The organism is Streptomyces sp. NPDC058145, assembly GCF_042884245.1.
Lineage (GTDB): Bacteria > Actinomycetota > Actinomycetes > Streptomycetales > Streptomycetaceae > Streptomyces.
In genome coordinates this window covers 113,930-227,088 of the sequence record NZ_JBHVUH010000009.1, presented here as the reverse complement: position 1 = coordinate 227,088, position 113,159 = coordinate 113,930, and the positions used below count along the sequence as shown (strand labels likewise).

At 71.4% G+C, this 113,159-nt stretch carries 97 protein-coding genes, 1 tRNA gene and 3 pseudogenes (2 of these 101 running past the window's edge); 46 read left to right on the top strand and 55 right to left on the bottom strand.

Annotated elements, in window-relative coordinates:
• The 7 genes from tkt to ACFVVO_RS21935 form a co-directional block, all read left to right on the top strand.
• Positions 1–882 carry the 3' end of a transketolase gene (gene tkt / locus ACFVVO_RS21965; protein WP_390057223.1) on the top strand. 1,206 nt of this gene lie to the left of the window's left edge, so only the last 882 of its 2,088 coding nucleotides appear in the window; the start codon falls outside the window, past its left edge; its stop codon occupies positions 880–882.
• 33 nt (positions 883–915) lie between these two features.
• Positions 916–2,034 (top strand): transaldolase, encoded by a 1,119-nt coding sequence (gene tal / locus ACFVVO_RS21960; protein WP_390057221.1) that lies wholly within the window; start codon positions 916–918, stop codon positions 2,032–2,034.
• A gap of 1 nt (position 2,035) precedes the next feature.
• Positions 2,036–3,574, top strand: coding sequence for a glucose-6-phosphate dehydrogenase (gene zwf / locus ACFVVO_RS21955; RefSeq protein WP_390057219.1), 1,539 nt, complete (start codon positions 2,036–2,038; stop codon positions 3,572–3,574).
• Positions 3,571–4,617, top strand: coding sequence for a glucose-6-phosphate dehydrogenase assembly protein OpcA (gene opcA / locus ACFVVO_RS21950; protein ID WP_390057217.1), 1,047 nt, complete (start codon positions 3,571–3,573; stop codon positions 4,615–4,617). The genes zwf and opcA overlap by 4 nt, the downstream gene beginning before the upstream one ends.
• Positions 4,614–5,396 (top strand): 6-phosphogluconolactonase, encoded by a 783-nt coding sequence (gene pgl / locus ACFVVO_RS21945; protein WP_390057215.1) that lies wholly within the window; start codon positions 4,614–4,616, stop codon positions 5,394–5,396. The genes opcA and pgl overlap by 4 nt, the downstream gene beginning before the upstream one ends.
• Positions 5,397–5,583: 187 nt before the next feature.
• On the top strand, positions 5,584–6,081 hold the full coding sequence (locus tag ACFVVO_RS21940) for a lamin tail domain-containing protein (protein ID WP_390057213.1): 498 nt from the start codon (positions 5,584–5,586) through the stop codon (positions 6,079–6,081).
• Between the two features lie 11 nt (positions 6,082–6,092).
• Positions 6,093–6,569: a hypothetical protein gene (locus ACFVVO_RS21935; protein ID WP_390057211.1), complete on the top strand. Its 477-nt coding sequence runs from the start codon at positions 6,093–6,095 to the stop codon at positions 6,567–6,569.
• A gap of 52 nt (positions 6,570–6,621) precedes the next feature.
• On the opposite strand, the gene ACFVVO_RS21930 is transcribed toward ACFVVO_RS21935, so the two are convergent.
• From ACFVVO_RS21930 to ACFVVO_RS21910, 5 genes are all read right to left on the bottom strand, one after another.
• Positions 6,622–7,461 (bottom strand): carbohydrate ABC transporter permease, encoded by an 840-nt coding sequence (locus ACFVVO_RS21930; protein ID WP_390057209.1) that lies wholly within the window; start codon positions 7,459–7,461, stop codon positions 6,622–6,624.
• Positions 7,458–8,816, bottom strand: a complete 1,359-nt coding sequence (locus ACFVVO_RS21925) for an ABC transporter permease subunit (protein WP_390057207.1) — start codon at positions 8,814–8,816, stop codon at positions 7,458–7,460. Before ACFVVO_RS21925 ends, ACFVVO_RS21930 begins: the two co-directional genes overlap by 4 nt.
• A gap of 8 nt (positions 8,817–8,824) precedes the next feature.
• Positions 8,825–10,150 (bottom strand): ABC transporter substrate-binding protein, encoded by a 1,326-nt coding sequence (locus ACFVVO_RS21920; protein WP_390057205.1) that lies wholly within the window; start codon positions 10,148–10,150, stop codon positions 8,825–8,827.
• 49 nt (positions 10,151–10,199) lie between these two features.
• A complete protein-coding gene (locus ACFVVO_RS21915; protein ID WP_390057203.1) occupies positions 10,200–11,861 on the bottom strand; it encodes a glycoside hydrolase family 13 protein in 1,662 nt (553 codons plus the stop codon).
• Between the two features lie 142 nt (positions 11,862–12,003).
• Positions 12,004–13,275, bottom strand: coding sequence for an ABC transporter substrate-binding protein (locus ACFVVO_RS21910; RefSeq protein ID WP_390057202.1), 1,272 nt, complete (start codon positions 13,273–13,275; stop codon positions 12,004–12,006).
• A gap of 130 nt (positions 13,276–13,405) precedes the next feature.
• Here ACFVVO_RS21910 and ACFVVO_RS21905 point away from each other — a divergent pair, with 130 nt between their 5' ends.
• The 3 genes from ACFVVO_RS21905 (at position 13,406) to ACFVVO_RS21895 (ending at position 17,051) form a co-directional block, all read left to right on the top strand.
• Positions 13,406–13,921, top strand: coding sequence for a PadR family transcriptional regulator (locus ACFVVO_RS21905; protein WP_390057200.1), 516 nt, complete (start codon positions 13,406–13,408; stop codon positions 13,919–13,921).
• Positions 13,918–14,667, top strand: a complete 750-nt coding sequence (locus ACFVVO_RS21900) for an ABC transporter ATP-binding protein (protein WP_390057198.1) — start codon at positions 13,918–13,920, stop codon at positions 14,665–14,667. The genes ACFVVO_RS21905 and ACFVVO_RS21900 overlap by 4 nt, the downstream gene beginning before the upstream one ends.
• A gap of 101 nt (positions 14,668–14,768) precedes the next feature.
• The gene (locus ACFVVO_RS21895; protein ID WP_390057196.1) at positions 14,769–17,051 is read left to right on the top strand and encodes an FtsX-like permease family protein; all 2,283 of its coding nucleotides are present in this window, start codon (positions 14,769–14,771) and stop codon (positions 17,049–17,051) included.
• Between the two features lie 57 nt (positions 17,052–17,108).
• On the opposite strand, the gene pgi is transcribed toward ACFVVO_RS21895, so the two are convergent.
• From pgi to uvrC, 11 genes are all read right to left on the bottom strand, one after another.
• Positions 17,109–18,761, bottom strand: a complete 1,653-nt coding sequence (gene pgi / locus ACFVVO_RS21890) for a glucose-6-phosphate isomerase (protein WP_390057195.1) — start codon at positions 18,759–18,761, stop codon at positions 17,109–17,111.
• Between the two features lie 246 nt (positions 18,762–19,007).
• Positions 19,008–19,343: an RNA polymerase-binding protein RbpA gene (locus tag ACFVVO_RS21885; protein WP_003976875.1), complete on the bottom strand. Its 336-nt coding sequence runs from the start codon at positions 19,341–19,343 to the stop codon at positions 19,008–19,010.
• Positions 19,344–19,553: 210 nt separating this feature from the next.
• Complete coding sequence (secG, locus tag ACFVVO_RS21880; protein ID WP_268894183.1) at positions 19,554–19,784, bottom strand: preprotein translocase subunit SecG; 231 nt, start codon at positions 19,782–19,784, stop codon at positions 19,554–19,556.
• Positions 19,785–19,897: 113 nt separating this feature from the next.
• The gene (gene tpiA / locus ACFVVO_RS21875; protein WP_390057193.1) at positions 19,898–20,674 is read right to left on the bottom strand and encodes a triose-phosphate isomerase; all 777 of its coding nucleotides are present in this window, start codon (positions 20,672–20,674) and stop codon (positions 19,898–19,900) included.
• Positions 20,675–20,679: 5 nt separating this feature from the next.
• On the bottom strand, positions 20,680–21,891 hold the full coding sequence (locus ACFVVO_RS21870) for a phosphoglycerate kinase (RefSeq protein WP_390057191.1): 1,212 nt from the start codon (positions 21,889–21,891) through the stop codon (positions 20,680–20,682).
• A gap of 144 nt (positions 21,892–22,035) precedes the next feature.
• Positions 22,036–23,046: a type I glyceraldehyde-3-phosphate dehydrogenase gene (gap, locus tag ACFVVO_RS21865; protein WP_390057189.1), complete on the bottom strand. Its 1,011-nt coding sequence runs from the start codon at positions 23,044–23,046 to the stop codon at positions 22,036–22,038.
• Between the two features lie 296 nt (positions 23,047–23,342).
• On the bottom strand, positions 23,343–26,297 hold the full coding sequence (locus tag ACFVVO_RS21860; RefSeq protein WP_390057187.1) for a M14 family zinc carboxypeptidase: 2,955 nt from the start codon (positions 26,295–26,297) through the stop codon (positions 23,343–23,345).
• A 151-nt stretch (positions 26,298–26,448) separates the two neighbouring features.
• Complete coding sequence (gene whiA, locus ACFVVO_RS21855) at positions 26,449–27,438, bottom strand: DNA-binding protein WhiA (RefSeq protein ID WP_390057185.1); 990 nt, start codon at positions 27,436–27,438, stop codon at positions 26,449–26,451.
• Positions 27,429–28,523, bottom strand: coding sequence for a uridine diphosphate-N-acetylglucosamine-binding protein YvcK (gene yvcK, locus ACFVVO_RS21850; RefSeq protein WP_390057183.1), 1,095 nt, complete (start codon positions 28,521–28,523; stop codon positions 27,429–27,431). The genes whiA and yvcK overlap by 10 nt, the downstream gene beginning before the upstream one ends.
• Positions 28,520–29,545 carry an RNase adapter RapZ gene (rapZ, locus tag ACFVVO_RS21845; protein WP_390057181.1) on the bottom strand — a complete coding sequence of 342 codons (1,026 nt, stop codon included), beginning with the start codon at positions 29,543–29,545 and terminating at the stop codon, positions 28,520–28,522. Before rapZ ends, yvcK begins: the two co-directional genes overlap by 4 nt.
• The gene (uvrC, locus tag ACFVVO_RS21840; protein ID WP_390057180.1) at positions 29,542–31,869 is read right to left on the bottom strand and encodes an excinuclease ABC subunit UvrC; all 2,328 of its coding nucleotides are present in this window, start codon (positions 31,867–31,869) and stop codon (positions 29,542–29,544) included. The genes rapZ and uvrC overlap by 4 nt, the downstream gene beginning before the upstream one ends.
• A gap of 324 nt (positions 31,870–32,193) precedes the next feature.
• Here uvrC and ACFVVO_RS21835 point away from each other — a divergent pair, with 324 nt between their 5' ends.
• Positions 32,194–33,141, top strand: coding sequence for a hypothetical protein (locus ACFVVO_RS21835; protein ID WP_390057178.1), 948 nt, complete (start codon positions 32,194–32,196; stop codon positions 33,139–33,141).
• Between the two features lie 21 nt (positions 33,142–33,162).
• Here ACFVVO_RS21835 and ACFVVO_RS21830 read toward each other — a convergent pair whose 3' ends face one another.
• A complete protein-coding gene (locus ACFVVO_RS21830) occupies positions 33,163–33,588 on the bottom strand; it encodes a ubiquinol-cytochrome c reductase iron-sulfur subunit (RefSeq protein ID WP_390057176.1) in 426 nt (141 codons plus the stop codon).
• Between the two features lie 269 nt (positions 33,589–33,857).
• Between ACFVVO_RS21830 and ACFVVO_RS21825 the strand changes: the two genes are divergently transcribed.
• Both ACFVVO_RS21825 and ACFVVO_RS21820 read left to right on the top strand, forming a co-directional pair.
• Positions 33,858–34,982, top strand: a complete 1,125-nt coding sequence (locus ACFVVO_RS21825; protein ID WP_390057174.1) for a LacI family DNA-binding transcriptional regulator — start codon at positions 33,858–33,860, stop codon at positions 34,980–34,982.
• Entirely contained in the window at positions 34,979–35,890 is a 912-nt protein-coding gene (locus ACFVVO_RS21820) for a carbohydrate kinase (RefSeq protein ID WP_390057172.1), read from the top strand. The genes ACFVVO_RS21825 and ACFVVO_RS21820 overlap by 4 nt, the downstream gene beginning before the upstream one ends.
• Before the next feature lie 87 nt (positions 35,891–35,977).
• Here the strand turns inward: ACFVVO_RS21820 and uvrA are convergent, their stop codons facing one another.
• Positions 35,978–39,004 carry an excinuclease ABC subunit UvrA gene (gene uvrA, locus ACFVVO_RS21815; protein ID WP_390057170.1) on the bottom strand — a complete coding sequence of 1,009 codons (3,027 nt, stop codon included), beginning with the start codon at positions 39,002–39,004 and terminating at the stop codon, positions 35,978–35,980.
• Between the two features lie 225 nt (positions 39,005–39,229).
• Between uvrA and ACFVVO_RS21810 the strand changes: the two genes are divergently transcribed.
• Both ACFVVO_RS21810 and ACFVVO_RS21805 read left to right on the top strand, forming a co-directional pair.
• Entirely contained in the window at positions 39,230–39,916 is a 687-nt protein-coding gene (locus ACFVVO_RS21810) for a maleylpyruvate isomerase family mycothiol-dependent enzyme (RefSeq protein ID WP_390057168.1), read from the top strand.
• Positions 39,917–39,961: 45 nt separating this feature from the next.
• Positions 39,962–40,618, top strand: a complete 657-nt coding sequence (locus tag ACFVVO_RS21805; protein ID WP_390057166.1) for an MBL fold metallo-hydrolase — start codon at positions 39,962–39,964, stop codon at positions 40,616–40,618.
• Positions 40,619–40,905: 287 nt separating this feature from the next.
• Here ACFVVO_RS21805 and aroQ read toward each other — a convergent pair whose 3' ends face one another.
• Positions 40,906–41,379, bottom strand: coding sequence for a type II 3-dehydroquinate dehydratase (gene aroQ, locus ACFVVO_RS21800; RefSeq protein ID WP_390057164.1), 474 nt, complete (start codon positions 41,377–41,379; stop codon positions 40,906–40,908).
• Positions 41,380–41,555: 176 nt separating this feature from the next.
• On the opposite strand from aroQ, the gene ACFVVO_RS21795 reads away from it, so the two are divergent.
• Complete coding sequence (locus tag ACFVVO_RS21795) at positions 41,556–42,860, top strand: MFS transporter (protein WP_390057162.1); 1,305 nt, start codon at positions 41,556–41,558, stop codon at positions 42,858–42,860.
• A 31-nt stretch (positions 42,861–42,891) separates the two neighbouring features.
• On the opposite strand, the gene ACFVVO_RS21790 is transcribed toward ACFVVO_RS21795, so the two are convergent.
• The 5 genes and pseudogenes from ACFVVO_RS21790 to ACFVVO_RS21770 form a co-directional block, all read right to left on the bottom strand.
• Positions 42,892–43,992 (bottom strand): calcium:proton antiporter, encoded by a 1,101-nt coding sequence (locus tag ACFVVO_RS21790; protein ID WP_390057160.1) that lies wholly within the window; start codon positions 43,990–43,992, stop codon positions 42,892–42,894.
• A 138-nt stretch (positions 43,993–44,130) separates the two neighbouring features.
• Complete coding sequence (locus ACFVVO_RS21785) at positions 44,131–45,132, bottom strand: TerC family protein (RefSeq protein WP_390057158.1); 1,002 nt, start codon at positions 45,130–45,132, stop codon at positions 44,131–44,133.
• A 221-nt stretch (positions 45,133–45,353) separates the two neighbouring features.
• The gene (locus ACFVVO_RS21780; protein ID WP_390057156.1) at positions 45,354–47,252 is read right to left on the bottom strand and encodes a TerD family protein; all 1,899 of its coding nucleotides are present in this window, start codon (positions 47,250–47,252) and stop codon (positions 45,354–45,356) included.
• 51 nt (positions 47,253–47,303) lie between these two features.
• Entirely contained in the window at positions 47,304–47,882 is a 579-nt protein-coding gene (locus ACFVVO_RS21775) for a TerD family protein (RefSeq protein WP_390057154.1), read from the bottom strand.
• 242 nt (positions 47,883–48,124) lie between these two features.
• A pseudogene (locus ACFVVO_RS21770) lies at positions 48,125–48,359 on the bottom strand (transposase); the annotation flags it as partial.
• 101 nt (positions 48,360–48,460) lie between these two features.
• On the opposite strand from ACFVVO_RS21770, the gene ACFVVO_RS21765 reads away from it, so the two are divergent.
• Positions 48,461–48,934 carry a hypothetical protein gene (locus ACFVVO_RS21765; protein ID WP_352379130.1) on the top strand — a complete coding sequence of 158 codons (474 nt, stop codon included), beginning with the start codon at positions 48,461–48,463 and terminating at the stop codon, positions 48,932–48,934.
• Between the two features lie 332 nt (positions 48,935–49,266).
• Here the strand turns inward: ACFVVO_RS21765 and ACFVVO_RS21760 are convergent.
• The 3 genes and pseudogenes from ACFVVO_RS21760 to ACFVVO_RS21750 all read right to left on the bottom strand — a co-directional run bounded on the left by ACFVVO_RS21760 (position 49,267) and on the right by ACFVVO_RS21750 (position 53,238).
• A pseudogene (locus ACFVVO_RS21760) lies at positions 49,267–50,095 on the bottom strand (IS5 family transposase).
• Positions 50,096–50,162: 67 nt separating this feature from the next.
• A complete protein-coding gene (gene uvrB, locus ACFVVO_RS21755) occupies positions 50,163–52,319 on the bottom strand; it encodes an excinuclease ABC subunit UvrB (RefSeq protein WP_390057152.1) in 2,157 nt (718 codons plus the stop codon).
• A gap of 40 nt (positions 52,320–52,359) precedes the next feature.
• A complete protein-coding gene (locus ACFVVO_RS21750; RefSeq protein WP_390057150.1) occupies positions 52,360–53,238 on the bottom strand; it encodes an MHYT domain-containing protein in 879 nt (292 codons plus the stop codon).
• Between the two features lie 281 nt (positions 53,239–53,519).
• Between ACFVVO_RS21750 and ACFVVO_RS21745 the strand changes: the two genes are divergently transcribed.
• Both ACFVVO_RS21745 and ACFVVO_RS21740 read left to right on the top strand, forming a co-directional pair.
• Positions 53,520–54,389 carry a glycerophosphodiester phosphodiesterase gene (locus ACFVVO_RS21745; RefSeq protein ID WP_390057148.1) on the top strand — a complete coding sequence of 290 codons (870 nt, stop codon included), beginning with the start codon at positions 53,520–53,522 and terminating at the stop codon, positions 54,387–54,389.
• Positions 54,390–54,441: 52 nt separating this feature from the next.
• Positions 54,442–54,996, top strand: a complete 555-nt coding sequence (locus ACFVVO_RS21740; RefSeq protein ID WP_390057146.1) for a methylated-DNA--[protein]-cysteine S-methyltransferase — start codon at positions 54,442–54,444, stop codon at positions 54,994–54,996.
• 14 nt (positions 54,997–55,010) lie between these two features.
• On the opposite strand, the gene ACFVVO_RS21735 is transcribed toward ACFVVO_RS21740, so the two are convergent.
• Complete coding sequence (locus ACFVVO_RS21735) at positions 55,011–55,439, bottom strand: VOC family protein (protein ID WP_390057144.1); 429 nt, start codon at positions 55,437–55,439, stop codon at positions 55,011–55,013.
• A gap of 99 nt (positions 55,440–55,538) precedes the next feature.
• Here ACFVVO_RS21735 and ACFVVO_RS21730 point away from each other — a divergent pair, with 99 nt between their 5' ends.
• Positions 55,539–56,447 (top strand): pseudouridine-5'-phosphate glycosidase, encoded by a 909-nt coding sequence (locus ACFVVO_RS21730; protein ID WP_390057142.1) that lies wholly within the window; start codon positions 55,539–55,541, stop codon positions 56,445–56,447.
• Positions 56,432–57,382 (top strand): carbohydrate kinase family protein, encoded by a 951-nt coding sequence (locus ACFVVO_RS21725; protein WP_390057140.1) that lies wholly within the window; start codon positions 56,432–56,434, stop codon positions 57,380–57,382. Before ACFVVO_RS21730 ends, ACFVVO_RS21725 begins: the two co-directional genes overlap by 16 nt.
• A gap of 99 nt (positions 57,383–57,481) precedes the next feature.
• Here the strand turns inward: ACFVVO_RS21725 and ACFVVO_RS21720 are convergent, their stop codons facing one another.
• On the bottom strand, positions 57,482–58,276 hold the full coding sequence (locus ACFVVO_RS21720; protein WP_390057138.1) for a methyltransferase: 795 nt from the start codon (positions 58,274–58,276) through the stop codon (positions 57,482–57,484).
• Between the two features lie 174 nt (positions 58,277–58,450).
• Here ACFVVO_RS21720 and ACFVVO_RS21715 point away from each other — a divergent pair, with 174 nt between their 5' ends.
• Positions 58,451–59,578: a magnesium and cobalt transport protein CorA gene (locus ACFVVO_RS21715; RefSeq protein ID WP_390057136.1), complete on the top strand. Its 1,128-nt coding sequence runs from the start codon at positions 58,451–58,453 to the stop codon at positions 59,576–59,578.
• Positions 59,579–59,634: 56 nt separating this feature from the next.
• Here ACFVVO_RS21715 and ACFVVO_RS21710 read toward each other — a convergent pair whose 3' ends face one another.
• Positions 59,635–60,267 (bottom strand): uridine kinase, encoded by a 633-nt coding sequence (locus ACFVVO_RS21710; protein ID WP_390057134.1) that lies wholly within the window; start codon positions 60,265–60,267, stop codon positions 59,635–59,637.
• A gap of 68 nt (positions 60,268–60,335) precedes the next feature.
• Here ACFVVO_RS21710 and ACFVVO_RS21705 point away from each other — a divergent pair, with 68 nt between their 5' ends.
• Both ACFVVO_RS21705 and ACFVVO_RS21700 read left to right on the top strand, forming a co-directional pair.
• On the top strand, positions 60,336–61,028 hold the full coding sequence (locus ACFVVO_RS21705) for a DUF2293 domain-containing protein (RefSeq protein ID WP_390057132.1): 693 nt from the start codon (positions 60,336–60,338) through the stop codon (positions 61,026–61,028).
• Positions 61,029–61,231: 203 nt separating this feature from the next.
• The gene (locus tag ACFVVO_RS21700) at positions 61,232–62,719 is read left to right on the top strand and encodes a glutamate synthase subunit beta (RefSeq protein WP_390057130.1); all 1,488 of its coding nucleotides are present in this window, start codon (positions 61,232–61,234) and stop codon (positions 62,717–62,719) included.
• Positions 62,720–62,789: 70 nt separating this feature from the next.
• Here the strand turns inward: ACFVVO_RS21700 and ACFVVO_RS21695 are convergent, their stop codons facing one another.
• From ACFVVO_RS21695 to ACFVVO_RS21685, 3 genes are all read right to left on the bottom strand, one after another.
• A complete protein-coding gene (locus ACFVVO_RS21695; protein ID WP_390057128.1) occupies positions 62,790–63,599 on the bottom strand; it encodes an SAM-dependent methyltransferase in 810 nt (269 codons plus the stop codon).
• Positions 63,600–63,686: 87 nt separating this feature from the next.
• Complete coding sequence (locus ACFVVO_RS21690; protein WP_390057126.1) at positions 63,687–63,941, bottom strand: DUF397 domain-containing protein; 255 nt, start codon at positions 63,939–63,941, stop codon at positions 63,687–63,689.
• Positions 63,942–64,802 (bottom strand): helix-turn-helix domain-containing protein, encoded by an 861-nt coding sequence (locus ACFVVO_RS21685; protein WP_390057124.1) that lies wholly within the window; start codon positions 64,800–64,802, stop codon positions 63,942–63,944.
• A gap of 190 nt (positions 64,803–64,992) precedes the next feature.
• Here ACFVVO_RS21685 and ACFVVO_RS21680 point away from each other — a divergent pair, with 190 nt between their 5' ends.
• From ACFVVO_RS21680 to ACFVVO_RS21670, 3 genes and pseudogenes are all read left to right on the top strand, one after another.
• On the top strand, positions 64,993–65,697 hold the full coding sequence (locus tag ACFVVO_RS21680; RefSeq protein WP_390057122.1) for an ATP-binding protein: 705 nt from the start codon (positions 64,993–64,995) through the stop codon (positions 65,695–65,697).
• A 68-nt stretch (positions 65,698–65,765) separates the two neighbouring features.
• A complete protein-coding gene (locus ACFVVO_RS21675) occupies positions 65,766–66,122 on the top strand; it encodes a hypothetical protein (RefSeq protein WP_390057405.1) in 357 nt (118 codons plus the stop codon).
• Between the two features lie 407 nt (positions 66,123–66,529).
• Positions 66,530–66,738, top strand: a pseudogene (locus ACFVVO_RS21670) (ABC transporter ATP-binding protein); the annotation flags it as partial.
• Positions 66,739–66,744: 6 nt separating this feature from the next.
• Here ACFVVO_RS21670 and ACFVVO_RS21665 read toward each other — a convergent pair.
• From ACFVVO_RS21665 to ACFVVO_RS21655, 3 genes are all read right to left on the bottom strand, one after another.
• Positions 66,745–66,921, bottom strand: a complete 177-nt coding sequence (locus ACFVVO_RS21665) for a hypothetical protein (protein ID WP_390057120.1) — start codon at positions 66,919–66,921, stop codon at positions 66,745–66,747.
• 228 nt (positions 66,922–67,149) lie between these two features.
• Positions 67,150–67,794, bottom strand: coding sequence for a DUF899 domain-containing protein (locus tag ACFVVO_RS21660; protein WP_390057118.1), 645 nt, complete (start codon positions 67,792–67,794; stop codon positions 67,150–67,152).
• A 138-nt stretch (positions 67,795–67,932) separates the two neighbouring features.
• The gene (locus ACFVVO_RS21655; protein ID WP_390057116.1) at positions 67,933–69,780 is read right to left on the bottom strand and encodes an FUSC family protein; all 1,848 of its coding nucleotides are present in this window, start codon (positions 69,778–69,780) and stop codon (positions 67,933–67,935) included.
• A gap of 483 nt (positions 69,781–70,263) precedes the next feature.
• On the opposite strand from ACFVVO_RS21655, the gene ACFVVO_RS21650 reads away from it, so the two are divergent.
• A complete protein-coding gene (locus tag ACFVVO_RS21650) occupies positions 70,264–70,680 on the top strand; it encodes a RidA family protein (RefSeq protein WP_390057114.1) in 417 nt (138 codons plus the stop codon).
• Positions 70,677–71,144 (top strand): GNAT family N-acetyltransferase, encoded by a 468-nt coding sequence (locus tag ACFVVO_RS21645; protein ID WP_390057112.1) that lies wholly within the window; start codon positions 70,677–70,679, stop codon positions 71,142–71,144. The genes ACFVVO_RS21650 and ACFVVO_RS21645 overlap by 4 nt, the downstream gene beginning before the upstream one ends.
• Positions 71,145–71,222: 78 nt before the next feature.
• On the opposite strand, the gene ACFVVO_RS21640 is transcribed toward ACFVVO_RS21645, so the two are convergent.
• A complete protein-coding gene (locus ACFVVO_RS21640) occupies positions 71,223–71,918 on the bottom strand; it encodes a uracil-DNA glycosylase (protein WP_390057111.1) in 696 nt (231 codons plus the stop codon).
• Positions 71,919–72,098: 180 nt separating this feature from the next.
• Here ACFVVO_RS21640 and ACFVVO_RS21635 point away from each other — a divergent pair, with 180 nt between their 5' ends.
• Positions 72,099–72,791, top strand: coding sequence for an RNA-binding S4 domain-containing protein (locus ACFVVO_RS21635; protein ID WP_390057109.1), 693 nt, complete (start codon positions 72,099–72,101; stop codon positions 72,789–72,791).
• A gap of 153 nt (positions 72,792–72,944) precedes the next feature.
• Here the strand turns inward: ACFVVO_RS21635 and ACFVVO_RS21630 are convergent, their stop codons facing one another.
• The 3 genes from ACFVVO_RS21630 to ACFVVO_RS21620 all read right to left on the bottom strand — a co-directional run bounded on the left by ACFVVO_RS21630 (position 72,945) and on the right by ACFVVO_RS21620 (position 75,127).
• Positions 72,945–73,388 carry a DoxX family protein gene (locus tag ACFVVO_RS21630; RefSeq protein ID WP_390057108.1) on the bottom strand — a complete coding sequence of 148 codons (444 nt, stop codon included), beginning with the start codon at positions 73,386–73,388 and terminating at the stop codon, positions 72,945–72,947.
• 75 nt (positions 73,389–73,463) lie between these two features.
• Positions 73,464–74,156 (bottom strand): class I SAM-dependent methyltransferase, encoded by a 693-nt coding sequence (locus ACFVVO_RS21625; RefSeq protein ID WP_390057107.1) that lies wholly within the window; start codon positions 74,154–74,156, stop codon positions 73,464–73,466.
• 62 nt (positions 74,157–74,218) lie between these two features.
• Positions 74,219–75,127: an acyltransferase domain-containing protein gene (locus ACFVVO_RS21620; protein ID WP_390057105.1), complete on the bottom strand. Its 909-nt coding sequence runs from the start codon at positions 75,125–75,127 to the stop codon at positions 74,219–74,221.
• Positions 75,128–75,190: 63 nt separating this feature from the next.
• On the opposite strand from ACFVVO_RS21620, the gene ACFVVO_RS21615 reads away from it, so the two are divergent.
• Positions 75,191–75,487 (top strand): DUF6343 family protein, encoded by a 297-nt coding sequence (locus ACFVVO_RS21615; RefSeq protein ID WP_390057103.1) that lies wholly within the window; start codon positions 75,191–75,193, stop codon positions 75,485–75,487.
• Positions 75,488–75,512: 25 nt separating this feature from the next.
• On the opposite strand, the gene ACFVVO_RS21610 is transcribed toward ACFVVO_RS21615, so the two are convergent.
• From ACFVVO_RS21610 to rpsA, 4 genes are all read right to left on the bottom strand, one after another.
• Complete coding sequence (locus ACFVVO_RS21610; protein ID WP_390057102.1) at positions 75,513–75,893, bottom strand: tetratricopeptide repeat protein; 381 nt, start codon at positions 75,891–75,893, stop codon at positions 75,513–75,515.
• Positions 75,894–75,942: 49 nt separating this feature from the next.
• Positions 75,943–76,590 carry a dephospho-CoA kinase gene (gene coaE / locus ACFVVO_RS21605; RefSeq protein WP_390057100.1) on the bottom strand — a complete coding sequence of 216 codons (648 nt, stop codon included), beginning with the start codon at positions 76,588–76,590 and terminating at the stop codon, positions 75,943–75,945.
• Positions 76,591–76,660: 70 nt separating this feature from the next.
• Positions 76,661–77,599 carry a PAC2 family protein gene (locus tag ACFVVO_RS21600; RefSeq protein ID WP_390057098.1) on the bottom strand — a complete coding sequence of 313 codons (939 nt, stop codon included), beginning with the start codon at positions 77,597–77,599 and terminating at the stop codon, positions 76,661–76,663.
• A 295-nt stretch (positions 77,600–77,894) separates the two neighbouring features.
• Positions 77,895–79,391 (bottom strand): 30S ribosomal protein S1, encoded by a 1,497-nt coding sequence (gene rpsA / locus ACFVVO_RS21595; RefSeq protein WP_390057096.1) that lies wholly within the window; start codon positions 79,389–79,391, stop codon positions 77,895–77,897.
• A 360-nt stretch (positions 79,392–79,751) separates the two neighbouring features.
• On the opposite strand from rpsA, the gene ACFVVO_RS21590 reads away from it, so the two are divergent.
• Complete coding sequence (locus ACFVVO_RS21590) at positions 79,752–80,579, top strand: class I SAM-dependent methyltransferase (RefSeq protein WP_390057404.1); 828 nt, start codon at positions 79,752–79,754, stop codon at positions 80,577–80,579.
• Positions 80,580–80,697: 118 nt separating this feature from the next.
• Entirely contained in the window at positions 80,698–83,247 is a 2,550-nt protein-coding gene (gene hrpB, locus ACFVVO_RS21585) for an ATP-dependent helicase HrpB (RefSeq protein ID WP_390057095.1), read from the top strand.
• Between the two features lie 90 nt (positions 83,248–83,337).
• On the opposite strand, the gene ACFVVO_RS21580 is transcribed toward hrpB, so the two are convergent.
• Entirely contained in the window at positions 83,338–85,074 is a 1,737-nt protein-coding gene (locus ACFVVO_RS21580; protein WP_390057093.1) for a lytic transglycosylase domain-containing protein, read from the bottom strand.
• 320 nt (positions 85,075–85,394) lie between these two features.
• On the opposite strand from ACFVVO_RS21580, the gene ACFVVO_RS21575 reads away from it, so the two are divergent.
• Positions 85,395–86,252, top strand: coding sequence for a DUF4184 family protein (locus ACFVVO_RS21575; protein WP_390057091.1), 858 nt, complete (start codon positions 85,395–85,397; stop codon positions 86,250–86,252).
• Here ACFVVO_RS21575 and ACFVVO_RS21570 read toward each other — a convergent pair.
• On the bottom strand, positions 86,170–86,577 hold the full coding sequence (locus ACFVVO_RS21570) for a hypothetical protein (RefSeq protein WP_390057089.1): 408 nt from the start codon (positions 86,575–86,577) through the stop codon (positions 86,170–86,172). The genes ACFVVO_RS21575 and ACFVVO_RS21570 overlap by 83 nt on opposite strands.
• Before the next feature lie 220 nt (positions 86,578–86,797).
• The gene (gene polA, locus ACFVVO_RS21565) at positions 86,798–89,521 is read right to left on the bottom strand and encodes a DNA polymerase I (RefSeq protein WP_390057087.1); all 2,724 of its coding nucleotides are present in this window, start codon (positions 89,519–89,521) and stop codon (positions 86,798–86,800) included.
• A 187-nt stretch (positions 89,522–89,708) separates the two neighbouring features.
• Between polA and ACFVVO_RS21560 the strand changes: the two genes are divergently transcribed.
• The 7 genes from ACFVVO_RS21560 to ACFVVO_RS21530 all read left to right on the top strand — a co-directional run bounded on the left by ACFVVO_RS21560 (position 89,709) and on the right by ACFVVO_RS21530 (position 99,045).
• Complete coding sequence (locus ACFVVO_RS21560; RefSeq protein ID WP_390057085.1) at positions 89,709–92,060, top strand: FdhF/YdeP family oxidoreductase; 2,352 nt, start codon at positions 89,709–89,711, stop codon at positions 92,058–92,060.
• A 47-nt stretch (positions 92,061–92,107) separates the two neighbouring features.
• Positions 92,108–92,599 (top strand): hotdog fold thioesterase, encoded by a 492-nt coding sequence (locus ACFVVO_RS21555; RefSeq protein WP_390057083.1) that lies wholly within the window; start codon positions 92,108–92,110, stop codon positions 92,597–92,599.
• A 696-nt stretch (positions 92,600–93,295) separates the two neighbouring features.
• A complete protein-coding gene (locus tag ACFVVO_RS21550) occupies positions 93,296–94,519 on the top strand; it encodes a branched-chain amino acid ABC transporter substrate-binding protein (protein WP_390057082.1) in 1,224 nt (407 codons plus the stop codon).
• Between the two features lie 109 nt (positions 94,520–94,628).
• The gene (locus ACFVVO_RS21545; RefSeq protein WP_199210157.1) at positions 94,629–95,558 is read left to right on the top strand and encodes a branched-chain amino acid ABC transporter permease; all 930 of its coding nucleotides are present in this window, start codon (positions 94,629–94,631) and stop codon (positions 95,556–95,558) included.
• A 5-nt stretch (positions 95,559–95,563) separates the two neighbouring features.
• Positions 95,564–97,345 (top strand): branched-chain amino acid ABC transporter permease, encoded by a 1,782-nt coding sequence (locus ACFVVO_RS21540; RefSeq protein ID WP_390057080.1) that lies wholly within the window; start codon positions 95,564–95,566, stop codon positions 97,343–97,345.
• A gap of 6 nt (positions 97,346–97,351) precedes the next feature.
• On the top strand, positions 97,352–98,332 hold the full coding sequence (locus ACFVVO_RS21535) for an ABC transporter ATP-binding protein (protein ID WP_390057078.1): 981 nt from the start codon (positions 97,352–97,354) through the stop codon (positions 98,330–98,332).
• Positions 98,329–99,045: an ABC transporter ATP-binding protein gene (locus ACFVVO_RS21530; RefSeq protein ID WP_390057076.1), complete on the top strand. Its 717-nt coding sequence runs from the start codon at positions 98,329–98,331 to the stop codon at positions 99,043–99,045. The genes ACFVVO_RS21535 and ACFVVO_RS21530 overlap by 4 nt, the downstream gene beginning before the upstream one ends.
• A gap of 80 nt (positions 99,046–99,125) precedes the next feature.
• Here the strand turns inward: ACFVVO_RS21530 and ACFVVO_RS21525 are convergent, their stop codons facing one another.
• Positions 99,126–99,785: a response regulator gene (locus ACFVVO_RS21525; protein WP_358931206.1), complete on the bottom strand. Its 660-nt coding sequence runs from the start codon at positions 99,783–99,785 to the stop codon at positions 99,126–99,128.
• Between the two features lie 103 nt (positions 99,786–99,888).
• Between ACFVVO_RS21525 and ACFVVO_RS21520 the strand changes: the two genes are divergently transcribed.
• A tRNA-Leu gene (locus ACFVVO_RS21520) sits at positions 99,889–99,963 on the top strand.
• Positions 99,964–100,069: 106 nt separating this feature from the next.
• Positions 100,070–100,813, top strand: a complete 744-nt coding sequence (locus ACFVVO_RS21515) for a helix-turn-helix domain-containing protein (RefSeq protein WP_390057074.1) — start codon at positions 100,070–100,072, stop codon at positions 100,811–100,813.
• A gap of 7 nt (positions 100,814–100,820) precedes the next feature.
• On the opposite strand, the gene pyk is transcribed toward ACFVVO_RS21515, so the two are convergent.
• Positions 100,821–102,257, bottom strand: coding sequence for a pyruvate kinase (gene pyk / locus ACFVVO_RS21510; RefSeq protein WP_390057072.1), 1,437 nt, complete (start codon positions 102,255–102,257; stop codon positions 100,821–100,823).
• Between the two features lie 147 nt (positions 102,258–102,404).
• A complete protein-coding gene (locus ACFVVO_RS21505) occupies positions 102,405–103,100 on the bottom strand; it encodes an SIMPL domain-containing protein (protein ID WP_390057070.1) in 696 nt (231 codons plus the stop codon).
• A gap of 150 nt (positions 103,101–103,250) precedes the next feature.
• On the opposite strand from ACFVVO_RS21505, the gene ACFVVO_RS21500 reads away from it, so the two are divergent.
• Complete coding sequence (locus tag ACFVVO_RS21500; RefSeq protein WP_390057068.1) at positions 103,251–105,056, top strand: bifunctional metallophosphatase/5'-nucleotidase; 1,806 nt, start codon at positions 103,251–103,253, stop codon at positions 105,054–105,056.
• A 72-nt stretch (positions 105,057–105,128) separates the two neighbouring features.
• On the opposite strand, the gene ACFVVO_RS21495 is transcribed toward ACFVVO_RS21500, so the two are convergent.
• Both ACFVVO_RS21495 and ACFVVO_RS21490 read right to left on the bottom strand, forming a co-directional pair.
• Entirely contained in the window at positions 105,129–106,535 is a 1,407-nt protein-coding gene (locus ACFVVO_RS21495) for a lysine N(6)-hydroxylase/L-ornithine N(5)-oxygenase family protein (protein WP_390057067.1), read from the bottom strand.
• Positions 106,532–107,893, bottom strand: coding sequence for a pyridoxal phosphate-dependent decarboxylase family protein (locus ACFVVO_RS21490; protein ID WP_390057065.1), 1,362 nt, complete (start codon positions 107,891–107,893; stop codon positions 106,532–106,534). Before ACFVVO_RS21490 ends, ACFVVO_RS21495 begins: the two co-directional genes overlap by 4 nt.
• A gap of 155 nt (positions 107,894–108,048) precedes the next feature.
• Between ACFVVO_RS21490 and ACFVVO_RS21485 the strand changes: the two genes are divergently transcribed.
• Positions 108,049–108,597, top strand: a complete 549-nt coding sequence (locus ACFVVO_RS21485; RefSeq protein WP_390057063.1) for a GNAT family N-acetyltransferase — start codon at positions 108,049–108,051, stop codon at positions 108,595–108,597.
• Positions 108,598–108,685: 88 nt separating this feature from the next.
• On the opposite strand, the gene pepN is transcribed toward ACFVVO_RS21485, so the two are convergent.
• Both pepN and ACFVVO_RS21475 read right to left on the bottom strand, forming a co-directional pair.
• Positions 108,686–111,166, bottom strand: a complete 2,481-nt coding sequence (gene pepN, locus ACFVVO_RS21480) for an aminopeptidase N (protein ID WP_390057061.1) — start codon at positions 111,164–111,166, stop codon at positions 108,686–108,688.
• 123 nt (positions 111,167–111,289) lie between these two features.
• The gene (locus tag ACFVVO_RS21475) at positions 111,290–111,640 is read right to left on the bottom strand and encodes a chorismate mutase (protein ID WP_390057059.1); all 351 of its coding nucleotides are present in this window, start codon (positions 111,638–111,640) and stop codon (positions 111,290–111,292) included.
• A 157-nt stretch (positions 111,641–111,797) separates the two neighbouring features.
• On the opposite strand from ACFVVO_RS21475, the gene ACFVVO_RS21470 reads away from it, so the two are divergent.
• On the top strand, positions 111,798–112,685 hold the full coding sequence (locus tag ACFVVO_RS21470) for a hypothetical protein (protein ID WP_390057058.1): 888 nt from the start codon (positions 111,798–111,800) through the stop codon (positions 112,683–112,685).
• Between the two features lie 9 nt (positions 112,686–112,694).
• Here the strand turns inward: ACFVVO_RS21470 and ACFVVO_RS21465 are convergent, their stop codons facing one another.
• Positions 112,695–113,159 carry the 3' portion of a vWA domain-containing protein gene (locus ACFVVO_RS21465; RefSeq protein WP_390057056.1) on the bottom strand. Its footprint extends 288 nt past the window's final position, so only the last 465 of its 753 coding nucleotides appear in the window; its start codon lies beyond the right edge, outside the window; the stop codon is at positions 112,695–112,697.

Genomic DNA, 113,159 nt, shown 5'->3' with positions numbered 1-113,159 from the left:
AACACGACCATCGACAAGGACAGCTCCTTCCTGCCGGCCGGCAACCCGCTGCCGGAGGCGAACCCGTACGGCCGCACGATCCACTTCGGCATCCGCGAGCACTCCATGGCCGCGGAGATGAACGGCATCACCCTGCACGGCAACACCCGCGTCTACGGCGGCACCTTCCTGGTGTTCTCCGACTACATGCGCAACGCGGTGCGTCTGTCGGCCCTGATGCACCTGCCGGTGACGTACGTGTGGACGCACGACTCCATCGGCCTCGGCGAGGACGGCCCCACCCACCAGCCGGTCGAGCACCTGGCCTCGCTGCGCGCGATCCCGGGCCTGAACGTCGTCCGCCCCGCGGACGCCAACGAGACCGCGATCGCCTGGCGCGAGATCCTCAAGCGCTACACCAAGGAGTTCGGCAAGGGCCGGCCGCACGGTCTGGTGCTGACCCGGCAGGGCGTGCCGATCTACGAACCCAACGACGAGGCCGCACGCGGCGGTTACGTCCTGATGGAGGCCGACGGCGGCGAGCCGCAGGTCGTCCTGATCGCCACCGGTTCCGAGGTCCACGTGGCCGTCGAGGCCCGTGAGCAGCTGCAGGCCGAGGGCGTGCCCACCCGGGTCGTGTCCATGCCGTCCGTGGAGTGGTTCGAGGAGCAGGACCAGGGGTACCGGGACTCCGTGCTGCCGCCGTCCGTCAAGGCCCGTGTCGCCGTGGAGGCGGGCATCGGCCTGACCTGGCACAAGTACGTCGGGGACGCCGGCCGCATCGTTTCGCTGGAGCACTTCGGTGCTTCCGCCGACGGCAAGGTGCTCTTCCGCGAGTTCGGCTTCACCGCCGAGAACGTGGCCGCCAAGGCCCGGGAATCCCTGGCCGCCGCCCAGCGCTGACGCTCATATACGACACGTAGGAGATGTAATTCCATGACAGACGCACTGAAGCGCCTCTCCGAGGAGGGCGTGGCGATCTGGCTGGACGACCTGTCGCGCAAGCGGATCACGTCCGGCAACCTCGCCGAGTTGATCGACCAGCAGCACGTCGTGGGCGTCACCACCAACCCGACGATCTTCCAGAAGGCGATCTCGCAGGGGGACGGCTACGACCAGCAGCTGTCGGACCTCGCCGCCCGCAGGGTCACCGTCGAAGAGGCCATCCGCATGATCACCACGGCGGACGTCCGCGACGCCGCCGACATCCTGCACCCGGTCTTCGAGGCCACGAACGGCCAGGACGGCCGGGTCTCGATCGAGGTCGACCCGCGCCTGGCGCACAACGCCAAGGCGACCGCCGCCGAGGCCAGGCAGCTCGCCTGGCTGGTGGACCGCCCCAACACGCTGATCAAGATCCCGGCCACCGAGGCGGGTCTGCCGGCGATCACCGAGACGATCGGCAACGGCATCAGCGTGAACGTCACGCTGATCTTCTCGCTGGAGCGCTACCGCAAGGTCATGGACGCGTACCTCTCCGGCCTGGAGACGGCCAAGGAGCGCGGCCTGGACCTGTCGAAGATCCACTCCGTGGCGTCGTTCTTCGTGTCCCGCGTGGACACCGAGATCGACAAGCGCCTGGACGCCCTCGGCACCGACGAGGCCAAGGCGCTGCGCGGCAAGGCCGCCGTCGCCAACGCCCGGCTCGCCTACCAGGCGTACGAGGAGGTGTTCGACTCCGAGCGCTGGAGCGCGCTGGAGAACGCCGGCGCCAACCGGCAGCGTCCGCTGTGGGCGTCGACCGGCGTGAAGGACCCGGCGTACCAGGACACGATGTACGTCACCGACCTGGTCGCGCCGAACACGGTCAACACCATGCCGGAGGCCACGCTGGAGGCCGTCGAGGATCACGGCGAGATCCGTGGCGACGCCGTCGCCGGCACCTACGAGCAGGCGCGCGCCCACCTGGACGCGCTGGAGCGGCTCGGGGTCCCGTACGACGACGTCGTGCGGGTGCTGGAGGACGAGGGCGTGGACAAGTTCGAGGCGTCCTGGAACGACCTGCTGAAGTCGACCCAGGCGGAGCTCGAGCGCCTCGCCCCCTCGGAGGGCTGAGTTGTCACGCCTTCCCGGTTCCGGAGCGAACCCGCTTCGTGACCCCGCCGACCGACGGCTCCCGCGCATCGCGGGGCCGTCGGGCCTGGTGATCTTCGGCGTCACGGGCGACCTGTCCCGCAAGAAGCTGATGCCCGCGGTGTACGACCTCGCCAACCGGGGTCTGCTGCCGCCGGGCTTCTCGCTGGTCGGCTTCGCCCGGCGGGAGTGGGCGCACGAGGACTTCGCCGCCGAGGTCCACGACGCCGTCAAGGAGCACTCCCGGACCCCTTTCCGTGAGGAGGTCTGGCAGCAGCTCATCCAGGGGATGCGTTTCGTCCAGGGCACCTTCGACGACGACGACGCCTTCGAGCGGCTGCGCGGCACCATCGAGGAGCTGGACAAGGCCCAGGGGACGGGCGGCAACTTCGCCTTCTACCTGTCGGTGCCGCCGCGTTCCTTCCCGGTGGTCATCCAGCAGCTGAAGAAGCACGGTCTGACCGACCAGTCCTCGGGTTCCTGGCGGCGCGCGGTCATCGAGAAGCCCTTCGGCCACGACCTCAGGTCGGCCGAGGAGCTGAACAAGGTCGTGCACGAGGTGTTCGAGCCGGACCAGGTGTTCCGGATCGACCACTATCTCGGCAAGGAGACGGTCCAGAACATCCTGGCGCTGCGTTTCGCCAACACGATGTTCGAGCCGATCTGGAACCGGTCCTTCGTGGACCACGTGCAGATCACCATGGCGGAGGACATCGGCGTCGGCGGCCGCGCCGGCTACTACGACGGCATCGGCGCCGCCCGTGACGTCATCCAGAACCACCTGCTGCAGCTCATGGCCCTCACGGCCATGGAGGAGCCCGCCTCCTTCGACGCGGACGCGCTGGCGGCGGAGAAGACCAAGGTGCTCGGTGCCGTGCGGCTGCCGAAGGACCTGGGCCGCAGCACCGTGCGCGGGCAGTACGCGGCGGGCTGGCAGGGCGGCGAGAAGGTCATCGGGTACCTCGAAGAGGACGGCATCGACGCCAAGTCGAAGACCGACACCTTCGCCGCGATCAAGCTGGGCATAGACAACCGCCGCTGGGCGGGTGTCCCCTTCTACCTGCGCACCGGCAAGCGCCTCGGCCGCCGGGTCACCGAGATCGCGGTGGTCTTCCAGCGGGCCCCGCACTCCCCCTTCGACCACACGGCGACGGAGGAGCTGGGCTCGAACGCGGTCGTCATCCGGGTGCAGCCGGACGAGGGCATCACGGTCCGCTTCGGCTCCAAGGTGCCGGGCACCTCGATGGAGATCCGGGACGTGTCCATGGACTTCGCCTACGGCGAGTCGTTCACGGAATCCAGCCCGGAGGCGTACGAGCGGCTCATCCTGGACGTGCTGCTCGGCGACGCCAACCTGTTCCCGCGCACGGAGGAGGTCGAGCTGTCCTGGCAGATCCTCGACCCGATCGAGGAGTACTGGGACCGGCACGGCAGGCCCGCGCAGTACAAGTCGGGCACCTGGGGTCCCGTCGAGGCGGACGAGATGCTGGCACGAGACGGACGGAGCTGGCGCCGGCCATGAAGATAGACCTGACCGGCACCACCGCCGGCGCGATCAACAAGGCGCTCGTCCGGGGCCGCCGTGCCATCGGCACCCCCGCCGTCGGCATGGTTCTGACCCTGGTCATCGTCACCGACGAGGAGAACGCCTACGACGCCCTGAAGGCCGCCAACGACGCCTCGCGCGAGCACCCCTCGCGCACGCTGGTGGTCATCAAGCGGGTCTCCCGCTCCCCGCGCGACCGCACGTCCTCCCGGCTCGACGCCGAGGTACGGGTGGGCGCGGAGGCGGGCACCGGCGAGACGGTCGTCCTGCGGCTGTACGGCGAGGTGTCCGAACAGGCCGACTCGGTGGTGCTGCCGCTGCTGCTGCCGGACGCCCCGGTGGTCGTCTGGTGGCCGGTGTACGCGCCGCTGGACCCGGCCAACGACCCGCTGGGCGCGCTGGCCCAGCGCCGGGTGACCGACACCTATGCCGCCGAGCAGCCGGTACGGGAGCTGTCCGCCCGCGCCGAGGCCTACGCACCCGGCGACACCGATCTGTCCTGGACCCGGATCACGCCGTGGCGCTCGATGCTCGCGGCGGCCCTGGACCAGGTGGTGTGCGAGGTGAAGGCCGTCGAGGTGGAGGGCGAGGAGTTCAACCCGAGCTGTGAGCTGCTGGCGATGTGGCTCGCGGACCGGCTGGACGTTCCCGTCCGGCGCTCCCTGTCCGCGGGGCCTGGGCTGACGGCCGTGCGGATGGACACCAGTGAGGGTCCCATCACCCTGGACCGGGCGGACGGCTCGCTGGCCACCCTGTCCATCGAGGGCCAGCCGGCCCGCGCGGTGGCGCTGAAGCGGCGGGACACCGCCGAGCTGATCGCGGAGGAGCTGCGCCGGCTCGACCCGGACGACACCTACGCCTCGGCGCTGGCTTACGGCGTGGAGCGGCTGAACACCGTGCCGGAGCCCGCCCGGGCGGAGCCGGCCGCGGTCGCCGAACCGGTGGAGGAGGCCGCGAAGGCGCCCGCGAAGAAGGCGGCGGCCAAGAAGGCCCCGGCGAAGAAGGCGGCGGCGAAGTGAGCACTCCGCAGCTGGTCGTGCACCACGACAAGGAACTGATGGCGCAGGCGGCCGCGGCCCGCCTGATCACGCGGATCGTGGACGCGCAGGCCTCCCGGGGCACCGCGTCCGTGGTCCTCACCGGCGGCCGCAACGGCAACGGCCTGCTGGCCGCGCTGGCGGCGGCACCGGCCCGGGACGCCATCGACTGGGGCCGCCTCGACCTGTGGTGGGGCGACGAGCGCTACCTGCCCGAGGGCGACCCGGAGCGCAATGTCACACAGGCCCGCGAGGCGCTGCTGGACGCGGTGCCGCTGGACCCGGAGCGCGTGCACGCCATGCCCGCGTCCGACGGTCCCCACGGTACGGACGTGGAGGCGGCGGCGGAGGCCTACGCGGCGGAACTGGCCAAGGCGGCCGGGCCGGAGAACCATGGCCCGGTGCCGTCCTTCGACGTGCTGATGCTGGGCGTCGGACCGGACACCCATGTGGCCTCGCTCTTCCCGGAGTTGCCCGCGGTCCGCGAGACGGAGCGCACGGTGGTCGGCGTGCACGGTGCGCCCAAGCCGCCGCCGACCCGGGTCTCGCTGACCCTGCCGGCGATCCGCTCGGCCCGCGAGGTCTGGCTGCTCGCGGCCGGCGAGGACAAGGCCCAGGCCGTGGCCATCGCCCTGTCGGGCGCCGGCGAGATACAGGCGCCGGCGGCGGGCGCCCGCGGCCGCTCGCGGACGCTGTGGCTCCTGGACTCCGCGGCGGCCTCTCGGTTGCCGCGGTCGCTGTATCCACCGGCGTCACCGTGAGGCTCGCCTCTCCGTGACGGACGGGGGCGGCAGGGAGGATTCAACTCCCCGCCGCCCCCTTCGCGTTGGCGCTCGGTGACTCCCCCTCAGCCAGATTCTTCACACTTCCCGCACCGAACGTACATGTAGCCCTCATCTTTTGTGTAGGCTCCTGGCCGCATCACTCGCACAATTGAGGGGGGACCTCATGCGTATACGTTTCGCGCTGGCCGCAACCGTCACGGCCGGAGCGCTCGCCGTCACCGTCGCGGCCCCGGCCCAGGCCGCCGAGTACTCCTCCGCCCTGAAGATCAAGGGCGTCCAGTACGACGCTCCGGGGCGGGACTCCAACAGCTGCACCTCCGGCAACACCAAGAGCGAGTACGTGACGATCAAGAACTACTCGCGCACCGCGACCGTGAACCTCAAGGGTTACGTGGTCAGGGACAGCACCAGCAGCAACAAGTTCACCTTCTCCAAGAACCACTACCTCGAGCCCGGTGACTACGTGAAGCTGCGCGGGGGCCGCGGCACCGACTCGGACGCCAATAACGTCGTCTACCGCCAGAACTGCAACTTCATCTGGAACAACGACAAGGACACCATCCGCCTGTACAAGTCTTCCGGCGCCCACGCGGACACCCACGCCTACACCAAGTCCGCCAACGACCGCGACGGCAACGGCTACATCACCTTCCACGGGTGAGGGCGCGTCACATGACGGACAGAGGACCGGCCGGCATACGGCCGCCGTACCGGCGCACGCGGCTGTGGGCCGCCTGCGTCGCCCTGCTCGCGGCAGGCGCGGTCGGCTGCGGGTCCGCGCACGACACGGCGGCCGGAGCGTCCACGCCGGCGCCCCGGCCCACGGTGACCGTGTCCGTGACCGCGACGGTCACCGAGACCGCCGAGCCGGAGCCCGCGCCGACGGTCACGAAGACGAGGACCGTCCGCAAGCCGGGGCCCACGGTCACCGTGACCAAGCGCGCCTCCGGCACCTCCGGCTCGTCCGGCAGCGTCCGCACCGACGACAGCGGCGGCGGCACGTGCTCCATCACGTCCAACGCGGGCAACTGCTACTCGGCGGGCCAGTTCTGCCGCAACAGCGACCATGGAGCGGCGACCACCACCGCGGGCGGTACGCGGATCAGGTGTTCCTACAGCGGGAGCGCCTGGCGCTGGACCTACGCCTGACGCGGAGGCGGCCGGGTCGCCGGCCGCCTCCGCTGTCCCCCGTCAGGAGGGGTCACTTGACCGAGCCCGCCATCACGCCCTGGACGAAGTGGCGCTGGAAGGCGAAGAAGACGATCACGGGGACTATCAGGGAGAGGAAGGCGCCCGGGGCCAGGACGTCGATGTTGCTGCCGAACTGGCGTATCTGGGACTGGAGTTGCACGGTCAGGGGCTGGGAGGAGCTGTCGGCGAAGAGGAGCGCGACCAGCATGTCGTTCCAGACCCACAGGAACTGGAAGATGGCGAGCGAGGCGATGGCGGGACGCCCCACCGGCAGGACCAGGCGGGTGAAGATCCGCCACTCGCTGCCGCCGTCCATCCGCGCCGCCTCCAGCATCTCCTTCGGCATCTCCGCGAAGTAGTTGCGCAGGAGGAACACCGCGAAGGGCAGGCCGTAGGCGACGTGGAAGAGGACCACGCCGGGGATCGTGCCGAACAGGCCCAACTGGCCGAAGAGTTTGGCCACCGGCAGCAGGCCGATCTGCACCGGCACCACCAGCAGGGCCACCACCAGCAGGAACAGCGGCTCCCGCAGTGGGAAGTCCAGCCAGGCGAAGGCGTATCCGGCGAGGGCCGCGATGCCGACGACCAGGACGGTCGTCGGCACCGAGATCAGCACGGTGTTCCAGAAGGCCTGGGTGATGCCGGCGTTCTTCAGCAGCGCCGAGTAGTTGTCGAAGGACAGCTGCCCCGGACTGGCCAGCGCCGTCCACCAGCCGCCCTTCGCCGTGTCCTGGGCCGAGCGCAGGGAGGACAGGAACAGTCCCGCGAGCGGGGTCACCCAGACCAGGCCGATCACCACGAGGAACGCCTGGACCAGGCCGTTGCCCAGGCCGCGCCTGACCGCGTTCATCGCTGACTCCTTCGGAAGCGGCGGACGTTGAAGACCATCGCGGGGATCACCAGCACGAGCAGCAGCACACCGAGGGCGCTGCCGAGTCCCTGGTTGTTGCCGCCGCCGAACGACACGAGCCACATCTGGGTCGCGAGCACGGTGGCGTCCTCCTGCACCGGTCCCGGCGCGATGACGTAGACGAGGTCGAACACCTTCATCACGTTGATCACGAGGGTGACGAAGACGACCGTCAGCACGGGGGCGAGCAACGGCACGGTGATGCGGCGGAAGATCTGCCACTCGTTCGCGCCGTCCATCCGCGCCGCCTCCAGCGCGTCCCGGGGCAGGCTCGACAGACCCGCGCCGATCAGCACCATCGCGAAGCCGGTCCAGATCCACAGGTAGGCGCCGATGATCGCCGGGGTGACGAGCGTCGGGCCGAGCCAGGAGACACCCTGGTAGGGCGGCGCGAAGTTGGACGCGGGCAGCTTCACCGTGTACGAGCCCTCGTGGAGTCCGGTGAAGCGGAAGGAGCCGTCGGAGGCGGACGTGGTGCTCGCGACCGTCCTGCCGTCGCGCAGCGCCTCGACCTTCATGCCGGGCAGGCCGCTCTCCTCCGGGTCGACCCGGCCCTGCTTCCCTCCCCCGCCGGGCGTGAAGTCCAGGTACACGACGCCGCGCAGTTCACCGGCGCCGGCCCCGCGCCGCGCCGCCGGCCGGGCGGGCGAGGCGTCCCGCGGCAGGTCCCCCGGCAGCACGCCGACCAGGGGCAACGTGACCGAGTCGCCCGGCGAGGCGGCCGCGTGGCTGAGGTAGGACCCGTCGCGGCCCTGGTCCAGCAGCCCCTCACGGCCCCGTGCCGTCGGATACGACGAGGTCCCCTCGAAGGCGTCGTGCACGGAGACCACGGCGGCGTCGAGGACGCCCTTGTCCGGGTCCTCGTCGTAGGCGAGCCGGAAGATGATGCCGGCGGCGAGGAAGGAGACCGCCATCGGCATGAACAGCAGCAGTTTGAACGCCGTCGCCCAGCGGACCTTCTCCACCAGGACGGCCAGGATCAGACCGAGGCCGGTGAGCAGGGCCGGGGCGACGACCACCCAGATGGTGGTGTTGCGGATGGCCTTCAGCGTCGCCGGGTCGCGGAACATCTCGGCGTAGTTGCCGCCGCCGACGAACCGGGTGCCGGAGGCGTCGAAGAAGCTGCGGCCGACGGAGAACAGCACCGGGTAGACGACGAGCGCGCCGAGCAGGAGCAGGGCGGGGAAGACGAAGAGCAGGGCGACGGTCCGGGCGCGCCGCCGGCTGCGGCGCCCCCGGGCCGCGCCGGCGGCGCGCGGGGCCGCCTCCTTGGACACGAGCGTGGTGGCGGTCATCGGTCCCGTCAGTCCTGGTAGGCCTTGGCCGCGGCGGCCTCGAGCTTCGCCGCGGTCCCCTTCGGGTCGGACGGGTCGCGCAGGAAGTCCTGCAGGAGCTTCCACTCGCCGGTGCCCTTGGTGCCGCCGAACGCCGCCGGTGCCTGGTCGGACATGTCGAAGCGGACCGAGTCACCGGCGCCGACGAGGGACTTGGCGGTGGCGCGGGTGACGTCGTCGCCGTAGGAGGCGAGGCCGAGCTTCTTGTTCGGGGACAGGAAGCCGCCCGCCTTCGCCCACACGGCCGCCGCCTCGGGGGTCGCCAGGTACTCCAGGAGCTTCATGCCGGCCTTCGCGTTCTTGCCGTCCTTGAGGACGACGGCCGCGTCACCGCCGCTGACCACCGGCGCCTTGCCGCCGCCGACCGCCGGGAACGGGAAGAAGTCCGCGTCCTTGCCGATACTCCGCTGGAACTGGTCATGGGCGACGCCGGCGACGAAGTCGCCCTCGTAGACCAGGCCGGCCTGCGGCTTGGGTCCGAACACCTTCTCCACCGAGCCCGGGAAGTCGGTGTTGAGGGCGCCCTTCTGGCCGCCCGCGATGAGCTGCTTGTCCTTGAACAGCTTGCCGAGGGTGCCGAGCGCCTCGACGACTGAGGCGTCCGTCCACTTCAGCTTGTGCGCGGCGAGGGCGTCGTACTTCTCGGGACCGGCCTGGGAGAGGTAGATGTTCTCGAACCAGTCGGTGAGGGTCCAGCCGTCCTGCCCGGCGACGGCGAAGGCGGCGAGCCCGGAGTCGGAGACGGTGTGCCCGGCCTTGAGCATCTCGTCGTACGACTTCGGCGGCTTCACCCCCGCCTGGGCGAGGGCGTCGGGGCTGTACCAGACGGTCGACTTGTGGGCGGCCTTGAAGTAGAGGCCGTAGAGGGTGCCGTCGACGCTGCCGTACTTCTTCCACACGGGCGCGTAGCCCGCGTCCACGGACTTGCCGGTGGTGGCGGACAGCGGCTTGAGCCAGCCCTTCTTCGCGAACTGCTGGAGCACGCCGACCTGCGGGACCATCACCACGTCGGGCGCGTTGCCGCCCTCGATCTTGCTGCCGACAACCGTGGAGACGTTGTCGCCGGTGGAGACGAACTGGGTCTTGGCGCCGGTCTTCGCGGTGAAGGCGTCCAGCACCTTCTGGAAGTTCTTCTGTTCGCTGCCGGACCAGACACCGGCCACGGTGACCGTCTGGCCGCTGAGCGCCTTGTCGCCGCCGCCGGCCGAGACGGGGCCGCCGCCGCAGGCGGTCGCGCCGAGCGCCAGGGCCAGGGCGGTGCAGCCGGTGAGCAGGGTGGTACGTCGTCGCATCATCGTTGATGTCCCTTCGGGAGGGTGGGAGTTGACGTGGAGTGGGAGGAGGTCAGAGGTCGGTGAGCCACCAGGCGGCCGTCGAGCCGGGCAGCACCCCGGCCGGGCAGGGGCCGCTGGACAGCAGCGGCGTGCCGGAGGCCGGTGCGGGTGTGGGAGAGGTGGTGAAGTTGACGGCGCAGACCAGGCCGTCGCCGCGGACGAAGCCGAGGACGCCGGGCGGGGTGTCCAGCCAGCGCAGCGTGCCCTCACCCAACTGGGGCAGTGAGGATCGCAGTTGCAGGCCGTCGCGGTACAGGTGCCAGAAGGAGCGGGTGTCGGCGAGGGCGCGGTCGGTGGCGTACTCGGCGAAGTACTCCGGCTGCGGCAGCCAGGGCTTGGCGCTCTCCGCGCCGGAGGTGAAGCCGAACGGGGAGGCCTGACCGGACCACGGCAGGGGCACCCGGCAGCCGTCGCGGATGCGGGCCCGGCTTCCGGTACGGCGGAAGATCGGGTCGGTGAGCACGTCGTCGGGCAGATCCACGACCTCGGGCAGGCCGAGTTCCTCGCCCTGGTAGATGTACGTGGCGCCGGGCAGGGCCAGCATCAGCAGCGCGGCGGCGCGGGCGCGGGCGGGGCCGAGGCCGCTGCCCCCGGTGGCCGGTTCGCCGTAGCGGGTGACGGTGCGCACCTGGTCGTGGTTGTTGAGGACCCAGGTGACGGTCGAGCCGGTGCCGGCGATGTCCTGCATGGCCTCGGAGACGACCTTGCGGAAGGCGTCGGCGTCCCACGGGGCGCCGAGCAGGTCGAAGAAGAACGCCTGGTGGAGTTCGTCGGGGCGGACGTACTGGGCGTGTTCGCGGGCCGTGGGCACGGAGACCTCGCCGACCAGCAGGCGCTCGCGGCCGTCACGGGCGGTGTACTCCTCGCAGGTGGCCCGCCACTGCCGCCACACGTCGTGCACCTCGGGCTGGTTCCAGGCCAGCGGGTTGACCGAGTCGCGGGTGCGGGCGTCGGCCTCCGGGTCGTCCGAGTCGGGCAGTTCGGGGTGCTTGAACAGTCCGGCGGCGACGTCGATGCGGAAGCCGTCCACACCGCGGTCGAGCCAGAAGCGCAGGACGCGGTCGAACTCCGCGGGTGTCTCGGGGTTGCGCCAGTTCCAGTCGGGCTGTTCGGGCGTGAACATGTGCAGGTACCACTGGCCGGGCCGGCCGTCCGCCTCGGTGACCCGGGTCCAGGCCGGGCCGCCGAACATGGCGTGCCAGTTGTTGGGCGGTTCGCCGCCGTCGGGGCCGCGCCCGTCGGCGAAGTGGAAGCGGGCGCGGGCCGGGCTGCCGGGCGGGGAGGCGAGCGCCTCGCGGAACCACGGGTGCTCGCTGGAGCAGTGGTTCGGGACGATGTCCAGCAGGACCCTGATCCCGAGCCGCCGGGCGGCCGTCATCAGCAGGTCGAACTCGGCGAGGTCGCCGAAGAGCGGGTCGACGTCGCGGTAGTCGGCGACGTCGTAGCCGTGGTCGTGCTGGGGCGAGGGGTAGAACGGGCTCAGCCAGATCCCGTCGACGCCGAGCTTCTTCAGGTACGGCAGTCCGGCGCGGACGCCGGCCAGATCGCCGATGCCGTCGCCGGTGCTGTCGAGGAAGCTGCGGACGTAGACCTGGTAGATCACCGCGTCACGCCACCAATGATGCCTGTTCAACCCTGGGGCCTGTCTCTGTGAAGGGCAGCAGTTATGCATGCATGTTAGGTAGGCGTGTCGTGAGGGTGTCAATGAAAAGAACGGAAGCTACCGAGGAGTTGAGTGCGCAAACAGGCATCTATTCGGGCATCCTGAGCACAGTTGAGACGCTGGCGTTACCTAACAAGTAACTAGCGTGCGACTAGCGGCCGGCGACGGCGTCGAGTTCCCGCGCCAGTCGGCGTACGGCGGCCGAGGGCGTCTGCCGCCCGGTCAGCGCGTCGTGCACGACGGCCTGGACCACCAGGCTGACCTGGTCGTAGTGCGGGCTCGTGGGGCGCGGCTCGGCCGTCATGACGGCGGCGCGCAGGGTCGGCAGATAGGGGAACCGCGCGATCAGGGCGGGATCGTCGTAGAGGGCGGCGCGCACGGGAGGCAGCGCGCCCCGCGTCAGCACCTGGCGCTGGACGCGCTCGCTCGTGAGGTAGGCGATCAGGCGAGCGGCCGAGTCCGGATGCCTGGCATGGGTGTTGACGGCCAGGTCGGACCCGCCGAGGACGCTCTTGCCCGGCCCGTCGGGTCCGGGCAGCGGTACCGCGCCGACCCGGCCGGCGACCTTGGAACCCCTGGCCGAGGCGGCCGCGTAGGCGTAGGGCCAGTTGCGCAGGAAGAGCAGCCGGCCGTCCCGGAAGGCCTGCTTGGACTCCTCCTCCTTGTACGTCAGCGCCGCCTTGGGGATCCAGCCCTCACGCAGGCCGCGGGCGAGGAAGCCGATGCCCTCGCGGGCGGCGTCGGAGTCCACGGTGACGCGGGTGCCCTCGTCGCCGAGGATGGTGCCGCCCGCCGAGTACACCGCCTCGGCCGCGTTGACCGTGAGGCCCTCGTAGGGCAGGAACTGGCCCGCGTAGCCGTCCAGCCCGTACCTGGGCGCGATGGTCTTCGCGTCGCGCTCCAGCTCGGCCCAGGTGCGTGGCGGCGGCACCCCGGCCTTGGCGAGGACGTCCTTGCGGTACAGCAGCAGCCCGGCGTTGGTGACGTACGGGACGGCGTACAGCCGCCCGTCGTACCGTGCCGTTCTCACCACCGGCTTCAGGAAGCTGCCGAGCGGGAAGCGGTCGCCGGGCAGCGGGCGGATCCAGCCCGCCGCGGCGAACTCCGCGGTCCAGTTGACGTCGATGTTCAGGACGTCGAACCGGCCCCGGTCGCCGCCGCGCAGGTCGGTGGTCATCTGCGCGTGCGTCTCGTCGGCCGAGTCCGGCAGTTCGACGAGGGTCACCTTCTCGCCGGGGTGGGTGCGGTTCCAGCCCCGCAGGAGCGGGCCGAGGTAGCTGGTCAGGTCGCCGGCGGTGGCCAGGGTGAGCGGTCCGCGCCCGCCGGTGCCGGCTTCGCCGGTCCGGGCGCCGGAGGCCACGTACCCGGACAGGACCACGGCGAGAACGAGGAGCCCCCTACCGGCGGCGCGCATCCACCGCATAGGTTCCTCCCTGAACACGTACACCCGGCTCCGGGCACCCTCGCCCGGGAGTCAGAGGCCATGTATACCTGTTAGGTATGGGCGATACTAGGGCCTGGAGCACATTGCGCGGACTAGGAGGAGAGCACGAGTGCGCCTGCCCCTCCTGGGAATCCTCGCGCGTGGCCCCGCCCACGGTTACGAGCTGAAGCAGGGCCTTGAGCAACTGCTGGGCTCCGCGTACCCTCAGCCGAACGTCGGCCAGATCTACGTGACCCTCGGCCGCCTCGAGAAGTCGGGACTGATCGAGGGCGAGGACGTCGAGCAGTCGAGCCGGCCCAACAAGAAGGTCTACCACCTCACCGACGCCGGGCGGGAGGCGCTGCACGCCTGGTTCGAGGAGACCGAGGACGAGCCGCGGGTACGGGACGAGTTCTTCATGAAGCTCGCGCTGGCCCCGCAGACCGGTCTCGCCGACCAGATCGCACTCATCAACAGGCAGCGGCGCCAGTACCTCAACACCATGCGCGATCTGTCGAAACTGGCCGCGGCCGAGAGCCGGGACAACCGAATCGCCCAGCTGCTCATAGAGGGCGCGATGCTGCATCTGCAGGCCGACCTCGACTGGCTGGAGCGGTGCCAGGAGGAACTGGAGGAACTGGAGTGAGCGACGGCTCCGTTCCGCTGCTGCGCGCCGAGGGACTGCTGAAGACCCACCACGGCGAGGGCGCGCCCGCGCATGCCGTGCGCGGGGTCGGCCTGAGCGTGGCGCGCGGCGAGTTCGTGGCGATCACCGGACCGTCCGGAGCCGGCAAGTCGACGCTGCTGCACCTGCTCGGCGGGCTGCAGTGGCCGGACGAGGGGAGCATCTGGCTCGACGGCCGGTGCACGGACTCCTTCAGCGAGGCGCGCTGGGCGGTGGAGCGCCGCAAGGCCATCGGGATCGTCTTCCAGTTCTTCAACCTGGTGTCGAACCTGTCGGTCGCGGACAACGTCGAGCTGCCCGCCCTGCTCGCCGGCGTGCCCCCGAAGCGGGCCCGGGCCGAGCGCGAGGAGCTCCTCGCCGAGCTGGGCCTCACGGGCAAGGAGCGCAGCATGCCCGGCGAGCTGTCCGGCGGTGAGCAGCAGCGGGTCGCGCTCGCCCGCGCCCTGGTCAACCATCCGCCGCTGCTGCTGGCCGACGAGCCCGCCGGCAGTCTGGACAGCAAGGGCACCCGCGAGGTGATGCGGCTGCTGTCCCGCTTCCACGGACGCGGGCAGAGCATCGTCCTGGTCACCCACGACGCCCGGCTGGCCAGCGCCGCCGACCGCGTGATCAGCTTCTTCGACGGCCGGATCGCCGACGACGCCGTCCTGGACGCTGCCCCGCCCAGGAAGTCCGGGACGGCGAGCGTGCTGGAGCTGAGGGACTGATGGCGCACGGACCGACGGCGCACCGACTGACGGCCCACGGACCGACGGCGCACCGACTGACGGCCCACCGGCCCTGCGGCCACGGGACCGGGGACTGAGCCGTGCGAGCCACCCTGCGCTGGGCTCACTCCGATCTGCGCACGCACCGCGGCGAGGCGCTTTTCATCACGCTCGCCACCGCGGGCATCGTCGCCTCCCTGCTGCTGGCCGCCGCCCTGTTCGGCTACGCCACCAACCCCTGGCAGCGGACCTTCACCCAGGCCCACGGGGCCCATGTGTGGATCCACACCGCCGCCTCGGCGGACGCCCGCAAGCTCGCCCGGCTGGACGGTGTCGAGTCCGTCGCCGGCCCCTACCTCACCGAGTCCGCCACCGTCGCCGGCCGCGGCACCCGGGCCGCCGTGGAGCTGCGCGGCACCTCGCGGCTGCCCTCGGTAGGCCGCCCGGTGCTCACCGCGGGCCACTGGCTGGACCCCGGGCGGCCGGCCGGCGTGGTCCTGGAGAGCCGGCTGGCCCGGGCACTGCTGGCCGAGCCCGGCGACACCCTCACGCTGCCCGGCACCGCCCGGACGCTCACCGTGGCCGGCATCGCGGACAGCGCCGAGCCCGGCTACAGCCCGGGTTCCCAGCCCGGCCTGGTCTGGGCCCTGCCGTCCGTCGTCCGCGCCCCCGGCGGCCAGGTGACCGGGCTGCGCCTCGGTGACCCGGCCGACACGGACTACGCGGTGCAGCGCGCCGTCACCGTGCTGGGTGCGGGGGCGGTCGGCGAGGTCTCCACCTGGCAGCAGGCGCGGGCCGCGGCGCAGGGCGAGAACCGGCTGCTCGGCCAGGTGCTCGGCCTGTTCGGGCTGGGCGCCCTGGCGGCCGCGGGGTTCGCCGTGCACGGGGCGATCAGCACCCGCATCCGCGGCCATCTGCGGGACATCTCGGTACTGAAGGCGATCGGCTTCACGCCCGGGCAGGTGGTCCGGGTCTTCCTGCTGCAGCACCTGGCGTACGCGGCGCTCGGCGCGGTGGCCGCGGCGGCGCTCACCGAGGGGTGCGGCAGCCGGGTCCCGGGGCGGCTCGGCGACGCGGTGGGCGTGTGGCAGACACTGCCCGGGCACACCGTGGCCCTGTCCGCGGTGCCCGTGGGCGCGGTGCTCTTCATCGGCCTGACGACGGGGCTCGCGGCCTGGCGGGCGGGCCGGGTGCCGCCGGTGCCGGTGCCGCGGCCGTCAGCTCCGGCCGGCGGCCGGCTGACCGGCCTGGCCCGCGGCGCCCTGGGGCTGCGGCTGCCGGCGGCGCTCGTCCTCGGCTGCCACAAGGCGTTCGCGGGCCGCGGCCGGTCGCTGGCCGGCGTGGCCCGGCTGACGCTGCCGCTGACGCTGATCGTGGTGGCGCTCAGCGCCTGGACGACCATCGACCGGTTCCACACCAGCCCGGAGCGGGTGGGTCTGCCGGCCGCGCTGGCGGTCCGTTCGGACGGCGCCCTGGGCGACGCGGACGTACGGGCGGTGCTGGCGGCCGACCGCCGGGTGGCCACCGCCTATCCGGGGGTCGAGGTGGCCGCGCTGGTGCCCGGCCAGACCGGGACGATCGCCCTGCGCGGCCTCGGCACCCACGACCGGCCCTACCCGTACGCGCTCGCCGAGGGCCGGGCCGCGCGCGGACCGGACGAGGCGGTGGCCGGGCAGGGCCTGCTCGACCTGCTGCACGCACGGGTCGGTGACTGGGTGCGGATGACGGTGGGCGAGCAGCCGCAGATCCTGCACATCGTGGGCCGCAGCCTCGAACCGCAGAACGCCGGCCGGGTCGTGACGACGTCCCTGGACACCCTGCGCGAGAACGACCCCGCGCTGTCCCCCGTGTTCTACCAGCTCCGGCTGCGCCCCGGCGTCGATCCGCAGCGGGTCGCGGCCGCCCTCGCCGCGGCCGGGCACGGCCACCTGGACGTGGCAGCCGTGCCGAACCCGGCCGACGGTCTGTCTCCGCTGCGCGCGGTCGTCGCCGGGCTGGTCGCGGTGCTCGCCCTCATCGGTCTTGTCGAGCTGCTCACCGCGATCGGCGGCAGCGTCCGGGAGGGCGAGCGGGACGTGCTGGCCCTGCGGGCGATCGGCATGTCACCGCGGCAGATCGGCGCGATCACCGTCACGGCGACGACGTGTACGGCGCTGGCGGCGGCGGTCGCCGGTACGGCACTGGGGCTGCCGCTGGCGCATCGGCTGATCGACGCCCAGGGCGACTCCAGTGGCATCGGCGCCGGGATCGCCCAGTCGCCCCCGCCCGGCCTGCTGCTCGCGCTGGGCGCGGGCGCCGTGCTGGGGGCCGCCGCCCTCACCGCGCTGCCCGCCGCCCGGGCGGCCCGCCGACGGCAGGCGGACACACTGAGCGCGGCGGCCTGAGCACCTGCTCCGGTCCGCCGGCCGAAGGCGCCCTCCTTCGGCCGGCGTGCGCACGGTTCAGCTACGGCCGCGCAGTTCCCGGTACTTGGCGACGAGCGCCTGGGTGGAGGCGTCCAGGCCGGGGACCTGCGCGCCCTCGGTCAGGGCCGGTTCGACCCGCTTGGCGAGGACCTTGCCCAGCTCCACGCCCCACTGGTCGAATGAGTCGATGTTCCACACCGCGCCCTGCACGAACACCTTGTGTTCGTAGAGGGCGATGAGCTGGCCGAGCACGGACGGGGTCAGCTCGCGCGCGAGGATGGTGGTCGTCGGCCGGTTGCCCGGGAAGGTCTTGTGCGGGACGAGTTCGTCCGGCACGCCCTCCGCGCGGACCTGGTCGGCGGTCTTGCCGAAGGCCAGGGCCTGGGTCTGGGCGAAGAAGTTCGCCATCAACAGGTCGTGCTGGGACTTGAGCTCACCACTGAGCTCGTCGACGGGGCGGGCGAAGCCGATGAAGTCCGCCGGGATCAGCTTGGTGCCCTGGTGGATCAACTGGTAATAGGCGTGCTGCCCGTTGGTGCCGGGCGTGCCCCAGACGACCGGCCCGGTCTGCCACCGCACCGGGCTCCCGTCGCGCTGCACCGACTTGCCGTTGGACTCCATGTCGAGCTGCTGGAGATAGGCGGTGAACTTCGACAGGTAGTGGCTGTACGGCAGGACCGCGTGGGTCTGGGCGTCGTGGAAGTTGCCGTACCAGATGCCCAGCAGGCCCATCAGCAGCGGGGCGTTGGACTCGGCGGGCGCGGTGCGGAAGTGCTCGTCGACGGTCCGGAAGCCGTCGAGCATCTCCCGGAAGCGGTCCGGGCCGATGGCGATCATCAGCGACAGGCCGATCGCCGAGTCGTACGAGTACCGTCCGCCGACCCAGTCCCAGAACTCGAACATGTTCTCCGGGTCGATACCGAACCCGCTGACCTTCTCGGCGTTCGTGGACAGCGCCACGAAGTGCCGGGCCACCGCCTTCTCGTCACCGAGCGCGTCCAGCAGCCAGGACCGGGCCGAGGTCGCGTTGGTGATCGTCTCGATGGTGGTGAACGTCTTGGACGCGACGATGAACAGTGTCTCGGCCGGGTCCAGGTCGCGGACGGCCTCGTGCAGATCGGCGCCGTCCACGTTCGACACGAACCGGAAGGTCAACTCCCGTGCCGTGTAGGCGCGCAGCGCCTCGTAGGCCATGGCGGGGCCGAGGTCGGAGCCGCCGATGCCGATGTTGACGACGTTGCGGATCCGCTTGCCGGTGTGGCCGGTCCACTCGCCGGAGCGGACCCGCTCCGCGAAGCCGGCCATCTTGTCCAGCACGGCGTGCACCCGCGGTACGACGTTCTCGCCGTCCACCTCGATCACCGCGTCCGGCGCGGCCCGCAGCGCGGTGTGCAGCACCGCCCGGTCCTCGGTGATGTTGATCCGCTCGCCGCGGAACATGGCGTCCCGCAGGCCGAAGACGTCCGTCGCGGCGGCGAGCTCGCGCAGCAGCCGGAGCGTGTCGTCGGTGACCAGGTGCTTGGAGTAGTCGATGTGCAGGTCACCGACCTGCAGCGTGTACCCGGCGGCGCGCTCCGGATCGGCGGCGAACAGGTCCCGCAGATGGGTGTCGGCCAGCTCCTCCCGGTGCTTGGCGAGAGCGCTCCACTCGGGCGTCTGGTTGAGCCTGGTACGGCCGTCTGCGTTCATCTCGACGTCAGCCTTCTCTCCTGCGACCTGTCCTGCTGTGTACCTTGCCCCGCTGCCGGTCCCAACCTAGTTGATCAGCACCGGGGACCAGCGCTCGTGGCGTCGTCCACGCGGGCAACAACAGGTACGTCCGGCTTGCGGGCAGGTGTCACCGCGATGGCGGCAGGAATGCGGAAGGCGGCCGTGCGCGGGGGTCCCACTACGGCTGCGGCCAGGCGCCCATGGGCACCCGGCCGGTTGCAGGTCTCAGATCTCGCCGCGCAGTTTCGCGAGGGCCTCGGCGAGGATCGCCTCGCCGTCCGCGTCGCTGCGCCGCTCCCGTACGTACGCGAGGTGCGTCTTGTACGGCTCGGTGCGCGGCGGGTCCGGCGGGTTGTCCCGGTCCTGGCCGGCCGGGAAGCCACAGCGCGGGCAGTCCCAGGTCTCGGGCACCTGCGCGTCGCTGGCGAAGCTGGGCTGGGTCTCATGCCCGTTGGAGCACCAGAAGGAGATGCGCAGACGCGGCGCGGACTCGCCGCGCTCGGCCTCGCCCATCGGCCCCGCCCCGACCCGGCTACCTCGGATCGCGTTGCCACTTGCCACGGTCGTAACTCCCTGCGTGATGGTGCCGCAAAGCGAGTCGGCGTTTCGCTTCGCTGCGAGCGCCTCAGTCTACGTAAGGCCCAACGCGCGTCCAGTGATTGGAGTTACCGGCCCCGCGCCTAGACGCAAGCCCCATGATAGGCCGCGCACAGGAGCGCGTGCCGAACATGGGGCCTTACGTACGGAATGGATGTACCTGGGCGGTGCGGATCAGCCGTTCGACTTCATCAGCAGGCCGAGGACGACGATGCAGGCGAACCACAGGAGCCCGACCACGATGGTGATCCGGTCCAGGTTGCGCTCGGCGACCGAGGAGCCGCCGACGGAGGACTGCATGCCGCCACCGAACATGTCGGAGAGGCCGCCGCCCTTTCCCTTGTGCATCAGCACCAGCAGCATCATCAGCAGGCTGAAGACGATCAGGGCGATCGAGAACCCCAGAACCACGGCTGGACCAACTTCCTCGGAATCGGATGGACGACGGGGGCACAGCACCGGGCCATGCCCCCGCAAGGGTACGACGAATCGCCGTTACCGCCTACTCACGGCCAGGATCACTGATCGCGGAACCGAACGATCTTCACGAACTCGTCGGCGTCCAGCGAGGCACCGCCGATCAGGGCGCCGTCGATATCGGCCTGCGCCATGATCTCGGCGACGTTGCCCGACTTCACGGAGCCGCCGTACTGGATGCGGACCTGGTCGGCCAGCTCCTGGGAGTAGAGCTCTGCGAGCTTGGCGCGGATGGCGGCGCAGACCTCCTGGGCGTCCGAGGCGCCGCAGACCTTGCCGGTGCCGATGGCCCACACGGGCTCGTACGCGATCACGATCGTCTCGGCCTGCTCCGCCGACAGGTCCTTCAGGCCGCCCTCGACCTGGGCGAGGGTGTGCGCGACGTGGTTGCCCGCCTCGCGGACGTCCAGCTCCTCGCCGACGCACAGGATCGGGGTGAGGCCGTGCTTGTAAGCGGCCTTGACCTTGGCGTTGACGACGTCGTCGGTCTCGTGGTGGTACTGCCGGCGCTCGGAGTGGCCGATCGCCACATACGTGCACTTCAGCTTGGCCAGCATCGAGCCGGAGATCTCGCCGGTGTAGGCGCCGGAGTCGTGCGCCGACAGGTCCTGGGCGCCGTACTTGATCTTGAGCTTGTCGCCGTCGACCAGGGTCTGCACGGAGCGCAGGTCGGTGAAGGGCGGCAGGACGGCGACCTCGACGGCCTCGTAGTCCTTGTCGGCCAGGGCGAAGGCGAGCTTCTGGACGTGTGCGATGGCCTCGAGGTGGTTGAGGTTCATCTTCCAGTTGCCCGCCATCAGCGGCGTGCGCGTGCTCATTGAGTTCAGTCCTCCAGTGCGGCGAGGCCGGGGAGCGTCTTGCCCTCGAGGTATTCGAGGGAGGCGCCGCCACCGGTCGAGATGTGGCCGAATGCGTTCTCGTCGAAGCCGAGCGTACGCACGGCCGCGGCGGAGTCACCGCCACCGACGACGGTGAAGCCGTCGGTTTCCACGAGGGCCTGGGCGACCGCCTTCGTGCCCTCGGCGTAGTCGGGGTGCTCGAAGACGCCCATGGGACCGTTCCAGAAGACGGTCCCGGCGTCGGCGAGCTTCGAGGCGTAGAGCTCTCGGGTCCTCGGGCCGATGTCCAGGCCCTCCTGGTCGGCGGGGATCTTGTCCGCGTCGACCACGGTGTGCTCGGTCGGAGCCTTGGCCTTGAGGTCCGGGAACTCCCGGGAGACCACGACGTCGAGGGGCAGCACCAGCTCGACGCCCTGCTTCTCAGCGCGCTCCATGTACTCGGTCACGGCCGGGACCTGGTCCTCCTGCAGGAGGGAGATGCCGACCTCGTAGCCCTTGGCCTTGAGGAAGGTGTAGGCCATGCCGCCGCCGATGAGGAGGCGGTCGGCCTTGCCGAGCAGTTCGTCGATGACGGCGAGCTTGTCGGAGACCTTGGCACCGCCGAGCGCGACGACGTAGGGGCGCTTGACGTCCTCGGTGAGCTTCTTCAGGACGCCGACCTCGGTGGCGATGAGGTAGCCGGCGTAGTGCGGCAGGCGGGCCGGGAGGTCGTACACGGAGGCGTGCTTGCGGTGCACCGCGCCGAAGCCGTCACCGACGTACATGTCGGCGAGGGCGGCGAGCTGGTCGGCGAACGCGCCGCGCTCGGCGTCGTCCTTGGCCGTCTCACCCGGGTTGAAGCGGAGGTTCTCCAGGACGGCGACCTGGCCGTCGGTGAGGCCGGCGACCGTGTCCTGGGCGGACCGGCCCACGGTGTCGGCCGCGAAGGCCACGGCGGAGCCGAGGAGTTCACCCAGGCGGGAGGCTGCCGGGGCGAGGGAGAAGGCGGGGTCCGGGGCACCCTTGGGGCGTCCCAGGTGCGAGGCGACGACCACCTTGGCGCCCGCGTCCGCGAGGGCCTTCACGGTGGGCAGGACGGCGCGGATGCGGCCGTCGTCGGTGATGGTCCCGTCGGCGAGCGGCACGTTGAGATCGGCGCGGACGAAGACCCGCTTTCCGCTCACGCCGTCGGCGAGAAGTTCGTCGATCGTCTTCATGGGGTGGACTCCTGAGGAGGGCTCTTGATGCCCCTGATCGTATGAGGGCGTGGTCCGTACGCGAGACAGGGCCCGGACAGCGCGACGGTGCGCTGCCCGAGCCCTGCTCTCACTTCAAGGTCCTGCTGCTGTGATCTCGGACGATCAGAGCTGGTCGCCGACGAAGACCGTCAGGTCGACGAGGCGGTTGGAGTAGCCCCACTCGTTGTCGTACCAGCCGAGGATCTTCACCGAGCTGCCGTCCTGAACCATGGTCAGGGAGGAGTCGAAGGTGCAGGAAGCCGGGTCGCCGACGATGTCCGAGGAGACGATCTCGTCCTCGGTGTAGGTCAGATAGCCCTTGAGGTCGCCGTCCTCGGAGGCCTTCTTGAACGCGGCGTTGACCTCGTCCTTGGTGACCTCGCGCTGGAGCTGCACGACGAGGTCGGTGGCGGAGCCGGTGGGAACCGGCACGCGCATGGCGATGCCGTCCAGCTTGCCCTTGAGCTGCGGCAGGACCAGCGCGGTGGCCTTGGCGGCGCCCGTGGTGGTCGGGATGATGTTCTCGGCGGCGGCGCGGGCGCGGCGCAGGTCCTTGTGCGGGAAGTCAAGGATGCGCTGGTCGTTCGTGTACGCGTGCACCGTCGTCATCAGGCCCTTGACGATGCCGAAGTTCTCGTCGAGCACCTTCGCCATCGGCGCCACGCAGTTGGTGGTGCAGGAGGCGTTGGAGATGACGTGGTGGTTCGCCGGGTCGTACTTGTCCTGGTTGACGCCCATCACGATGGTGATGTCCTCGCCCTTGGCCGGAGCCGAGATGAGGACCTTCTTGGCGCCGCCGGCGATGTGCTTGGCGGCGTCTTCCTTCTTGGTGAAGATGCCGGTCGACTCGATGACGACGTCGACTCCCAGCTCGCCCCACGGAATGTCGGCCGGGTTGCGCTCCGACAGCACCTTGACGGTGTGACCGTCGACGGTGATCGTGTCGGCGGTGTGGGAGACCTCCTGCTTGAGGCGGCCCAGGATCGTGTCGTACTTGAGCAGGTGCGCGGTGGTCGCGGTGTCACCCAGGTCGTTGACAGCCACGACCTCGATGTCCGCACCCTGCTCCAGCAGCGCGCGGAAGTAGTTACGCCCGATGCGGCCGAAGCCGTTGATGCCTACGCGGATCGTCACGAACCGATCTCCTCGTTGGTACGCCGGCCATGCGGTGCCGGCGAGCTGTATTTGGGATGTCCCCGACCACCCACGACCCTACCCCTCCGGGGACCCTGAGGTGACATCGAGATGCCGCATACACGGGCAGGCGGTCCGTACCCGTCAGTAGGGTACGGACCCTCCCGGATCGACGTTCGCTTCACTCCCATTTATTACGGAATGCGAGTGCCCGCCGGAGCTTTTTTCACTCGTTCGTGAGCGGGTCGGCTCACCTGATGACCAAGCCTCGCCGCACCGTTGAGAGGGGGCTCCGCTCACCTGTCGAGTGCGGCCAGCGCCTTCCTCACCACGGCTGCCCGGTCGGCGGCGGACGGCACCTGTTCCAGACCGAATCCGAGCAGCACCGTGTCGTCCGTGGTGACCGCTCCGTAGGTCTGGAACAGGGTTCCGCTCCGCGTCCAGTCCTTCAGCACCGCCGGACTGCCCGCGGGCGGTCCTGACACCCTCCAGGCACCGAGGGACGACTCGAATCCCTCCGTGTCCTTCGCCGTACCCCCGACGACGAGGGAGGCGTCGTCGGCGAGGACGCCGTGTCCGCCGCTGCCCGGGTCGGTGACGTAGGCGATGGAGACCTCCACCGTCCGCCCTGCGTATGCGCTGAGGTCGAAGCCGGCCTGCCGCCAGCCGCCGGAGCTGCCGGTGAGGCTGTGCCACGAGCCGGTGGTGCCGGTCGCGACGCAGGTGTTGTCCGCGAGCGTCAGGTAGTGCCCGAGCCACGGGTGCTCGCCGATCAGGAAGCCGGCTCCGCACTCGGCCGGTACGGAGTCCGTGGTGGCCCCGCCCGTCTCCGGCAGCGTCGTCCAGTCGTCCGCGCCCAGGGTGTGCGCCTCGATCACCGCGTGGTCGTAGCCGGGTTCGGTGTCCCACAGCAGGCGGGTGGAGAGGGTGGGCCGCTCCGCGGCGGCGACACCGGTGAGGTCGATGGTGCGGGTGAGGCGCTTGTAGGCGTCGTCGGTGTGCACGGCGGCGGCCATGGCGGAGCCGCTGTACGGACCGTACGGGTTGACGGTGCCGGCGAACCGGCCCGCGCCCTCGCTCCTGAACCGCGGGTACGTGGACGGGGGCAGCTCGTCGGAGGTGACGCCGTAGGTGCCGGCCCTGTCCAGCGGGTTGCCGGGCGCGTCGCCGAGGGCGCCGCTGTAGCCGTCGAGGCCGCCGGAGCCGGTGAAGCCGGTGGCCCCCTTGGTCGAGGTACGGCTGTAGGCGCCGAGGTAGTACTGGCTGAAGTCGTTCGAGAGGGTGCCGTCGCCGAGGTCGACGCTGCCGCCGGCCAGCTCGCCGGCCTCGATCAGTTTCCCGCCCTCGTTCAGGTAGGCGCGCAGCTGGAGCTGGGTGGCGTTGCCCGGGCCGCTCGTGCCCGAGTAGTGCACGACGGTGCGGAAGTGCTTCAGCACGCCGAGGGCGTCCGGGGCGCCCCGGCCGGCCACGTCCCACACGATCGCCCGGTGTCCGGCCGCCCGAAGCGCGTCCACGTACTTCTGCGCCTCGGCGGCGGTCGCGCCCTCCTCGGCGACGACGAGGGTGTCCGCGCGGGGCCGCTCGGCGACGGTGTACGTGAAGTGCGGGCCGGTCACCTTCCCGCCCTTGCCGGCCTCGCCGGTGAACCACACCTCGACCCTGTCGCCCGGCCTGCCGTCGCGCACCGTGGCCCGGTACTCGTCGAAGTAGAGGTTGTCCTCACCGCCGTAGGTCCGGCCGCCCTTCCAGGGCCGCAGCGGCCGCTCGTGCGTACGGCCGTTGTTGACGCGGTACTTGAGCTCCTTGTCGCGGACCGCCCTGCGGACGACGGCCGAGACCTCCTGGCCGGCGCCCCGGGAGTCCGACGTGGTGAACGCGGCCGGGGTGATGTCGGCGGCGTCGAGCCCGACCGAGGAGACCGGCCGGTCCGGGTGGGCGGCGGTCTCGGCGACGGAGAGCGCGAAGGGGACGTTCTTGACGAACTCCTGCTGGATCAGCTTCTCGTCGTCGGGGAAGTTGAACACCGACTGGCAGTCCTGGGGCCTCCAGGCGTCGTCCGGATCGACGTCCGAGGCGGTCTGGCAGGTCGACATCTCGGGGGTGAACATCGAGACGCCGTTGACGTTCGAGGCATGGCCGTCCGCCTCGCCGTTGGTGGTGTACAGCTCCGAGGAGAGCTGCGAGCGGTAGCCGGGGACCGCCGGTTTGGCGGGGGTGCCGGCGAGCGCCCGGTAGAGGACGTCGTCGGGGGTGGGCGTGGCCACCTGCCAGCCGACGCCGTACAGCAGGAGTTCGGCCGCGGAGTGGTAGTTGACGGCGTACTTGAACCCGACCCGCTTCTCGAGGGCGTCGAGGGCTCTGGTCTCGGGCTCGGACCCGGGGCTCGCGCCGCGGTAGGTCTGGCTGGTGGGGTTGGGGGACGAACCCTCGTCGTCGTAGCCCCACTTGTAGGCGAAGTTGCGGTTGAGGTCGACGCCGTCGCCGGTGCTGATCGCCCCGTCGCCGTTGACGTCGCGGAGGTTCTTGCGCCACAGGCGGTTGCCGGGGCTCTTGAAGGTGTAGTCGTAGCCGTCGGGGTTGGCCGAGAGGACGAACCACAGCTCGGTCGAGTCGACGATCTTCCTGATCCGCCGGTCGGTCCGGTAGTTGTCCAGGTAGTAGTGCATCAGGCGGCGGGTCGTCTCCGGCGTGATCCACTCGCGCGCGTGCTGGTTGGACATGTACAGCACGGAGGGCTTCGAGCCGTCCTTCGACTTCCTGGCGTCCCTGGTCAGTCTGAGCGCGAGGATGTCCTGGCCGCCGACGGTCCTTCCGATGGACTCGACCTTGGTGAGGCCGGGGTTGGCCCGCGCCGTCCGCAGGATCTCCTCCTTCAGGCCGCCGTCGCCGCTGTACGGGCGGAACACACCCTGGGCGGCGCCCTCCAGGCGGGCCTCGGTCCGGGCCGACAGGGTGTGCTCGGTGAGCCGGACGCCCTGTTGCTCGAGCCTCCTCGCCTGCCGCTCGGTCAGGTAGACCTCGACGGCGGTCCGGCCGCCGGCGGTCACCTGTTCGGACAGCTCCCGGCCGTCCTGGCCGGCCGCGAGGAGCAGGGGTAACTGCTGGCGGGTGACCTGGGCGCGGAAGACCTTCACCTCGTCGGGGTGGGACGGGGCGGAACTCGCTCCCTGCGCCTGGGCGATGGGTGTGAGGCTCGCGGCTCCGGCGAGAAGCGCGCCGACAGCGAGGATCGATCTCGCTCTGTGTCTCATGAACCCCCCTAGGGCCTGACCGCCACAGCGGCGACCAGGCTGCCAGGTTCATGTCACTCCTTGATCGAGTCAAGGGCGCCTCATGGACACGCAAACGCCGGTGCCGGCACCCCAAGCGGGTGCCGGCACCGGCGAGTCGGCGCGGAGCGGGTCAGCCCACCAGGTTGTCCGCCAGCTCCTCCGAGAGGTTGGACTCGGTGCTCGGGATGCCCAGGTCGGAGGCGCGCTTGTCGGCCATCGCCAGCAGCCGACGGATCCGGCCCGCGACCGCGTCCTTGGTGAGCGGCGGGTCGGCGAGCGCGCCCAGCTCCTCCAGCGAGGCCTGCTTGTGCTCCATGCGCAGGCGTCCGGCGGCGGCGAGATGCTCGGGCACCTCCTCACCGAGGATCTCCAGGGCCCGCTGGACCCGGGCGCCGGCGGCCACGGCGGCGCGGGCCGAGCGGCGCAGGTTGGCGTCGTCGAAGTTGGCGAGCCGGTTGGCGGTGGCCCGCACCTCGCGCCGCATCCGGCGCTCCTCCCAGGCCAGCACCGACTCGTGCGCGCCGAGCCGGGTCAGCAGGGCGCCGATCGCGTCACCGTCACGGACGACCACCCGGTCCACCCCGCGCACCTCGCGGGCCTTGGCCGCGATGGACAGCCGGCGGGCCGCACCGACCAGGGCGAGCGCGGCCTCCGGTCCGGGGCAGGTCACCTCCAGGGAGGAGGAGCGGCCCGGCTCGGTCAGCGAGCCGTGCGCCAGGAACGCCCCGCGCCAGGCCGCCTCCGCGTCGCAGGTGGCCCCCGAGACCACCTGCGGGGGCAGGCCTCGGATCGGACGGCCGCGGCCGTCGACGAGGCCGGTCTGGCGGGCCAGCTGGTCGCCGCCCGCCACCACCCGCACGACGTAACGCGAGCCGCGGCGCAGGCCGCCGGGTGCCATCACGATCAGTTCCGAGCTGTGGCCGAAGATCTCCAGGATGTCCCGCTTGAGCCGGCGTGCGGCCATCGCGGTGTCCAGCTCCGCCTCGATCACGATGCGCCCGCTCACCAGGTGAAGGCCGCCGGCGAACCGCAGAATGGCGGAGACCTCCGCCTTCCTGCAGCAGGTCCGGGTGACGGGGAGCCGGGAGATCTCGTCCTTCACCGCTGCCGTCATCGCCATGGGCCGATCCTTCCATGCATCCGAAAAATACGGTCGTACGCGGCGGCCAACAGCTCCGGGTCGTGCCTGGGGCTTCCGTCGGTCCGGGCCACCGGCGCCAGCTCGACCGCGGCTCCGAGCCGCTTGGCGGCCTCGGTGAGCGAGTCGCGGTCGGGCACGGCGGCCTCGTCGGCCAGCACCACGTCCAGGGCGAGTTTAGGGGCGTGTCGCCCCAAAACCTCCAAATGACGCTGCGGGGAGAAGCCCTCGGTTTCTCCGGGTTGCGGGGCGAGGTTCAGCGACAGTACACGGCGCGCCTTGGTCGCGGTGAGGGCGTCCAGCAGCTCGGGGACGAGCAGATGCGGGATGACCGAGGAGAACCAGGAGCCGGGGCCGAGCACCACCCAGTCCGCGTCCAGGACGGCGGCGACGGCCTCCGGGACGGCGGGCGGGTCGTGCGGCACGAGGTGCACCGACTGCACCTCGCCCGGGGTGAGGGCCACCGTCGCCTGGCCGCGGACGGTGTCCACGTCCTCGGGGCGCTCGGGGTCGTGCCCCTTGACCAGGGCCTGCAGCTCCAGCGGCACGGCGGACATGGGCAGCACCCGCCCGTGCGCGCCGAGCAGCTTGCCGACCAGGTCCAGAGCCTGGACGTGGTCGCCGAGCTGCTCCCACAGGGCCACGATCAGCAGGTTGCCGACCGCGTGGTCGTGCAGGTCGCCCTGGGACTGGAAGCGGTACTGGATGACCCGGGCCCAGGTCTGGCCCCAGTCGTCGTCCCCGCACAGCGCGGCCAGCGCCTTGCGCAGGTCGCCGGGCGGCAGCACGCCCAGCTCGTCGCGCAGGCGCCCGCTGGAGCCGCCGTCGTCGGCCACCGTGACGACGGCGGTGAGGTCACCGGTGATCCGGCGCAGCGCGGCGAGCGAGGCGGACAGGCCCATGCCGCCGCCGAGCGCGACGACCTTGGGCTGGGCGCCGCGCCTGCGGGGCCGGCCGCCGCGTGCCTCGGCCGGGCGGACCGCCCCGCCGTCGGCCGTCGCGCGGCCCGAGCGGCTGTCCGGCACCATCCGGCGCAGCCGGCTCAGCCGCCGTGTACGTTCCGTCATTCCCGTCCCATGTCCCGGTGTACGACCACCGTCTCCACGCCCTCGGCCACGAGGCGCGCGGCGAGCTTCTCCGACATCGCCACCGAGCGGTGCTTGCCCCCGGTACAGCCGATGGCGATGGTCACGTACCGCTTGCCCTCGCGCCGGTACCCGGCCGCGATGAGACGCAGCAGCTCGGCGTACCGGTCGAGGAACTCCTTGGCGCCGGGCTGGTTGAAGACGTACGCGGCGACCTCGTCGTTGAGGCCGGTGTACGGGCGCAGCTCCGGGACCCAGTGCGGGTTGGGCAGGAAGCGCATGTCCGCGACCAGGTCGGCGTCGACCGGGAGGCCGTACTTGAAGCCGAAGGACATGACGGTGGCCCGCAGCTCGGGCTCCTCCTCGCCGGCGAACTGGGCGTCCATCTTGGCGCGCAGCTCGTGCACGTTGAGGCTGGAGGTGTCGATCACCAGGTCGGCGTCGCCGCGCAGCTCGCGCAGCAGCTCACGCTCGGCGGCGATGCCGTCGACGATCCGGCCGTCGCCCTGCAGGGGGTGCGGGCGGCGCACCGACTCGAAGCGGCGCACCAGGGCGTCGTCGGAGGACTCCAGGAAGACGATCCGCCGGGTGACGTGCTTGGCCTCCAGGTCCGCGAGGGACTCGCGGAGGTTGTCGAAGAAGCGGCGGCCGCGCACGTCGACGACGACCGCGATCCGCGCCACGTTGCCCTGGGAGCGGGCGCCCAGCTCGACCATGGTCGGGATGAGGGCGGGCGGCAGGTTGTCGACGACGAACCAGCCGAGATCCTCCAGACACTTCGCCGCCGTCGACCGGCCCGCTCCGGACATGCCGGAGATGATCACCAGCTCGGGGATGGCCGCCTCGGCGGGGCCGGCCGGTGTGACGTCCGTACTCACCTGTGCTCCGTTGTCCTGAACCGGCTCCTGCGGGTGTGCTCCGGCCGTCTGCCGCGGCTGGTTCGCGCCCGTTTCCCCGTGCGCCTGTTCTCGCTGTGCCGTGGGCTGTGCGTCGTGCTCGGTCATGTCTCCTGCCCCCGTCGTTCGTCCGGGAGGCCCGCGCTCACGGGCTCTCCCGCGGAACCCGCCGTCGTTTCGGGTTCCTCGTCCTCAATGATCTCTCCGGTCGCCGTGTTGACGGCGGGTCCGGCCGGGACCGCCCCGGCGAGGGCCGCGGCGATGGTCTCGGCCGTCTTCCGGCCTATCCCGGGCACTTCCTGGATCTGCTCGATTGTGGCGGACCGCAGCCTCTTCACCGAGCCGAAATGCTTGATGAGCGCCTGTTTGCGGGTGTCGCCGAGGCCGGGCACGTCGTCCAGGGGGCCGGCGCGGAAACGCTTGGCGCGTTTGGCGCGCTGGTAGGTGATCGCGAAACGGTGGGCCTCGTCGCGGACGCGCTGGAGCAGGTAGAGGCCCTCGCTGGTGCGGGGCAGGACCACCGGGTCGCCCTCGCCGGGCACCCAGACCTCCTCCAGGCGCTTGGCGAGGCCGCACACGGCGATGTCGTCGATGCCCAGTTCGTCCAGCGCCCGGCGGGCCGCGGCGACCTGCGGCTGCCCGCCGTCGACGACCACGAGCTGGGGCGGGTAGGCGAACTTCCTGGGGCGGCCCTCGTCGTCCTTGAGGGCGCCGTCGATCACTTCCGTGCCGGTGAGCGGGGCCGCCGTGCCGTCGGCGGGTACGGTCCCGCCGTCGGTGGACGTGGCCCCTTCGGCGGTGAGCGCGGTCCCGCCCTCGACGGGTGCGGCGCCTTCGCCGGTGAACGCGGTCCCGCCCTCGACGGGTGCGGCGCCTTCGCCGGTGAACGCGGTCCCGCCGCCTTCACCGGTGAGCGCGGTCCCGCCATCGGCGGGTGCGGTCCTGCCGTCTCTGAGCGCGACCCCCTCGCCGGTGCGCACGGCCTCGCCGTCGGTGTTCGCCTCCTCGCCGTCGGCCCACTCCCCCGTCCGCTCCTTCTCGGCGAGGTAGCGCCGGAAGCGGCGGCTGATCACCTCGTGCATGGAGCGGACGTCGTCCTGCCCGGCGAAGCCCTTGATCTGGAAGCGGCGGTACTCGCTCTTGCGCTGCAGCCCGTCCTCGAAGACGACCATGGAGGCGACCACGTCGTCGCCCTGGAGATGCGAGATGTCGTAGCACTCGATCCGCAGCGGCGCGCTGTCCAGGTCCAGGGCCTCGGCGATCTCCTCCAGCGCGCGCGAGCGGGTGGTCAGGTCGGAGGCGCGCTTGGTCTTGTGCAGGGCGAGCGACTGCAGGGCGTTGCGCTGCACGGTCTCCATGAGCGCCCTCTTGTCGCCGCGCTGCGGCACACGCAGCGAGACGTTCGCCCCGCGGCGGCCGGCCAGCCACTCCTGGACCGGCTCGACCGGCTCCGGCAGGGCCGGGACCAGGACCTCCTTGGGGACGGCGTCCCCGCTCTCCTCGCCGTAAAGCTGCTGCAGGGCGTGCTCGACGAGGGCGCCGGTGGTGACCTCCTCGACCTTGTCCGTCACCCAGCCGCGCTGGCCGCGCACCCGGCCGCCGCGCACGTGGAAGATCTGCACCGCCGCCTCCAGCTCGTCCTCGGCGACGGCGATGAGGTCCGCGTCGGTCGCGTCGGCGAGCACGACCGCGTTCTTCTCCATCGCCTTCTTCAGGGCCCCGATGTCGTCGCGCAGGCGGGCGGCCCGCTCGTACTCCATCTCCTCCGCGGCCTCCGTCATCCGGCTCTCCAGACGGCGGAGGTAGGTGCCGGTGCGGCCGGCCATGAAGTCGCTGAACTCCTCGGCCAGCTCCCGGTGGTCCTCGGGGGTGATCCGGCCGACACAGGGGGCGGAGCACTTCCCGATGTAGCCGAGCAGGCAGGGCCGACCCGTGCGGGCGGCGTTCTTGAAGACACCGGCCGAGCAGGTGCGCACCGGGAAGACGCGCAGCAGCAGGTCGACGGTGTCCCGGATGGCCCACGCGTGCCCGTACGGGCCGAAGTACCTGACGCCCTTCTTCTTGTGACCGCGCATCACCTGTACGCGCGGGAACTCCTCGTTCATCGTCACCGCGAGGTACGGGTAGCTCTTGTCGTCGCGGTACTTGACGTTGAACCGGGGGTCGTACTCCTTGATCCAGGAGTACTCCAGCTGCAGCGCCTCGACCTCCGTGGACACCACGGTCCACTCCACGGACGCGGCGGTGGTCACCATCGTCCGGGTGCGGGGGTGCAGGCCCGCCAGGTCCTGGAAGTAGTTCGCCAGACGCTGGCGCAGGCTCTTCGCCTTTCCGACGTAGATCACCCGGCGGTGCTCGTCACGGAACCTGTACACCCCGGGAGAGTCCGGGATCTCACCCGGCCTGGGGCGGTAGCTGGAGGGGTCGGCCATGCTTCACACCCTACTGGCGAGCACCGACACCGCGTCGGGCCTGTGGACGGCGCACCCGGGGCGGGCGCTCCCCGGGGAGGCGAGGTCGGCCGGAAATCGCGCGTGCGGGGGCCGTGACCCGGCCAGAGCGGACCGCGACCGGTCCGCGGTGTTGTCGGGGCATGGTCAACACGCTTCAATGCGTGGGAACTCGGGGCCGTGCCCACCGGGCACGGACGCGACGTGCGCGGAGACGGGCGTGCCCGGGCGCCCACGGGGGTGGACCCGCGCCCGCGCCAGCGGTCTGACCAGCCGTCGTGACACCTCACAGAAAGGCCTCTGCCCATGCGGCACGCCACAGAGCACGCGGACGTCCCCATCGCCGAACTCGATACGGCCCTGCGGGGCGGCCCCTTCCATGTGGCGCTGCGCGCCGCGATCGCCGCCCGCGGACTGCCGCTCCAGCGCGTGCAGCACCATCTCTCCCGCCACGGGGTCCGGGTCGGCATCACGAGTCTCAGCTACTGGCAGCAGGGGGCCCGGCGCCCGCAACGCCCCGAGTCGCTGCGCGCCGTACGGGCTCTGGAGGAGATCCTGCGACTGCCGGACGAGTCGTTGATCCGGCTCCTCACCGAGCCCGGCGAGCCCGGGCCGGCCGGCCGCCGCCCGGCCCGCTCCTACCGCTCCCTGGCCGCGGCCTGTGACGCAGGGAACCGGCTCCGGTCCGATCTGGGCTGGTCCCTGGACGGGGGGCTGCACACCCTGGGCCATCACGAGCGCGTCCGGATCGGCGCCCGGCGCGAGCTCGCCGGCCTGGAGTCCCACCACATCGTGCGGGCCCATCGCGACGGCGTCGACCGTTTCGTCGCCGTCCACCACGGCGACCCCGGCTGCAGTCCGGGCGCGATGACGGTGCGTGCCCTGGAGAACTGCCGCACCGGCCGGGTCCGCTGGGACCAGGACACCGGCGTGCTGGTGGCGGAGCTGCTGTTCGGCACCCGGCTGCGCTCCGGCGACACGTTCCTCTTCCGCTACGGCGTCGACGACGGCACCGCGGGGGTCTCTGGCGAGTACGTCCACCGGTTCGGTTTCCCGGGCGGCCAGTACGCGCTCCAGGTGAGCTTCGACGGGGCGGCGCTGCCGGCCCGCTGCCACCGCTTCACCCAGCACACCCCGGCCGCCCCGCGTGGTGGCCGGCAGGAGCTGCGGATCAGCGCGCCGCACCACGGCGTCCATGTGGTCGAGCCCCGGATCCGGCCGGGACTGGTGGGCATCGCGTGGGAGTGGGAGTGAACCCGCTGGGAATGAACCCGCTCAGGCGCCGGGCCCGGCGATGATCCTCCCCTTCGAGGCACGGACCGGGAGTTCGCCGAGCGGCTCGGTGGCCGGGGCCTGCAGCACCTTGCCGGTCACCGCGTCGAACTCGCTGCCGTGGCAGGGGCAGATCAGGGTGGTGCCCTGGAGCTTGTTGATGACGCAGCCGGCGTGGGTGCAGACCGTGCTGTAGGCCTTGAGCGCGCCGCCCGCGTCCCGGCTGACCACCACGTTCCGGTCCCGGTAGAGCTTGGCGCCGCCCTTGGCGACCTCGCTCTCGGCGCCGAGGTCGACCGGCGTGGTCGGGGTCGCGTCGGCCGAGTCGTCGCCCGGGGCCGAGCAGGCGGCGAGTCCCAGCCCGGCGACCGGGGCCACGGCGGCTCCGCGGAGGACGGTACGACGGCTCGCTGACGGTCGGGCGGGCATCAGGATCTCCACTGGTCAGGGGGCATGCAGCCCGACGATACCCGGGGACGGCCGGGGGCCGGGGGCCGGGTCCGGGGCGGCGGCGGACGGGAGGGGAGCCCTGTGGACGGAGGGCGACAGTGGGGCGGGCTGCCAACGCGTAAACGTTTGCGCAAGCGTTTACGCGAGCGGTGCGGATGGGATACCTTCCCGCCGAAGGGTCACCCGCCCGTGGCCCCGGCAGCTCGGACGACTCCGAGGGCTCCGACGGCTGGAGAAGGGATGACGCGATGCCCACCATGGCGGACGTGGCCCGCAGCGCCGGAGTCTCCGTGGCGACCGTCTCCCACGTGCTCAACGGCACGCGTCCGGTGCTGCCCCACACCCGCCAGGCCGTACTGGACGCCGTCGACGCCCTCGCTTACACGCCCAACACCCTGGCCCGCTCCCTGGTGACGTCCCGTACCCGCTCCATCGGTCTCGCGGTGTCGGCGATCAGCAACCCGTACTTCACGGAGATCCTCCAGGGGGTCGAGGCAGCCGCCCTGGAGGCGGGTTACAGCCTCCTCATCGCCGATCCGCACGACGACCCCGCGCACGAGCGCAAGGTCGTCCAACTCCTCCACGAACGCCGGGTGGACGGCGTGATCGTCGCCCCGTCCGCCCACCCGCACGACCTCGTGGCCTACCTCGGGCGTCACGCCGTGCCGGCCGTGTTCCTCGACCGGGTGCTCCCGGCCGGCGACCATGCCGCCGGCGGCCCGGCCCCCGACCGGGCCCCCTTCGATCAGGTGTGCGCCGAGAACACCGGCCCGACGGCGGACCTCGTCGGCCATCTCACGGGGCTGGGCCACCGCCGGATCGGCCTGGTCGCCGGCCTGCCCGGCCTCAGCACCACCGAGGAACGGGTGGCCGGGTACCGGCAGGCCCTCGCCACCGCCGGACTGGCCTTCGACGAGGATCTCGTGGTGTCCGGTCACTCGGAGTCGGCAGGCGCCGAGCGGGCCACGGCCGCGCTGCTCTCCCTGCCCGCTCCGCCCACCGCCCTCGTCACGGCCAACAACGCCATGACCATCGGCGCCCTGCGCACCCTGCGCGAGCGGCGTCTGGCCGTACCGGACGACATCGCCCTGTGCTGCTTCGACGACTTCGCCTGGGCCGACCTGTTCTCGCCCCGGCTCACCGCCATCGCCCAGCCCGGCAGGGAGATCGGCGCCCGGGCCGTCCGCGTGCTCCTTGAACGGCTGGCCGCGCCCGGCCGGCCCACCAGGACCGTCCGGCTGCCCTGCGCCTTCGTCCACCGCACCTCCTGCGGGTGCCCGGAGCGGCGGGACGGGGCCGCGGGCCGCCCGCCGGCCGGGACCGGCGGGACCACCGAACCATCCGCGCCTCTGGAGAAGGGAACCGCCTCGTGATCGTCGTCGCCGGAGAGGCACTGATCGACCTGGTACCGCGCGGCCCGGGCGCCCTGGCCGACCTGAAGCCGGCGCTGGGCGGCGGCCCGTACAACACCGCCGTGGCCCTCGGCCGTCTCGGCTCCCCGACCGCCTTCTGCTCCCGTACCTCCCACGACGCCTTCGGGGAGGCCCTGCTCGACGGGCTGCGGCGGGCCGGGGTGGAGGTGTCGGACGTCCAGCGCGGCCCCGAGCCGACCACCCTGGCCGTCGCCACCGTCGACGCCGGTGGCTCGGCCGCCTACTCCTTCTACGTGGACGGCACCGCCGACCGCCTCTTCACCGCCCCCGCCGCTCTTCCCGCGGGCACGCGCGCGGTGTCCTTCGGCACCTGCTCGCTCGCCCTGGAGCCCGGGGCGAGCGCCTACGAGAAGCTGATGCGCGAAGCGGCCGCACAGGGCCTGTTCACCGCCCTCGACCCAAATATCCGCACCGGGCTGATCCCGGACGCGGACGCCTACCGGACTCGCTTCCGCGGCTGGCTGGCCTCGGTGACCCTGCTGAAGCTGTCCGCGGAGGACGCCGAGTGGCTCGGCGGCACTCCGCGGGAGTGGCTGGCCGCGGGGCCTTCGGCGGTCGTGGTCACCCGGGGCGGCGAGGGCCTCACCGTGCACACCCGGGACGGCGCGGAGTACTCCGTACCGGGCGAGAAGGTCGAGGTCGTGGACACCATCGGCGCCGGTGACACCGTGAACGCGGCCCTGCTGCACGGACTGGCCGCCCAGGACGCGCTGTCGCCCCGTGGGCTCGCGGCCCTGGGGCCGGACGGCTGGCGGCGGCTGCTGCGGTTCGCGGCGCGCGCGGCGGCGATCACCTGCTCCCGGGCGGGGGCGGAGCCGCCGTTCGCGGCCGAACTGGGCGAGCTGTAACCCCCTCAGTACACAGGCGGCGCCCCACGGGGAGTTCCCGCGGGGCGCCGCCTGCTCGATGGCGCGTCCGGAGCGCCGTCGGTGACCTCAGGCCTTGCGGGCCCGCGTCGTCTTCTTCGCCGGTGCCGCCTTCTTAGCGGCGGTGGTGGCCTTCCCGGTGGCCGTGTTGTTGGCCTTGGCCGTCACCGTCTTCCTCGCCGTCGACCGGGCGGCGGCCGTCTTCCTGGCCGCCGTGCCGCGCGGTGCCTTCACCGGTTCCGCGTCGCTGACGCGGTCGGCGCCGAGGATCTCGCGCAGGAACTTGCCGGTGTGGCTGGCCGGGACGCCGGCGACCTCCTCGGGCGTGCCCTCGGCGACCACAAGACCGCCGCCGGCGCCGCCCTCCGGGCCCATGTCGACGAGCCAGTCGGCGGTCTTGATCACATCGAGGTTGTGCTCGATGACGATGACCGTGTTGCCCTTGTCGACCAGGCCGGAGAGGACCTTCAGCAGCTTGCTGATGTCCTCGAAGTGCAGACCGGTGGTCGGCTCGTCCAGGACGTAGACCGTACGGCCGGTGGAGCGCTTCTGCAGCTCGCTGGCGAGCTTCACGCGCTGCGCCTCACCGCCGGACAGGGTGGTCGCGGACTGGCCGAGCCGGACGTAGCCGAGGCCGACGTCCTTCAGTGTGCGCAGGTGCCGGGAGATGGACGGGACGGCCTCGAAGAAGTCGGTCGCCTCCTCGATCGGCATGTTCAGCACCTCGGCGACGGACTTGCCCTTGTAGTGGACCTCCAGGGTCTCCCGGTTGTACCGGGCGCCGTGGCAGACCTCACACGGGACGTAGACGTCCGGAAGGAAGTTCATCTCGATCTTGATCGTGCCGTCGCCCGCGCAGTTCTCGCAGCGGCCGCCCTTGACGTTGAAGGAGAAGCGGCCGGGCAGGTAGCCGCGGACCTTCGCCTCGGTGGTCTCGGCGAACAGCTTGCGGATGTGGTCGAAGACACCGGTGTAGGTCGCCGGGTTGGACCGCGGGGTGCGGCCGATGGGCGACTGGTCGACGTGCACGACCTTGTCGACCAGGTCGTCGCCGTCCACGCGCGTGTGCCGTCCGGGGACGTTGCGCGCGCCGTTCAGCTCACGCGCCAGGTGCGTGTACAGGATGTCGTTGACCAGCGTCGACTTACCGGAGCCGGACACGCCGGTCACGGCCGTGAACACACCCAGCGGGAAGGACACGTCGATGTCCTGCAGGTTGTTCTCCCGCGCGCCGTGCACGGTCAGCTGCCGGGACGGGTCGAGGGGGCGCCGTACGTCGGGCAGCGGGATCGACTTGCGGCCCGAGAGGTACTGCCCGGTCTGTGACTCGGCGTTGGCGAGCAGTTCCTTGAGGGAGCCGCTGTGTACGACCTTGCCGCCGTGCTCGCCGGCGCCGGGGCCGATGTCCACGATCCAGTCGGCGACCTTGATGGTGTCCTCGTCGTGCTCGACGACGATGAGTGTGTTGCCCATGTCGCGCAGCCGGACCAGGGTCTCGATCAGCCGGTGGTTGTCCCGCTGGTGCAGGCCGATGGACGGCTCGTCCAGCACGTACAGGACGCCGACCAGACCGGAGCCGATCTGGGTGGCGAGGCGGATGCGCTGGGCCTCGCCGCCGGAGAGGGTGCCGGCCGCGCGGTTGAGCGAAAGGTAGTCCAGGCCCACGTCGACCAGGAACTTCAGCCGCTCATTGACCTCCTTCAGGACCCGCTCGGCGATCTTCTTGTCGCGGGCGTTCAGCTTCAGCTCGCCCAGGAAGTCCGCACAGTCGCTGATCGACATCCCGGAGACCTCGGCGATGGACTTCTCCATGACCGTCACGGCCAGGACGATCGGCTTCAGGCGCGTGCCCTCGCAGGAGGGGCAGGGCACCTCGCGCATGTAGCCCTCGAAGCGCTCACGGCTGGCGTCGCTCTCGGCCTCGCTGTGCCGGCGCTTGACGAAGGGCACCGCACCCTCGAAGGGGGTGGTGTACACGCGCTCGCGGCCGTACCGGTTGCGGTAACGGACCTCGATCTGGGTCTTGTGGCCGTGCAGCAGGGCCTTCCTCGCCCGCTGGGGCAGGCCCGCGAAGGGGATGTCGGTGCGGAACCCAAGGGCGTCCGCGAGGGCGCCGATCAGACGGCTGAAGTAGTCCTTGGTGTGCCCGTGCGACCAGGGGTGGATGGCACCCTCGTCGAGGGACTTGTCCTCGTCCGGGACGATCAGCTCGGGGTCGACCTCCATGCGCGTGCCGATGCCGGTGCACTCGGGGCAGGCGCCGAAGGGCGAGTTGAAGGAGAAGGAGCGCGGCTCCAGCTCCTCGAAGGACAGGTCGTCGTACGGGCAGTACAGGTGCTCCGAGTACATGCGCTCGCGCTCGGGGTCGTCCTCGGGGAGGTCGACGAAGTCGAGCACGACCATGCCGCCGGACAGGCCGAGCGCGGTCTCGACGGAGTCGGTGAGCCGGCGCTTGGCGGAGTCCTTGACCGTGAGGCGGTCGACGACCACCTCGATGGTGTGCTTCTCCTGCTTCTTCAGCGTGGGCGGTTCGGAGAGCTGCACGGTCTTGCCGTCCACGCGCGCGCGGGAGTAGCCCTTGGTCTGCAGGTCGGCGAAGAGGTCGACGAACTCGCCCTTGCGCTCACGCACCAGCGGCGACAGCACCTGGAAGCGGCTGCCCTCCGGCAGCTCCAGGACCTTGTCGACGATGGCCTGCGGCGACTGGCGCGAGATGGGGCGGCCGCACTCGGGACAGTGCGGCTTGCCGATGCGCGCGAAGAGCAGACGCAGGTAGTCGTAGACCTCGGTGATGGTGCCGACCGTCGAGCGCGGGTTGCGCGAGGTCGACTTCTGGTCGATGGAGACGGCCGGGGACAGACCCTCGATGAAGTCCACGTCCGGCTTGTCCATCTGGCCGAGGAACTGACGGGCGTACGAGGAGAGCGACTCCACGTAGCGCCGCTGTCCCTCGGCGAAGATCGTGTCGAAGGCCAGCGAGGACTTGCCCGACCCCGACAGGCCCGTGAAGACGATGAGCGAGTCGCGCGGGAGGTCGAGCGAGACATTCTTCAGGTTGTGCTCGCGCGCTCCACGGACGATGAGACGGTCGGCCACGCCGGTCCGCACCTTTCTTGAGAGAAGTGACAGGGGCCGGGGCCCCCGTGCTTCTTCGAGACTAGGGGGAGCCACTGACAGCGCCGGTCGGATTCCGGGATGCATAACAATCCCGGGCCCTTCCGCATGCCCGGCGCCACCTTCGACGATATAGCACGCCCTTTCGATTTACGGGCGAGCTTCACCTCCTTCACCCGAAGGGGTGGCGCGGCTAGGGTCAGGGCCATGATTGATCACGCTCATGACCTGGCATGTGTGCAGGACGCGACCGAGCGGCTCCTCACCGCTGTCGCCAAGCTGGACAACGCCTCGATGGCCGAGCCGTCGCGCCTGCCCGGCTGGACGCGCGGACACGTTCTCGCCCACCTCGCCCGCAACGCGGACGCCCTCGTGAACGTCCTCGAGGGCCGGCCCATGTACGAGAGCGCCAAGGCCCGGGACAGCGACATCGAGCGGGACGCCCCGCGCACGCTGGACGCCCAGCTCACCGACGTGCGCGAGAGCGCCGCCCGTTTCCAGCGGGCGGGGGCCGTGCCGGCGGACTGGACGCGCACGGTGGAGCTGCGCAACGGCGTCACCGACTCCGCGGCCCGCCTGCCGTTCCGGCGGTGGGCCGAGGTCGACCTGCACCACGTGGACCTCGGTATCGGATACGAGCTGGAGGACCTTCCGGCGGAGTTCACGGAGCGCGAGACCGGCTTCCTGGTGGACCGCTTCGCCGGGCACCCCGAAGTCCCGGCGACCCAGGTCACCGACGGTACGCGCGCGTGGCGCACCGGGCGCGAGGCGGCCGTGGCCGAGATCACGGTGAGCGGTGCGCCGGCGGACGTGCTGGGCTGGCTCGCCGGGCGTCGCGAGGGGGCCGCGCTGGAGGTGACGGGCGGCGTGCTGCCGAAGCTGCCTCCGCTGTAGCGCCACACCGTCCCCGGGGCGCCGGCCCGCTATAGGCTGATCACCATGACGTACAGCGGAGAGGTCAGGGTCGGCGGACCCGCGGACGTGCACGAGCTGAAAGACCTGATGATCACCAAAATCGCGGTCGGCCCGATGGACAACAACGCCTATCTGCTGCGCTGCCGGGCCACCGACGAGCAGCTGCTGATCGACGCCGCCAACGACGCCGGGGCCCTACTGGGCATGATCGGTGACGACGGCATCGCCTCCGTCGTCACCACCCACCGGCACGGCGACCACTGGCAGGCGCTCGCCCAGGTCGTCGCCGCCACGGGCGCGCGGACCTACGCCGGCCGGGAGGACGCGCCCGGCATCCCGGTGGCCACCGACGTCCTCGTCGACGACGGCGACGTCATCCGGGTCGGTCGCGTGGAACTCACCGCCCGCCACCTCGTCGGGCACACCCCGGGCTCCATCGCCCTGGTCTACGACGACCCGCACGGCCATCCGCACGTCTTCACCGGCGACTGCCTCTTCCCGGGCGGCGTAGGCAACACCCACAAGGATCCCAAGGCGTTCGCCAGCCTGATCCACGACGTCGAGACGAAGATCTTCGAAGCGCTGCCGGACGAGACCTGGGTCTACCCCGGGCACGGCAACGACACCAGCCTGGGCACGGAGCGGCCGCACCTGCCGGAGTGGCACGCGCGCGGGTGGTAGACCGCGAAGGCATCACACACGCCGGGCGCGCGCCGTTGATACGTGCCCGGCGTGCACGCCATGGCGCGCGCCCCGTGTGAACTCTTCGCTCGCGCAGGGTGCGCGTGCGCGCTCCCCTGGCTCCGTGACACGCGGTCAACTGGTAGCAGCCCCGCACAGGACGACGGCTCCTGAGCGGTATGGGCCGCCGGTCTCCAACCCCGCCCTCGACCGGCGGCCCGGGCAGCAGCACGTTCGGCATCGCCCACGCCCTGTGCCCGAGCGGTCGCCCGTGGCCGCGCGATGGGCTACGCCTCGGCCTGAGCCGCTCCCGCCAGCGCGGCGACCCGCTCCACGCCGAACACATAGCCCTGCACCCCGCAGCCCGCGATCACGCCGTCGGCGCGCAACGAGACGTAGCTGTGGTGCCGGAACGACTCGCGCTGGTGGATGTTGGAGATGTGCACCTCCAACACCGGCAGGCCGTCACAGGTGTTGAGCGCGTCCAGGATCGCCACCGACGTGTGGGAGTAGGCGCCGGGGTTGATGACGATGCCGCAGTGGTTCAGCCGCGCCTCGTGGATCCAGTCGACCAGTTCGCCCTCGTGGTTGGACTGCCGGAAGTCCACCGAGCCGCCGTGCGCGGCCGCGGCCTTGGCGCACATCGCCGCCACGTCGGCGAGCGTGTCCTTGCCGTAGATCTCGGGCTGGCGCTGACCGAGGAGGTTCAGGTTGGGCCCGTTGAGAATCATGATCGGGGCGTTGGCCAGGGTGCGGGGCACGGTTCCTCCGGTCCGTTCGGGGCGGTGCGTTCACGACCGCTTCTCGGACCCGGTCTATCACGGCACGAGGAGCGGCCGAGGGACGGCGTACGCCGGTCGGTTCGGCTCACGCCGCGGTCCCCGATCAGCTCCGTGCGCCCCCGTAACCCAAGATCGCTGCGGGTGGTTGACGCGGCATGCAGCCCGTACGCCCCGTGAGGGCACCTTCCATGCCGCGGCTGGCGGCCGCCTCGTTCGCCGGGACCGCGATCGAGTTCTACGACTTCTTCGTCTACGGGACCGCGGCGGCCCTGGTGCTGGGGCCGCTGTTCTTCCCGACGTTCTCGCCGGTGGCCGGGACGCTCGCGGCGTTCGGGACGTTCGGGGTGGGATTCGTGGCCCGGCCGCTCGGCTCGGTGCTGTTCGGGCACCTCGGCGACCGGCGCGGACGGCGGCCGGTGCTGGTCGCCTCCCTGCTGCTGACCGGTGCCTCGACGGTCGCGGTCGGTTGCGTGCCGACGTACGGGACGATCGGAGCGGCCGCCCCCGGCCTGCTGCTCCTGCTGCGCTTCGTGCAGGGGCTGGGGCTCGGCGGTGAGTGGGGCGGGGCGGTGCTGCTGACCGCCGAGCACGCGCCTGCGGGACGGCGTGCCCTGTGGTCGAGCTTTCCCCAAATGGGGCCCGCGGTGGGCTTCGTGCTCGCCAACGGGGTGATGCTCGCACTGTCGGCCGCCCTGCCCGACGACCAATTCGCCCAGTGGGGCTGGCGGGTGCCGTTCTGGGCGGCCGGGGTGCTGGCCCTGGCCGGGCTGTGGCTGCGTGCCTCGCTCACCGAGAGTCCCCGGTTCCTGGAGATCGACGACCACGCGCGTGTGCCGCTCGTGGAGGTCGTACGGAACCACGGGAGGCTGGTGCTGCTGACGGCCGGGGCGCTGGCCGTCGGGTACGCGGTGTTCTACGTGGTGACGACATGGTCGCTGGCGTACGCCACCGGACGGCTCGGGGTGAGCCGAACCGTCATGCTGACCTGCGTCATGGCCGCGGTGGTGGTGAAGGGAGCGCTGACGCCCGTCATGGCGCTGCTCGGCGACCGCTACGGCCGCCGCCCGCTGTGCCTGGCGGGCTGCGCGGGCTGTGCGCTGTGGATGCTGCCGATGGTCGCGCTGCTCGCGACCGGTGAACCGCTGCTGATGTTCCTCGGCATCCTGGGCGCGCTGATCGCCTTCATCACCATGTTCGCGGTGATCGCCGCGTACCTGCCGGAGCTGTACGAGGCGCGGGTGCGCTGCACGGGCGCCGCGGTCGGCTACAACCTCGGCGGCGTCCTGGGCGGCGCCCTCACCCCGATCGTGGCGACGGCGCTGGCGGACCACGGCGGACGCGTCCCGTGGGGTGTGGGCGTCTATCTGACCGGGATCGCCCTGGTGAGCCTGGTCTGCTTCGCCCTGCTGCCGGAGACGCGGCCCGCTTCCGCACCCGTGCTGGAACCGGCCACGGGCTGACCGGGCGGGCCGGCACCGTCCCGAACGAGACCTAGGGGTTGATCGCCAGCTCCAGGTAGGCCGCGAACAGCACCAGGTGCACGCCGCCCTGCAGGGGTGTGGCCCGGCCCGGCACCACCGTCAGGGAGCTGACCACCACGGTCAGCGCGAGCAGCAGCATGTGGGTCGCACCGAGGCCGAGGACGAGCGGTCCGGACAGCCAGACGGATGCCAGGGCGACGGCGGGGATGGTCAGGCCGATGCTGGCCATCGCCGAGCCGAGCGCGAGGTTGAGGCTGGTCTGCACCCGGTCCCGGCGGGCCGCGCGTACCGCCGCGATGGTCTCGGGCAGCAGTACGAGCAGGGCGATGATCACACCGACGACCGCCTGGTGCAGGCCGGCCGCCTCCACCCCGGACTCGATGGTCGGCGACACACCCTTGGCCAGTCCGACCACGCCGATCAGGGCGAGACCGAGCAGACCGAGGCTGATCCATGCCGTACGCGCGGACGGAGGCCCGGCGTGGTCGTCCCCCATGATCACATCGCCCTGCCGGCTGATCGGCAGGAAGTAGTCACGGTGCCGCACGGTCTGGGTGGTCACGAACAGTCCGTACAGGATCAGTGAGGACAGCGCTGCGAAGGTGAGCTGGACGGTGGAGAACTCGGGGCCGGGCTTGCTGGTGGTGAAGGTCGGCAGCACCAGACTGAGCGTGGCGAGGGTCGCCACGGTGGCCAGGGCGGCGCCGGTGCCCTCCGGGTTGAAGACCGCGGTGCCGTGCCGCAGGGAGGCAACGAGGAGACTGAGTCCGACGATGCCGTTACAGGTGATCACCACGGCGGCGAAGACAGTGTCCCGGGCCAGGGTGGCGCTCTTGTCGCCGCCGTCGACCATGAGGGTGACGATCAGGGCCACCTCGATGATCGTGACGGCGATGGCCAGCACCAGGGAGCCGAAGGGTTCGCCCACCCGGTGTGCGACCACCTCGGCGTGGTGCACCGCGGCCAGGACGGACCCGGCGAGGACCAGGGTGACCAGCGCGACGAGCGGGCCGGGGAGGCCGCGGCCCCAGGTAAGGACGAGCAGGACGATCGCGAGTACCGGCACGAGGAACGTCCACTGGGTGGTGAGCGATCTGAGCCGAGCGATCATGCTGCGATCGTGGCAGACCCGTACAGGATTCGCATTACGTTCTTTTCGGATCCCTTGTCATCCTTCCTGCGCGGGGCACCGGTCGTGGTACGACCGTCGCCCCGCGGGTTCGGTGCCGGTTGTCGCGCGCCGGGCCGGTCAGGCGTCGACGCTGCGCTTGGCCGTCTCGTCGCTCCCGGGCGCCGCCGTTTCGGACGCCGCCTGCTTACGGGAGGCGATCAGGCTGGTGGCGGTGGTGACGGCCAGGACCGCGCAGATCACGCCGAGCGACACCGGGATGCTGATCTCGGGGACGTGGACCCCGGACTCGTGCAGGGCGTGCAGCACCAGCTTGACGCCGATGAAGCCCAGGATGATCGACAGGCCGTACGACAGATGGACCAGCTTCCTCAGCAGACCGCCTATGAGGAAGTACAGCTGACGCAGTCCCATCAGGGCGAAGGCGTTGGCGGTGAAGACGATGTACGGGTCCTGGGTCAGGCCGAAGATCGCGGGGATGGAGTCCAGCGCGAACAGTACGTCCGTGGTGCCGATGGCCAGCATCACGACCAGCATCGGGGTCATGACCCGCTTGCCGTTCTGCTGGATCCACAGCTTGGTGCCGTGATACCGGTCCGCCACGCCGAACTTGCGCTCCGCGGCCTTCAGCAGCTTGTTCTCCTCGTACTCCTCTTCCTCCTCGTCGGCCCGCGCGTCCTGGACGAGTTTCCAGGCGGTCCAGATCAGGAAGGCGCCGAAGAGGTAGAACACCCAGGAGAAGCTGGCGATGATCGCGGCTCCGGCGGCTATGAACACGGCGCGCAGCACCAGGGCTATGAGGACACCGACGAGCAGCACCCGCTGCTGGTACTGCGAGGGCACCGCGAACTTCGCCATGATCAGGACGAAGACGAAGAGGTTGTCGACGCTCAGCGACTTCTCGGTGACGAAGCCGGCGAAGAACTCGCCGGCCGGCCCGCCGCCACCGAAAAGGAGCAGGCCGAGGCCGAAGAGCCCGGCCAGGGCGATCCAGACGACCGTCCAGATGCCCGCCTCCTTGATCGACACGTCATGGGGCTTGCGCCCGATGAAGAAGTCGACCGCGATGAGGACGGCGAGGCCCACGATGGTGAGGACCCAAAGGGTCGGGGAGACTTCCACTGCACCTCCGGCATAGGTCATGGCAAACACGTCTGCGTTGTCATTGCCGGAGGTCTCTTCCACCCGCGTGGGCCGGCGCCCCGGGATCCGTAACGGTCCGTACTGACGGGTGCGCCGCAGTCAGGGAGTACTCCCCTCCGCACGGAAAACAGTACCCCAATCACCAAGGAAAGGTAAAGTGATTGGCAAAGAAACCCCCAAAGTGGCTGTTCAGAGGCGCTTTACCTACGCTTGGTGCGGGCCGCTGTCACTTCGGTGAGCACCTGCTGGAGGATCCCGCTGCCGGCTGGTACGAGTGAGGGCTCGTACGTCCAGACGTGACCGACCCAGGGATCCGCGAGGTGGTCGTCGGGGACAGGGGTGAGTCGCATGAGCGAACGCCACAGCGGGTCGAGCAACGGACCGTAGGCCGCCGCGTCCTCGCGGTCCGCGACCATCAGCAGGTGGACGCCGACGGCCGGCCCCTCGTCGGCGAGGTAGCGCAGCTGGGTCACCGCCCGGTCGTCGAAGCCGTGCGGGAAGTCGTTGACGAGCAGCAGCTGCTGGGCGGCGTCGAAGTCGGGCGGCAGTGACTCGGCCGCCCCGCCACGGAGTGCCATCTGCATTAGGTCGACCCGCCGGGTGAGCCGCCCCAGAACGTCGGCCACGCCCGCCGCGCCGGGCAGGGGCGGCACCGTGACGGCCCCCGTCCGGGTCAGCGGCAGGAGTGCCTGGCCCCCCGTACCGGCCGGGTCCAGGACCTGGACGTTGAACTCCCCCACCGGATGGACGGCGAGCAGCCGGACGGCGAGTGCCATCGCGGTATCCATGGCGAGTCGGCGTGTCTCCGCGGAGTCAAGGAAGACGTCGTCGGGTCCTGGCGCGGGGCCGCTGTCGATCCACAGGCCGCGCTCGAGCGGGAGCCTGACCAGCAGCGGTATGTACAGCGGGGCGCTCTCCGGAAGGTGGAGGTCGCCGAGCCGCAGGGCCATCGGCTGTTCGGCCGGCACCCGGTAGCCGTGCCAGACCGGGTTGTCCCAGCGGGCACAGGCCGGAGGGAGCGCGGGCTCGACCACCTCGGACTCGGCGGCGAGCTGCGCGAGGTCGCGGTCGAGCGCGGCCCGGGCCTGGTCGACCAGCTGGGTGTGCCGGGCGTGGGCCGCCTCCCGCGCGGCGTCGCCCGCCGCGCCGAGCCGGGCGCGAGGGTCGGCGAGGACCTGGTCGAGTTCCTTCTCCAGGCGGGAGTCGGAGAAGTCGACGGCGCTGCGGTACGCGGCCGTGGTGCGGGCCAGGTCCTCGAACATGCCCCAGACCTGGTTGTACAGCCGTTCGTCCATCGACCAGCCCACCGCGTCGCCCGCGACGGGTCGCGGCGGCTGCCCGTCGGAGGCGGCGGGAGACGCGGCCTGCGACGGGGTGGGCGGCGGGACGGTGCCGGGACGGCGGCCGGGGTGGGTGTAGTCGATCGGGCCGCCCGGCGGCCGCACACCGGCCGGGTCGTGGGTGTCGTGCGCCCCGGCCGGCCGGGGCTCCGGGGAACCAGAGGCATCCGGGGTGTCGGGGGGCGGCGGTGCCGGTACCGCCCGTGCCAGGCTCCGGGCCACCGCCTCCTGGACGTCCGAGGCGAGTTCGGCGGCCGAGGGCAGACCCTGGTCGGCGAGCAGGGCGGCGAGGCCGCCGGCGTAGCCCTGGCCCACCGCGCGCACCTTCCAGGCGTCCTGTCGCCGGTACAGCTCCAGGGCGACCACGGCCGACTCGGCGTCCAGGCCGGCCAGGACGAAGCGCGCGATCTCGGTGCCGTCGAGACCGGTGACCGCCGCCCTCGGGGCGGCCAGGGAGCCGAACCGGAACGGGCCTCCCGGCCGCTCCGGCAGGGCGAGCAGCACGGTGACGCGGTGCACCGCCTCCGGCAGTGCGGCCAGGTCGACGGCCAGGCGGTGGTCGGCGGCGGCCTGCGGGGACACCCCGATCCCGGGCAGTGTGGGGGCGCCGGGATGGGCCACCCACTCGGCGCCGTGCACGGTGCCGTGCTCGTCGCCGAGCGTGGCACCCGCCAGAACCGGCGATCCGGCCGAGATCCGGATCTCCAGCCGGACCTGCGACAACGGGTGGTTCTGTCCCCGCACCAGCTCGGCCGTCATCGCCGTCGCCCCCTTGTGTCCATGTCGTGCGCGCCGCGTCCGGCGGCGGTCCTACAGGTGCGGCTGGATCGCCGGCATCAAGTCCTGGAAGGTACGGCCCTTGGCCGGCTCGCCCAGGGCGGTCATCGCCCAGCCCGAGCCCGACCGGTGCACCTTCGCCATGATCTGGGCGGTGTACTCGCCGCCGCCCGCCAGCGTGTAGCGGGCGAGTTCCTGGCCGGTGGTCTCGTCGACGAGGCGGCAGAAGGCGTTCTGCACCTCATGGAAGGTCTGACCCGTGAAGGAGTTCACGGTGAAGACGATCTGGTCGACGTGGACCGGGACGCGCTGCAGGTCGACGAGGATCGCCTCGTCGTCGCCGCCCTGGCCCGCACCGCCGACGAGGTTGTCACCGGTGTGCCGCACGGAGCCGTCGTCGCTCACCAGGTGCCGGAAGAAGACGACGTCGACCGGTTGCCTGTCCGCGAACAGCACCGCGGAGGCGTCGAGGTCGATCTCCCGCGTGCGCGAGCCGAAGAGGCCGCGGCGGGGAGCCGCCTGCCAGCCGAGACCCATGCGGACCGCGCTCAGGCTGGCCCCGTCCTTCTTCTCCAGGCTGATGGCCTGACCCTTGGACAAGTTGACGGTCACGGCTGATTCCCCTCTCGGTGTTCCCCAGTTGCCGCGCATTGCGCGGTTGCCAGAACCCTACGCAGGGGCACTGACAGTGCCGCACCCCGGCCCGCGCTTTGTGTCGGTGTTGCAACACTTGGCGCATATGCCGAGGTCCGGCACCACTGGAGGGTCAGGAGGCGGTGGTTGAGGGGCCCCTAGAGCGTGTCTCTTTGATGGGTTGGTCAGTTGATCGGATGTGTCTGTCCGATTAGTGATCACTACGGTCCAGCCGATGTCGTCGACGGCATCCGCTGCGGCGAGGACGGCGGCGAAGATCTTCTCCCACGTGCCGTCGACGGCCCACCTGATCAGCCGCTTGTGGGCCGTCTGGAACGAGCCGAGCTCCTCGGGGAGGTCCCGCCAGGGCGAGTTGGTGCGGTACTTCCACGCGATGGCCTCGAGCGTGCCGCGGTGATCGGCCCAGCGCCGTCCCCGGACCGGATCGGCCGGCATGAGCGGCTCGATCCGGGGGGTTTCCCATTTTTCAGGCGTAGGCGGTGGTGTTCGGGGATCCTGTCGAGGGACCTCTGAAAACCACTGTAAGGAGCCCCCCAGTGCGCCGCCCGACCCGGAAAGCCTTCGCCGCCCTCATCGCCGCAGCCGGCCTCGCCCTCCCCCTCCTCACCCCCACACCCGCCTCGGCTGCCACCGCCACCAGCCGCTTCGCGAACTACCGCTACGGTGACTGCCTGCGCGAGACCTCCGAAACCGGCCTCAAGGGCGACCGCTGCACCACCGGACGCGGCAGCCTCCTGTGGCAGTGGAACGGCCGCCTCAACACCAGCACCACTCTCAAGAACAACTTCTGGGGCCGCTGCCTCGACAGCAATGACCGGGGCGACGTCTACCCCCTGCGCTGTAACGGCGGCTCATACCAGAAGTGGCGCACCGTCCAGCCCGCCGCCCGCAGCGCCATCATGCTCCAAAGCGTCGGCACGGGCCGCTGCCTCTACCAGCAGGACAACGGCTACTACCGCACTGCCCGCTGTGACCGAGGCGCCCAGAACCAGCGCTTCACCATCGGCTGAACGGATCTCTCGACCGCTTCAAGATGCCGCCGGGCGAGCAGCTCTTCTTTTACGCGAGGCCGGAAGACGGTCCGTTGGCCGCGGTGGTGATGACCTTGAACGGGGTGTTCTTCCCGTCGCAGATCAGATGGTGTTTACTGCCCGCCTTTCCGCGGTCGACCGGTGACGGCCGGTCGCCTCGCCCCCCCTTTTTCGCGCGGATGTGGGAGGCATCCACGCAGGCCCGGGTTCAGTCCAGGGCGTCGGCCGCGTGGAACTCGGCGAGCAGGATGCCGTGCAGCGTCTCGAAGGCGCCGGCCTCATGCCACCGACCTCAGGTTCTGTCTCTTTGGTTAGCGTCGTGCCCGGATGAGGATGGCGGCGAAGTGGAGTGCGGCCTGGTAGGCGATGGCGAGTTTGTCGCATCGTGTGGCCAGGCCGCGCCACTGTTTGAGGCGGTTGATGCACCGACGACGGTGTTGCGCTGCTTGTAGGCATCGGCATCGAAGCCGGGCGGACGGCCACCTCGGCGGCCCCGCCGCAGACGGTGCCCTACTTGGTCCGATGGCTGCGGGATGACCACGCTGATCTGCCGACGGCGCAGGTGGCCGCGGATCGCGCGGGATGAGTACGCGCGGTCCGCCAGGACCATTGTGGGGCGAGTCCGGGGCCGGCCGGGGCCCGTCCTGGGCACCCGGATGCGGGCCATGACCGTCTCGAAAGCGGGCGCGTCACCGGCCTGCCCCGCGGTGACGGCCAGAGCCAGGGGCCGTGCATGACTGTCTGCGGCCAGGTGAATCTTTGTGCTCAGCCCGCCGCGGGAGCGTCCGAGTGCGTGATCGGGTGGTTCGTTACGGCCTGCGGCCCCCTTTTGAGTGCTCCCGCGGCGTGCTGGTGGGCCCGGACGACGGTGGAGTCGACCGATACGGTCCAGCCGATGTCGTCGACGGCATCCGCTGCGGCGAGGACGGCGGCGAAGATCTTCTCCCACGTGCCATCGACGGCCCACCTGATCAGCCGCTTGTGGGCCGTCTGGAACGAGCCGAGCTCCTCGGGGAGGTCCCGCCAGGGCGAGTTGGTGCGGTACTTCCACGCGATGGCCTCGAGCGTGCCGCGGTGATCGGCCCAGCGCCGTCCCCGGACCGGATCGGCCGGCATGAGCGGCTCGATCCGGTCCCACATCGCATCAGTGATCACTAATCGGACAGACACATCCGATCAACTGACCAACCCATCAAAGAGACACGCTCTAGGCGAGACCCGCCTCCCGCATCTGCCGCAACTCCTTCTTCATCTCGGACACCTCGTCACGCAGCCGGGCGGCGATCTCGAACTGGAGCTCGGCAGCCGCTGCGCGCATGCGCTCCGTCATCTCCTCGATCTGTCCGGCGAGTTCGGCCGCCGGGCGGTCGGTGGGCACCGCGGCCGCCGCCTTGCCCTTGGCGGACTTCGCGGTCTTTCCCGCCTTCGCGCCCTTGGCCGCCTTGTCGCCGAGCGCGGGGACGGGAGCCTTGGCGCCCTTGCCGTCCTTCAGCTTGCGGTAACCGGAGCCGAGCAGTTGTTCGGTGTCGACCTCCTCGCGGGCGATCTGCGCGACGATGTCGTTGATCTTCTTGCGCAGCGGCTGCGGGTCGACGCCATTGGCCTTGTTGTAGGCGACCTGCTTCTCCCGGCGCCGGTTGGTCTCGTCGATGGCCTTCTCCATCGCCGGGGTGATCTTGTCCGCGTACATGTGGACCTGGCCGGAGACATTGCGCGCCGCGCGACCGATGGTCTGGATCAGCGAGGTACCGGAGCGCAGGAAGCCCTGCTTGTCGGCGTCGAGGATGGCCACGAGGGACACCTCGGGCAGGTCGAGGCCCTCACGCAGCAGGTTGATGCCGACCAGGACGTCGAACTCGCCGGAGCGCAGCTCGCGCAGCAGCTCGACACGGCGCAACGTGTCGACGTCGCTGTGCAGGTAGCGCACCTGGATGCCGAGCTCCAGGAAGTAGTCGGTGAGGTCCTCGGCCATCTTCTTGGTGAGCGTGGTGACCAGGACGCGCTCGTCCTTCTCGGTGCGCTTGCGGATCTCGTGCACCAGGTCGTCGATCTGCCCCTCGGTGGGCTTGACCACGACCTCCGGGTCGACCAGGCCCGTCGGGCGGATGATCTGCTCCACGACCCCGTCCCCGCGGGACAGCTCGTAGGTGCCCGGGGTCGCCGACAGATAGACGGTCTGCCCGATGCGCTCCTGGAACTCCTCCCACTTCAAGGGCCGGTTGTCCAGAGCGGACGGCAGCCGGAAGCCGTGGTCGACCAGGGTGCGCTTGCGAGAGGCGTCGCCCTCGTACATGGCGCCGATCTGGGGAACCGTCACGTGCGACTCGTCGATGACGAGCAGGAAGTCGTCCGGGAAGTAGTCCAGCAGGGTGTTGGGCGGCGAGCCGGGCAAGCGGCCGTCGAAGTGCATCGAGTAGTTCTCCACGCCGGAGCAGGTGCCGATCTGGCGGAGCATCTCGATGTCGTACGTGGTGCGCATACGCAGGCGCTGCGCCTCCAGGAGCTTGCCCTGCTTCTCCAGCTCGGCCAGGCGCTCCCCCAGCTCCTTCTCGATGCCGTTGACGGCCCTCTCCATGCGCTCGGGTCCGGCGACGTAGTGGGAGGCGGGGAAGACGTACAGCTGCTGGTCGTCGCTGATGATCTCGCCGGTGAGCGGGTGGAGCGTGGAGAGCGCCTCGACCTCGTCGCCGAACATCTCGATACGGACGGCCAGCTCCTCGTAGACCGGGAAGATCTCGATGGTGTCGCCGCGGACCCGGAAGGTGCCCCGGGCGAAGGCCATGTCGTTGCGGGTGTACTGGATGTCGACGAAACGGCGCAGCAGATCATCGCGGTCGATCTCGTCACCGACCCTGAGGGGGACCATCCGGTCCACGTACTCCTGCGGGGTGCCCAGGCCGTAGATGCAGGACACCGAGGCGACCACGACGACGTCGCGGCGGGTGAGCAGCGAGTTCGTCGCCGAGTGGCGCAGCCGCTCCACCTCCTCGTTGATCGAGGAGTCCTTCTCGATGTAGGTGTCCGACTGCGGGACGTAGGCCTCGGGCTGGTAGTAGTCGTAGTACGAGACGAAGTACTCGACGGCGTTGTTGGGCAGGAGCTCGCGGAACTCGTTGGCCAACTGCGCGGCCAGCGTCTTGTTCGGCGCCATCACCAGAGTGGGACGCTGGAGCTTCTCGATCATCCAGGCGGTGGTGGCGGACTTGCCGGTGCCGGTCGCGCCGAGCAGGACGACGTCCCTCTCACCGGCCTCGATGCGCTTGGCCAGGTCGGCGATGGCCGCCGGCTGGTCACCGCTGGGCTGGTAGGAGCTGACGACCTCGATGGGCGCCACCGTGCGTTCGATGTGGGAAACGGGCCGCATGCCATCAACCGTACGACCCCCCACTGACAACGGGTCCCGGTCAGCGGTTCTGCGGGGTCCGGGAGGCGTGCTGCAGCGGGTGACCGGCCGGCCGGCGGCCGGGGTGGAGCTGTGAGTGCCGGGCCAGGTGGGAGGCGACGGCGGCGGCCGGGACGCCCGGCTTGTCCTCGACCGGGGCCCGGGCCGGCCGGCCCATGACCATCAGCGGGTCGAACATCATGAGGGCGCCGGCGAGCAGCAGGAAGGCGAGCGGGCCGATCAGCATCGGCACCAGCACCGAAGCCGGCGGGCCGCCCGCGGCGGCCGCGGAGGCGCTGTGCAGGTGCACGTTCAGGGCGGCCATACCGGTGTAGTGCATGCCGGTGACGGCGAGCCCCATCACCAGGCTCGCGCCGACGCTCCACAGCAGGCCCTGGACGCGTCCGGCAGCCCACAGGGCGGCCGTGGCGGCCACGACCGCGATGGCGACGGAGGCGGCCACGGTGGCCGTGCTGTAGGCGAACCGTCCGTCGAAGCGCATGCCCGCCATGCCGAGGTAGTGCATCGAGGCGACGCCCAGGCCGGTGATCGTGCCGCCGGTGAACAGGGCGGTGCCGGTGGCTCCCCGGTAGCCGACGATGAACAGGCCGACGCCCACCATCACGATGGCGAGGCCGAGGCTCGCGTAGGTGATGGGCTGGTCGTAGTGGATGGGCGCCCCCTGGATGCGGAAGCCCATCATCGCGACGAAGTGCATGGTCCAGATGCCGGAGCCGATCGCGGCCGAGCCGAGGGCCAGCCAGGCGGGGCGGCGGGAATGCGTGACCAGCAGGGCGCGGGTGGTGCAGCGCAGGCCGAGGGCGCCGCCGAGACAGGCCATGACATAGGCCACCAGCGGGGTGACGACCCCGTAGCTGAATTCGTCGACCGTGCCCTGCATGCGCGGCAGCCCTTCCGCCCTGTTGCGTCCCGGAATATCCGAACTGCGCCCCCGTCCCAGGACCGCGCGGGCGGTCAGGGTTGACGCAGAGAGTATGACCCGCACCGGAATGGTCGAACGATTTTCCGGCAAAGAAACACGCCCTTGCCCCAGATGTGCGGCACCGGTGAGCGGAGTCGGCCCCCTCCGTTCACGGTGTGGCCGTCTCGCACCCGAGTACCGTTGACTCTCTGCTGTCACTCTTGTGCTGTCGGTGTTTGTTCGACGGGAGGAGTCCGCTCATGCACGCGCGCGCAGTCGCCGCCACGGCCACGGCGATCCTGGGGGCGGCAGTCCTGCTGACCCCCACGTCCGACGCCCGGGCGGGCGAGGTCCGCGGCCCCGTGGTGGTCGCCCACCGCGGCGCCTCGGCCTACGCCCCGGAGAACACCCTGGCGTCCATCGACAAGGCGGCCGGGCTGGGCTTCACCTGGGTCGAGAACGACGTCCAGCGCACCAAGGACGGCGAACTGGTGGTGATCCACGACGACACTCTGCGGCGCACCACGAACGTGGAGGACGTCTTCCCCGGCCGGGCGCCCTGGAAGGTGAAGGACTTCACCGCCGCGGAGATCGCCCGGCTGGACGCGGGCAGCTGGTTCTCCGCCGCGTACGCGGGCACGCGTGTGCCGACCCTGCAGCAGTACATGCGCCGGGTGGAGCACAACCACGAGAAGCTGCTCCTGGAGATCAAGAACCCGGAGCTGTACCCGGGGATCGAACGGCAGACCCTGAAGCTGCTCGGGAACGAGCGCTGGCTGGACAGTGCGCACCTCGGCCGGCTCGTCGTGCAGAGCTTCAGCGCGGACAGCGTGCGCGCCGTGCACGACCTGAAGCCGGCGCTCACCACCGCCTACCTCGGCAGGCCGTCCCTTGCGCAGTTGCAGCGGTACGCGCGCTTCACCGATCTGATCAATCCCTCGTACGGGTCGATCTCCGGAAGCTACGTGGCCGCCCTGCACACCTTCGACGGGCCGCACGGCAGGCCGCTCGGGGTGTGCGCCTGGACGGTGGACGACGCCGCCACCGCACGGAAGGTCGCGCGCTACGGCGTCGACGGCATCATCACCAACAAGCCGGACGTGGTCCGCGCGGCCCTGAACGCGGACTGAGCGGGGACCGTCGCGCGAGGGCGTTGTCAGAGCCGGGTCGTACGGTGGCCGCATGGACAGTCATGGGCAGGACGGGCAGCGGGTCGTGTGGGCCGTCGTGGACACCGGCATCGGTCCGCTGATGCTGGCGGCGACCCGCGAGGGACTGGTCAACGTCGTCTTCCACGCGACGGACGGGGTGCGCGAGCGGGCCCTGGAGCGGCTGGCCGCCCGGATGGGTGCCGAGCCCGTCGAGGACCCGCGGTCGCCGCTGCTGGACGAGGCGATACGGCAGATCGACGCCTATCTCGCCGGTACACGGCATGATTTCGACCTGCCCCTGGACTGGTCGCTGATCTCCGGCTTCAACCGGCAGGTACTGCGCGAACTGGCCTCCTCCGTGCCGTACGGCACGGTGGTCGGCTACGGGGATCTGGCCGGGCGGGTCGGGCAGCCCGGCGGAGCGCAGGCGGTGGGGGCGGCGATGGGTGCCAATCCGCTGCCGGTCGTCGTGCCGTGCCACCGGGTGGTGGAGAGGGACGGGGGCATCGGCGGTTTCGGGGGCGGGCTGGAGACCAAGCGGAAGCTGCTCGCGTTGGAGGGTGTGCTGCCCGAGCCGCTGTTCTGACGGGGCAGGTCGGGCTATCCGTAGTGCCGGACCTCGATGACATTGCCGTCGGGGTCCCGGAAGTAGAAGCTGCGCGTGGCCTCTCCACGGGCGCCGAAGGAGCCGTACGCGATGTCGGTCAGGGGGACGGCCCGCTCGTCCAGACGGGCGCGCAGGGCGTCGAAACCGGCGGACGGCAGGGACAGGCAGACGTGGTTGACGGGGTGGCCGGCGCTGTCGGCGGCACCGGGGAGCATGTTCATGCGCTCCGCGAGCGACCGCGGCGCGAGGTCGAGGATCGTCTCCTCATTGACGCGTACCGAGGGGAACGACACCTCTCCGTCGGTGTACTCGGCGACCCTCAGCGGCTGGAGGCCGACGGCGTTCTCGTAGAAGGCTGCGGCCGCTACGGGGTCGGCGACCCATAGGACGACATGGTCGAGACGCGTGGTGTGGTCGGTCATGCGGCCCAGGCTGGTGGTGTCCCCCACAGACCGCAAGCGTTTATCCGGGTCCGGCGCCCGCCAGGGATGAGAGGGGACCGACGGACAGGAGGCGGGCACGTGGTGCTGGTGGTGTCGGAAGAAGTCCGGGGCGCGCTCGACGCTCGGCGGCCGGTGGTGGCCCTGGAGTCCACGATCATCGCGCACGGGCTGCCGCGTCCGCGCAATCTGCGGGTGGCGCTGGAGCTCGAAGACGTGGTGCGGCAGGCGGGCGCCGTCCCCGCGACCGTCGCCGTGCTGGACGGACGGCCTCATGTCGGCCTGGACAAGGGGCAGCTGGAACGGGTCGCGAACGAGGGCGGCATCCGCAAGCTGGGCCATCGTGACCTGCCCCTGGCCGTGGCCGCGGGGGCGAGCGGGGCGACCACGGTGTCGGCGACGGCGCAGCTCGCGGCGCTGGCGGGTGTCCGGGTGTTCGCCACGGGAGGGCTGGGTGGTGTGCACCGGGAGTGGACGGTGACGCAGGACGAGTCCGCCGACCTGGGGCTGCTGGCCCGGACCCGGATCACTGTGGTGTGCGCGGGTGTGAAGTCGATCCTGGACGTGCCGGCGACCCTGCAACGGCTGGAGACGCTGGGCGTGGCCGTCGCCGGATACCGCACCGACCGGTTCCCCGGCTTCTACCTGTCCGACTCCGGCCATCCGGTCGACTGGACGCTGGAAGGCCCGGAGGAGGTCGCGCGTGTCATGCGGGCGCAGGACGCGCTCGAGGCGCCGGATTCCGCACTGATCGTCGCGAATCCCGTCCCGCAGGACCAGCAGCTCGATCCCGAACTGCACACGCGCGTGCTCGCCGACGCGCTGCGCGCCTGCGAGGAAGAGGGGGTCACCGGGCAGGGGGTGACGCCGTTCCTGCTGGACTACCTGGTGCGGCACACGGACGGGGCCTCACTGAGCGCCAACCTGGCGGCGGTGCGCGGCAACGTCCGGCTGGCGGCACGGATCGCCACGGCGTGGGCCAGGGGGTGAGTTCCGGCGGGGGTGGAGCGCTGCTGGTCGTCGGGGACGTCGTCACCGATGTCGTCGCCCGGCACCGGGGGCCGCTCGCGGCCGGCACCGACACGGCCGCCGCGATCCGGACCCTGCCGGGTGGCGCCGGCGCCAACGTGGCCTGCTGGGCGGCGCGCGCGGGCTGTGCGGACGTGCGGCTGCTGGGGCGGGTGGGCGCGGATGCGGCGCGGTGGCACGAGCGGGAGCTGGTGGCAGCCGGGGTGCGGCCCCGGCTGGTGATCGACGGGGAGGCCGCGACCGGAACGGTGATCTGCCTCGTAGACAACGGTGCCTCGGCCGAGCGCACGTTTCTCACCGACAGCGGGGCGTCGCTGCGGCTGGAACCCGCCGACTGGTCCGACGCACTGCTCGAGGGGGTCGCCCGGCTGCATCTGTCGGGCTATCTGCTGTTCTCGGAGCGGAGCCGGTCGCTCGCCCGGGTGGCCCTCGCCGCGGCACGCGCGCGTGGCGTGCCGGTCAGTCTGGATCCGGCCTCGGCGGGCTTCCTCGTGCGTTTCGGAGTGGACCGCTTCCTGTCCTTCGCGGTGGGTCTCGACGTGCTGCTGCCCAGCCGCGACGAGGCGTGTCTGCTGACGGGGCTGTCCGAACCGGATGACGCGGCCGCCGAGTTGAGCCGGCTGGTCCCGCTGGTGGCCGCCAAGTCGGGTGTGGACGGGGCGCTGGTGGCGCGTTCCGGGACCGTGGTGGCCCGGGTTCCGGCCGTACCGGCCGATCCGGTGGACACGACGGGCGCCGGCGACGCCTTCACCGGCGCGTTCCTGGCCGCCCTGCTGGCGGGCGCGGCCCCTGAGGCGGCGGCGGTGAGAGGCTGCCGGGCGGGCGCGCTGGCGGTGCGGCAGGTGGGCGGCAGACCACCGCACCGGGACATCGGCGGTCCACCAGCACCTCGCTGACCAGGGCCTCTGGTCCGGGTCACGCCGGGCAGGGCACCCGACGCCCCACCTCGTCGCGTCGGTGTCGGTGTCGGTGCTGGTTGCCCCGCACCGCAGGACCTAGCCCTTGCGTCCCCACGCGGAGATCATCGGCGCGGTGGCCAGGTCCATGCCGCCCGCCCGCACGTTGGCCAGGTGACGGTCGATCTCCTCGTCGGTGGCGAGGCCCGCGGCCACCAGCCGGCCCCGGATCTGACGGACCGTGGCGGACTCCAGGGCGGTGCAGGCCGGCGAGGTGACGGGGAAGTAGGCGTCGGCCTCGACCTCGTGCAGTCCGGCCTCACGGAGCAGCCGCGGCAGCCTGCGGCCGTACGACAGGTCGGCACCACGCTCGGCGAGCAGGCTGCGGAAACCGTTCCGCAGGCGGTTGGCGAGCCGTTGTTCGGGGCCGTGCTCATCGGGGCAGAGCAGCGGCTGGAGGGCCGGGTCGGCGTCCTCGATCAGCAGCCGCCCCCCGGGCCGCAGCGCCTCGATCATGGACCGCAAGGCCCTTTCCCGGTCCGGGACATGGACGAGCACCAGCCGGGCGTGCACCAGGTCGAAGCCCTCACCCGGCGGCTCCTGTGTACCCACGTCGTGGACGCGCACCTCGACCGGGGGCCGGGCCGCGGCGGCTAGCCGGGAGGTGTCGATGTCGGTGGCGACGACCTTGCCGGTGGGGCCGACCCGCTCGGCGAGCCACGACACCACGGAGGTACCGCCGGCGCCGACCTCCCAGCATCGCCCACCGGACTCGACTCCGAGGGCTTCGAGGTGCCGGACCGTCGTCGGGTCGAAGAGGGAGGCGAAGGCGTGGAAGCGTTCTTCCGCTTCGTCCTGCTGGTTGTCCAGGAGATATCCATCGGATGGTGTCATGCCGCGAGCATCGCACTCGGCGGGTCGACCTGCGGGAACGGGCGCCGTCCACAGGCGGGAACAAAGCGGAAGTGGCCGTTCCCACAGGGCCGCCCGGACTTTCAGCAGGGCTGGCACACTTGCCGGGCAAGGCGCGAAAGCGTTGTGCGAGGAGATCCACGCGAGGAGATCCAGATGTCCATGGCAGGGAATCTGCGGAAGGTCACAGGACTGGGCAGGGCCGGCGGGCTGCGCAAGGTGGCGCGGCTGGCCCGGCGGCGGCCGCGCGTTGACCTGAGTCACCCCGCCCGGTCACCGCTGGGTTCGTCGGTGGTGAACTGCGTGACGTACCAGGACGGGGCCCGGGTGCCGGGCTGCTCCGATCTGGTGGACGCCGTGGCCAAGGTACGCAAGAGCGGCGAGGGGTTCGTCTGGCTGGGGCTGCACGAGCCGACGGACGATGAGTTCGTTGACGTCGCCCGGCTTTTCGACCTGCATCCGCTGGCGGTGGAGGACGCGGTGGAGGCGCATCAGCGCCCGAAGCTGGAGCGGTACGCGGAGACCCTGTTCACCGTGTTCAAGACCGTCTGCTACGTGGAGCACGAGCAGTTGACGGCGACGAGCGAGGTGGTCGGCACCGGCGAGATCATGGTGTTCGTCGGCGAGGACTTCGTCATCACGGTACGACACGGCCGGCACGGGTCACTGGGGCCGCTGCGCGAGGAGTTGGAGGCGGATCCGGAGCAGCTCGCCAAGGGGCCGGCGGCGGTGCTGCACGCGATCGCCGACCATGTCGTCGACGAGTATCTGAGCGTCACGGACGCCGTGCAGGCCGACATCGAGCAGGTGGAGACGGACGTGTTCTCGGAAGGCGGCGCGCGGGCCGACCCGGGGCGCATCTACCAGCTCAAGCGTGAACTGCTGGAGCTGAAGCGCGCGGTGGTGCCGCTCGGACGTCCGGTGGAGGATCTGGCCACCCGGCCGATAAAAGCGGTCGCCCCGGAGATACAGGCGTACTTCAGGGACGTGTCCGACCACTTGATGCGGGCCAAGGAGCAGATAGCCGCGTTCGACGAACTCCTCAACTCGATTCTGCAGGCACACCTCGCACAGGTGACGGTCGCGCAGAACGAGGACATGCGGAAGATCACGGCCTGGGCGGCGGTGGTCGCCGTCCCGACGATGGTGTGCGGGGTCTACGGCATGAACTTCGACCACATGCCGGAGTTGCACTGGCGGTTCGGATATCCGCTCGTCATGGGTGTGATGGCAATGGCCTGCCTCGCGCTGTACCGGGGTTTCAGGCGCAACGGCTGGCTCTGAACCAGGCGGGCGGAAAGGTCACGGCCTCCATGGAGTAGGCGGCCGGGCCGGCCGGTTCAGCCGTTCCAGGCGGGGTGCCGTGGGTCGTCGGCGCGCACGAGGACGTCGGCGGCGTCGGCGGGAGCGGCCTCGGCCGCGTAGCGCTCGAACGCCGGGAGGGTCCAGTGGTCGGGCTCCGGGGTGCGGCGGCGCAGGGCACCCGGGGAGAGGAGGACGTGGACGGTCAGGTCGAACGGGAACCAGTGGCGCAGCAGGAGGGGGCCGTGCAGCAACAGGATTCCGCCGGGTGGGAGTTGGGCGTACGGGCTGCGGGTGGCGCGGTCGGTGACCGGGTCCCACAGGTCGGGCAGGACGCGGCCGCTTCCGCCGGGGTCGAGCGGGCCGAAGACCTCACGCCACAGGGCGCCGGTGTCGAACCAGCCGCTGTAGTACGACTCGGCGTCCCGTCGGCCGTGCTCCAGCCGGAGGGACGCGGGGCGCAGGAAGCCCTCCGCACCGACGACGAGCGAGGGCCGCCCGCGCACGCGCAGCGCCTGGGCGACGCGGTCGGCGAGGTCGCCCGGGCGGGCGGCCGGTGCTCCGTCGAAGCCGGCACGCGGCCAGGCGCCACCGTCGGCCGGCTCCAGCGCGAGCAGCCGGTCGGCCAGCAGCTCGGCGAGCCGGTCCCAGGTGATCGCTTCGAGTCGCACGGGCCCATGATGCCGGGTGCGGGGCGGGGGTGTGGGAGTGGTGGGCCGGGACGGGGAAGGAACCACCCATGGCGGCATCTGCGACTCCCTGTATTCCGGGTGGGCTTGTCGTGGTCCAGCCCCTGCGGCGCAAACGCTGTGCCGGGTGCCGGCGTGGTCCGCTGTCGCTGCTCGTGCTGGAGGACAGGGTGCCGCGCTGTCTGGGCTGCGCCGATCTCGGTCACCTGGTCTTCCTGCCGCGCGGTGACACGGCACTGACCCGCAGGGCGCGGGAGGAGAGCGCGCTGTGGGCGGTGGTGGTGCGGTTCGACCGGCGCCGTGGCCGGTACGAACGGCGGGGCCTGCTGGTGGAGGAGTCGGCGCTGGCCCGGGCCGAAGCACGCTGCCTGGCGGACGCGGAGGCACGACGCCGGCGGCGGGCCAGGGACGCTCGGCGCAGGGCGGCGGAGGACGAGCGGTTCGCGGCGGCGTTCACGGCGGAGATCGTGCGCCGGTTTCCCGGGTGCCCGGCCGAGCGGGCGCGGGCGATCGCGGCGCACGCGTCGGCGCGGGGCAGCGGACGGGTCGGGCGGAGCGCGGCCGGGCGTGCGCTGACGGAAGGGGCGGTGACCTCGGCGGTCGTGGCCGCCGTACGGCATGTGGACACTCCGTACGACCAGCTGCTGATGAGCGGAGTGCCGAGGTACGAGGCGCGCCGCCGGATCGCGGCGGCCGTGACCGGCGTGCTGCGGGAATGGGCGGAGGCCGCCGACGTCGGCTGAGGTCCGAGGTCGGCCCTCCGCCCGCGCCGGAGGCCGGAAAGAGGCGGCCGGTGCCTTGCTGAGGGAGGCCTCCGAGAAAGCGCTGTCCGCCACTCTGCGGGGGTACGGACGGGGACGTATCGTGGCCGGAAGGGCGCCGCCCGATGACGCACGGCCCGTCGTACACCCAGTACCCCCGGTACACGTACGCGAGGAACACGACCATGGCCGATCCCAAGGGGTTCATGACCACGCCGCGGCAGGAGTGGCCGCGGCGGCCCGTCGAGGAACGGGTCCGGGACTGGGACGAGGTCTACGTCCCCGGAGCGCTGCTGCCCATCATCAGCAAGCAGGCGGACCGCTGCATGGACTGCGGCGTCCCGTTCTGCCACCAGGCCTGTCCGCTGGGCAACCTCATCCCCGAGTGGAACGACCTGGTCTCCCGGGAGGACTGGCGGGCGGCGAGCGAGCGGCTGCACGCGACGAACAACTTCCCCGAGTTCACCGGGCGGCTGTGCCCGGCGCCCTGCGAGGCGGGGTGCGTGCTCGCGATCAACCAGCCGGCGGTCACCATCAAGAACGTCGAGTGCGCGATCGCCGACCGGGCCTGGGAGGACGGATTCACCCCGCCACGGCCTCCGGAACGGCTGTCGGGCAGGACCGTCGCGGTGATCGGGTCGGGGCCGACGGGACTCGCCGCGGCGCAGCAGCTGACCCGGGCCGGCCACACCGTCGCGGTGTACGAGAAGGACGACCGGCTCGGGGGGCTGATGCGCTACGGCATCCCCGAGTTCAAGATGGAGAAGCGGCATCTGGAGCGGCGGCTGGAGCAGATGCGGGCCGAGGGGACGAAGTTCCGCACGTCGACGGCGGCCGGGCGGGACGTCCCGGCGGCCGAGCTGCGCACGCGTTACGACGCGGTGGTGCTCGCCACGGGTGCGACGGCGTGGCGGGAACTGCCGGTGCCGGGCCGGGAGTTGCAGGGGATACATCAGGCGATGGAGTACCTCCCGCTGGCCAACCGGGTGTGCGCGGGGGACCTGGAGGTATCGCCGCTGTCCGCGGCCGGGAAGCACGTGGTGATCGTGGGCGGCGGGGACACGGGCGCCGACTGTCTGGGCACCGCGGTGCGGGAGGGTGCCGCGTCCGTGAGCCAGCTGGACATCTACGCACAGCCGGGTGCCGAGCGCGACGAGGACACCGAGCCGTGGCCGACGTATCCGAAGGTCTACCGGCTGTCCGCCGCGCACGAGGAGGCGCGGGAGCTGCGGACGGCTCCGGCGGCGGACGCCGACGCCCGGCTGTTCGCGGCGGCGACGCTCCGCTTCGCCGGGGACGACGGCGGGCACGTCCGGTCGCTGCACCTGGTCGAGGTCGACGAGCGGCGTCAGCCGGTGCCGGGCACCGGGCGCACCCTGCCCGTCGATCTCGTACTGCTCGCCCTCGGCTTCTCCGGGCCCGACCGGGAGGACGGGCTCGTCGAGCAGCTTGGACTCGCCATGCAGCCGCGCGGCACGATCGCCCGGGACGAGGGCTTCGCCACCAACGTCCCCGGTGTCTTCGCCGCCGGGGACGCGGCGCGCGGACAGTCACTCATTGTGTGGGCGATAGCGGAGGGGCGGGCGGTGGCGGCGGCCGTCGACCACTATCTGACGGGTGATTCACGCCTGCCGGCACCGATATCGGCGTACGACCGGCCGATGACCGCGTAGCCGTAACACCGACCGGCGACCGGCGACCGGCGACCGGCGACCGGCGACCGGCGACCGGCGACCGGCGGGTCTATCGCTTGCGTGCCACCGCGCCGTACCCCGGGATCACTCCGTCGTCCTGGCCGGGTACCGGCTCGCCCAGTTCGGGGTGCCACTTGTGCACGATCTCGACGCCCGGCTCGACCAGGTCGAGGCCGTCGAAGAAGCGGGCGAACTCCTCGCGGGAGCGCAGGGCCAGGGTGACTCCGGCCGCCTTGAGCTTCTCCGTGGCGGCCGCCGACTCCTCCGGGGTGAAGTCGGAGGTGGCGTGGGTCATCGTCAGGTAGCTGCCCGGCGGCAGCTCGGCCAGCAGCCGGCCCACCAGCTCGTGTGCGCCGTCCTCGTCGGAGACGAAGTGCAGCAGGGCGACGAGGGAGAGCCCCACCGGCCGGTCGAAGTCCAGGATCCGCCGGGCGCCCGCGACGATCGCCGCCGGGTCGCGCACGTCGGCCTGCAGGTACTCGGTCGCGCCCTCGGACGTGCTGCGCAGCAGGGCCGTCGCGTGGGCCAGCACGATCGGGTCGTTGTCGCAGTAGACGACGCGGACGTCGGGCGCGACCCGCTGGGCGACCTGGTGCAGGTTCGGCTCGGTGGGTATACCGGTGCCGACGTCCAGGAACTGGCGGACGCCCTGCTGGGCGAGCCAGGTCGTGGCACGGTGCATGAAGGCCCGGTTGACCCTGGCCATCACCGGGACCCGGGGGTCGAGGGCCAGCATCTGCCGGCCCATCTCCTCGTCGACGGGGTAGTTGTCCTTGCCGCCGAGGTACCAGTCGTACATGCGCGCGGGATGCGGCCTGCCGGTGTCGATCTGGACGGCCGTCGGGTCCTGCCCTGTCATGCGGCACTCCGTAAGCGTCTGACGCGTCGAGGAATCAAGTCGAGGTCACAATAAGGAAGTTGAGCGAAAGCAATAATCATCAACGGTTCAGGAAAGCAGGAAGTCGGCCACCCCCGCCTTGGCGCCCTCGATGAAGGCGGTCATCTCGTCCGAGGTGTAGATCAGCGCGGGCCCGTCCGGGTCGGTCGACTGGCGTACGGCGATCCGGCCGTCGGCGAGCTTCATCGCCTCCAGGCAGTTCCCGCCATTGCCGCCGCTCCACGGCTTGTGCCACCCCTCGCTGCCCAACTCCCCCGCGGGCATGCCGTTGTAGACGCGGCTGCGCGGCGTGATGCGATTCATTCACAGCTCCTTGCGGAGATCCCGGAGGATCTCCTTCGTGCGTTGTGCAGTGGCGGCCTGCGCCGCCATACGGTCCATGACCTCCAGGTGGGTCGCCACCTCGGAGCGCGCGTCCAGGTAGACCGCGCCGGTCAGGTACTCGCTGTAGACCATGTCCGGCAGTTCGGGCACGGCGAACCGGAAGAGCACGAAGGGGCCGTACGTCCCCGGGTGCGGCCCGTTGGCGAACGGGGCGACCTGGAGCGTCACATTGGGCAGCTTCGTGGCCTCGAGCAACTTGTCGATCTGCGCGCGCATCACCTCGGGACCGCCGACCCGGCGGCGCAGGGCGGTCTCGTCCATCACCGCCCAGAAACGGGGGGCGTCGGGGCGGGTGAGCAGGTTCTGGCGATGCATGCGCAGCGCGACATGGCGCTCGATGTCGTCGGGGCTGGTCTGCCCGATGGCGCCCGACCGCAGCACGCCGCGCGCGTAGTCCTCGGTCTGCAGCAGGCCCGGGACGAAGTGCGGCTCGTAGGAGCGGATGAGGCCGGCCGCGCCCTCGAGGCTGACGTACATCGAGAACCAGCCCGGCAGGATGTCGTGGAACCGCTGCCACCACCCCGGCCGGTTGGCCTCCTCGGCGAGCTGGACGAAGAGTTCGGCCTCGTCGTCGGGAACTCCGTAGGCCTTCAGCAGCAGTTGCAGGTACGGGATCTTGAGGGCGACCTCGGCCATCTCCATCCGGCGGATGGTGGCGGGGGCGACGCGCAGGACACGAGCGGCCTCCTCGCGCTTCAGCCCGGCGCGTTCCCGCAGGTCCAGCAGGCGCCTGCCGAGGACCACCTGGCCTACGGTCGGCGCGGACCGCGGTTCGCTCACGCTCCACCTCCGACACGATCCGCCATGACAAAAGATTCCCGACAGCCCTGCGGCGCCGTTCGAAGACTCGTTCGAAGATCCGCTGGATCGCCGACGGGTCCCAATTGGCGCCGCGCGAGGTGCTGTTGCGAGCAGTGTGCCACGGCCGCCGACCGAGTCACACAGCACTCTGCATTTTTCAGAGTGACACTTGCCAAGTGTTCCCGCCGGGGAGATAGTGGCAAGCGTGATTCCGTCCCCGCCCTTAGGAACAGACGCCGCCGCAGACCCTCTGCGTCTCGGCGCCGATGGGGGTTCCCCCGCTCGAGCAGGTTCGAGTGCGGTTGAGGCGGCGACCCGTGACGGGAGCGCGACCGGGCGCCGGTTCCGCTTCGAGCTGGCCGCGCACCCGGGTTCCGCCGCGCAGGCGAGACGCCTGGCGCGCGCCCGGCTGACCGGCTGGTCGGTGTGCGAGGACACCTGCGACACCGCGGCCCTGGTCATATCCGAGCTGGTCACCAACGCGATCGTGCACACCGCGAGCAGCCGTGTCGTGTGCGAGCTGCACGACCATGACGACACGGTGCGCATAGCCGTGCACGACGAGGGCTGCGCACCCGGCGAACCCCACCCCTCCCCGCAGCGGCCCGACGAGGAGCACGGGAGGGGATTGCTCCTGGTGGACGTGCTGTGCCGGGCCTGGGGCGCCCAGGAGCACGGGCCCGGGCTGCTGGTCTGGGCCGAGCTGGCCCGCCAGACCGACGCGGCCCACGACACCGCCGAACCGCGCAACGACCTGGGCTGGGGCACCCGACCCAAGCCCGGCGGCCCGCCGCCCGGCCCCGGCGACGAGGAGGAAGCGCAGGCCCGGCACCGGGCGCCTGCGCAGCGGCGCCGGGCGTGGGAGCACCTGTGAGCGGCGCCGACGAGTGCGGCCGGCGGCTCGGCCTGGACACCCTGGTCCGTCTCGGACGCCACCGGCAGATGCCGGCCCAGGTCCGCCGCCCGGCGGTTCCGGAAGGCATGACGGCCCCGCTCGGCTGTGACGCCGTCGCCGTGCCGGACCGCCTCGGACCACTGATCGTGCCGCGACTGCCCCGGGTGGGCTGCGTGTACGCCGACGGGGAGCACTGGTGGTGGATCGTTCCGTCGGACTCCGACTACGCCCTCCCGTGGCCCGCCCCCGCCCACTACGCCCCCGGCGCCCCCGTCCCCGGCACCGCCCGTCTGATCCACCGCCCCGAGGGCACGGTCCCCTACACCCCGCCGATCCCCCTGTACCTGGCCCTGTGCCGGGTGACCGGCACGACCCCGGACTGGTCCCGAGCCGTCTCGGCGTGACGCGGCCGGCCCCCGGACGCGACCAGGGACCTGCCGCGCCCTGCGGCGTGACAAGCCCCACGGCCTGAGCCGGCGCGCAGCCCGGCGCCGGTATCCCGCACCCCCGAGCCGAGTCACCGCTCCCCGCCCGTGCTCCCCGCAGACCCCCCGGCACCCCCGCTCGCGCTCTGCCCCACCGCCGATCCCGGCCGCGACAATGGCCGTGACCGTCCGGCCATGGCCCAGGCGGGCCGCTCGGTGAGCCCGGCGGAGGTTCGCGGTGAGCCGGGAGCGGTTCATGGTGACCCCGGGGGAGGTTCCTGGTGCGGATGAGGCGTGCGGCGGCCGGTCCTGAGGTCTCGGCGTGGGAGCGGATGCTGTTCGGCGGGCCGCTGCGATACGACATGGGGGAACAGGCATTCCTACGCCTGGCGGGCAGCGGTGAGACCGTCGTGCTGATCACCACCGGCCGGCCTCGGTCCGCCACGCCGACCTGGTGCACGTACTGGAACACGGACGGTTGGTGGAGTCCGGCACCCCGGAGGAACCGCTGACCGGGGGCGGTGTCCACCCGGAGCTGTACGCACCGCAGGCCGAGCAGTTCACGGCGGAGGTACCGGCCCCGAAGCCGGCCTGAGGGGCCTCACTCGGCGCCGTCGCCGCCCCGCACGATCACCAGGAACGTGTCCGTCGCCAGGTCCATTACGACCTCGGCGGGCAGGCCTTCGAGACGCCGCGCGTGCGCGAACTCCTCCGCGGGCCACGATCCCCGCGGGCCACCTGCGGAAAAGCGTTCGAGCACGGTTCGCCCGTTCACCATCTCGCACCTCCAGAAAGCGTTGTACTCGTAGGAGTTAACGCTCCGAGGAGGGCGAACGCCTCGCTCAGTGACCCGACTGAGACCATGTTGACACCCGTTCAGCGCGGATCGTGAGGATCCGTTCACCTTGCGACACGAACCGTACGTTCGGCGACGGGTTCGGCGCTTTCCGCGTCAGTCCCTCGCGTCGCGTCGGTCGTCGTGCCGGTCGCGTCCCGGGTCCATGGGTCAGTCCGCGTACTCGTCGTGGTACCGGAGCCGGTCGCTGCCCAGCGGGTTGCGGCCGAGGGCGGTCAGGTCGAGCAGGCCCGCGGTGGTGCCCAGCGTGTCCAGGCCGTCGTCGTGGACCGAGTAGGTGTGGAAGACCCGGTCCCGGTCCCGCAGGAAGCAGCTCAGCCCCGGCCGTTCGACCGGTTCCCCGGCCCGCTCCACGGTCGCCTCGAAGTCGCGGTTGAACTCGTTGTGACAGGAGGAGTACCAGGGCACCGCCCAGCCCATCCGCGCCTTGAACGGCAGGATCCGGGTGAAGGGTGCCCGGGAGACGGCCGCGAACGAGGTGTCGCGTGCGTGCAGATGGGCGAGATGGCCGACCTGGTCGAGGAAGGCCGCGCAGCAGGGGCAGCCGGCCTGCCACTCCGGGGCGAACATGAAATGGTGGACGACAAGTTGGGTCCGGCCCTCGAAGAGGTCGAGGAGGGTGGCCTTGCCGTCGCCGCCCTCGAACACGTACTCCGGGTCGACCTCCACCATCGGCAGCCGCCGCCGCTCGGCGCTCAGCACCTCCCGCGCTCTGCGGACGGCCTCCTCCTTGAGCAGCAACGCCTCCCGTACCGCGCGCCACCGCTCGCGCGAGACGATCTCCGGAAGCGACATGGGCCCTCCTGTCCTACGGCCTGTATCAAGTCGGTTCCGGGTGGTGACCGTCGGCGGATGCGGAACTCATCGGAGCCCGGGAAGATTCTTTTCCGCGGATGGCTGGCCGGGAGGTCCTCGCCTGCCCGCGGCCGGGGGCTATGCGGCGGCGGGAGGCGCGGCCCACGCCTCGCGCCGCTCCAGCTCGTCGAGCAGGTCCCGCAGCAGCCCGGTGTGCCGAGGGGTGAGCCCCCCGGTTTCGTCGAGGTGCACCGCGCAGGCCGTGGTGGTGTCCACGAGGCGTTCCAGGACGACGGCGACGTTGTCCGTGCCCTCGGTGTGCCGGGCCAGGGCGGGCAGCTCGGCGGCGGAGACCGCGATCGCGGTACGGGCCTCGGCGAGGGCGCGGTAGGCCTCGCGGCGCAGCGCCCACCGTTCGGCGCGGTCGCCGGACTCGCTCAGGACGTGCACCAGATAGGCGTGCGCGGCGCTCCCGGCGGTGTCGAGCCGGGCCCGTACCCCGCCGCCCCGCTCACCGGGCATCGGCAGATGCCCGACGATCAGCACGATCGCGCAGGCCAGCAGGGTCTCGCCGATGCGGCTCAGCGATGCCTGCGGCTCGCCGCCGATCATGACCAGGGCGAGGACCAGGGGGGTGATGACGGCGGTCAGCGCGGCGAAGTTCCGGGTGGAGAGGGGGACGAGCGCCCCGCACACCGTCACCAGGACGACCAGCCCCTCCGGCCGGGGCAGCACGGCGGCGAACCCGGCGAACACGAGGGCACCCAGCACGGTCCCGGCGGCTCGGCCCAGCACCCGGGAGGCGAGCGGCCCGAGGTCGGGCTTGACCAGGAAGACGGTCGTGGCGGGCAGCCAGTACCAGTGCTGGTGCTGCCCGTACCAGCGGGCGTCGTGCAGCGCCTGGGCGACGGCCGCGCTCGCCCCGAAGCAGACGGCGACACGCAGTCCGTACTCCCGGCCGCCGGTGCCGAGCGCGGCCCGGACGGCGTCCCTGACGCCCCGCCGCCGGGTGGGCGGCCGGTGCTCGGCATCCCCGGCCCGGTCGAAGGCCTCGGCGGCACGCAACAGGGCGTCGTCGAGGGCGCGCAGAGCGGGCGCCGACCGACTGGGGGCGGGCAGCGGTCCGGTGCCGGTGTTGCCGCGGACGGCGGCGGCGAGCCGCCGGGGTCCTTCGCCCGCCCGGGCGGAGACCGGCTCGCCCGCCCAGGCCAGGGCGGTGACGGCCTCGGCGAGGGGCAGCGCGGCGGTGAACTGGGCGTGCAGCCGGCGCTCGGCGGCGGAACTGGCGCGACGGCGCAGCCGGGGTCCGGCGAGGGCGTCCTGGGCATGGTCGAGGGCGGCGGTGAGCGCGGCCCTCCGGGCCGTGGCACTCCCGCTGCCCGTGGCGTCGAGCAGCGCGGCGATGGCGTCGTACACATCGGCGACCGCCGTCCGCTCACCGTCGAACCGGAAGTCACCGGCGAGCGAGCCCGGCGTGGGCAGGGCGAGGCGCAGCAGAAGCAGCCAGCCCGCTCCGGCGAGGAAGGCCAGCCCCTGCTGCCAGCCGTTCCCGGCCGCCGGTGTCCCGGCGCCGACGGCGGCGGTGACGAGCAGTTGCGTGCCCGCGGCGGAGGCGACGGGCCCGACGGCGCTGACGCCGCCGGCGGCCAGTCCGAGCACGGTGAGGAGCAGGGTCAGCGGCACCGCGGACAGTTGCTGTCCGGCATACGTGCCCACGAGCAGCCCGAGGGTCCCGGCCAGCGCGGGCACCCCGAGCCGCTTCACCGAGGCCCGCCTGCTGCCGGGCCGGTCGTTGATGCCGGCGAGCATCGCGGCGATGGCGGCGAGAACGCCCAGCGGAGTCCGGCCGGCGAGCATTCCGGCGAGCAGCAGCGGCCCGGCGGCGAGCGCGCCCCGGGTCAGCGCGCTCCACGGGACGGGCCCGCGCTGAGTGCGCAGGGCGTGCGCGAGCCAGGGCGGCAGTGACAGTGCGGCGGGGCGCGACACGGGGCTCCTGTCCATACGAGGGCGGGTTGGGCCTTCGGACGACAGTGGCCGGGCGGTGAGGTGCGGTTCCCAGGATAGAGGCTGTGCCCCGAACGCCTGGGGAGAGGTCGTTTCGGAGAGGTGAAACCTGCCCGGATCAGGCGGTTTCATTATGAACGCAATCCGGCCGTGCGTCGGCCGACGAGAGCTACGGAGCAGGAGACGAAGGCAGGGGCAGAAGGAGAGGGGCAGGGGGCAGGAGAAGAAGGGCTGGGGGCATAAGGCGGGGGCGGACGCGGGCGGTTCGGGGAGCGTGGAGGGCCTGGCGGATTCGGGGAGCGTAGGACGGGGGCCGGGTGCGGGGCGACCCGTTTGCCGGTGGGGCGCTGTCGAAGAGGACATCGCTCGCCGTGCCACGGCCTTCGTGGCGGAAATTCGGGTGCGCGGGGCCGGGTGGCTCTCGGATGATCGGGAGGTTGTCCGCCCACCACCCCAGGAGCCGCCATGATCCGGCGAGTGACCTCCCCCGCGCTCTTCCCGCCGCCCACCTACTCTCATGCCTCCGTCGTCGAGGCCGGCACCAGGCTCGCCTTCCTGGCGGGGGCCGTGCCGCTCGACGAGAAGGGCGAGGTGGTCGGTCCCGGCGATCCGGTGCGGCAGGCCGAGCAGGTGATCGCCAACCTGACGGAACAGCTGCACGCTGTAGGCAGCGGCCTGGAGGACGTGCTGCAGACGGAGGTGTACGTCGTCAGCGGCGAGCCCTCCGTGCTGTCCGCGGTGTGGGAGGTCGTGGAGGCCTCGGGGCTGAGCCGTGGACCGCACTCGTCGACGCTGCTCGGTGTCGCCTGCCTCGGTTACACCGGGCAGCTGGTGGAGATCACGGCGACGGCCGTGGTGCCGGAAGCGGGAGCGGGCCGATGACGTCCGGGGACGGGATCGTGCTGCGGCGGGCGGTGGCGGCGGACGCGGGTGCGGCCGCCGACGTCTGGCTGCGGTCCTTCGCCGCCGCCCTGCCCACGGTCGTCCGGCCCCGCACCGACGACGACGTACGGGGCTACTTCCGCGACGTGGTGGTACCGCTGCGGGAGACCTGGGTCGCCGAGGAGACAGCGGGAGGGAGCGGGATAGTCGGCGTGATGGTCCTGAACGGCGCTCTTCTGTCCCAGCTCTACCTGGATCCCGGGAGGCGGGGGCGCGGTATCGGGGACCGGTTCGTCGCCCTCGCCAAGGAGCGCGGTCCGCAGGGGCTGACACTGTGGACCTTCCAGGTCAACAAGCCCGCGCACCGCTTCTACGAACGGCACGGATTCGTCGCCGTCGAGCACACGGACGGCAGCGGCAACGAGGAACGGGAACCGGACGTGCGATACGTGTGGCGGCCCTGAGACCTGGCCGCCGACGGCCCGTCGAGGACCTTGTCGCGGACGCGTGACGCACGGCCGGGAGCCGGCCGGGAGGAGCGCTTACGGCAGCCCTGCCGTGTCCGCGGCCGTGCGCAGCACTTCGCGCAGCATCTCGGCGGTGAGCCGGCCGGTGAAGGTGTTGCGCTGGCTGACGTGGAAGCAGCCGAAGACGTCCAGGCCGCCCAGGGCGACCCGGGTGCCGTGCGCGAAAGCGGGGCGCGGCCGGGGTACGGGCCAGCCCGCCTCGGCGAACGCGGGCAGCGCGGCCTGCCAGCCGAAGGCGCCGAGCACGACGGCGGCCCTGAGCGTCGGCCGCAGCAACCGCAGTTCCTGGAGCAGCCAGGGGCGGCAGGTGTCGCGCTCGGCGGGGGTGGGCTTGTTGGCGGGCGGGGCGCAGTGCACGGGTGCGGTGACGCGGACTCCGTACAGCTCCAGGCCGTCCCCGGCTCGCACGGAGGTGGGCTGCGAGGCGAGGCCCACGTCGTACAGCGCCTGGTACAGCACGTCGCCGGAGCGGTCACCGGTGAACATACGCCCGGTGCGGTTGCCCCCGTGTGCCGCCGGGGCCAGTCCGATGATCACGAGCCGGGCGTCGGCCGGGCCGAAGCCGGGCACCGGCCGCCCCCAGTACGTCCAGTCGGCGAACGCGGCCCGCTTGGTCCGGGCCACCTCCTCACGCCACTCGACCAGCCTCGGGCAGGCCCGGCACTCCGCGACGCGCCGGTCGAGCCGGGTCAGATCGCTGCTGTCGTCCATGCCGCCACCGTATGCCCGTCCTGTTCACCTGAACCGCGGCGGCGGAACGCGGGCAACTGGACGGCCGCTCTGGGAACCTGCGTACCGTGCCTGGCGGGAGGAGGGAGGCACGTACGTGGTGCGAGCCGCAGCGGAAAAAACCCGCCCGGCTCACCCTGCCCGGGGAGTTAGGGTCGGGGCATGGCTTCCGAGGATGCGGACGAGATCGTGCACCGTGACAGCGGCGGGCCGGGCGAACCGGCCCCCGTCCGGGATGCCGAGGGCTCCGGGGCCGCGGACTCCCAGCCGCTCGATCCCAAGGTCGCCGCCGCGGTGGCCGCAGCCGAGGCGGCCGGTCCGGGGAAGGGTGAGACCGTACGGATCGACAGCTGGATCTGGGCCGTCCGTCTGATCAAGACCCGCTCCCTGGGCGCCACCGCCTGCCGTGGCGGGCACGTGCACGTCAACGGTGAGCGGGTGAAGCCCGCCTACTCCGTACGCGTCGGCGACGAGGTGCGCCTGCGGCACGAGGGCCGGGAACGCGTCGTGATCGTCAAGCGGCTGATCCGCAAACGCGTCGGCGCCCCGGTGGCCGTCCAGTGCTACATCGACAACTCCCCGCCTCCGCCGCCCCGCGAGGCCGTGGCCCCGGCCGGCCTACGCGACCGTGGCACCGGCCGCCCCACCAAGCGGGACCGCCGCGAGCTGGAACGGCTGCGTGGCCTGGGCGGACTCGGCGGGCCCGGTGCACCAGGCGGGTTGGGTGGGCCTGGTGGCCCGGGTGGATCCGGCGGTGCTGGTGGACCCGGTGGTCCGGGACGAGCGCAAGGCACCGGTGGGCGCGGCAGGGCAGGCGGGGCCGGGGGCTCGGGCGGGCGCTCACGGGGACGGTGAGTTCGTCTCCCCCGGGGCCCTCCCCCCACCCCCTCCCCTCCCCCGTTCGTGTTCGGTCCGCCGCCACAGGCCGGCCCGCGTCACGCACATCGCCTCGCAGGGCACGCGCCGCCCCGGCCTTCCGCCGACGTCACCGGCCGTGTCCCGCTCCGGTCACGCCCGGCGTCCCGCACCCCTCAGCAGTGCCAGCAGGTCCCTGTTGCGGGCACGCCGGGTCCAGGCGATCAGCGCGAGCGGCACGATCAGGATCAGCGGGGTCGCCGCGTACTGACCGTCGAAGACGGTGAGCTGGACGATGAACGCGCCCACCATCAGCGCGCTCAACGCCATCGCCGCCACCGACTGCAGGACCGGCACCAACAGCGCGACGGCTCCCGCCAGTTCGAGCGCTCCGATGGCGTACATGCCCGCGCTGCCCCAGCCCATCTTGTCGAAGGACTCGACGGCCGACGGGTGGGCGATCAGCTTGGGCAGCGCGCTCGCGATCCCGTAGAACAGGGCCAGCAGCACCTGCACCGAGCGCAGGGCGACCCGGGCGAGGCGACCGCGGGCGGTCGGGGAGGCACCGGAGGTGACGGGGGTGGCGGTCTCGGACATGGTGGTCTCCTGCGCGAAGCGGTCCCGATTGCTGTCACAGAGGTAGACCGGTCCCGCCCCGGGAACTCAGCGGTCCTACGCCACCGGTATCGCCCTCACCCATATCCGGTCCGGGGTCAGATAGGTGTCCACCGCCAGTCCCGCCTCCGCCAGCGCCTGCTCGAACTGCTCCTGGGTCAGGGGCCGGCTCAGGAACGTCTGCGTCCAGACCGCGTCCGGGAACACGTACTCGGCGCGCACCGAGCGCACTCCGTCGCCGACCGGTTCGTCCGACGCGATCCGCACGGTGAAGCCGCTCGGGTCGACCCGCTCTCTCGGTACGTCGGAGTGGTACTCCTCGCCCTCGCGCTGGATGAGCACGCAGCCGCCCTTCGCCACATGCCGGGCACAGGTGCGCAGCAGGCCCCGGCGCACCTCGATGTCACCGGTGTGCACGAGGAACGACGCGAGCATCACCACGTCGAACTTCTCGCCCAGGTCCAGCTTTTCGATCGGTCCGCATATCGTGCGTGCCCCGCGGACACGGGCGAGCATCTCGGCGGACTCGTCCACCGCCGTGACCGTGAAGCCCCGTTCGAGCAGGGCGTGGGTCACCCGGCCCACTCCGCTGCCCAGTTCGAGGATGTGTGCCCCGCCGGGCACGGCGCTCGCGATGACGTCCGGTTCGCCGCCGACCGGGAGCCGTGTGTAGAGCTCGACCGCGCAGCCGTCCGGGGTGATCGCACCGGGTCCTGTTCCCTCGTATCCCTCACGCATTTCGACCGTCATGCCCGGACAACGGGTGGGGCGGGAGCGGGCGTTCCCGGGGGGCGACGGTTCACTCGTTCGAGTCAGGTACTGGGGAACGGGAACCATCCGTGTCCGACGTACCAGTGGCCTCCGGACCTCAGGTGGTCGCCGACGGCCCGTTCGACGGAGGTGCGCCGTGGCAGGTCGGCGAATGGCAGGTCCGGGTCGCCGAAGACGAACCGGACGGGTTCGGTGTCGGCCGGTTCGGTGTCCTCGTGGGCGGTGCGGAAGCGTTCCTGGAAGCGGACGATGTTGGAGTGCGCGGGCAGGTACCGCTTCAGCTGGGGGTCGAGCAGCCAGGAGTGGCAGACGGCGGCCGGGTGCTTCTCCTCGGGGTAGTGGCGGGCGAAGAACGCGTCGGCCAGTGCCAGTGAGCGGTCGCAGGCGGCTGGTGACAGCGGGCCGGCGAAGTCGGGTATGTGGAGGTTCAGGCAGGGCGTTTGCGGGGTCGCGGCCAGCCCGGCCGCCGCGAGTGCCGCGCCGGTGCGCTGCCCGAGCGGGGCCCGCTGGAACTGCAGGCGTCCCAGCTGGTACAGCTCGCCGCGGAAGTGCAGGGTGAGCCAGCGCGGTGCCTGGAGGCCGGCCAGGCCGTGACGTCCGCGGTGGGTGGTCATGTTCCGGCCGAGGTCGGCGAGGGTGCGCCGGGTGATGTCGGCCGGGATGCCGCGTTCCCGGTGGTGGCGGCGGACGTACGGCAACGCCGCGACGAGGACGTAGACGGGGAAGCAGCGTTGCAGCGCGCCCGGTGGCCAGTCGAGGTCCGGCAGGTCGGCGCCGCCGTGGATCGCTCCCATGTCGCGCACCAGATCCGCGACGGCGTTCTCGAGCGACTGCCGCAGTTCCGGGTCGTCGCGGACGCGGCGGCCCATGCGTACGAGGTCGTTGATGTCCTCGTGGGGTACCGCCAGGTCGAGCAGTTCCTCGGCGAGTTCGTCGGCGTCGGGCAGCAAGCGGTGACCCCCTTGGTTGCGTCCTCTCGGAAGAGTACGTTGCAGTCAGGAGTGGTGATCCGGATGCGTACGGGCAGTGAGCCGGTGACCGCGCGCAGTGCGCTGCGGGCGCGGTTCTGGCTGAGCCTGTGGGGAATCGTCTGGGCGGTCTTCGGTACGGCGGCGTTCTCGCTGGTCGGGCGTCCTGGCTGGGCGGCCGCCTGTGGGGTGCTGTGGCTGGTGGCCACGGTGGACATGGCCGTGATCCTCAGACATCTGCGGCAGGGCCCGCACTATCAGCCGGGGCCGGACGTCCCTCCGTACCGGCCGCCGGAGAGCGGCCCGCGGTATCCCGGGCCGCCGCGGACCCGCCACCCGTGACGGGAGCCACCCGGTTCGGCCGGGGTCAGAAGTCGAAACGGGCGGCCTTGAGGTACTCGGGGTTGGGGTCGAGTGCGGCGGCCAGCCGGAAATGACGTTTCGCCTGGTCGGGGCGGCCCTGGCGTTCGTAGGTGCGGGCGAGCGCGAAGTGCGCGAAGGCGTTGTCCGGTTCCCGCTCCAGCACGATGGTGAACTCCAGCTCGGCGGGCCGCAGTTGCGCGGCCGCGAAGAAGGCACGCGCGCGCAGCAGCCGGGCCGCGGTGTTCTCCGGGTGTGCGGCGACGACGCCGTCGAGTAGTTTCACCGCGCCCCGCGGGTCCCGCGCGTTGAGCAGTTGTTCGGCCGCGCGGAAGTCGATGACATGCGTCTCCGGAGTACGTCCGGTCGAACCACTGGTCTCGGGCACGGCAGAGTCCTTCCCTTGCTGGAGCGGTTCAACGCGCCGGCGTGGTCCGCTATTCCGCGCCGCCCGGCTTCGGCCCGCCGTCCGCGGATGCCGTCCGGGGCCCGCGTGCCCGGCGCACTAGGTCGTCCCAGACCTCCGTCACACGCTTTCTCAGCGCGTCCAGCGGCACGTCGTTGTCGATCACGACGTCGGCGATCTCCCGGCGCTGTTCGCGGGTCGCCTGCGCTGCCATGCGGGCGCGTGCGTCGTCCTCGGTCATGCCGCGCAGCCGTACCAGGCGGTCGAGCTGGGTGGCGGGGCTCGTGTCGACGACGATCACCAGGTCGTACAGGGGTGCCAGCCCGTTCTCGGTGAGCAGCGGGACGTCGTGGACGACCACGGCGTCCTCGGCCGCGGCCGCCTCCAGCTCTCGGGAGCGGGTGCCGACGAGGGGGTGCACGATCGTGTTGAGGACGGCCAGCTTCTCGGGGTCGGCGAAGACGATGGAGCCGAGCCGGGGCCGGTCCAGGCTGCCGTCGGCGGCGAGGACGTCCGCGCCGAAGGCGTCCACCACGGCCGCGAGTCCGGGTGTTCCGGGTGCCACGGCCTCGCGCGCGATGCGGTCGGCGTCGATCAGTACCGCCCCGTGCTCCACGAGCAGCCGCGACACCTCGCTCTTGCCGGCGCCGATCCCGCCGGTCAGGCCCACTTTCAGCATGAGCGGAAGCTTAGGCCCTGCCACTGGCGGGGCCGCTCGGCGGTATGGGCCGCGCGGCGGGGCGGCGGCTTCAGTTCTCGCCCTCGCGCTCCGCCAGGAAGCGTTCGAACTCGCGCCCGATCTCGTCGGCGGAGGGGATGTCCACCGGTTCGGCGAGCATGTTGCCCCGGGACTCGGCGCCCGCGGCCGCGTCGTACTGGTGCTCGAGTCCTTGGACGAGCGCCGTCAGTTCCTCGTCGCCCTCCTGGATCTGCCGGTCGATCTCCGTCTGCGTGCGGTGGGCCTCAGTGCGCAGTGCGTGCGCGACGCCCGGCAGCACCAGGCCCGTGGCGGCCGTGACGGCCTCCAGGACGGTCAGCGCCGCGTCCGGGTACGGGGAGCGGGCGATGTAGTGCGGGACGTGCGCGGCGACACCGAGGACGTCGTGGCCGACTTCCATCAGGCGGTACTCCACCAGCGCTTCGGCGCTGCCGGGCACCTGGGCCTCCTCGAAGGGGCTGCGGTGTCCGGGGACCAGGTCGGTGCGGTTGCCGTGGGGGGTGAGGCCCACGGGGCGGGTGTGCGGGACGCCCATGGGGATGCCGTGGAAGTTCACGGACAGCCGGACTCCGAGCCGTTCCACGATCTGGCGTACGGCTGCCGCGAACCGTTCCCATTCGATGTCCGGTTCGGGACCGGCCAGCAGCAGGAAGGGGGCGCCGGTGGCGTCCTGGACGAGGTGGACCTCGATGGCCGGTACCTCGTAGTCGGACCAGCGGTCCCGGGTGAAGGTCAGCAGCGGCCGGCGGGCCCGGTAGTCCACGAGCCGGTCGTGGTCGAAGCGTGCCACGAGCTGGTGGGGCAGAGAGTCGAGGAGCCGGTCGACGATCTGGTCGCCGGTCTCACCCGCGTCGATGTATCCGTCGAAGTGGTAGAGCATGACAAGTCCGGCCGACTCCTGGGCGAGCGCCATGTCGACCACGGCGAGGCCCTTCGGCTCCCATGCGTACAAACCCTGCGGATCAAGCACTGTGACCGCTCCTCCTCGTGTTCCCCATCGACAACGCGCCCTGGAGCGTGGGCATTCCCGAGTCACAGCGCTGATCAGGCATCTCAGGTCCGTCACCCTTGACGCCCCGTCAGCCGACCGCCTCCGAGGGGCGCGGGGAACTGCGCGAACGGCCACGTCGAGCCCGCGGTGGGAAACCCGCCCACGACGGCCCCGTGGTGGGAAAAACGTCCGACGCGCCCGGAAAACGCTGAGAGACCGCACCTCGAAAGGTGCGGCCCCTCAGCGGTTATCGGCTAAGCCCAGCGGCTGGCGATCAGCTCTGGCCTCCGGCCAGCTTCTCACGCAGCGCGGCCAGGGCCTCGTCCGAGGCCAGGGCACCGGAGGTGTCCGCACCCTCGGAGGAGTACGAACCACCGCCACCCGACGCGGCCGGAGCGGCAGCCTCGCCACCCTCGGCGGCAGCGGCAGCGTCGGCCTCGCGGGACTTGATGACCTGCTGCTGGTGCTGCTCGAAGCGGGACTGCGCCTCGGCGTACTGGCGCTCCCACTCCTCGCGCTGCTTCTCGTAGCCCTCGAGCCAGTCGTTGGTCTCGGGGTCGAAGCCCTCGGGGTAGATGTAGTTGCCCTGGTCGTCGTAGGACGCGGCCATGCCGTACAGGGTCGGGTCGAACTCGACCGAGGCCGGGTCGGCACCGAAGGCCTCGTTGGCCTGCTTCAGCGAGAGGCTGATGCGGCGACGCTCGAGGTCGATGTCGATGACCTTGACGAAGATCTCGTCGTTGACCTGGACGACCTGCTCCGGGATCTCCACGTGGCGCTCGGCCAGCTCGGAGATGTGGACCAGACCCTCGATGCCCTCGTCCACGCGGACGAACGCACCGAACGGCACCAGCTTCGTGACCTTGCCGGGCACGACCTGGCCGATCTGGTGGGTGCGGGCGAACTGCTGCCACGGGTCTTCCTGGGTCGCCTTCAGCGACAGGGAGACGCGCTCGCGGTCCATGTCGACGTCGAGGACCTCGACGGTGACCTCCTGGCCGACCTCGACGACCTCGGACGGGTGGTCGATGTGCTTCCAGGACAGCTCGGAAACGTGGACCAGACCGTCGACGCCACCCAGGTCCACGAAGGCACCGAAGTTGACGATCGAGGAGACCACGCCGGAGCGGACCTGACCCTTCTGCAGGGTCGTGAGGAACGTCTGGCGGACCTCGGACTGGGTCTGCTCGAGCCAGGCACGGCGGGACAGGACCACGTTGTTGCGGTTCTTGTCCAGCTCGATGATCTTCGCCTCGAGCTCCTTGCCGACGTACGGCTGGAGGTCGCGGACGCGGCGCATCTCGACGAGGGAGGCCGGCAGGAAGCCACGGAGGCCGATGTCGAGGATGAGTCCACCCTTGACGACCTCGATGACGGTACCGGTGACGATGCCGTCCTCTTCCTTGATCTTCTCGATGGTGCCCCAGGCACGCTCGTACTGGGCGCGCTTCTTCGAGAGGATCAGGCGGCCTTCCTTGTCCTCCTTCTGGAGAACAAGGGCTTCGATCTCGTCACCGACGGCGACGACCTCGTTGGGGTCGACGTCGTGCTTGATCGAGAGCTCGCGGCTCGGGATGACACCTTCGGTCTTGTAACCGATGTCGAGCAGGACCTCGTCCCGGTCGACCTTCACGATGACGCCGTCGACGATGTCGCCGTCGTTGAAGTACTTGATCGTCTCGTCGATCGCGGCGAGGAAGGCTTCCTCGTTACCGATGTCGTTGACCGCAACCTGCGGGGTGGTGGCGGTGGTCTCGGTGCTGCTCGTCATGTGGGAAAGGGCTCCGGTACGGACATTGAAGTCGTAGGTACTGCTACGCCGGGAGCCCGTATCGCTCTGAAGAAGCCGGACAGCCAAGGAAGCGCCTCACCAATAACTGGTGATGGCGCCTCGACAACCGAGGGGACATACAACAGATGCGAGCGCAGCCTGCTACGTCTGAGGTGCGCAGGCCCGCAGCGCAACTTGTAGCATACGGGGGCAGCCGGGCATGGTCAATGCGCGAAGGCGCCCACCCGGGGCGGATCGCCGCATAACCGGCGCAGGAAACGTCCCGCGAGGCCACACGGGCCTTCGTGTCCCCCGTGTCGCGCCCGGCGGGTTGGACGGAAGAGTACGACGAGGGAGCCGATCATCCAAGAGCCGGAACAGCTCGATCCCGATGGGTTCGAGGCGGAAGCCACCCGGCGTGACGCCGGGGTCGCGGAGAGCAGCAGGGCCAACCGGGGCTGGTGGGACCGCAACGCGGACGAGTACCAGAGCGAGCACGGGACGTTCCTCGGCGACGACCGCTTCGTGTGGGGTCCGGAGGGCCTGGACGAGGTGGAGGCGGAGCTGCTGGGCCCGCCGGAGGAGCTGAAGGACAAGGCGGTCCTGGAGATCGGCGCGGGCGCCGCCCAGTGCTCGCGCTGGCTGGCCGCCCAGGGCGCCCGGCCGGTGGCCCTGGACCTCTCGCACCGCCAGCTCCAGCACTCGCTGCGGATCGGCGGATCGATTCCGCTCGTCTGCGCCGACGCCGGCGCGCTGCCGTTCGCGGACGGCTCCTTCGATCTGGCGTGCTCCGCGTACGGGGCGCTGCCGTTCGTCGCCGATCCGCGGCTGGTGCTGCGCGAGGTGCGCCGGGTGCTGCGGCCGGGCGGCCGGTTCGTCTTCTCGGTGACGCACCCGATCCGCTGGGCCTTCCCGGACGAGCCCGGCCCGGAGGGGCTGTCGGTGTCCGCCTCCTACTTCGACCGCACGCCCTATGTGGAGCAGGACGAGGACGGCCGGGCGGTGTACGTCGAGCACCACAGGACGCTCGGGGACCGGGTCCGGGACGTCGTGGCCTCGGGTCTGCGCCTGGTGGACCTGGTGGAGCCGGAGTGGCCGGCGTGGAACACCTCGGAGTGGGGAGGCTGGTCCCCGTTGCGCGGGAACCTGATCCCGGGCACGGCGATCTTCGTGTGCGAGCGGGACTGAGGACGGCGTTCGTCTCCGTTGTCTCCGTGCGCGTGCGTACCCGTACGCGCACGGGAGGGCGTCGTCCGTGCACGCACGCGCGTGGAGGGCGTTCCCGCCGCCGTACGACACTGGGGGCGTGATCCGTTACGACGCCCTGGACGTGCTGCCCGTGCGGGCCGCCCTGCCCGCTCTGACCGACGCCCTGGACGCGGACGGCACGGCCGTCCTGGTGGCGCCGCCCGGCACCGGTAAGACGACGCTGGTGCCGCTCGTGCTGGCGGGGCTGGTCGGTGACGGGCCCGCGCGGCGTGTCGTGGTGGCCGAGCCGCGGCGGATCGCGGCACGGGCGGCGGCCCGGCGCATGGCGTGGCTGCTCGGCGAGCGGACCGGCGACAGCGTCGGCTACACCGTGCGCGGCGAGCGGGCCGTGGGACGGCACACGCGCGTGGAGGTCGTGACCACGGGTGTGCTGCTGCAGCGGCTGCAGCGGGACCAGGAGCTGGCGGGCGTCGACGTGGTGGTGCTCGACGAGTGCCATGAGCGGCATCTGGACGCCGACACCGTGGCCGCGTTCCTGTGGGACGTGCGGCAGGCGTTGCGTCCGGAGCTGCGTCTTGTGGCCGCGTCGGCGACCACGGACGCCCAGGGGTGGGCGCGGCTGCTGGGCGGGGCGCCGGTGGTCGAGGCGGCGGGCGTCGCGCATCCGGTCGAGGTCGTGTGGGCGCCTGCGGCGCGTCCGGTGCGGCCGCCGCACGGGATGCGGGTGGATCCGGCGCTGCTCGCCCATGTGGCCTCGGTGGTGCGGCGGGCGCTGGCCGAGCGGGAGGGGGACGTGCTGTGCTTCCTGCCCGGGGTGGGCGAGATCGCGCGCGTGGCCGGGCAGCTGGGGGACCTGGGTGCGGTGGACGTGCTCCAGGTGCACGGCCGGGCGCCGGCCGCTGTCCAGGACGCGGTGCTGGTGCCCGGGGAGCGGCGCCGGGTGGTGCTGGCGACGTCGGTGGCGGAGTCGTCGCTGACGGTGCCCGGAGTGCGGGTGGTGGTGGATTCGGGGCTGGCGCGGGAGCCGCGCGTGGATCACGCGCGCGGGCTGAGCGGGCTGGTGACGGTGCGGGCGTCGCGTGCCGCCGGGCGGCAGCGGGCGGGGCGGGCCGGGCGTGAGGCGCCGGGTGTGGTGTACCGGTGCTGGACGGAGGCGGAGGACGGCCGGCTGACGGCTTTCCCGGCGCCGGAGATCAAGGTGGCCGACCTGACGGCGTTCGCTCTGCAGGCGGCCTGCTGGGGTGATCCCGACGCCTCGGGGCTGGCGTTGCTGGATCCGCCGCCGGGTGGCGCGATGGCGGCGGCGCGGGAGGTGCTGACGGCCGTGGGCGCGGTGGATCCGGCCGGGCGGGCCACCGGGCTCGGGGTGCGGCTGGGCCGGCTGGGGGTGCATCCGCGGCTGGGGCGGGCCCTGCTGGACACCGCGGGCAGGGGCGCGGAGGCCGTTGCCCTGCTCTCCGAGGAGGTGCCGCGGGAGTACGGGGACGATCTCGGCGGGGCCCTGCGGCGTGCCCGGCGTGGCGGTGACGCGTACGCGGGGCGGTGGGCCGCGGAGGTGCGGCGGCTGCGGGCCGTCTCGGCGGATTCCTCCCCGCCGGCCGGTTCCTCACCGCCGGCCGCCGGTGATCACGGGGCGCGGACGGGTGCCGGGGCCGCTTCGGGCTCGGGGCTCGGGGCGGACGGGCTGGTCGGGCGGACCGTCGCGCTGGCGTTCCCGGAGCGGGTCGCGAGGCTCGACGGCGGTTCGTATCTCATGGCCTCCGGAACCCGGGCCGAGCTGGGTGACGGGTCGGCGCTGGGTGGTGCGCCGTGGATCGTCGTCGCCGTCGCCGACCGGGCCGCCGGGAGGGGGCACGCGCGCGTGCGGCTCGGCGCGGCCGTCTCCGAGGAGGTGGCCCGGGCCGCCGCCGGCGCGCTCCTCGAGGAGCGGGACGAGGTGCACTGGGCCGGCGGGGATGTCGTGGCCCGGCATGTCGAACGGCTGGGGGCCGTGGAGCTGGCCGTGCGACCGCTGAAGGATGCCGATCCCGCGCTCGTGCGTGCGGCCCTGCTCGAAGGGTTGCGGGAGGAGGGGCTGGGTCTGCTGCGCTGGTCGTCGGACGCGGAGGCGCTGCGGCAGCGGCTGGCGTTCCTGCGGGCGCATGCCGGTGGGCCCTGGCCGGAGGTGTCGGACGAGGCGCTGCACGCGCGCGTGGACGAGTGGCTGGAGCCGGAGCTGAGCCGGGCGCGGCGGCGGGCGGACCTCGGGCGGATCGACGCCGGGCAGGCGCTGGCGCGGCTGCTGCCGTGGGCGAGCGGGGAGGCGGCCAGGCTGGACGAGCTGGCGCCGGAGCGGATCACCGTGCCGAGCGGGTCCAGGATCCGGATCGACTACCGGGATCCGGAGCGGCCGGTTCTCGCCGTGAAGCTGCAGGAGATGTTCGGGCTGCGTGAGACGCCGGCCGTGGCGGGGGTGCCGCTGCTGGTGCACCTGCTCTCGCCGGCCGGGCGGCCCGCCGCCGTCACGGCCGACCTCGCCTCGTTCTGGCGGGACGGCTACCGGGGCGTGCGCGCCGAGTTGCGCGGACGCTATCCGAAGCATCCGTGGCCCGAGGACCCGGCTGCCGCGGAGCCCACCCGGCACACCAACGCGCGGCTCAGGCGCTGACCGGTGGTGCGCCGAGGGCGCCCGTCCGCCGTAGCGGAGGGGCGCCCTCGCCGTCTTCTGCCGGCCGTGCCGGCCGTGTCGTGCGTGCCGTCAGGAGGTGGCGGACGGGCTCGGCGAGGGGCTCGCCGAGGCGTCCGCCGCGGCGACCTTCAGCTCGACGGTGACGGTGCCGCCGCCGGGGGTGGTGACCCGGAGCAGGAAGGTGCCGGTGGTGTCGTCCGCGTACAGCTTGGGCAGCGTGAGCCGGCCCTCGGCGTCGGTCTTGAGGCCGGTGAGGGTGCGGACGGTCTTGCCGTCGGCGTCCTTGAAGTAGGGGCCCTTGTCGTTCTCGGTGGCGTCGTCGGCGGCCTTGATCAGGGTGGCGGTGGCCGCGACCCGGTCCGCGGCGGCGCCCTTGTACGTCGCCTTCACCTGGATCTGCTCGGCGAACTCGCCGCCCGGGGTGCAGGTCATCGCGGTGTCGCCGGTGCGGGTGAGGGTGTCGGCGGCGCGGGCGGTGACGGTGGCGGTGTAGCCGACGCTCTTGACCTGGTGGCCGACGACAGCGGTGGTGATCTTGAAGTCGCCGGTCTTCTCGCCCGCCTGGAGGGCCGGTGCGAGCGCCACTCCCTTGGCGTCGGTGGCGACGGTGGCGACGGTCTCGCCGCCGGCGAAGGTGGCGTCGGTGTTGCCGGTGATGGTGAACCGGACCCTGACCTTGGCGACGGCCGTTCCCGCCCTGGTCTCGGCGCGGGTGCCGATCCGCTGTCCGAACGTGTCACCGGCCATCGCGGTGAGCTGCGCGGTGCCCGCGTCCTCGAGGTGGTCCACGGTGTCGGACGGGGTGGGCTGCTTCGGCGGGACCGGCGGCTTCGGCGGCTGTGGGTCGGGGCTCTCGCTGCCGCCGCCCGGCTGGTGCGGCTTCGGGTCGGGCTTCGGGTCCGGCTTCTGGCCGGGCTTCGTCCCCGGCGGGTCGGACGGTGCCGGGGTGTGGGTGCGCGGGGTGCCGTCGTCGCTGCGGTGGCTGGGCACGCCGCCGGTGCCGTCGGGCACGGAGTGGGCGCCCTCGCGGTAGTACTGCAGCCAGTTCAGGACCAGGTTCAGGTAGTCCTGCGAGTTGTTGTAGCTGAGGATCGCGCTGTGCAGGCCGGGCTCGGTGGACATGTCCCAGTCGTTGCGGCACAGGTAGTGGCCCGCGGCGAGCGCGGCGTCGTAGACGTTGTTCGGGTCCGCCTTGCCGTCGGCGTTGCCGTCGCGGCCGGCCCAGGCCCAGGTGGAGGGGATGAACTGCATCGGGCCGATGGCCTGGTCGTAGTGGCTGTTGCCGTCGTACTCGCCGTGGTCGGTGTCCTTGATGAGTGCGAAGCCGTTGCCGTCGAGCTGGGGGCCGAGGATCCGGCCGAGCGTCGTGCCATCGGCGTCGACGCGGCCGCCGCGGGCCTGACCGGACTCCACCTTGCCGATGGCGGCCAGGAGTTGCCAGGGCAGGTTGCAGCCGGGCTTGGACGAGCGCAGCTCGGCCTCGGCCTTCTTGTAGGCGTCGAGGACGGTCGCGGGGACGCCGGCCTCCGCCTCTCCTCGGGCGACGGGGTCACCGACGGTCGACGAGGGGCTGGGGTTGGGGCTCTTCAGCGGCGGAAGGTCCGTGTAGTACGGCGAGTTGCCGGTCGCGTCGCCGTCGTGGGCGGCATCGGGTGCGGGGCTGCTGGCGCCGGCCGAGGCCGGTCTGCCGTGGTCGTCGCCGGCCGCTCCCGGAGCCTGGGACGCGGACAGTGCCGCGACCGCCGCCGCGGCCACGGCGGTTGTCGCCGCTCCCTTGCGCAGCCGCCTGCCGAAATGCGCCGCCATAGAGTGAACCCCTCCCGTGGACGCGTGCCGCGTCCGTCTCCGTCTGTCTGCCTCGCTCTGGTGTGACGGTTGACCCGGTGCTCTGGTTGCCCCTGTTCCGTCTTTTCGTCCGTGCGACGGGTGTGCGACCGTGCCGCCCGGCACGGCAACCCAGGTGACCCTACGACAACTTGTTTGCCGGGGGCACCCGTTCGCGTCCGCTTTTCACCGGTTGGCCGACACTGTCGGGCCGCGGGACCCGGAACGGCGCCGACGCATACTGGACCGGACGTGATCACCGGTTGCGAATCCGTGCCCGACGACCGCCCGAGGGGGCCCTGTTGCCGTTCACACTCAGCCACGCGGCGGCCGTACTGCCCGCCATCCGCCGGGACGGCGGTGGCCGGGGCCGGCTGGTGCCCTCGGTGCTGGTCGCGGGGTCCTTCGCACCCGACGTGACCTACTACGCGGCGAGCGTCCGGCGGGACGCGATGGAGTTCGGGACGGTCACGCACTCCCTGCCGGGGGTGGCCGGCGTGGACGTCCTGATCACCTGGGCGCTGGTGGGGCTGTGGCTGTTCGTGCGGGAGCCGCTGGTGGCGCTGCTCCCCCGGGCCCGCCAGGGGCCGGGGGCCGCTCTGCTGCGCTGCGGTGCGCCACGCGCGCGCGTACGGGCCCACCGGGTGCTGTGGTGGTACGTCTCGGCGGTGCTCGGCGCGCTGACGCACGTCGTGTGGGACGCGTTCACGCACCACGACCGGTGGGGGTCGCGGCTGGTCCCGGGGCTCGGCCGGGTGGTGGCCGGCCTGCCGCGGTACACGTGGCTGCAGTACGGCTCGTCCGCGGTGGCCGCCGTGGTGATCGCCGTGTTCCTGGTGCGGGCGCTGCGGCGGGCGCCCGCCAGGGAGCCGGCGGGGGTGCCCGCGCTGTCCGTACGGGACCGGTGGTGGGCGACGGCCGTGGTCGGGGGCTGTGCCCTGGCGGGGGCGGCGCAGCGGGCGGCGCGGTGGTGGGCGTACCCGGGTGCGTCCGTGCGGCCGCTGGATCTGGTGCCGACCCTGTGCTTCGGGGTCGGTGCCGGGCTGCTGCTCGGAGTGCTGCTGTACGCGGCCGGGGTCAGGCTGTGGCGTCCGATCCGGGTTCCGGACGGTCCTGGCGGGGTGGCCGGTGCGGGCCGGGACCGGTCGGCGGCTCGGTGAGGGCGGCCACGAAGACGGTGAGGGTGCGTCTGGGCCGGGCTTGGGGGATCGCGGTGAGCAGGAGCGCCAGGTAGGCGCGGGCGAGGTCCGCCCAGGCGCGCCGGTCGGCGGTGCGGCGGAGACGGGCGCCCGGCCGGCGCAGCAGGCCGGCCGCGGCTCTGCGGGCGGCCGCGGCCCGGTCGACGGGGATGCGGGCGGTGCTTGCGCCGGCCGCGAGGGCCGGGACCGGCGCGGCGGCCGTGGCCGGGCCCGAGGCGCTGCCTGCCTCGGCCCGGGTGCCGCCTCGTACCTCGGGCGTCCGGCGGTGGAGCATGCGTATACCCATGCCCGCAGTGTTGCGGCTGCGGGCATAGGGGTGCGTTCTGGCGGGGTCCACGTGAGTGAAGGACCCCGCCGGGGTTCCGCCGGTCAGGGGTGCCGGCGCCGGTGCGGTGCCCGGGGAGGGACGCGGTGCGTGTGTCACCGCGTCCCCGTGCGGGCACCGGGGCCGCTGGGCGCGGCCGGGGCCGGGGTCCCTCTTGCTCGCGGAGGACGCCGGTCGGGCGTCAGTGCGCCGCCGACTCCCAGTCGCGGCCCACGCCCACCGAGACGTCGAGCGGGGCCCGCAGCCGGACGGCGCCGGCCATCTCGCGGCGGACGATCTCTTCCGTGGCCGCACGCTCGCCGGGGGCGATCTCCAGCACGATTTCGTCGTGCACCTGCAGGAGCAGGCGGGACTTCAGGTCCGCCTCGCGCAGGGCCTGGTGGACGTTGAGCATGGCGATCTTGACGATGTCGGCCGCCGTGCCCTGGATGGGGGCGTTGAGGGCCATGCGTTCGGCCGCCTCGCGGCGCTGGCGGTTGTCGCTGTTGAGGTCGGGGAGGTAACGGCGGCGTCCGAAGAGCGTGGCCGTGTAGCCCGTGGCCCGTGCTTCGTCGACGACCCGGCGCAGATATTCGCGGACGCCGCCGAACCGCTCGAAGTAGGTGTCCATCAGGCCGCGGGCCTCGGCCGCCTCGATGTTCAGCTGCTGGGAGAGGCCGAAGGCGGACAGTCCGTAGGCCAGGCCGTACGACATGGCCTTGATCTTGCGGCGCATCTCCGCGTCCACGGCGTCCCGCCCGACGGAGAAGACCTGGGAGGCGACGGTGGTGTGCAGGTCCTCGCCCGTGGTGAACGCCTCGATCAGGCCCGCGTCCTCGGAGAGGTGGGCCATCACGCGCAGCTCGATCTGGCTGTAGTCGGCGGTCATCAGGGACTCGAAGCCCTCGCCGACCACGAAGCCGCGGCGGATCGCCCGGCCCTCGTCGGTGCGGACCGGGATGTTCTGCAGGTTCGGGTCCGTGGACGACAGCCGGCCGGTCGCGGCCACCGTCTGGTTGAACGTGGTGTGGATGCGGCCGTCGGCGGCGATGGTCTTGATCAGGCCCTCGACGGTGACGCGCAGCTTCGCCTGCTCGCGGTGCCGGAGCATGATCACCGGCAGTTCGTTGTCGGTCTGGGTGGCGAGCCAGGCCAGGGCGTCGGCGTCGGTGGTGTAGCCGGTCTTGGTCTTCTTCGTCCTGGGCAGGGCCAGCTCGCCGAAGAGGACTTCCTGGAGCTGCTTGGGGGAGCCGAGGTTGAACTCGCGGCCGGCGGCGGCGTGGGCCTCCTTCACGGCCTGCTGCACGGCGCCCGCGAACGTCTGCTCCATCGCCTCGAGATGGGCGCGGTCGGCCGCGATGCCGTCGCGCTCCATGCGGGCCAGCAGGGTGGAGGTGGGCAGCTCCACGTCCCGCAGCAGGTCGGCGGCGCCGACCTCCTCGAGACGGCCCTCGAAGGCCTCTCCCAGGTCGAGGACGGCGCGGGCCTGGATCATCAGGGCCTCCGCCTCGGCGCCCTCGTCCGTGCCGAACGCGAGCTGGCCGTCTGCCGCGGCGGCGGGGGCCAGCTCGCGGTGCAGGTACTCCAGGGACAGCGCGTCCAGGTCGAAGGAGCGGCGGCCCGGCTTGACCAGGTACGCCGCGAGCGCGGTGTCCATCACGACGCCCTCGACGCGCCAGCCGTGCTCGCTGAGGACGCGCATGGCGCCCTTGGCGTTGTGGAACACCTTCGGGCGGCCGGCGTCGGCGAGCCAGCCGGCGAAGGCGCGCTCGTCGGCCTCGTCCAGCTCGGCCGGGTCGAACCAGGCGGCCGCTCCCCCGGCCGCGGCGAGGGCGACCTCGGCGACCGAACCGGTGCCCAGCGCCCACGTGCCGACCGTGGCGACGCCGAGGGTCCCGGTGCCGTGCCCGGCGAGCCAGCCGGCCAGCTCGCCGGTACGCAGGACGGTGCCGTCCAGTTCCACGCCGTCCACCACGACCGGAGTGGCCTCGGCCTCCTCGGCGCCCGGGTCGACGGCGAAGAGCCGCTCGCGCAGCGACGGGTTGCGGATCTCCAGGGTGTCCAGGACCATCGCGACGGTCTTGCGGTCGTAGGGCGCCCGCTCCAGGTCGGTGACCGCCTTCGGCAGCTCGACCTGGCGCTCCAGCTCGGTGAGCAGCCGGTTGAGCTTGACCGACTCCAGGTGGTCGCGCAGGTTCTGGCCCGCCTTGCCCTTGACCTCCTCGGCGCGCTCGACCAGCTCCGCGAACGAGCCGAACTGGTTGATCCACTTCGCGGCGGTCTTCTCGCCGACGCCGGGGATGCCGGGGAGGTTGTCGGAGGGGTCGCCGCGCAGGGCGGCGAAGTCCGGGTACTGGGCGGGCGTCAAGCCGTACTTCTCGACCACCTTCTCCGGGGTGAACCGGGTCAGCTCCGAGACGCCCTTCGTCGGGTACAGCACGGTCGTGTGCTCGGTGACGAGCTGGAAGGAGTCGCGGTCGCCGGTGACGATCAGCACCTCGAAGCCCTCGGCCTCGGCCTGGGTGGCGAGGGTGGCGATGACGTCGTCCGCCTCGAAGCCCTCGACGGCGAAGCGGTGCGCGTGCATGGCGTCGAGCAGCTCGCCGATCAGCTCGACCTGCCCCTTGAACTCGTCGGGGGTCTTGGAACGGTTGGCCTTGTACTCGGTGAACCGCTCGGAGCGCCAGGTCTTGCGGGAGACGTCGAAGGCCACCGCGAAGTGCGTGGGCGCCTCGTCACGCAGGGTGTTGGCCAGCATCGACGCGAAACCGTAGATCGCGTTCGTCGGCTGGCCCGTCGCGGTGGTGAAGTTCTCCGCGGGCAGCGCGAAGAACGCGCGGTAGGCCAGCGAGTGCCCGTCCATGAGCATCAGCCGGGGACGGCCGCCGGGGTTGCTGTCGGTCTTCTTCGATGCTGTCTCTGCCACGCCCCCGATCCTGCCACGCCCCACTGACAGCCGGGACCGGCCCGCTCCGCGGCGGACGCCGGAGCGGGCCCGCACCGCCGTCGCGGGCGGCCGGCACGCACCTGGAACGCCCGCCCCGGCCGCCTGTCGGTGCCCCGTGGGAGGATCGGCGGCGTACGTCTCACAGGCAGTCGAAGGGGAGCGGGCGATGGCGACGAAGCCGCCCAAGGGTGATCCGGTCCAGGACGCGCCGCAGGTCGCGGAGCCCAAACACGCGGCGGCGGGCCTGCCGGCCATCGGCCACACCCTGCGCATCGCCCAGCAGCAGATGGGCGTGCGGCGCACCGCGCTGACCCTGCTGCGCGTGAACCAGAAGGACGGCTTCGACTGCCCGGGCTGCGCCTGGCCGGAGCCGGACCACCGGCACAAGGCGGAGTTCTGCGAGAACGGCGCCAAGGCGGTGGCCGAGGAGGCCACCCTGCGCCGGGTCACCCCGGAGTTCTTCGCCGCGCACCCGGTCGCCGATCTCGCCGGGCGCAGCGGGTACTGGCTGGGCCAGCAGGGCCGGCTCACCCACCCCATGTATCTCGCCGAGGACGGCACGCACTACGAGCCGGTCGGCTGGGAACGCGCCTTCGACATCATCGCCGAGGAGATCTCCGCCCTCGCCTCCCCCGACGAGGCCGTCTTCTACACCTCCGGCCGCACCAGCAACGAGGCCGCGTTCCTCTACCAGCTCTTCGCACGCGAGCTGGGCACCAACAACCTGCCGGACTGCTCCAACATGTGCCACGAGTCGTCCGGCTCGGCCCTGTCCGAGACGATCGGCATCGGCAAGGGCAGCGTTCTGCTGGAGGACCTCCACCAGGCCGACCTGATCATCGTGGCCGGGCAGAACCCCGGGACGAACCACCCGCGCATGCTCTCCGCGCTGGAGAAGGCCAAGGCGAACGGCGCACGGATCATCAGCGTCAACCCGCTGCCCGAGGCCGGCCTGGAACGGTTCAAGAACCCGCAGACCCCGCAGGGCATGCTGAAGGGCGCCGCGCTCACCGATCTGTTCCTGCAGATCCGCATCGGCGGCGACCAGGCCCTGTTCCGCCTCCTCAACAAGCTGATCCTCGACACCGAGGGCGCCGTCGACGAGGAGTTCGTGCGGGAACACACGCACGGGTACGAGGAGTTCGCCGAGACCGCCCGCGCCGCCGACTGGGACGGGACCCTCGCGGCCACCGGCCTCACGCGCGCGGAGATCGAGCGGGCCCTCGGCATGGTCCTCGCTTCGCGGCGGACCATCGTCTGCTGGGCCATGGGCCTCACCCAGCACAAGCACTCCGTGCCGACCATCCGCGAGGTCGTCAACTTCCTCCTGCTGCGCGGCGACATCGGCCGTCCCGGCGCGGGCGTGTGCCCGGTGCGCGGCCACTCCAACGTGCAGGGCGACCGCACGATGGGCATCTTCGAACGGCCCGCCCCGGCCTTCCTGGACGCGCTGGAGAAGGAGTTCGGGTTCGCGCCTCCGCGCGAGCACGGCTTCGACGTGGTGCGGGCCATCCGCGCGTTGCGCGACGGCGAGGCGAAGGTGTTCTTCGCCATGGGCGGCAACTTCGTCTCCGCCTCCCCCGACACGGAGGTCACCGAGGCGGCCATGCGGCGCGCGCGGCTGACCGTGCACGTGTCGACCAAGCTGAACCGCTCGCACGTGGTCACGGGCGCGCGTGCCCTGATCCTGCCGACCCTGGGCCGCACCGAGCGCGATGTGCGGGACGGCGGCGAGCAGTTCGTCACCGTCGAGGACTCCATGGGCATGGTGCACGCCTCGCGCGGCCGCCTGGAGCCGGCGAGCCGACACCTGCTGTCCGAACCGGCGATCGTGTGCCGGCTGGCGCGCCGGGTGCTCGGCGCGGACAGCAGGGTGCCCTGGGAGGAGTTCGAGAAGGACTACGCGACGATCCGCGACCGCATCGCGCGCGTGATCCCCGGCTTCGAGGACTTCAACGCGCGGGTGGCCCGCCCCGGCGGCTTCGCCCTGCCGCACGCGCCGCGCGACGAGCGCCGCTTCCCGACCGCGACCGGCAAGGCGAACTTCACCGCGGCCCCCGTGGAGTACCCGGAACTCCCCGCCGGGCGGCTGCTGTTGCAGACGCTGCGCTCGCACGACCAGTACAACACCACGATCTACGGCCTGGACGACCGCTACCGGGGCATCACGGGCGGCCGCCGCGTGGTGCTGGTGAACCCCGAGGACGCGCGCGCCCTGGGGGCCGCCGACGGGTCGTACGTCGACCTGGTGAGCGAGTGGCGGGACGGCGTGGAGCGGCGGGCGCCCGGCTTCCGCGTCGTCCACTACCCGACGGCCCGGGGCTGCGCCGCGGCCTACTACCCGGAGACCAACGTACTGGTGCCGCTGGACGCCACGGCCGACACCAGCAACACACCCGCCAGCAAGTCCGTCGTGGTCCGGCTGGAGCACGCCCTCGGGGACGCACCGGGGAGCGACCCGGGCGACCGCCGCCCGGCCCGCCCGGAAGGCCGTCTGGAACAATCGGCGACCGACTGAGCGTTTGCTCAGCCACGTGACAGCTGTACGAGAACGGAGCCGCGCCCATGGGTGAGCAGCAGCAGGTGAAATTCCCGCAGGAGGTCGTCAACGAGTACGCCGCGCTCGGCGTCGACCTGCCCGCACTGTTCTCCGCGGGCCACCTCGGCACCCGCATGGGCGTGCAGATCCTGGAGGCGTCGGCGGAGCGGGTCGTCGGCACCATGCCGGTCGAGGGCAACACCCAGCCGTACGGGCTGCTGCACGGCGGCGCGTCCGCGGTGCTGGCGGAGACGCTGGGCTCGGTCGGCTCCATGCTGCACGGCGGCAGCTCGAAGATCGCGGTCGGCGTCGACCTCAACTGCACCCACCACCGCGGCGCCCGCTCGGGCCTGGTGACCGGCGTGGCCACACCCGTGCACCGGGGGCGCTCCACGGCCACGTACGAGATCGTCATCAGCGACGAGGAGGGGCGCCGGGTGTGCACCGCCCGGCTGACGTGCCTGCTGCGCGACGTCCGCAAGGGCGACGAGGCGCACGTGCCGACCACCGGCGCCTGACCGCTGCCCGGCGGGGCCACCGAGGCCCCGCCGGTCCCCTTCCCCACGGTGACCGCGATGCGAAACCGCGTCACCGTCCCACCGCCGCAGCCGAGTTGACGGCCCGGCAGGTTCACGAGCCCACTCGCCCCGCTCCGGACGGATCCGCGCCCTCGCCGCCGAACGCGTCCGGATGCCGCCGCACCGCGCCGCGCGCCCGCTTCCGGACAAAGGGACGCTCTCCCCGCAAGATCACCACAACCCTCCCCATGGGCGGAATACGGAAAAGCACCGAAGCCGTCGGGCTCCTTTCCTTGCGGTAACTCTATGTAATACGCGCGCAATCCAGATTCCCGGTTTCGGCCACCGCGCCCACCGGCCCCAGGACCACGCGGCAGCCCCGAAAGTCGCCTGCAGCAACAGACTTGTGTAATTACCAAAACCGTCGAGACGCCTGATCGCGCCGTCGCCGTCCTGCGAGTTCTCAGAATGTGGACGGGGCGAATCGACCTGAATTCATGCGTTCCCCCCACGCCGCACCGCTCTGCATTACCTCGTGTCATAACAAGAGCGTCACAGCCTTGGACAAGCACTCCTCCACGTTGTCCACACACGCCTAGAGTCACGGCCAGTCACCGCTCCATCGGGAGTTCGGTACCGGCGCGGCACCCACGGCCCCACCACACGGGGCGAACGTGCCTGCGGAAAGGATCGATTGTGCGACAGCGTTCTCTGGTGATTCTTACCTCCGTTCTGACCACCGGAGCTCTGACCCTCACCGCCTGCGGCTCCCGCAATGACGACAGCAAGGGCGGCGACAGCGGCAACGTGACGGTCACGATCGGCGTCGACGCCCCGCTGACCGGCCAGAACTCCGCGACCGGTCTCGGCATCCAGTACGGCGCCCAGATCGCCGTCGACGACGCCAACAAGAACAAGACCGTCCCCGGCGTCACCTTCAAGATCAAGGCACTGGACGACAAGGCGATCCCCGCCACCGGCCAGCAGAACGCCTCCCAGCTCGTCGCCGAGAAGGACGTCCTCGGCGTCGTCGGCCCGCTCAACTCCGGCGTGGCCACCCAGATGCAGCAGACCCTCGCCTCGGCCAACCTGGTGGAGATCTCCCCCTCCAACACCGCGCCCGAGCTGACCCAGGGCAAGAACTGGCAGACCAGCAAGTCCCGCCCGTTCAAGTCCTACTTCCGCACGGCCACCACCGACGCCCTCCAGGGCGCCTTCGCCGCCGACTACGCGTACAACGGCCTCAAGAAGAAGAAGGCCTTCGTCGTCGACGACAAGCAGACCTACGGCGCCGGCCTCTCCAAGATCTTCAAGGCCCAGTTCGCCAAGCAGGGCGGCAAGATCGTCGGCACCGACCACGTCAACACCGGTGACCGCGACTTCTCCACCCTCGCCACCAAGATCAAGAACTCGGGCGCCGAGATCCTCTACTACGGCGGCCAGTACGACGAGTCCCAGGTGCTGACCAAGCAGCTCAAGGACGCCGGCGCCAAGATCCCGCTGTTCGGCGGCGACGGAATGTTCACCCCGACCTACATCAAGACCGCCGGCAAGGCCGCCGAGGGCGACCTCGTCACCTCCATCGGCGTCCCCGTCGACACCCTGCCCGCCGCCAAGGACTTCGTGGCCGCCTACAAGGCCAAGAAGTACCCCGGCGACTACGGCACCTACGGCTCCTACGCCTACGACGCCACCACCGCCATCATCAAGGCCGTCGGCCAGGTCGTGAAGGACGGCAAGGTGCCCTCCGACGCCCGCCAGCAGGTCGTCGACGCCGTCCAGAAGAGCTCCTTCGACGGCATCTCCGGCAAGATCTCGTTCGACGAGTACGGCGACACCACCAACAAGCAGCTGACCGTCTACCAGGTCACCAAGGGCGAGTGGAAGTCCGCCAAGAGCGGCGTCGCCAACCCGAAGTAACCCAGCCGGACACTCCGCACCACCAGGGCCGCGCGGCGCAGACCACCGTCACCGCGCGGCCCGCCTTCTACGCCCCCCTTGACTCTCCCCACCACATGGAGGCCATGCGGTGAACACCCTGCCGCAGCAGCTGGCCAACGGGCTGTTCCTCGGCTCGATGTACGGGCTGATCGCCATCGGTTACACGATGGTGTACGGCATCGTCCAGCTCATCAACTTCGCCCACGGCGAGATCTTCATGACCGGAGGCTTCGGCGCACTCACGGTCTACCTCGCCCTGCCGGACGGCATATCCATGTGGATAGCCCTGCCGGCGATGCTCATCGGCGGCGCACTGGTCGCCGTGCTCATCGCCGTCGGCGCCGAGCGCTTCGCCTACCGCCCCCTGCGCGGCGCACCACGCCTCGCACCACTCATCACCGCGATCGGCCTGTCACTCGCCCTGCAGCAGGCGGTCTTCAACTGGTACCCCGACGCCAAGTCGGCCCGGGTCTTCCCGCAGCTGCCCTTCGGCCCGCTGCACCTCGGCTCCGTGACCGTACAGAGCGGCGACGTCTTCCTCATCATCGCCGCCCCGCTGTGCATGGCCGTCCTCGCCTTCTTCGTCCGGCTCTCCCGCACCGGCCGCGCCATGCAGGCCACCGCCCAGGACCCGGACACCGCACAGCTCATGGGCATCGACACCAACCGCATCATCGTCATCGCCTTCGCCATCGGCGGCTTCTTCGCCGCCGTCGCCGGCCTCTCCTACGGCCTCAAGTACGGCTCCGTCTCCTACGACATGGGCTTCATCGCCGGCCTCAAGGCATTCACCGCGGCCGTCCTCGGCGGCATCGGCAACATCTACGGCGCCATGCTCGGCGGCCTCGTCCTCGGCCTCGCCGAAGCCATGGCCACCGCCTACATCGCCGACATCCCCGGCATGCAGCAACTCGGCGGAGGCGGCTGGGCCGCCGTCTGGGCCTTCGTCCTCCTCATCCTCGTACTCCTCTTCAGACCACAAGGCCTGCTCGGCGAACGCGTCGCGGACAGGGCGTGAGCACCATGACCGAAACCACCACCACAGCACCGGCCACAGTCGCGCACGGACCCGTCCCGCTGCCGCCCGCCGCCGCCCGCCTGCTCATCGCCATCGGCGCCGTGGGCACCATCGCCAGCACCTTCCTGAGCTGGACCTGGACCCCCGCGTTCCCCGGCGACCTCACCGTCTACGGCTACCCCGCGGGCCTGCAGATCCTCGCCCTCGTCGCCGGCGCCCTCACCCTGCTGTTCGCCCTCACCCTGTGGAACACCAAGGGCCTGCGCTGGCTCAACCCCGCCGGCGCCACCTCCCCCGTCTTCCTCACCGCCCTGTCGGCGTTCACCGTCTGCTGGTTCACCGGCATCGCCATCGCCGTCGACCTGAACGGCCTGGTCAACCTCGACCCCGGCGCCTACGTCGCCATGGCCGCCTCCGCACTCCCCGTCATCGGCGCCCTCGCCCTGCCGCACCCCGCCCCCGGCACCGGCCTGCGCGGCTACCTCACCAAGCCCGCACAGCCCCGCCCCGGCACCCTGTCCCCGCTCATCGAGCGCGGCATCATCACCGCCGGCACCGCCATCGCCCTCATCGCCTTCACCTACGGCATCGGCATCGACAACGACGCGAGCGAAACCTTCATCGGCTTCCTGCTCCTCGTGATCTTCGCCGCCTGGGGCCTGATGCACACCGGCCTCGTCGACCGCTACGCGACCATGGCCGCGCAGCACAAGGGCTTCGCCTCGACGCTCGCCTTCCTCGCCGCCGTCATCTTCCCCTTCACCCAGAGCGACGACCACAACGCCAACGTCGGCGTCAACATCCTCATCTTCGCCACCGTCGCCCTCGGCCTGAACATCGTCGTCGGCCTCACCGGCCTCCTCGACCTCGGCTACGTCGCCTTCCTCGGCGTCGGCGCCTACGCGGCGGCCCTCGTCTCCGGCTCCGAGTACTCCCGCTTCTCCGGAGTCCACTTCCCCTTCTGGGCCGCCGCCCTCACCGGCATGGCAGCCTCGCTCGTCTTCGGCGTCCTCATCGGCGCCCCCACCCTGCGACTGCGCGGCGACTACCTGGCCATCGTCACCCTCGGCTTCGGAGAGATCTTCCGCATCACCGTCAACAACCTCGACGGCGACTCCGGACCCGACATCACCCGCGGCCCCAACGGCATCACCCAGATCCCCGACCTGAACATCCTCGGATTCCAGTTCGGCGAAGCACACGCCATCGGCGGATTCACCCTCGGCCGGTTCGCCAACTACCTGTTCCTCATGCTCATCGTCACGGCCATCGTCGTACTCGTCTTCACCCGCGCCGCCGACTCCCGCATCGGCCGCTCCTGGATCGCCATCCGCGAGGACGAGACCGCCGCCACCGCCATGGGCATCAACGGCTTCCGCGTCAAGCTGATCGCCTTCGCCCTCGGCGCCTCCCTCGCCGGCCTCGCCGGCACCGTGATGGCCCACGTCAACTACAGCGTCAACCCCCAGCCCTACCAGTTCGCCGGCGCCGCCCCGCCCAACTCGGCCTTCCTCCTCGCCGCCGTCGTCCTCGGCGGCATGGGCACCGTCAGCGGCCCCCTCCTCGGCGCCAGCGTCCTCTACCTGGTCCCCGAGAAGCTCCAGTTCCTGCAGAACTACGAACTGCTCGCCTTCGGCATCGCGCTGGTCCTGCTGATGCGCTTCCGGCCGGAGGGCATCATCGCCAACCGCCGCCGCCAGCTCGAATTCCACGAAATCGGCCAACTCGACGTCCCCGAACAGCGAACGCTCACCGACGAACCGGCCGTCACCAAGGCAGGGGCGTAAAGAACCATGACGACACCCGTACTCGAAGCCCGTGACGTCACCATGCGCTTCGGCGGCCTCACCGCCGTCCGATCCGTCGACTTCACCGTCAACAGCGGCGAGATCGTCGGCCTGATCGGCCCCAACGGCGCCGGCAAGACCACGTTCTTCAACTGCCTCACCGGCCTGTACGTCCCCACCGAAGGCACCGTCGCCTTCAAGGGCAAGGTGCTCCCGCCCAAACCGCACCTGGTCACCCAGGCGGGCATCGCCCGGACCTTCCAGAACATCCGGCTCTTCGCCAACATGACCGTCCTGGAGAACGTCCTCGTCGGCCGCCACACCCGCACCAAGGAAGGCCTCTGGTCCGCACTCCTGCGCGGCCCCGGCTTCCGCAAGGCCGAGAAGGAGTCCGAGGCCAAGGCCATGGAACTCCTCGAGTTCGTCGGCCTGGCCGCCAAGCGCGACCACCTCGCCCGCAACCTGCCCTACGGCGAACAGCGCAAGCTGGAGATCGCCCGGGCACTCGCCAGCGAACCCGGCCTGCTGCTCCTCGACGAGCCGACGGCCGGCATGAACCCGCAGGAGACCCGGACCACCGAGGAACTGGTCTTCGCCATCCGGGACAAGGGCATCGCCGTCCTCGTGATCGAGCACGACATGCGCTTCATCTTCAATCTCTGCGACCGCGTCGCCGTCCTCGTCCAGGGCGAGAAGCTCGTCGAGGGCACCTCCGAGGTCGTCCAGGCCGACGACCGGGTCGTCGCCGCCTACCTCGGCGAACCCTTCGAGGGCGACCCCGGCCAGGCCGAGGCCGCCGAGGTCGAGGCAGCGGAGGCCGCCGCCGACACCGGGACCCAGGCCCCGAAGGCCGACGCCGAACCCGAGCCCGCGCAGGCCGACGCCACCGGCGCCGACGACACCGCACCCGCCGACGCCGACACCGGCGGCGACACGGACGGCGACAGCGCGGAGAGCACCAGCACCACCAAGGGAGAGGCCCAGTGACCGCACTGCTGGAGGTCGAGGACCTCAGGGTCGCCTACGGCAAGATCGAAGCCGTCAAGGGCATCTCGTTCAGCGTCGAGGCCGGACAGGTCGTCACCCTCATCGGCACCAACGGCGCCGGAAAGACGACCACCCTGCGCACCCTCTCCGGACTGCTCAAGCCCAGCTCCGGAAAGATCCTCTTCGACGGCAAACCACTCACCGGCGTCCCGGCACACAAGATCGTCTCCCTCGGACTCGCCCACTCCCCCGAGGGCCGGCACATCTTCCCGCGCCTCACCATCGCCGAGAACCTCCAGCTCGGCGCCTTCCTCCGCAAGGACAAGGACGGCATCGAGAAGGACATCCAGCGCGCCTACGACCTCTTCCCCATTCTCGGGGAACGCAGGAAGCAGGCCGCCGGCACCCTCTCCGGCGGTGAGCAGCAGATGCTCGCCATGGGCCGGGCCCTGATGTCCCAGCCCAAGCTGCTGATGCTCGACGAACCCTCCATGGGCCTGTCGCCGATCATGATGCAGAAGATCATGGCGACCATCATCGAGCTGAAGGCCTCGGGCACGACGATCCTGCTGGTCGAGCAGAACGCCCAGGCGGCGCTCTCGCTCGCCGACCAGGGCCACGTCATGGAGGTCGGCAGCATCGTCCTCTCCGGCAGCGGACAGGACCTGCTGCACGACGAGTCGGTGCGCAAGGCGTACCTCGGCGAGGACTGACCCCGCCGCGGACGCCGGACACGACGAGGCCCGCGCCCCCTTCTCCGGGGCGCGGGCCTCGTCCCGCGTACTGGGGCCGGTCAGCCCTTCTTCGCGGACTTCTTCTCGTCGTTGTCCGCGATGACCGCCTCGGCGACCTGCTGCATCGACAGACGCCGGTCCATCGAGGTCTTCTGGATCCAGCGGAACGCGGCCGGCTCGGTCAGCCCGTACTCCGTCTGCAGGATGGACTTCGCACGGTCCACCAGCTTGCGCGTCTCCAGCCGCAGGGTGAGGTCCGCGACCTCCTTCTCCAGCTCCCGCAGCTCGGTGAACCGGGACACCGCCATCTCGATCGCCGGGACGACGTCGCTCTTGCTGAACGGCTTCACCAGGTAGGCCATGGCACCGGCGTCCCGGGCCCGCTCCACCAGGTCGCGCTGCGAGAACGCGGTCAGCATCAGGACCGGGGCGATGGACTCCTCGGCGATCTTCTCGGCCGCGGAGATGCCGTCGAGCTTGGGCATCTTCACATCGAGGATCACCAGGTCCGGGCGGTGCTCGCGGGCCAGTTCGACGGCCTGCTCGCCGTCCCCGGCCTCGCCGACGACGGTGTACCCCTCCTCCTCCAGCATCTCCTTCAGGTCGAGCCGGATCAGGGCCTCGTCCTCGGCGATGACGACACGGGTCGTCAGCGGAGGCACGTGCGACTTGTCGTCGTCGGGCACGTCTACGGGCTGGGGCGACTCGGGGGCGGTCACTCGGGCTCCTTGGTACGAGGCAGGTCGGTACTGCTGACAAGAGCCTACCTAGCTGCGGTAAGGTGGTCAGGCAGCGGGTCGAAGTAAACCTTCGATTCACTGGGCCCCGGTAGCCCAATTGGCAGCAGGCAATGGATTCAAAACCCATACAGTGTCGGTTCGAGTCCGACCCGGGGCACTTTTCCTTCGATTCGAAGGTCACCATTCAGAAGCGGATTTCCGCATTCTCGTGAACCTTCGCTTTCCACTGCGTGTCGCCACGACCACCTTTGCAGAGTGGCCGCATGTACGACGTCAGCACACGTAAGCAGGCCCTCGCGCTCGTCGCCCAGGGCCGCAGCCTGAATTCGGTGAGCCGTGAGACCGGTATCTCGCGTGCCGCGATCCGTTCCTGGCAGGACCGCCTCGAGCCACTGCCCCGCATGACGACTCCCGACCCCGGTCCGCCTTCCGACGATCGGGCCTACGCGTACCTACTGGGTCTCTACCTCGGCGACGGGTGCATCAGCCCGCACCCACGCAGCGGCTACTACCTCAGGATCGCGTGCGCCGACACATGGCCCGGCCTTGTGCGGTTGTGCCGCGAGGCCATCACACACGTACGCCCCGGCGTCTGCGTCAACACCGTCCAGAAGCAGGGCTGCGCCATGGTGACCAGCTACCACCAGCACTGGCCCGGCCTGTTCCCCCAGCACGGCCCCGGCAAGAAGCACGAACGGCCGATCCTCCTCGCGCCCTGGCAACAGGAGATCGTCGACGCTCACCCCTGGGAGTTCATTCGGGGCCTCGTCCACTCCGACGGCTGCCGCATCACCAACTGGACGACCAGACTCGTCCACGGTGAGCGCAGACGCTACGAATACCCGCGCTACTTCTTCACCAACTTGTCCGAGGACATCGTGCGGCTCTTCACCGATGCCCTGGAGCGGGTCCACGTGGAATGGAAACGGGCGAACAACCGCAACATCTCCGTCGCCCGCAAATCCTCCGTAGCCCTCATGGACGCCCACGTGGGCCCCAAGCACTGAGACACCGCTACTTGGGGCTGTCGTCCTCGCCGACGTGGTGGACGCGGACCATGTTGGTGGTGCCGGGGATGCCGGGGGGCGAGCCGGCGGTGATGACCACGACGTCGCCCTTCTGGCAGCGGCCGTACCGCAGGAGAAGTTCGTCCACCTGGTCGACCATCGCGTCGGTGGAGCCGGCCTCCGGGCCGAGGAAGGTCTCCACGCCCCAGGTGAGGCTGAGCTGGGAGCGGGTGGCCGGCTCCGGGGTGAAGGCCATCAGGGGGATCGGCGAGCGGTAGCGGGAGAGCCGGCGGGCGGTGTCTCCGGACTGGGTGAACGCCACGAGGAACTTCGCGCCGAGGAAGTCGCCCATCTCGGCGGCGGCGCGGGCGACGGCTCCGCCCTGGGTGCGGGGTTTGTTGCGTTCGGTGAGCGGCGGCAGGCCCCTGGCGAGGATGTCCTCCTCGGCGGCGGTGACGATCTTGGCCATGGTCCGCACGGTCTCGATGGGGTATTTGCCGACGCTGGTCTCGCCGGAGAGCATCACGGCGTCGGTGCCGTCGATGACGGCGTTGGCGACGTCGGAGGCCTCGGCGCGGGTGGGGCGGGAGTTTTCGATCATCGAGTCCAGCATCTGGGTGGCGACGATGACGGGTTTGGCGTTGCGCCGGGCGAGTTTGATGGCGCGTTTCTGGACGATGGGGACCTGTTCGAGGGGCATTTCGACGCCGAGGTCGCCGCGGGCGACCATGATGCCGTCGAAGGAGGCGACGATGTCGTCGATGTTGTCGACGGCCTGAGGTTTTTCGACCTTGGCGATGACGGGGAGGCGGCGGCCTTCTTCGTCCATGATGCGGTGGACGTCGTGGGCGTCCTTGCCGCTGCGGACGAAGGAGAGGGCGACGATGTCGAAGCCGGTGCGCAGGGCCCAGCGCAGGTCGTCCTCGTCCTTTTTGGAGAGGGCAGGTACGGAGACGGCGACGCCGGGGAGGTTGAGGCCCTTGTGGTCGGAGATGATGCCGCCTTCGGCCACTCGGGTGTGGACCTTGGGGCCGTCGACGGCGGTGACTTCCAGGCAGACCTTGCCGTCGTCGACGAGGATGCGTTCGCCGGGGGTGACGTCGGTGGCGAGGCCGGCGTAGGTGGTGCCGCAGGTGTGGCGGTCACCTTCGACGCCTTCTTCGACGGTGATGGTGAAGGTGTCGTCGCGTTCAAGGAGTACGGGGCCTTCGCTGAATCGGCCGAGGCGGATCTTCGGGCCTTGAAGGTCGGCGAGGATTCCGATGCTGCGGCCGGTTTCGTCGGCGGCTTTTCGTACGTGCTGGTATCGGACCTCGTGCTCGGTCTGGGTGCCGTGGCTGAGGTTGAATCGGGCGACGTCCATTCCGGCTTCGACGAGTGCTTTGATCTGGTCGTACGAGTCGGTGGCGGGGCCCAGAGTACAGACGATCTTTGCTCGGCGCATAGTTCGAGCCTAGGCCTTACCCGCGGGTAGGAAATCCGGGGTTCATGACTACTCAACAACCGTTGGGTAAAGGGATATTGACAAGTGTTGAATTGTGCGACGGCCCGCTCCTTTGAGCGAAATCTTCACGTCGTGCGTTTTCGGTCTTCAGATCTGTGGTGGCCGCATCGTGAATTGGGCGCTGACCTGGGCGCTGACGTGCAGTCGTGGGGGTTCGAGGTCGAGGGGCTGGGCGGGTTCGTCCGGATGGGCGAGTGCGGTCCGGCGTCCGCCGCGTTCGAAGGGGGCGCGTCCGGGGTGGGTGTGGTCGGCGCCGGTGTCGGCGAGTTCGATGAGTGCGGCGATGGTGGTGCCGAGGGCGTCGGCGTATTCGCGGGCTCGTCGGAGGGCTTCGTGGACGGCCTGCCGGCGGGCCTGGGCGGGCGCGGGTGAGTCGGGGCGCAGGGACCACCAGGGGCCGTCGACCTGGGTGAGTTCCAAGTCGGCCAGTCGGGTGGTGAGTTCGGCGAGGGCGGTGAAGTCGCTGAGTTCGGCGGTGAGGTGGACCCGGCCGTGGTGGCTGCGTACGCGTTCGCCGCGGCCGTGGGGGGTGAGTTCGGGGGTGAGGGTGATGGTGCCGGTGGTGAGGTGTTCGACGGCGTCGGCGTAGGACTTGACGAGGTCGAGGGCGGTGGTGTTGCGGCGGGTCAGGTCGTCGAGGGTGGTGCGGCGGTCGCGGCCGCGGGCGGTGATGGTGACGCTGATCCGGGCGATCTCGGGTTCGGCGTCGATCTCGGCTTCGCCGTGGACGGTGAGGAGGGGGGCCTCGGGGGTGCCGTGGGGTGAGGTCGCCGCTGGGGTCATACGTCCCACTGTGTCATGTGGTTTCCGCTTCCGCGGCCGGAGTTGGGGCTTGAGGTCACCAGATCGAAACCGAATGGACCTGTTGTCGTCGGTCATGCCCGGGTCAGAATCTACGCGCGTTGTTGACCGTTTCCCCGAGGAGACCGAGAGATGCCGTTGAACCGCCGGAAGTTCCTGAAGAAGTCCGCCGTGACCGGGGCGGGGGTGGCGATCGCCGGTGCGGGGGCGGCTCCGGCGGCCGAGGCCGCGGAGGCGAAGGCGCCGGGGAAGCATGTGAAGCGGTACTCCCTGACCGTCATGGGCACCACGGACCTGCACGGTCATGTCTTCAACTGGGACTACTTCAAGGACGCGGAGTACTCCGACAAGGCGGGCAACGCGCAGGGGCTGGCGCGTATCTCGACGCTGGTCGAGGGGATCCGTGAGGAGAGGGGCCGCTGCAACACGCTGCTGCTGGACGCCGGTGACACGATCCAGGGCACCCCGCTGACGTACTACTACGCGAAGGTCGACCCGATCACCGCCAAGGGTGGTCCGGTGCACCCGATGGCGCAGGCGATGAACGCGATCGGGTATGACGCGGCGGCGCTCGGCAACCACGAGTTCAACTACGGCATCGAGACGCTGCGGAAGTTCGAGGACCAGCTGGACTTTCCGCTGCTGGGCGCCAACGCCGTCGACGCGAAGACGCTGAAGCCGGCCTTCCCGCCCTACTTCATGAAGAAGTTCCACGTGCCGGGCGCTCCGCCGGTGAAGGTGGCCGTGCTGGGTCTGACCAACCCGGGTATCGCGATCTGGGACAAGGCGTATGTGCAGGGCAAGCTGGCGTTCCCGGGTCTGGAGGAACAGGCGGCGAAGTGGGTGCCGAAGCTGAGGGCGATGGGCGCGGATGTGGTCGTGGTGTCGGCGCATTCGGGTACGTCGGGCAATTCCTCGTACGGTGACCAGTTGCCGTATGTGGAGGACGCGGCGGCGAATGTGGCGCGGCAGGTGCCGGGGATCGACGCGATCCTGGTGGGGCACGCGCATCTGGAGATTCCGGAGCTGAAGGTCGTCAACGAGGAGAGCGGCCGGACGGTGGTGCTGTCGGAGCCGCTGTGCTACGCGGAGCGGCTGAGTGTCTTCGACATCGAGCTGGTGTTCGGCAAGGGCAGGTGGGAGGTGGAGTCGGTCTCCGCTTCGCTGCGTGACTCGAAGACGGTCGCGGACGACCCGCGGATCACGAGGCTGCTGACGGACGAGCACGACAAGGTCGTGGCGTACGTCAACCAGGTGGTGGGCCGGGCGACCGAGACCCTGACGACGGTCGACGCCCGTTACAAGGACGCCCCGATCATCGACCTGATCACCAAGGTCCAGGAGGACGTGGTGAAGGCGGCGCTGGCGGGCACCGAGTACGCCTCGCTGCCGGTGATCGCGCAGGCGACGCCGTTCTCCCGGACGTCCCAGATCCCGGCCGGCGATGTGACGATCCGGGATCTGTCGGGTCTGTACGTGTACGACAACACGCTGGTCGCGAAGTTGATGACGGGTGCGCAGGTGCGGGCGTACCTGGAGTACTCGGCGGGGTACTACGTGCAGACGGCCGCGGGTGCGGTGGTCGACGTGGACAAGCTGACGAACGCGGGTGGCCGTCCGGACTACAACTACGACTATGTGTCGGGTCTGTCGTACGACATCGACGTCGCGCAGCCGGCGGGTTCGCGGATCAGGAACCTGACGTTCGGTGGTGTGGCGCTGGACGACGCGAGGCAGTTCGTGCTGGCGGTGAACAACTACCGTGCCAATGGTGGTGGTGCCTTCCCGCATGTGGCGTCGGCGAAGGAGCTGTGGGCGGAGTCGACGGAGATCCGTACCCGGATCGCGGAGTGGGTGACCGCGAAGGGTGTGCTGGATCCGAAGGACTTCGCGTCCGTGGACTGGAAGCTGACGCGGGACGGCACTCCGGTCTTCTGATCCTCGGGTGGGGCATGTCGGCGGCGCCGGTGCGGGTTTTCGCACCGGCGCCGTCGGTGTGCGTGCCGGGTCTCATTCGACGAGCGGGGTCAGTTGTCCGGCCCGTCTGGCGTGCGGCATGCGGGCGGCGGGTTGTTGGAGTCCGAAGGTGGTGAAGGCGGTTCGGGTGGGCAGGGGGTACTGCTCCTTGCCGGTGAGGGAGTTGAGGATGGTGGCGCTGCGCCAGGCGGTGAGGCCGAGGTCGGGGGCGCCGACGCCGTGGGTGTGCAGTTCGGCGTTCTGGACGTAGAGGGAGCCGGTGACGGAGGGGTCGAGGACGAGGCGGTGGTCCTCTCCGATGCGTGGGCGTTCGCTGCTGTCGCGGCGCAGGTAGGGGTCGAGTCCGGCGAGGAGGTGGCCGAGGGGGCGTTCGCGGTAGCCGGTGGCGAGGACGACGGCGTCGGTGGTGAGCCGGGAGCGGGCGCCTTGCTGGAGGTGTTCGAGGTGGAGTTCGACCTGGCCGGCGGCGAGGCGGCCGGCGGTGCGGACGCGGACGCCGGGGGTGAGGACGGCGTCGGGCCAGCCGCCGTTCAGGGTGCGCAGGTACAGCTCGTCGTGGATGGCGGCGAGGGTGTTCGCGTCGATGCCCTTGTGCAGTTGCCATTGCGCGGTGGTCAGCCGGTCGCGGACGGGTTCGGCGAGGGCGTGGAAGTAGCGGGTGTAGTCGGGCGTGAAGTGTTCGAGGCCGAGTTTGGAGTACTCCATCGGTGCGAACGCTTCGGTGCGGCCGATCCAGTGCAGTTTCTCGTGGCCGGTGGGGCGGTGGCGCAGCAGGTCGAGGAAGACTTCGGCGCCGGACTGTCCGGAGCCGACGACGGTGATGTGGCCTGCGGTGAGGAGGGTGGCGCGGTGGTCGAGGTAGTCGGCGGCGTGGATGACGGGGACGCCGGGTGCTTCGACGAGTGGCCGCAGGGCGTCGGGTACGCGGGGGGTGGTGCCGATGCCGAGGACGATGTTGCGGGTGTGGGTGCGGCCGAGGGCCGGGGTGTCGCCCTGGGTGTCGAGGCGGGTGTAGTCGACTTCGAAGACGTCGTGTTCGGGGTTCCAGTGGACGGCGTCGACCTGGTGGTGGAAGCGGAGTCCGGGCAGGTGCTGGGAGACCCAGCGGCAGTAGGCGTCGTATTCGGCGCGCTGGATGTGGAAGCGTTCGGCGAAGTAGAAGGGGAAGAGCCGTTCGTGGGTCTTGAGGTAGTTGGGGAAGCTCCAGGGGCTGGTGGGGTCGGCGAGGGTGACCAGGTCGGCGAGGAAGGGGACCTGGATGGTGGCGCCTTCGATGAGCAGGCCGGGGTGCCAGTCGAAGCGGGGGCGTTGTTCGTAGAAGACGGCGTCGAGTTCGGCGAGGGGGTGGGCGAGGGCGGCGAGGGAGAGGTTGCAGGGTCCGATGCCGATGCCGACGAGGTCGCGGGGGGTGTCGGGTTCGTGGTGTGGGGGGTTGGTCATCGGGGGGTGGTTCCTTCGGCGAGTTCGAGGAGTGCGGCCAGTTCGTGGGGCCGGGTGTGGGGGTTGAGGAAGGTGGCCTTGAGCCAGAGTCGTCCGTCGGGGCGGGCCCGTCCGAGGACGGCCCGGCCTTCGCGCAGCAGGCGGCGTCGTACGGCGGCGACGGCGGTGTCGGGGGCGCCGGCGGGCCGGAACAGGACGGTGCTGATGACGGGCCGGTCGTAGAGTTCGTGGCCGGGGTGCCGCTGGACGAGGGCGGCGAACTCGTGGGCGCGGGCGCAGACCTGGTCGACCAGGGTGCCGAGTCCGGTGCGGCCGAGGGTCTTCAGGGTGACGGCGATCTTGAGGATGTCGGGGCGTCGGGTGGTGCGCAGGGAGCGGCCGAGCAGGTCGGGGAGGCCTGCTTCGGTGTCGTCGTCGGCGTTGAGGTAGTCGGCGTGGTGGTGGAGTGCGGTGAGTTCGTGGGGTGCGGCCACGGCGAGGAGTCCGGCGGCGGCCGGTTGCCAGCCGAGTTTGTGCAGGTCGAGGGTGACGGTGTGGGCGGTTTCAAGTCCGGCGAGTTTGTCGCGGTGCCGGTCGCTGAAGGCGAGGCCGGCGCCGTAGGCGGCGTCGATGTGCAGGCGGGCGCCGTGGGTGGTGCACAGGCCGGCGATCTCGGGGAGTGGGTCGATGAGTCCGGCGTCGGTGGTGCCGGCGGTGGCGGCGACGAGCAGTGGGCCGGGGTGGGTGGTGAGGGTGTGGTGGAGGGCGGCCGGGTCGAGGGTGCCGCGTGGGGTGGGGACGACGACCGGGTCGGGCAGGCCGAGCAGCCAGGCGGCGCGGGGCAGGGAGTGGTGGGCGTTGGCGCCGCAGACCAGTCGGACGCTGCCGCCGTGGGTCTCGCGGGCGAGGAGCAGGGCGAGTTGGTTGGATTCGGTGCCGCCGGTGGTGACGAGGGCGTCGGAGAGGCCGATGAGCCGGGCGAGGGCGCGGGTGACCTCGGCTTCCAGGGCGGAGGCGGCGGGGGCCTGGTCCCAGGAGTCCAGTGAGGGGTTGAGGGCGCTGGCGGCGAGGTCGGCGGCGGTGGCGACGGCGAGCGGCGGGCAGTGCAGGTGGGCGGCGCAGAGCGGGTCGGCGGGGTCGGCGGCGCCTTCGGCCAGGGCGTGTACGAGGGTGCGCAGGGCGTCGGGGTCCGGGTCGTCGGGCAGGATGCCGTGTCCGAGGGCCGCGGTCATCCGTGCGGTGACGGTCTCGGGGCCGCCGGCCGGCAGTGGTCCGCCGCGGGCCCGGCGGCCGGTGGCGAGCGCGTCGAGGACGGTGTCCAGGAGGGGGCGCAGGGCTGTGGGTCCGTCGGGTCCTGAGGCGAGGGGCGGCATGCTCATGGGCTCTCCTCCGTGGCGCGGGACGGGCGGGGCCGTGGGAGGGGTCCACCCGTCCGGAAAGCTCAACGATCGGCACCCGGATGTGGGTACTGCCGTACGGGGAAAACGCGTTGGAGTGGTGGAGCGGTGGTGGCGCCGCGGCTACCGTCGTTCGGATGGTTGACGCGTGGATGATCGAGGTGCCGGGTGAGCGGGTGGTGGTGCGTGAGCCCGGTCCGCGGGACGAGGTGCCGCTGCTGACGCTGTTCGAGGAGTGCGAGGACTGGTTCGTGGCGGCGACGGGGCTGCCGTCGGGGCCGGGTGACGTGCAGAGCCTGTTCTACGCGCTGCCGGAGGGCGCGAGCCCGGAGGACAAGGTGCTGCTGGTGCTGGAGCGGGACGGGGTGGTCGCGGGTCTGGTGGACGCGGTGCGGGACCATCCGGAGCCGGGGGCGGTGGCGGTGGGCCTGTTTCTGCTGGCTCCCTGGGCGCGGGGCCGGGGGCTGGGCCGTGCGCTGGCGGAGTCCCTGCTGGCCCGTGCCGGTGCGGTGTCCCTGGTGACGGCGTCGGTGCCGGCCGGCTGGCGCGCCGGCGAGGGTTTTCTGCGGCGGCTCGGTTTCTCCTTGGGCGTCGCCGTTCCGGCGCGCGGCACGGTGGGCAACCGGAGGGCGGGCCCGCGCGAAGGGGGCGTGCGGCGGGCGGAGTTGCGGGTGGGGAACGGCTAGGTGATCCCGCGCCCCGGGCGGCGCGAGGCCCCCACTCCCTCGGTGGTTGGGGGCCTCGCCCTGCCCGGGGTGCCCGGGGCGCTCGGTGCTACTCCCCCCGTACGCGCAGGGCGCGGCTCAGGTCGTCGAGTTCGTCGACGAGTTTGCGGCGCAGGGCGGCGACCGGTTCGGCGTCGCGCAGGCAGGCGTAGCCGAGGGCGAGGTTCTCGGCGTCGACCGCGTGGTACGGGAAGGCCCAGCGTCCTGCGGCGGCGGCGATGGCGGGGCCGCGGCGGGCGGCGAGCGTGACGGCGTCCTGGTAGTAGCGGGGTACGTAGGCGCGGACGAGGTCGGCCTGTTCGGGTTGCCAGAAGCCGCGCGCGGTGGCCGTGAAGAGGTAGTTGGAGAGGTCGTCGGTGGTGAACATCGCGTCCCAGGCGGCGCGTTTGGCCTCCGGGTCGGGGAGTGCGGCGCGGCAGGTGGCGGCGCCCTCCTGGCCGCTGGCGGACGGGTCGCGTTCCAGTTCGGCGGCGACGGCGGCCTCGTCGGTGGCGCCGAGGACGGCGAGCCGGCCGAGGATGCGCCAGCGCAGCTCGGGGTCGAGTTCGGGGCCGCCGGGGACCGTGCCGTCGGCGAGCCAGGCGGCGATGGTGTCGGGGTGGGCGGCGACGTCGATGAAGTGGCGTACGGCGATCAGGCGCAGGCCGGGGTTGTCGCCGTCCTCGGTGCGGCGCAGCAGGTCGCGGCAGAGGGAGCCGAGGGTGGCGAGGGCGGTGGGGCGGTCCTCGGGGCGCAGGTAGCGGTCGGTGATCTGGTGAGCGGCGAAGTCGAGGACGCCCTGTGCGAGGGCGAGGTCGGTTTCGAGCGGCAGGTGGGTGCGGGCCGTCTCGAGGTAGGCCGTCGGCGGGAGTTCGCCGTCGCGGACGGCGTCCCGCAGGGCGTTCCACATCACCGCGCGGGTGAGGGGGTCGGGCAGTCCGGACAGGCCGGTGCGGATCGCTTTGAAGGACTCGTCGTCGAAGCGGATCTTGGCGTAGGTCAGGTCGCCGTCGTTGATGAGGATCAGCGCGGGGCGCTTGCCGATGGGCTGCGGCGCGGTCTGCGGGACGTCGAGGCCGAGGTGCTCGCGCGGGGTGAGGCGGCCCTCGTCGGTGAGGTCGTGGTCGTAGAGGCCGACGGTGATCCGGTGCGGGCGGCTGCCGGCGCGGTCGACGGTGAGGGCGCAGGTGCCGTCGGCGGCGGCGACGCGCGGGCTGAGGGTGTCGACTCCGGTGGTGCGCAGCCAGGCGTCGGCCCAGGCGTGCACGTCGCGGTCGGTGGCCGCGGCGAGGGAGTCGATGAAGTCGGCGAGGGTGGCGTTGGCGAACCGGTGGCGTTCGAAGTGGATGTTGATGCCGGCGAGGAAGTTCTTCTCGCCGAGCCAGGTGACGAGCTGGCGGAGTGCGGAGGCGCCCTTGGCGTAGGAGATGCCGTCGAAGTTGAGCAGGGCGGCGGCGGTGTCGTCGACGGCTTCGGGGGCGACCGGGTGGGTGGAGGGGCGCTGGTCGGCGTCGTAGCCCCAGGCCTTGCGGGTGACGCCGAACTCGACCCACGGCTGGGTGAAGCGGGTGGCCTCGAGGGTGGTCTGGTAGCCCATGTACTCGGCGAAGGACTCGTTGAGCCAGATGTCGTCCCACCACTTGAGGGTGACGAGGTCGCCGAACCACATGTGGGCCATCTCGTGGGCGATGACCATGGCGCGGGTCTGCCGTTCGGTGTCGGTGACGGCGGAGCGGAAGACGTACTCGTCGCGGAAGGTGACCAGGCCGGGGTTCTCCATGGCGGCGGCGTTGAACTCGGGGACGAACGCCTGGTCGTAGGAGTCGAAGGGGTAGGGCTCCTCGAACTTCTCGTGGTAGCGGTCGAAGCAGGCGCGGGTGACGGTGAAGATCTCCTCGGCCTCGGCTTCGAGGTGGGGGGCGAGGGAGCGGCGGCAGTGGATGCCGAAGGGCAGGCCGCGGTGTTCGGTGCGCAGCGAGTGCCAGGGGCCGGCGGCGACGGCGACGAGGTAGGTGGAGATCAGCGGGGTGGGGGCGGCCCGCCAGCGGCCCTGGCCGAGGTGTTCGGTGATGCCGTTGGCGAGGACGCTCCAGCCGTCGGGGGCGGTGACGGTGAGTTCGAAGACGGCCTTGAGGTCGGGCTGGTCGAAGGCGGCGAAGACGCGCTGGACGTCGTCCAGGAACATCTGGGTGTAGACGTATGTCTCGCCGTCGGTGGGGTCGGTGAAGCGGTGCATGCCCTCGCCGGTGCGGGAGTAGCGCATGGCGGCGTCGACGCGCAGTTCGTGCTCGCCTGCGGTGAGGTTCCGCAGCGGCAGCCGGTTGTCGTCGAGGGTCTCCGGGTCGAGGGGCTGTCCGTCGAGGGTGACGGTGCGCAGGCAGGCGGGCTTCAGCTCGATGAACGTGTCCCCGGCGGACCGCGTGGTGAACCTGATCACGGTGCGGGAGTCGAAGGTCTCGTCCCCTTGGGTGAGATCGAGTTCGACCGTGTAGCGGTGGACGTCGAGGAGCTGTGCTCGGAGCTGCGCTTCGTCGCGCGTGATGACGGACATGGACGCCATGCTGCCTGATGGCATCCACAGCGGACAGGGGCGGATCGGTACACGGCATATGTCCGGTGTCGCGCCCCGTGCCGCCGTGTCCGCGCTCCCTGCGCCGGCGTGCCGGTGCGGGGGTCAGCCGGCCGTGGCGGACTGTCCGCCGACCGTGTCCTCGGCGATGGACTCGTGGTGCCGGATCACCTCGGCGATGATGAAGTTGAGGAACTTCTCGGCGAAGGCCGGATCGAGCTTGGCGTTCTCGGCGAGGCGGCGCAGCCGTTCGATCTGCCGGGACTCGCGGGCCGGGTCGGCGGGCGGGAGCTGGTGCCGCGCCTTGAGCCGGCCGACCTGCTGGGTGCACTTGAAGCGCTCGGCGAGCATGTGGACGACGGCCGCGTCGATGTTGTCGATGCTGTCGCGCAGCCGCTCCAGCTCCTGGCGGACCGCGGGGTCGACGTCACCGGTACCGGTGTTGCTGATGGTCATGACGGTCAACCCTACGGGCGGCGCGGCCCCGCGATCACGGGTGACCAGCATGCGATCAGTCCCCGGTGTGTGCGGGCGGGTCGCGGGCGGGGCGGGGCGGCAGGGCGGGTGCCCGCATACAGTGGAAGGGGGTTCCGGGCGTCTTTGGGGGTCGCGCGTGGCGAACGGCGGACCGGTCGAGCACGGTTACCCGCATCTGGAGACGGTGCGGGCCGCCGTCACCGCGCTGTACCGGCGACTGTCGTACGACACCGTCCGGACGTTCTCGGTGAGCGTGCCGCCGGCCGACGTGGCCTTCTGCGACACGGACGATCTGCATCTGGGCGCGCAGCGGGTGGCCCGTGAGATCGTGCGGCACTTCAGGCTGCCGGACGCGCGGCTGGTGGTGGGTTTCCGGGAGATGACGCATGCCGCCAATGTCGAACTGGCGGCGGGCCCCGAGTACTTCGTGGAGCTGAACGACCGGTTCCGTAGCCATCGCGGCGACATCGGGGCGGCGCTCGCCCACGAGGTGACCCATGTCTATCTGCACCGTCTGGATCTCGCGTTCCCGACCACGGCGGAGAACGAGATCCTGACGGACACGGTGGCGGCCTACCTGGGCGCGGGCTGGCTGCTGCTGGACGCGTACCGCGAGGACGGGGTGTCCTCGCAGAAGCTGGGCTATCTCACTCCGGAGGAGTTCGGGTACGTCCTCGCCAAGCGGGCTCTGCTGTTCGATGAGGATCCCTCGGTGTGGTTCACCAGCCCGCAGGCGTACTCGGCTTACGTCAAGGGCCGGGAGATGGCTCTGCGGGACGGGCAGCAGCCGCCGCTGACCGGGGCGGGCTGGGCGGGCCGGCGCCGCTACGCCCATGACCGACGCCATCCGTCGGGGGGCCGGCCGGCCGCGGGGTACGCCTTCACCGCCGATCCCGGTTCGGGCGGCGATCTCCGGGTGTCCTTTCCCTGTCCCACGTGTCTGCAGCGGATCCGGTTGCCGGTCAAGGGGCGGGTGCGGGCCCGGTGCGGGCTGTGCCGGACGGTGCTGGAGTGCGACACGTAGGGTGCCGCGTCAAGACGAACGAGGCGGCCCGGCCGGGAGCCGGCCGGGCACGATTCCCGCGGCGTGTGCGGCCGCCAGCCACTGCGGGAACTCGCCGACGAGGTGGTCGTACAGTTCGGCGTCGGGGAACCGGCGTGGGTCCTGGCCGGCGTGGAAGAAGCCGGCGTTGTCCACGGCGCGTCTGGCGGGCACGGCCAGTTCGTCGAGTTTCCGCAGGAACTCGAACTGCCGGCTGCCCGGGTCGCCGAAGCCGACGAACTGCCAGAACAGCGGGAGTCCGGCGGCCTTGCAGAGGTAGCGTTCGGCGGCGGGCTTGCTGATGGGGCCGCCGTCGGTCTGGAAGACGACCAGGGCGGGGGCGGTGGCGCCGCTGTCGAGGTAGTGGTCGATGACGGCGTCCATGGCCAGGTGGTAGCTGGTCTTGCCCATGTGCCCGAGTCCGGCCGCGATCTCCTCGATCCGGCCCTCGTGGCC

Excerpts from the sequence above, each read along its gene's own strand:
- ACFVVO_RS21535 (WP_390057078.1), top strand. The coding sequence starts at position 97,352 with ATGACGACACCCGTACTCGAAGCCCGTGACGTCACCATGCGCTTCGGC.
- whiA (WP_390057185.1), bottom strand. The coding sequence starts at position 27,438 with ATGGCGATGACGGCAGCGGTGAAGGACGAGATCTCCCGGCTCCCCGTC.
- ACFVVO_RS21835 (WP_390057178.1), top strand. The coding sequence starts at position 32,194 with ATGCGGCACGCCACAGAGCACGCGGACGTCCCCATCGCCGAACTCGAT.
- ACFVVO_RS21870 (WP_390057191.1), bottom strand. The coding sequence starts at position 21,891 with ATGAAGACGATCGACGAACTTCTCGCCGACGGCGTGAGCGGAAAGCGG.
- ACFVVO_RS21830 (WP_390057176.1), bottom strand. The coding sequence starts at position 33,588 with ATGCCCGCCCGACCGTCAGCGAGCCGTCGTACCGTCCTCCGCGGAGCC.
- ACFVVO_RS21915 (WP_390057203.1), bottom strand. The coding sequence starts at position 11,861 with ATGCATAACTGCTGCCCTTCACAGAGACAGGCCCCAGGGTTGAACAGG.
- ACFVVO_RS21490 (WP_390057065.1), bottom strand. The coding sequence starts at position 107,893 with ATGAGCATGCCGCCCCTCGCCTCAGGACCCGACGGACCCACAGCCCTG.
- ACFVVO_RS21825 (WP_390057174.1), top strand. The coding sequence starts at position 33,858 with ATGCCCACCATGGCGGACGTGGCCCGCAGCGCCGGAGTCTCCGTGGCG.
- ACFVVO_RS21860 (WP_390057187.1), bottom strand. The coding sequence starts at position 26,297 with ATGAGACACAGAGCGAGATCGATCCTCGCTGTCGGCGCGCTTCTCGCC.
- ACFVVO_RS21635 (WP_390057109.1), top strand. The coding sequence starts at position 72,099 with ATGGCTTCCGAGGATGCGGACGAGATCGTGCACCGTGACAGCGGCGGG.
- yvcK (WP_390057183.1), bottom strand. The coding sequence starts at position 28,523 with ATGACGGAACGTACACGGCGGCTGAGCCGGCTGCGCCGGATGGTGCCG.
- pepN (WP_390057061.1), bottom strand. The coding sequence starts at position 111,166 with ATGTCCGTCATCACGCGCGACGAAGCGCAGCTCCGAGCACAGCTCCTC.
- rapZ (WP_390057181.1), bottom strand. The coding sequence starts at position 29,545 with ATGACCGAGCACGACGCACAGCCCACGGCACAGCGAGAACAGGCGCAC.
- tal (WP_390057221.1), top strand. The coding sequence starts at position 916 with ATGACAGACGCACTGAAGCGCCTCTCCGAGGAGGGCGTGGCGATCTGG.
- opcA (WP_390057217.1), top strand. The coding sequence starts at position 3,571 with ATGAAGATAGACCTGACCGGCACCACCGCCGGCGCGATCAACAAGGCG.
- ACFVVO_RS21560 (WP_390057085.1), top strand. The coding sequence starts at position 89,709 with ATGGCGACGAAGCCGCCCAAGGGTGATCCGGTCCAGGACGCGCCGCAG.
- ACFVVO_RS21720 (WP_390057138.1), bottom strand. The coding sequence starts at position 58,276 with ATGACACCATCCGATGGATATCTCCTGGACAACCAGCAGGACGAAGCG.
- tpiA (WP_390057193.1), bottom strand. The coding sequence starts at position 20,674 with ATGAGCACGCGCACGCCGCTGATGGCGGGCAACTGGAAGATGAACCTC.
- ACFVVO_RS21780 (WP_390057156.1), bottom strand. The coding sequence starts at position 47,252 with ATGACGGCCGAGCTGGTGCGGGGACAGAACCACCCGTTGTCGCAGGTC.
- rpsA (WP_390057096.1), bottom strand. The coding sequence starts at position 79,391 with ATGACGAGCAGCACCGAGACCACCGCCACCACCCCGCAGGTTGCGGTC.
- ACFVVO_RS21495 (WP_390057067.1), bottom strand. The coding sequence starts at position 106,535 with ATGACCAACCCCCCACACCACGAACCCGACACCCCCCGCGACCTCGTC.
- ACFVVO_RS21695 (WP_390057128.1), bottom strand. The coding sequence starts at position 63,599 with ATGACAGGGCAGGACCCGACGGCCGTCCAGATCGACACCGGCAGGCCG.
- ACFVVO_RS21570 (WP_390057089.1), bottom strand. The coding sequence starts at position 86,577 with ATGGGTATACGCATGCTCCACCGCCGGACGCCCGAGGTACGAGGCGGC.
- uvrB (WP_390057152.1), bottom strand. The coding sequence starts at position 52,319 with ATGCGGCCCGTTTCCCACATCGAACGCACGGTGGCGCCCATCGAGGTC.
- ACFVVO_RS21500 (WP_390057068.1), top strand. The coding sequence starts at position 103,251 with ATGCCGTTGAACCGCCGGAAGTTCCTGAAGAAGTCCGCCGTGACCGGG.
- ACFVVO_RS21540 (WP_390057080.1), top strand. The coding sequence starts at position 95,564 with ATGACCGAAACCACCACCACAGCACCGGCCACAGTCGCGCACGGACCC.
- ACFVVO_RS21750 (WP_390057150.1), bottom strand. The coding sequence starts at position 53,238 with ATGCAGGGCACGGTCGACGAATTCAGCTACGGGGTCGTCACCCCGCTG.
- ACFVVO_RS21940 (WP_390057213.1), top strand. The coding sequence starts at position 5,584 with ATGCGTATACGTTTCGCGCTGGCCGCAACCGTCACGGCCGGAGCGCTC.
- pyk (WP_390057072.1), bottom strand. The coding sequence starts at position 102,257 with ATGCGCCGAGCAAAGATCGTCTGTACTCTGGGCCCCGCCACCGACTCG.
- ACFVVO_RS21645 (WP_390057112.1), top strand. The coding sequence starts at position 70,677 with ATGACGTCCGGGGACGGGATCGTGCTGCGGCGGGCGGTGGCGGCGGAC.
- ACFVVO_RS21515 (WP_390057074.1), top strand. The coding sequence starts at position 100,070 with ATGTACGACGTCAGCACACGTAAGCAGGCCCTCGCGCTCGTCGCCCAG.
- ACFVVO_RS21485 (WP_390057063.1), top strand. The coding sequence starts at position 108,049 with ATGGTTGACGCGTGGATGATCGAGGTGCCGGGTGAGCGGGTGGTGGTG.
- ACFVVO_RS21920 (WP_390057205.1), bottom strand. The coding sequence starts at position 10,150 with ATGATGCGACGACGTACCACCCTGCTCACCGGCTGCACCGCCCTGGCC.
- ACFVVO_RS21615 (WP_390057103.1), top strand. The coding sequence starts at position 75,191 with ATGCGTACGGGCAGTGAGCCGGTGACCGCGCGCAGTGCGCTGCGGGCG.
- ACFVVO_RS21660 (WP_390057118.1), bottom strand. The coding sequence starts at position 67,794 with ATGTCGCTTCCGGAGATCGTCTCGCGCGAGCGGTGGCGCGCGGTACGG.
- ACFVVO_RS21475 (WP_390057059.1), bottom strand. The coding sequence starts at position 111,640 with ATGACCATCAGCAACACCGGTACCGGTGACGTCGACCCCGCGGTCCGC.
- ACFVVO_RS21790 (WP_390057160.1), bottom strand. The coding sequence starts at position 43,992 with ATGATCGCTCGGCTCAGATCGCTCACCACCCAGTGGACGTTCCTCGTG.
- ACFVVO_RS21625 (WP_390057107.1), bottom strand. The coding sequence starts at position 74,156 with ATGACGGTCGAAATGCGTGAGGGATACGAGGGAACAGGACCCGGTGCG.
- ACFVVO_RS21700 (WP_390057130.1), top strand. The coding sequence starts at position 61,232 with ATGGCCGATCCCAAGGGGTTCATGACCACGCCGCGGCAGGAGTGGCCG.
- ACFVVO_RS21690 (WP_390057126.1), bottom strand. The coding sequence starts at position 63,941 with ATGAATCGCATCACGCCGCGCAGCCGCGTCTACAACGGCATGCCCGCG.
- ACFVVO_RS21745 (WP_390057148.1), top strand. The coding sequence starts at position 53,520 with ATGCACGCGCGCGCAGTCGCCGCCACGGCCACGGCGATCCTGGGGGCG.
- ACFVVO_RS21630 (WP_390057108.1), bottom strand. The coding sequence starts at position 73,388 with ATGTCCGAGACCGCCACCCCCGTCACCTCCGGTGCCTCCCCGACCGCC.
- ACFVVO_RS21930 (WP_390057209.1), bottom strand. The coding sequence starts at position 7,461 with ATGAACGCGGTCAGGCGCGGCCTGGGCAACGGCCTGGTCCAGGCGTTC.
- ACFVVO_RS21650 (WP_390057114.1), top strand. The coding sequence starts at position 70,264 with ATGATCCGGCGAGTGACCTCCCCCGCGCTCTTCCCGCCGCCCACCTAC.
- ACFVVO_RS21810 (WP_390057168.1), top strand. The coding sequence starts at position 39,230 with ATGATTGATCACGCTCATGACCTGGCATGTGTGCAGGACGCGACCGAG.
- ACFVVO_RS21675 (WP_390057405.1), top strand. The coding sequence starts at position 65,766 with ATGCCGGCCCAGGTCCGCCGCCCGGCGGTTCCGGAAGGCATGACGGCC.
- ACFVVO_RS21555 (WP_390057083.1), top strand. The coding sequence starts at position 92,108 with ATGGGTGAGCAGCAGCAGGTGAAATTCCCGCAGGAGGTCGTCAACGAG.
- ACFVVO_RS21580 (WP_390057093.1), bottom strand. The coding sequence starts at position 85,074 with ATGGCGGCGCATTTCGGCAGGCGGCTGCGCAAGGGAGCGGCGACAACC.
- ACFVVO_RS21735 (WP_390057144.1), bottom strand. The coding sequence starts at position 55,439 with ATGACCGACCACACCACGCGTCTCGACCATGTCGTCCTATGGGTCGCC.
- ACFVVO_RS21910 (WP_390057202.1), bottom strand. The coding sequence starts at position 13,275 with ATGCGGTGGATGCGCGCCGCCGGTAGGGGGCTCCTCGTTCTCGCCGTG.
- ACFVVO_RS21935 (WP_390057211.1), top strand. The coding sequence starts at position 6,093 with ATGACGGACAGAGGACCGGCCGGCATACGGCCGCCGTACCGGCGCACG.
- pgi (WP_390057195.1), bottom strand. The coding sequence starts at position 18,761 with ATGAACGCAGACGGCCGTACCAGGCTCAACCAGACGCCCGAGTGGAGC.
- ACFVVO_RS21805 (WP_390057166.1), top strand. The coding sequence starts at position 39,962 with ATGACGTACAGCGGAGAGGTCAGGGTCGGCGGACCCGCGGACGTGCAC.
- ACFVVO_RS21795 (WP_390057162.1), top strand. The coding sequence starts at position 41,556 with ATGCAGCCCGTACGCCCCGTGAGGGCACCTTCCATGCCGCGGCTGGCG.
- ACFVVO_RS21505 (WP_390057070.1), bottom strand. The coding sequence starts at position 103,100 with ATGACCCCAGCGGCGACCTCACCCCACGGCACCCCCGAGGCCCCCCTC.
- ACFVVO_RS21705 (WP_390057132.1), top strand. The coding sequence starts at position 60,336 with ATGGCGGCATCTGCGACTCCCTGTATTCCGGGTGGGCTTGTCGTGGTC.
- coaE (WP_390057100.1), bottom strand. The coding sequence starts at position 76,590 with ATGCTGAAAGTGGGCCTGACCGGCGGGATCGGCGCCGGCAAGAGCGAG.
- ACFVVO_RS21740 (WP_390057146.1), top strand. The coding sequence starts at position 54,442 with ATGGACAGTCATGGGCAGGACGGGCAGCGGGTCGTGTGGGCCGTCGTG.
- ACFVVO_RS21925 (WP_390057207.1), bottom strand. The coding sequence starts at position 8,816 with ATGACCGCCACCACGCTCGTGTCCAAGGAGGCGGCCCCGCGCGCCGCC.
- ACFVVO_RS21715 (WP_390057136.1), top strand. The coding sequence starts at position 58,451 with ATGTCCATGGCAGGGAATCTGCGGAAGGTCACAGGACTGGGCAGGGCC.
- ACFVVO_RS21640 (WP_390057111.1), bottom strand. The coding sequence starts at position 71,918 with ATGGACGACAGCAGCGATCTGACCCGGCTCGACCGGCGCGTCGCGGAG.
- uvrC (WP_390057180.1), bottom strand. The coding sequence starts at position 31,869 with ATGGCCGACCCCTCCAGCTACCGCCCCAGGCCGGGTGAGATCCCGGAC.
- ACFVVO_RS21665 (WP_390057120.1), bottom strand. The coding sequence starts at position 66,921 with ATGGTGAACGGGCGAACCGTGCTCGAACGCTTTTCCGCAGGTGGCCCG.